The organism is Janthinobacterium sp. PSRC1-1, assembly GCF_049897525.1.
GTDB classification, from domain to species: Bacteria; Pseudomonadota; Gammaproteobacteria; order Burkholderiales; family Burkholderiaceae_D; genus Janthinobacterium; species Janthinobacterium tructae.
Genome location: NZ_JAFCWK010000004.1, coordinates 308,942 through 424,284, shown reverse-complemented (window position 1 = coordinate 424,284; position 115,343 = coordinate 308,942). Strand labels below are relative to the sequence as shown.

100 protein-coding genes, 1 tRNA gene, 2 pseudogenes and 1 riboswitch (1 of these 104 cut by a window edge) are annotated in these 115,343 nt (G+C 61.9%); of the genes and pseudogenes, 27 read left to right on the top strand and 76 right to left on the bottom strand.

What is annotated here, in order from left to right; translation table 11 throughout:
• Positions 1 to 57, top strand: partial view of a serine hydrolase domain-containing protein gene (locus tag ACP7DW_RS11225; protein ID WP_426054943.1) — the final stretch only. Its footprint begins 1,041 nt before the window's first position; only the last 57 of its 1,098 coding nucleotides appear in the window; its start codon lies beyond the left edge, outside the window; its stop codon occupies positions 55 to 57.
• Here ACP7DW_RS11225 and pth read toward each other — a convergent pair whose 3' ends face one another.
• From pth to ACP7DW_RS11190, 7 genes are all read right to left on the bottom strand, one after another.
• A complete protein-coding gene (gene pth, locus ACP7DW_RS11220) occupies positions 58 to 642 on the bottom strand; it encodes an aminoacyl-tRNA hydrolase (protein ID WP_071079737.1) in 585 nt (194 codons plus the stop codon). It abuts the gene before it with no gap.
• 115 nt (positions 643 to 757) lie between these two features.
• Positions 758 to 1,372 (bottom strand): 50S ribosomal protein L25/general stress protein Ctc, encoded by a 615-nt coding sequence (locus ACP7DW_RS11215; RefSeq protein WP_426054944.1) that lies wholly within the window; start codon positions 1,370 to 1,372, stop codon positions 758 to 760.
• A 168-nt stretch (positions 1,373 to 1,540) separates the two neighbouring features.
• A complete protein-coding gene (locus ACP7DW_RS11210) occupies positions 1,541 to 2,491 on the bottom strand; it encodes a ribose-phosphate pyrophosphokinase (RefSeq protein ID WP_034753270.1) in 951 nt (316 codons plus the stop codon).
• A 150-nt stretch (positions 2,492 to 2,641) separates the two neighbouring features.
• Positions 2,642 to 2,718: transfer RNA gene (locus ACP7DW_RS11205), tRNA-Gln, on the bottom strand.
• A 78-nt stretch (positions 2,719 to 2,796) separates the two neighbouring features.
• On the bottom strand, positions 2,797 to 3,681 hold the full coding sequence (gene ispE, locus ACP7DW_RS11200; protein WP_426054945.1) for a 4-(cytidine 5'-diphospho)-2-C-methyl-D-erythritol kinase: 885 nt from the start codon (positions 3,679 to 3,681) through the stop codon (positions 2,797 to 2,799).
• On the bottom strand, positions 3,678 to 4,328 hold the full coding sequence (locus tag ACP7DW_RS11195) for an outer membrane lipoprotein LolB (RefSeq protein ID WP_426054946.1): 651 nt from the start codon (positions 4,326 to 4,328) through the stop codon (positions 3,678 to 3,680). The genes ispE and ACP7DW_RS11195 overlap by 4 nt, the downstream gene beginning before the upstream one ends.
• A 61-nt stretch (positions 4,329 to 4,389) precedes the next feature.
• Complete coding sequence (locus ACP7DW_RS11190; protein WP_426054947.1) at positions 4,390 to 6,174, bottom strand: tetratricopeptide repeat protein; 1,785 nt, start codon at positions 6,172 to 6,174, stop codon at positions 4,390 to 4,392.
• 166 nt (positions 6,175 to 6,340) lie between these two features.
• Here ACP7DW_RS11190 and mutM point away from each other — a divergent pair, with 166 nt between their 5' ends.
• From mutM to ACP7DW_RS11165, 5 genes are read left to right on the top strand one after another with little or no spacing between them, the layout of a single operon-like run.
• The gene (gene mutM / locus ACP7DW_RS11185; RefSeq protein WP_426054948.1) at positions 6,341 to 7,177 is read left to right on the top strand and encodes a bifunctional DNA-formamidopyrimidine glycosylase/DNA-(apurinic or apyrimidinic site) lyase; all 837 of its coding nucleotides are present in this window, start codon (positions 6,341 to 6,343) and stop codon (positions 7,175 to 7,177) included.
• Positions 7,178 to 7,187: 10 nt separating this feature from the next.
• Entirely contained in the window at positions 7,188 to 9,089 is a 1,902-nt protein-coding gene (locus ACP7DW_RS11180; RefSeq protein WP_426054949.1) for a dynamin family protein, read from the top strand.
• A 33-nt stretch (positions 9,090 to 9,122) separates the two neighbouring features.
• The gene (gene mutY / locus ACP7DW_RS11175; RefSeq protein WP_426054950.1) at positions 9,123 to 10,286 is read left to right on the top strand and encodes an A/G-specific adenine glycosylase; all 1,164 of its coding nucleotides are present in this window, start codon (positions 9,123 to 9,125) and stop codon (positions 10,284 to 10,286) included.
• A complete protein-coding gene (locus tag ACP7DW_RS11170; protein WP_426054951.1) occupies positions 10,286 to 12,085 on the top strand; it encodes a sensor histidine kinase in 1,800 nt (599 codons plus the stop codon). The genes mutY and ACP7DW_RS11170 overlap by 1 nt, the downstream gene beginning before the upstream one ends.
• Positions 12,082 to 12,696 carry a response regulator transcription factor gene (locus ACP7DW_RS11165; protein WP_426054952.1) on the top strand — a complete coding sequence of 205 codons (615 nt, stop codon included), beginning with the start codon at positions 12,082 to 12,084 and terminating at the stop codon, positions 12,694 to 12,696. Before ACP7DW_RS11170 ends, ACP7DW_RS11165 begins: the two co-directional genes overlap by 4 nt.
• Here the strand turns inward: ACP7DW_RS11165 and ACP7DW_RS11160 are convergent.
• The 10 genes and pseudogenes from ACP7DW_RS11160 to pilM all read right to left on the bottom strand — a co-directional run bounded on the left by ACP7DW_RS11160 (position 12,693) and on the right by pilM (position 26,750).
• Complete coding sequence (locus tag ACP7DW_RS11160; RefSeq protein ID WP_426054953.1) at positions 12,693 to 15,914, bottom strand: molybdopterin dinucleotide binding domain-containing protein; 3,222 nt, start codon at positions 15,912 to 15,914, stop codon at positions 12,693 to 12,695. The genes ACP7DW_RS11165 and ACP7DW_RS11160 overlap by 4 nt on opposite strands.
• 10 nt (positions 15,915 to 15,924) lie before the next feature.
• On the bottom strand, positions 15,925 to 17,037 hold the full coding sequence (gene nrfD / locus ACP7DW_RS11155; protein WP_426054954.1) for an NrfD/PsrC family molybdoenzyme membrane anchor subunit: 1,113 nt from the start codon (positions 17,035 to 17,037) through the stop codon (positions 15,925 to 15,927).
• Between the two features lie 3 nt (positions 17,038 to 17,040).
• Positions 17,041 to 17,751, bottom strand: coding sequence for a sulfate reduction electron transfer complex DsrMKJOP subunit DsrO (gene dsrO / locus ACP7DW_RS11150; protein WP_426054955.1), 711 nt, complete (start codon positions 17,749 to 17,751; stop codon positions 17,041 to 17,043).
• Positions 17,752 to 17,996: 245 nt separating this feature from the next.
• Entirely contained in the window at positions 17,997 to 19,133 is a 1,137-nt protein-coding gene (locus ACP7DW_RS11145; RefSeq protein ID WP_426054956.1) for a deoxyguanosinetriphosphate triphosphohydrolase, read from the bottom strand.
• A 1-nt stretch (position 19,134) separates the two neighbouring features.
• A complete protein-coding gene (aroKB, locus tag ACP7DW_RS11140) occupies positions 19,135 to 20,754 on the bottom strand; it encodes a bifunctional shikimate kinase/3-dehydroquinate synthase AroKB (protein ID WP_426054957.1) in 1,620 nt (539 codons plus the stop codon).
• A gap of 39 nt (positions 20,755 to 20,793) precedes the next feature.
• Positions 20,794 to 22,989, bottom strand: a complete 2,196-nt coding sequence (locus ACP7DW_RS11135; protein WP_426054958.1) for a beta strand repeat-containing protein — start codon at positions 22,987 to 22,989, stop codon at positions 20,794 to 20,796.
• A gap of 97 nt (positions 22,990 to 23,086) precedes the next feature.
• A pseudogene (locus tag ACP7DW_RS11130) lies at positions 23,087 to 24,481 on the bottom strand (type IV pilus secretin PilQ); the annotation flags it as partial.
• A 23-nt stretch (positions 24,482 to 24,504) separates the two neighbouring features.
• Positions 24,505 to 25,536 (bottom strand): pilus assembly protein PilP, encoded by a 1,032-nt coding sequence (locus tag ACP7DW_RS11125; RefSeq protein ID WP_426054959.1) that lies wholly within the window; start codon positions 25,534 to 25,536, stop codon positions 24,505 to 24,507.
• A gap of 15 nt (positions 25,537 to 25,551) precedes the next feature.
• Positions 25,552 to 26,112 (bottom strand): PilN domain-containing protein, encoded by a 561-nt coding sequence (locus ACP7DW_RS11120; protein WP_426054960.1) that lies wholly within the window; start codon positions 26,110 to 26,112, stop codon positions 25,552 to 25,554.
• Positions 26,109 to 26,750 (bottom strand): pilus assembly protein PilM, encoded by a 642-nt coding sequence (pilM, locus tag ACP7DW_RS11115; protein ID WP_426054961.1) that lies wholly within the window; start codon positions 26,748 to 26,750, stop codon positions 26,109 to 26,111. Before pilM ends, ACP7DW_RS11120 begins: the two co-directional genes overlap by 4 nt.
• Before the next feature lie 291 nt (positions 26,751 to 27,041).
• On the opposite strand from pilM, the gene ACP7DW_RS11110 reads away from it, so the two are divergent.
• Positions 27,042 to 29,387 carry a penicillin-binding protein 1A gene (locus ACP7DW_RS11110; protein WP_426054962.1) on the top strand — a complete coding sequence of 782 codons (2,346 nt, stop codon included), beginning with the start codon at positions 27,042 to 27,044 and terminating at the stop codon, positions 29,385 to 29,387.
• A gap of 66 nt (positions 29,388 to 29,453) precedes the next feature.
• Here the strand turns inward: ACP7DW_RS11110 and cyaY are convergent, their stop codons facing one another.
• Entirely contained in the window at positions 29,454 to 29,783 is a 330-nt protein-coding gene (cyaY, locus tag ACP7DW_RS11105) for an iron donor protein CyaY (RefSeq protein WP_298410138.1), read from the bottom strand.
• Between the two features lie 40 nt (positions 29,784 to 29,823).
• Here cyaY and lptM point away from each other — a divergent pair, with 40 nt between their 5' ends.
• A complete protein-coding gene (lptM, locus tag ACP7DW_RS11100; protein ID WP_141171477.1) occupies positions 29,824 to 30,006 on the top strand; it encodes an LPS translocon maturation chaperone LptM in 183 nt (60 codons plus the stop codon).
• On the opposite strand, the gene ACP7DW_RS11095 is transcribed toward lptM, so the two are convergent.
• The 5 genes from ACP7DW_RS11095 to ACP7DW_RS11075 all read right to left on the bottom strand — a co-directional run bounded on the left by ACP7DW_RS11095 (position 30,003) and on the right by ACP7DW_RS11075 (position 35,885).
• Positions 30,003 to 30,656 (bottom strand): sulfite oxidase heme-binding subunit YedZ, encoded by a 654-nt coding sequence (locus tag ACP7DW_RS11095; protein WP_426054963.1) that lies wholly within the window; start codon positions 30,654 to 30,656, stop codon positions 30,003 to 30,005. The two genes, lptM and ACP7DW_RS11095, sit on opposite strands and share 4 nt — an antisense overlap.
• Positions 30,657 to 30,665: 9 nt before the next feature.
• Positions 30,666 to 31,643 (bottom strand): protein-methionine-sulfoxide reductase catalytic subunit MsrP, encoded by a 978-nt coding sequence (gene msrP, locus ACP7DW_RS11090; protein WP_426054964.1) that lies wholly within the window; start codon positions 31,641 to 31,643, stop codon positions 30,666 to 30,668.
• 72 nt (positions 31,644 to 31,715) lie between these two features.
• A complete protein-coding gene (ccsB, locus tag ACP7DW_RS11085) occupies positions 31,716 to 32,867 on the bottom strand; it encodes a c-type cytochrome biogenesis protein CcsB (RefSeq protein WP_034753239.1) in 1,152 nt (383 codons plus the stop codon).
• 64 nt (positions 32,868 to 32,931) lie between these two features.
• Positions 32,932 to 35,028 (bottom strand): cytochrome c biogenesis protein ResB, encoded by a 2,097-nt coding sequence (locus ACP7DW_RS11080; RefSeq protein WP_099760923.1) that lies wholly within the window; start codon positions 35,026 to 35,028, stop codon positions 32,932 to 32,934.
• Between the two features lie 185 nt (positions 35,029 to 35,213).
• Positions 35,214 to 35,885, bottom strand: coding sequence for a c-type cytochrome (locus tag ACP7DW_RS11075; RefSeq protein ID WP_426054965.1), 672 nt, complete (start codon positions 35,883 to 35,885; stop codon positions 35,214 to 35,216).
• 186 nt (positions 35,886 to 36,071) lie between these two features.
• Between ACP7DW_RS11075 and yihA the strand changes: the two genes are divergently transcribed.
• On the top strand, positions 36,072 to 36,821 hold the full coding sequence (gene yihA / locus ACP7DW_RS11070) for a ribosome biogenesis GTP-binding protein YihA/YsxC (RefSeq protein WP_426054966.1): 750 nt from the start codon (positions 36,072 to 36,074) through the stop codon (positions 36,819 to 36,821).
• A gap of 61 nt (positions 36,822 to 36,882) precedes the next feature.
• On the opposite strand, the gene ACP7DW_RS11065 is transcribed toward yihA, so the two are convergent.
• The 5 genes from ACP7DW_RS11065 to ACP7DW_RS11045 form a co-directional block, all read right to left on the bottom strand.
• Complete coding sequence (locus ACP7DW_RS11065; RefSeq protein ID WP_426054967.1) at positions 36,883 to 37,725, bottom strand: hypothetical protein; 843 nt, start codon at positions 37,723 to 37,725, stop codon at positions 36,883 to 36,885.
• Positions 37,726 to 38,052: 327 nt separating this feature from the next.
• The gene (locus ACP7DW_RS11060; protein WP_426054968.1) at positions 38,053 to 41,163 is read right to left on the bottom strand and encodes an efflux RND transporter permease subunit; all 3,111 of its coding nucleotides are present in this window, start codon (positions 41,161 to 41,163) and stop codon (positions 38,053 to 38,055) included.
• Positions 41,160 to 42,332 (bottom strand): efflux RND transporter periplasmic adaptor subunit, encoded by a 1,173-nt coding sequence (locus tag ACP7DW_RS11055; RefSeq protein WP_426054969.1) that lies wholly within the window; start codon positions 42,330 to 42,332, stop codon positions 41,160 to 41,162. Before ACP7DW_RS11055 ends, ACP7DW_RS11060 begins: the two co-directional genes overlap by 4 nt.
• Before the next feature lie 88 nt (positions 42,333 to 42,420).
• The gene (locus tag ACP7DW_RS11050; RefSeq protein ID WP_426054970.1) at positions 42,421 to 43,779 is read right to left on the bottom strand and encodes an ATP-binding protein; all 1,359 of its coding nucleotides are present in this window, start codon (positions 43,777 to 43,779) and stop codon (positions 42,421 to 42,423) included.
• Positions 43,776 to 44,504 carry a response regulator gene (locus ACP7DW_RS11045; protein WP_035824023.1) on the bottom strand — a complete coding sequence of 243 codons (729 nt, stop codon included), beginning with the start codon at positions 44,502 to 44,504 and terminating at the stop codon, positions 43,776 to 43,778. The genes ACP7DW_RS11050 and ACP7DW_RS11045 overlap by 4 nt, the downstream gene beginning before the upstream one ends.
• A gap of 198 nt (positions 44,505 to 44,702) precedes the next feature.
• On the opposite strand from ACP7DW_RS11045, the gene ACP7DW_RS11040 reads away from it, so the two are divergent.
• Positions 44,703 to 45,224 (top strand): Spy/CpxP family protein refolding chaperone, encoded by a 522-nt coding sequence (locus ACP7DW_RS11040; RefSeq protein WP_426085206.1) that lies wholly within the window; start codon positions 44,703 to 44,705, stop codon positions 45,222 to 45,224.
• 84 nt (positions 45,225 to 45,308) lie between these two features.
• Here ACP7DW_RS11040 and dsbD read toward each other — a convergent pair whose 3' ends face one another.
• The 38 genes from dsbD to rpsL form a co-directional block, all read right to left on the bottom strand.
• Positions 45,309 to 47,258, bottom strand: coding sequence for a protein-disulfide reductase DsbD (dsbD, locus tag ACP7DW_RS11035; RefSeq protein WP_426054972.1), 1,950 nt, complete (start codon positions 47,256 to 47,258; stop codon positions 45,309 to 45,311).
• Positions 47,259 to 47,416: 158 nt separating this feature from the next.
• Positions 47,417 to 47,809: a 50S ribosomal protein L17 gene (rplQ, locus tag ACP7DW_RS11030; protein WP_010394482.1), complete on the bottom strand. Its 393-nt coding sequence runs from the start codon at positions 47,807 to 47,809 to the stop codon at positions 47,417 to 47,419.
• Positions 47,810 to 47,942: 133 nt separating this feature from the next.
• Positions 47,943 to 48,920 carry a DNA-directed RNA polymerase subunit alpha gene (locus ACP7DW_RS11025; protein WP_008444343.1) on the bottom strand — a complete coding sequence of 326 codons (978 nt, stop codon included), beginning with the start codon at positions 48,918 to 48,920 and terminating at the stop codon, positions 47,943 to 47,945.
• A 102-nt stretch (positions 48,921 to 49,022) separates the two neighbouring features.
• The gene (gene rpsD, locus ACP7DW_RS11020; RefSeq protein WP_010394478.1) at positions 49,023 to 49,646 is read right to left on the bottom strand and encodes a 30S ribosomal protein S4; all 624 of its coding nucleotides are present in this window, start codon (positions 49,644 to 49,646) and stop codon (positions 49,023 to 49,025) included.
• Between the two features lie 255 nt (positions 49,647 to 49,901).
• Positions 49,902 to 50,306 carry a 30S ribosomal protein S11 gene (gene rpsK / locus ACP7DW_RS11015; RefSeq protein WP_010394475.1) on the bottom strand — a complete coding sequence of 135 codons (405 nt, stop codon included), beginning with the start codon at positions 50,304 to 50,306 and terminating at the stop codon, positions 49,902 to 49,904.
• 17 nt (positions 50,307 to 50,323) lie between these two features.
• Positions 50,324 to 50,689 carry a 30S ribosomal protein S13 gene (gene rpsM / locus ACP7DW_RS11010; protein WP_046681666.1) on the bottom strand — a complete coding sequence of 122 codons (366 nt, stop codon included), beginning with the start codon at positions 50,687 to 50,689 and terminating at the stop codon, positions 50,324 to 50,326.
• Between the two features lie 14 nt (positions 50,690 to 50,703).
• Entirely contained in the window at positions 50,704 to 50,817 is a 114-nt protein-coding gene (rpmJ, locus tag ACP7DW_RS11005) for a 50S ribosomal protein L36 (RefSeq protein WP_010394471.1), read from the bottom strand.
• A gap of 42 nt (positions 50,818 to 50,859) precedes the next feature.
• Entirely contained in the window at positions 50,860 to 51,078 is a 219-nt protein-coding gene (gene infA / locus ACP7DW_RS11000; protein ID WP_005663428.1) for a translation initiation factor IF-1, read from the bottom strand.
• Positions 51,079 to 51,096: 18 nt separating this feature from the next.
• Positions 51,097 to 52,431 carry a preprotein translocase subunit SecY gene (secY, locus tag ACP7DW_RS10995; protein WP_010394438.1) on the bottom strand — a complete coding sequence of 445 codons (1,335 nt, stop codon included), beginning with the start codon at positions 52,429 to 52,431 and terminating at the stop codon, positions 51,097 to 51,099.
• A gap of 32 nt (positions 52,432 to 52,463) precedes the next feature.
• The gene (gene rplO, locus ACP7DW_RS10990) at positions 52,464 to 52,895 is read right to left on the bottom strand and encodes a 50S ribosomal protein L15 (RefSeq protein WP_034753211.1); all 432 of its coding nucleotides are present in this window, start codon (positions 52,893 to 52,895) and stop codon (positions 52,464 to 52,466) included.
• 30 nt (positions 52,896 to 52,925) lie between these two features.
• Positions 52,926 to 53,105 (bottom strand): 50S ribosomal protein L30, encoded by a 180-nt coding sequence (rpmD, locus tag ACP7DW_RS10985; protein ID WP_010394435.1) that lies wholly within the window; start codon positions 53,103 to 53,105, stop codon positions 52,926 to 52,928.
• A gap of 10 nt (positions 53,106 to 53,115) precedes the next feature.
• Positions 53,116 to 53,634, bottom strand: a complete 519-nt coding sequence (rpsE, locus tag ACP7DW_RS10980) for a 30S ribosomal protein S5 (RefSeq protein ID WP_010394433.1) — start codon at positions 53,632 to 53,634, stop codon at positions 53,116 to 53,118.
• Between the two features lie 9 nt (positions 53,635 to 53,643).
• Positions 53,644 to 54,006, bottom strand: a complete 363-nt coding sequence (rplR, locus tag ACP7DW_RS10975) for a 50S ribosomal protein L18 (RefSeq protein ID WP_071079767.1) — start codon at positions 54,004 to 54,006, stop codon at positions 53,644 to 53,646.
• Between the two features lie 13 nt (positions 54,007 to 54,019).
• The gene (rplF, locus tag ACP7DW_RS10970; protein ID WP_010394427.1) at positions 54,020 to 54,553 is read right to left on the bottom strand and encodes a 50S ribosomal protein L6; all 534 of its coding nucleotides are present in this window, start codon (positions 54,551 to 54,553) and stop codon (positions 54,020 to 54,022) included.
• Positions 54,554 to 54,563: 10 nt separating this feature from the next.
• Entirely contained in the window at positions 54,564 to 54,959 is a 396-nt protein-coding gene (gene rpsH, locus ACP7DW_RS10965; protein WP_010394425.1) for a 30S ribosomal protein S8, read from the bottom strand.
• A 14-nt stretch (positions 54,960 to 54,973) separates the two neighbouring features.
• On the bottom strand, positions 54,974 to 55,279 hold the full coding sequence (gene rpsN, locus ACP7DW_RS10960; protein ID WP_010394423.1) for a 30S ribosomal protein S14: 306 nt from the start codon (positions 55,277 to 55,279) through the stop codon (positions 54,974 to 54,976).
• A 2-nt stretch (positions 55,280 to 55,281) separates the two neighbouring features.
• Complete coding sequence (gene rplE, locus ACP7DW_RS10955; RefSeq protein WP_010394421.1) at positions 55,282 to 55,821, bottom strand: 50S ribosomal protein L5; 540 nt, start codon at positions 55,819 to 55,821, stop codon at positions 55,282 to 55,284.
• A gap of 6 nt (positions 55,822 to 55,827) precedes the next feature.
• Entirely contained in the window at positions 55,828 to 56,142 is a 315-nt protein-coding gene (rplX, locus tag ACP7DW_RS10950) for a 50S ribosomal protein L24 (protein WP_034753204.1), read from the bottom strand.
• 9 nt (positions 56,143 to 56,151) lie between these two features.
• Positions 56,152 to 56,520 (bottom strand): 50S ribosomal protein L14, encoded by a 369-nt coding sequence (rplN, locus tag ACP7DW_RS10945; protein ID WP_008444317.1) that lies wholly within the window; start codon positions 56,518 to 56,520, stop codon positions 56,152 to 56,154.
• Positions 56,521 to 56,773: 253 nt separating this feature from the next.
• The gene (gene rpsQ / locus ACP7DW_RS10940) at positions 56,774 to 57,046 is read right to left on the bottom strand and encodes a 30S ribosomal protein S17 (RefSeq protein ID WP_010394415.1); all 273 of its coding nucleotides are present in this window, start codon (positions 57,044 to 57,046) and stop codon (positions 56,774 to 56,776) included.
• Positions 57,043 to 57,234 (bottom strand): 50S ribosomal protein L29, encoded by a 192-nt coding sequence (rpmC, locus tag ACP7DW_RS10935; RefSeq protein WP_010394412.1) that lies wholly within the window; start codon positions 57,232 to 57,234, stop codon positions 57,043 to 57,045. The genes rpsQ and rpmC overlap by 4 nt, the downstream gene beginning before the upstream one ends.
• Positions 57,235 to 57,246: 12 nt before the next feature.
• Positions 57,247 to 57,666 carry a 50S ribosomal protein L16 gene (gene rplP, locus ACP7DW_RS10930; RefSeq protein ID WP_010394411.1) on the bottom strand — a complete coding sequence of 140 codons (420 nt, stop codon included), beginning with the start codon at positions 57,664 to 57,666 and terminating at the stop codon, positions 57,247 to 57,249.
• 2 nt (positions 57,667 to 57,668) lie between these two features.
• Positions 57,669 to 58,493 carry a 30S ribosomal protein S3 gene (gene rpsC, locus ACP7DW_RS10925; protein ID WP_034753199.1) on the bottom strand — a complete coding sequence of 275 codons (825 nt, stop codon included), beginning with the start codon at positions 58,491 to 58,493 and terminating at the stop codon, positions 57,669 to 57,671.
• 9 nt (positions 58,494 to 58,502) lie between these two features.
• Positions 58,503 to 58,835 carry a 50S ribosomal protein L22 gene (gene rplV, locus ACP7DW_RS10920; protein WP_170840583.1) on the bottom strand — a complete coding sequence of 111 codons (333 nt, stop codon included), beginning with the start codon at positions 58,833 to 58,835 and terminating at the stop codon, positions 58,503 to 58,505.
• Positions 58,832 to 59,107, bottom strand: a complete 276-nt coding sequence (gene rpsS, locus ACP7DW_RS10915) for a 30S ribosomal protein S19 (RefSeq protein ID WP_008444295.1) — start codon at positions 59,105 to 59,107, stop codon at positions 58,832 to 58,834. The genes rplV and rpsS overlap by 4 nt, the downstream gene beginning before the upstream one ends.
• 10 nt (positions 59,108 to 59,117) lie before the next feature.
• Complete coding sequence (rplB, locus tag ACP7DW_RS10910; RefSeq protein ID WP_010394400.1) at positions 59,118 to 59,945, bottom strand: 50S ribosomal protein L2; 828 nt, start codon at positions 59,943 to 59,945, stop codon at positions 59,118 to 59,120.
• A complete protein-coding gene (gene rplW / locus ACP7DW_RS10905) occupies positions 59,945 to 60,262 on the bottom strand; it encodes a 50S ribosomal protein L23 (protein ID WP_010394398.1) in 318 nt (105 codons plus the stop codon). The genes rplB and rplW overlap by 1 nt, the downstream gene beginning before the upstream one ends.
• Complete coding sequence (rplD, locus tag ACP7DW_RS10900; RefSeq protein WP_034753197.1) at positions 60,259 to 60,879, bottom strand: 50S ribosomal protein L4; 621 nt, start codon at positions 60,877 to 60,879, stop codon at positions 60,259 to 60,261. The genes rplW and rplD overlap by 4 nt, the downstream gene beginning before the upstream one ends.
• Before the next feature lie 3 nt (positions 60,880 to 60,882).
• Complete coding sequence (gene rplC, locus ACP7DW_RS10895) at positions 60,883 to 61,539, bottom strand: 50S ribosomal protein L3 (RefSeq protein ID WP_071079769.1); 657 nt, start codon at positions 61,537 to 61,539, stop codon at positions 60,883 to 60,885.
• 215 nt (positions 61,540 to 61,754) lie between these two features.
• Positions 61,755 to 63,164: a cell envelope integrity protein CreD gene (gene creD / locus ACP7DW_RS10890; protein ID WP_426054973.1), complete on the bottom strand. Its 1,410-nt coding sequence runs from the start codon at positions 63,162 to 63,164 to the stop codon at positions 61,755 to 61,757.
• Between the two features lie 90 nt (positions 63,165 to 63,254).
• Complete coding sequence (gene creC, locus ACP7DW_RS10885) at positions 63,255 to 64,676, bottom strand: two-component system sensor histidine kinase CreC (RefSeq protein ID WP_426054974.1); 1,422 nt, start codon at positions 64,674 to 64,676, stop codon at positions 63,255 to 63,257.
• Complete coding sequence (gene creB / locus ACP7DW_RS10880) at positions 64,673 to 65,353, bottom strand: two-component system response regulator CreB (RefSeq protein WP_426054975.1); 681 nt, start codon at positions 65,351 to 65,353, stop codon at positions 64,673 to 64,675. Before creB ends, creC begins: the two co-directional genes overlap by 4 nt.
• A 100-nt stretch (positions 65,354 to 65,453) precedes the next feature.
• Positions 65,454 to 66,299, bottom strand: a complete 846-nt coding sequence (locus tag ACP7DW_RS10875; RefSeq protein WP_426054976.1) for a DUF817 domain-containing protein — start codon at positions 66,297 to 66,299, stop codon at positions 65,454 to 65,456.
• Positions 66,300 to 66,514: 215 nt separating this feature from the next.
• Entirely contained in the window at positions 66,515 to 66,832 is a 318-nt protein-coding gene (rpsJ, locus tag ACP7DW_RS10870; protein ID WP_010394389.1) for a 30S ribosomal protein S10, read from the bottom strand.
• Positions 66,833 to 67,010: 178 nt separating this feature from the next.
• Positions 67,011 to 68,201, bottom strand: coding sequence for an elongation factor Tu (gene tuf, locus ACP7DW_RS10865; RefSeq protein WP_070345915.1), 1,191 nt, complete (start codon positions 68,199 to 68,201; stop codon positions 67,011 to 67,013).
• Positions 68,202 to 68,273: 72 nt separating this feature from the next.
• Positions 68,274 to 70,379: an elongation factor G gene (gene fusA, locus ACP7DW_RS10860; RefSeq protein WP_071079773.1), complete on the bottom strand. Its 2,106-nt coding sequence runs from the start codon at positions 70,377 to 70,379 to the stop codon at positions 68,274 to 68,276.
• Positions 70,380 to 70,487: 108 nt separating this feature from the next.
• The gene (rpsG, locus tag ACP7DW_RS10855) at positions 70,488 to 70,958 is read right to left on the bottom strand and encodes a 30S ribosomal protein S7 (protein ID WP_010394377.1); all 471 of its coding nucleotides are present in this window, start codon (positions 70,956 to 70,958) and stop codon (positions 70,488 to 70,490) included.
• A gap of 152 nt (positions 70,959 to 71,110) precedes the next feature.
• Positions 71,111 to 71,494, bottom strand: a complete 384-nt coding sequence (gene rpsL / locus ACP7DW_RS10850; RefSeq protein WP_010394376.1) for a 30S ribosomal protein S12 — start codon at positions 71,492 to 71,494, stop codon at positions 71,111 to 71,113.
• Positions 71,495 to 71,927: 433 nt separating this feature from the next.
• On the opposite strand from rpsL, the gene ACP7DW_RS10845 reads away from it, so the two are divergent.
• The gene (locus ACP7DW_RS10845) at positions 71,928 to 73,847 is read left to right on the top strand and encodes a phosphoethanolamine transferase (protein ID WP_426054977.1); all 1,920 of its coding nucleotides are present in this window, start codon (positions 71,928 to 71,930) and stop codon (positions 73,845 to 73,847) included.
• A gap of 9 nt (positions 73,848 to 73,856) precedes the next feature.
• Here ACP7DW_RS10845 and ACP7DW_RS10840 read toward each other — a convergent pair whose 3' ends face one another.
• The gene (locus ACP7DW_RS10840) at positions 73,857 to 75,449 is read right to left on the bottom strand and encodes a MutS-related protein (RefSeq protein ID WP_426085149.1); all 1,593 of its coding nucleotides are present in this window, start codon (positions 75,447 to 75,449) and stop codon (positions 73,857 to 73,859) included.
• A gap of 246 nt (positions 75,450 to 75,695) precedes the next feature.
• Here ACP7DW_RS10840 and ACP7DW_RS10835 point away from each other — a divergent pair, with 246 nt between their 5' ends.
• The 8 genes and pseudogenes from ACP7DW_RS10835 to ACP7DW_RS10800 all read left to right on the top strand — a co-directional run bounded on the left by ACP7DW_RS10835 (position 75,696) and on the right by ACP7DW_RS10800 (position 83,946).
• On the top strand, positions 75,696 to 76,961 hold the full coding sequence (locus ACP7DW_RS10835; protein WP_426054979.1) for an efflux RND transporter periplasmic adaptor subunit: 1,266 nt from the start codon (positions 75,696 to 75,698) through the stop codon (positions 76,959 to 76,961).
• A gap of 37 nt (positions 76,962 to 76,998) precedes the next feature.
• Positions 76,999 to 77,727 carry an ABC transporter ATP-binding protein gene (locus ACP7DW_RS10830; protein ID WP_426054980.1) on the top strand — a complete coding sequence of 243 codons (729 nt, stop codon included), beginning with the start codon at positions 76,999 to 77,001 and terminating at the stop codon, positions 77,725 to 77,727.
• A gap of 9 nt (positions 77,728 to 77,736) precedes the next feature.
• Complete coding sequence (locus ACP7DW_RS10825; protein WP_426054981.1) at positions 77,737 to 79,047, top strand: ABC transporter permease; 1,311 nt, start codon at positions 77,737 to 77,739, stop codon at positions 79,045 to 79,047.
• Between the two features lie 30 nt (positions 79,048 to 79,077).
• Positions 79,078 to 80,313, top strand: coding sequence for an ABC transporter permease (locus ACP7DW_RS10820; protein WP_426054982.1), 1,236 nt, complete (start codon positions 79,078 to 79,080; stop codon positions 80,311 to 80,313).
• Between the two features lie 28 nt (positions 80,314 to 80,341).
• The gene (locus ACP7DW_RS10815) at positions 80,342 to 81,694 is read left to right on the top strand and encodes a sigma-54-dependent transcriptional regulator (RefSeq protein ID WP_426054983.1); all 1,353 of its coding nucleotides are present in this window, start codon (positions 80,342 to 80,344) and stop codon (positions 81,692 to 81,694) included.
• Between the two features lie 14 nt (positions 81,695 to 81,708).
• Positions 81,709 to 83,013 (top strand): sensor histidine kinase, encoded by a 1,305-nt coding sequence (locus ACP7DW_RS10810; RefSeq protein WP_426085205.1) that lies wholly within the window; start codon positions 81,709 to 81,711, stop codon positions 83,011 to 83,013.
• An 11-nt stretch (positions 83,014 to 83,024) separates the two neighbouring features.
• Positions 83,025 to 83,162 (top strand): annotated as a pseudogene (locus ACP7DW_RS10805) (PEP-CTERM sorting domain-containing protein); the annotation flags it as partial.
• Positions 83,163 to 83,166: 4 nt separating this feature from the next.
• Complete coding sequence (locus tag ACP7DW_RS10800; protein WP_426054985.1) at positions 83,167 to 83,946, top strand: spermidine synthase; 780 nt, start codon at positions 83,167 to 83,169, stop codon at positions 83,944 to 83,946.
• 15 nt (positions 83,947 to 83,961) lie between these two features.
• Here ACP7DW_RS10800 and ACP7DW_RS10795 read toward each other — a convergent pair whose 3' ends face one another.
• A complete protein-coding gene (locus ACP7DW_RS10795) occupies positions 83,962 to 85,434 on the bottom strand; it encodes a PLP-dependent aminotransferase family protein (protein WP_426054986.1) in 1,473 nt (490 codons plus the stop codon).
• A 106-nt stretch (positions 85,435 to 85,540) separates the two neighbouring features.
• Here ACP7DW_RS10795 and ACP7DW_RS10790 point away from each other — a divergent pair, with 106 nt between their 5' ends.
• Together ACP7DW_RS10790 and ACP7DW_RS10785 are read left to right on the top strand one after the other, a co-directional pair.
• Complete coding sequence (locus ACP7DW_RS10790) at positions 85,541 to 86,200, top strand: pyridoxamine 5'-phosphate oxidase family protein (RefSeq protein WP_426054987.1); 660 nt, start codon at positions 85,541 to 85,543, stop codon at positions 86,198 to 86,200.
• An 80-nt stretch (positions 86,201 to 86,280) separates the two neighbouring features.
• Positions 86,281 to 87,108: a class I SAM-dependent methyltransferase gene (locus ACP7DW_RS10785; protein ID WP_426054988.1), complete on the top strand. Its 828-nt coding sequence runs from the start codon at positions 86,281 to 86,283 to the stop codon at positions 87,106 to 87,108.
• A gap of 41 nt (positions 87,109 to 87,149) precedes the next feature.
• On the opposite strand, the gene ACP7DW_RS10780 is transcribed toward ACP7DW_RS10785, so the two are convergent.
• The 3 genes from ACP7DW_RS10780 to ACP7DW_RS10770 form a co-directional block, all read right to left on the bottom strand.
• Positions 87,150 to 88,787 carry a serine hydrolase gene (locus tag ACP7DW_RS10780; RefSeq protein ID WP_426054989.1) on the bottom strand — a complete coding sequence of 546 codons (1,638 nt, stop codon included), beginning with the start codon at positions 88,785 to 88,787 and terminating at the stop codon, positions 87,150 to 87,152.
• Positions 88,788 to 88,809: 22 nt separating this feature from the next.
• Positions 88,810 to 90,669, bottom strand: a complete 1,860-nt coding sequence (locus ACP7DW_RS10775) for a M1 family metallopeptidase (protein WP_426054990.1) — start codon at positions 90,667 to 90,669, stop codon at positions 88,810 to 88,812.
• 118 nt (positions 90,670 to 90,787) lie between these two features.
• Entirely contained in the window at positions 90,788 to 93,181 is a 2,394-nt protein-coding gene (locus tag ACP7DW_RS10770) for a M1 family aminopeptidase (RefSeq protein ID WP_426054991.1), read from the bottom strand.
• Positions 93,182 to 93,326: 145 nt separating this feature from the next.
• Positions 93,327 to 93,496: riboswitch (yybP-ykoY riboswitch) on the top strand.
• Positions 93,497 to 93,517: 21 nt separating this feature from the next.
• On the opposite strand from ACP7DW_RS10770, the gene ACP7DW_RS10765 reads away from it, so the two are divergent.
• Positions 93,518 to 94,093, top strand: coding sequence for a TMEM165/GDT1 family protein (locus tag ACP7DW_RS10765; protein WP_426054992.1), 576 nt, complete (start codon positions 93,518 to 93,520; stop codon positions 94,091 to 94,093).
• A gap of 73 nt (positions 94,094 to 94,166) precedes the next feature.
• Here ACP7DW_RS10765 and ACP7DW_RS10760 read toward each other — a convergent pair whose 3' ends face one another.
• The gene (locus ACP7DW_RS10760; RefSeq protein ID WP_426055191.1) at positions 94,167 to 102,794 is read right to left on the bottom strand and encodes a GH36-type glycosyl hydrolase domain-containing protein; all 8,628 of its coding nucleotides are present in this window, start codon (positions 102,792 to 102,794) and stop codon (positions 94,167 to 94,169) included.
• Between the two features lie 405 nt (positions 102,795 to 103,199).
• The gene (locus ACP7DW_RS10755) at positions 103,200 to 105,239 is read right to left on the bottom strand and encodes an aminotransferase class V-fold PLP-dependent enzyme (RefSeq protein ID WP_426054993.1); all 2,040 of its coding nucleotides are present in this window, start codon (positions 105,237 to 105,239) and stop codon (positions 103,200 to 103,202) included.
• A gap of 168 nt (positions 105,240 to 105,407) precedes the next feature.
• Here ACP7DW_RS10755 and ACP7DW_RS10750 point away from each other — a divergent pair, with 168 nt between their 5' ends.
• Entirely contained in the window at positions 105,408 to 105,905 is a 498-nt protein-coding gene (locus ACP7DW_RS10750) for an Lrp/AsnC family transcriptional regulator (RefSeq protein WP_426054994.1), read from the top strand.
• Between the two features lie 189 nt (positions 105,906 to 106,094).
• On the top strand, positions 106,095 to 108,098 hold the full coding sequence (locus ACP7DW_RS10745) for a methyl-accepting chemotaxis protein (protein ID WP_426054995.1): 2,004 nt from the start codon (positions 106,095 to 106,097) through the stop codon (positions 108,096 to 108,098).
• 6 nt (positions 108,099 to 108,104) lie between these two features.
• On the opposite strand, the gene ACP7DW_RS10740 is transcribed toward ACP7DW_RS10745, so the two are convergent.
• Positions 108,105 to 108,605: a thioredoxin family protein gene (locus tag ACP7DW_RS10740; RefSeq protein ID WP_426054996.1), complete on the bottom strand. Its 501-nt coding sequence runs from the start codon at positions 108,603 to 108,605 to the stop codon at positions 108,105 to 108,107.
• A 295-nt stretch (positions 108,606 to 108,900) separates the two neighbouring features.
• Here ACP7DW_RS10740 and ACP7DW_RS10735 point away from each other — a divergent pair, with 295 nt between their 5' ends.
• From ACP7DW_RS10735 to ACP7DW_RS10725, 3 genes are all read left to right on the top strand, one after another.
• A complete protein-coding gene (locus tag ACP7DW_RS10735) occupies positions 108,901 to 110,067 on the top strand; it encodes an HPP family protein (protein ID WP_426054997.1) in 1,167 nt (388 codons plus the stop codon).
• Positions 110,064 to 111,161 (top strand): M48 family metallopeptidase, encoded by a 1,098-nt coding sequence (locus ACP7DW_RS10730; RefSeq protein WP_426054998.1) that lies wholly within the window; start codon positions 110,064 to 110,066, stop codon positions 111,159 to 111,161. Before ACP7DW_RS10735 ends, ACP7DW_RS10730 begins: the two co-directional genes overlap by 4 nt.
• Before the next feature lie 136 nt (positions 111,162 to 111,297).
• The gene (locus tag ACP7DW_RS10725; RefSeq protein ID WP_426054999.1) at positions 111,298 to 113,109 is read left to right on the top strand and encodes a DUF885 domain-containing protein; all 1,812 of its coding nucleotides are present in this window, start codon (positions 111,298 to 111,300) and stop codon (positions 113,107 to 113,109) included.
• A gap of 73 nt (positions 113,110 to 113,182) precedes the next feature.
• On the opposite strand, the gene ACP7DW_RS10720 is transcribed toward ACP7DW_RS10725, so the two are convergent.
• Together ACP7DW_RS10720 and ACP7DW_RS10715 are read right to left on the bottom strand one after the other, a co-directional pair.
• Positions 113,183 to 114,022: an HDOD domain-containing protein gene (locus ACP7DW_RS10720; protein WP_426055192.1), complete on the bottom strand. Its 840-nt coding sequence runs from the start codon at positions 114,020 to 114,022 to the stop codon at positions 113,183 to 113,185.
• Between the two features lie 76 nt (positions 114,023 to 114,098).
• Complete coding sequence (locus ACP7DW_RS10715) at positions 114,099 to 114,878, bottom strand: ArsR family transcriptional regulator (protein WP_426055000.1); 780 nt, start codon at positions 114,876 to 114,878, stop codon at positions 114,099 to 114,101.
• Positions 114,879 to 115,343 lie beyond the last annotated feature (465 nt).

The window sequence follows — 115,343 nt, the reverse complement described above, 5'->3', positions numbered from 1 at the left end:
AGCCAGCAACAGATGGCGAAAACCATCATGGCCGGCTTCGGCAAGGCGGGGAAATAATTACGCTGTATGCAGCTTCATCGTAGCCGCCTCGAACTTGCCTTCGACGATCTGCGGCATCACCTGCAAGGATTTCTCGATGGCTTGCTCGATCAGTTCCTGGTCTTCGCGGCGCGGCCGGTGCAGCACGAAGTCGGCCACCTGCTGCTGCAGGCTCAGGGTGCGCGGGTGGCCGATGCCCAGGCGCAAGCGCCAGTAATCCTGCGTGCCCAGCGCGGCCGTGATGTCTTTCAAGCCATTGTGGCCGCCGGCCGAGCCACCTTTCTTCAGGCGCGCAATACCGGGCATCAGATCGAGCTCGTCGTGCACCACCAGCACTTCATCGGCGGCGATCTTGAAAAAGCGCGCCAGCGCGCCCACGGACTGGCCCGAGCGGTTCATGAAGGTCAGCGGTTCGAGCAGCCAGACTTCCTTGCCGGCGATCGATGTTTTTGCCAGCATGGCGTTATAGCGCGAATCGCGCTGCAAGCGCGTGCCGGGCAAGCTGTTGGCAAGATTGTCCACCAGCCAGAAACCGGCATTGTGGCGGGTTTGTTCGTATTCGGGTCCCGGGTTGCCGAGGCCGACGATCAGGCGTATGGGCATGGCTGTGTCTGCAATGAAAAAGAAAACATTATCGGTGAAAACAGGCAGAAAAAAACCCGCGCGGCGAACCTGGCGGGTTTTTCCTTGCGACTACCGCATTGCTGCGGCGGCAAAATTACTTCTTGTCGGCTTCGGCAGCAGCGGCTTCAGCTTCAGCTTCAGCAGAAACTTGGCCAGCCGGTACCGAAGCGGTAGCGATGGTCAGGTTGTCGCCGTGGGCCACAACGGTCACGCCAGCTGGCAGGACCAGGTCGCCGACGTGCAGCGAGTGACCGACGTCGATGTTCGACAGGTCAACGTTGATGAACTCAGGCAGTTGGCCTGGCAGGCACGAAACTTCGATTTCGTTGGCTACGTGGCTGATGGTCGCGCCGTGCAGTTTGACTGCTGGGGAAACGTCAGCGTTGATGAAGTGCAGAGCCACTTTCACGTGGATAGCTTGCTTCGAGTCAACGCGCTGGAAGTCAGCGTGCAGAACCAGTTGTTTGTATGCGTGGACTTGGAAGTCGCGCAACAGAACTTGCTGGGAAACGCCGTCGATTTCCAGATCCAGGATCGACGAGTGGAACACTTCTTTTTTCAACGCGTGGTACAGGGCGTTGTGATCCAGCGAGATCAGCACAGGGGCTTCAGCGCCACCGTAGACGATACCAGGGGTTTGGCCGGAAATGCGCAGGCGGCGGCTCGCTCCGGAACCTTGCAATTCGCGTTTAAATGCGATAACTTTCATGTGAAACTCCAAGAAGAACAAGGCTTGCGCCTTGTGTTATGAAGATTCCCGCGACCAGGAATCTTCGGAAATGGGTGCAGATGCACCCCGAAAACTAAAACACTGCGGCGCAACAGGCAAAAAGCCGGTCGCGCCGCAGGCATTACGTCTGTTGCTGCTCTTGTCGAATTAATCGATGAACAGCGAGATGACCGAGTCACCCTTGATGATGCGCTTGAACGTCTCGGCCAGCAACGGCGCGCACGTCAATTGACGGATCTTGCCGCAGGCCAGGGCCGCTTCGGACAGGGGGATCGTATCGGTCACGACCAGCTCATCGAGTGGCGACGCCGAAATACGGTCGATCGCCGGGCCCGACAGCACCGCGTGCGTGCAATACGCCACGACTTTTTTCGCGCCGCGCTCTTTGAGCACTTCGGCAGCCTTGGTCAGGGTGCCTGCCGTGTCGACCATGTCATCCATGATCACGCAGTTGCGGCCTTCGACTTCACCGATGATGTTCATCACTTCGGACACGTTCGCTTTTGGACGACGCTTGTCGATGATGGCCAGGTCGCAGCCCAGGCGTTTTGCCAGGGCGCGCGCACGTACCACACCGCCGACGTCCGGCGACACCACCAGCAAATCCTGGTAGTTTTTCTTTTGCAGGTCGCCCAGCAAAATTGGCGAAGCGTAGATATTGTCGACTGGGATATCGAAGAAACCTTGAATCTGGTCAGCGTGCAAGTCCATGATCAGGACGCGCTCGACACCGGCTTCTTCCAGCATGTTCGCCACCACCTTGGCCGAAATCGCCACACGCGCGGAGCGCGGACGACGGTCTTGGCGGGCGTAGCCGAAGTAAGGAATCGCGGCGGTGATGCGGCCAGCGGAAGCACGTTTCAAGGCATCAACCATCAGCATGATTTCCATCAGGCTGTCGTTGGTTGGAGCACAGGTGGATTGCAAAACAAAAACATCCTTGCCGCGCACGTTTTCGTTAATCTCGACCATTACTTCGCCGTCGGAGAATTTAGAAACGTTTGCTTTACCGAGAGGGATGCCGAGGTTTTTTGCGACCCCCTCTGCCAACGCTGGATTCGCGTTGCCGGTAAAAACCATCAGGTTTTCGTAAGCCATGGGAGTCCCAAGAGGTGATATAGAAGTCTTGAAAAGCACTAACCGGGCATAGGCCCGGTCAGTCATTGTTTAGAATATGCCGCGTGGCAACATATCTGCTTTTTCCCGCACTGGACGCCAACTTCGCATCGACAGACTACGGTGAAATGGTGGCAGGGGAAGAAGGATTCGAACCTTCGCATGCTGGAATCAAAATCCAGTGCCTTAACCAGCTTGGCGATTCCCCTACGTTACTGACTGCTTGCCGTCATGTTGGCCAGTATTATACCGGCTATTTGACGCTAAGCAAAATCTTTTTTTGCTCTCTACAACATGGTGAGCATCGGGTGGCGACTCAGCGCTTTTGCCTTCCAGGCGATCCAGACTGGTGGCACATTGCTGAGCACCGCATCCGCTTCTTCCTGACTGTCAAACGCACTAAACACACAAGCACCGGAACCAGTCATCCTGGCCTCACCGTAAGCACCCAGCCATTCTACCGCATCTGCTACCGGCTTGAAAAGACTGCATGCTACTTGCTGTAAATCATTCTTACCAAACCCGCCCGCATCGTTTCCTTCTGCGAGGTACCTGGAAAAGTCCGCTATTGTGACGGGTTCGGTATTTCTCGTCAAGCCTTCCGCGCAAAAAATTGCAGCGGTGGGTACTTGCACGCCCGGCTCGATCACCACATACCAGCATGCTGGCGTGGCGACAGGCTGCAAGGCCTCGCCCACGCCTTCGGCAAAGGCATTCTCGCCAAAGATGAAAAACGGGATATCGGCGCCCAGCGGCAAGCCCAGCGCCATCAGTTCCTCGCGCGTCAACCCCGCTTGCCACAAACGGTTCAGCGCCATCAACGCCGTGGCCGCGTCGGACGAGCCGCCCCCCAGGCCGCCGCCCATGGGCAGCACCTTGTCGATGGCGATATCGACGCCGCGCGGCAAGGCGCCCGTGCGGCGCAGCACTTCGGCCTGCAGCAATGTCGCGGCGCGGATGATCAGGTCCTGCTGCTCCGGCACACCGGCCAGCGCCGTCACGCGGACTATCGCCGTGTCGTCGCGCAGCGCGAAGTGCAAGGTGTCGCCATGGTCGAGCAATTGGAACACCGTCTGCAGCAGATGGTAGCCATCGGCGCGGCGGCCGTTGACGTGTAGAAATAAGTTCAGCTTGGCCGGGGCCGGGCAATTGTTCAGGGTCGTCAGTGTCATGGTGCAGGTGCGGAAGTGGCGGGATCGAGCACGATGCGCAGCGAGACGGCATCGGCCTGCGCGCTGGCATTGCGTTCGGCATCGATACGCCGCGGTTGCGGCAAGGCGCCCGGTGTATTGTCAGCCGCATTTTGCCCTACTTCTTGCCACGACACATAGCGCAAACGCCAGCCGTCTTTGGTCGTCACGCTGTCGTTGGCGGGCGACGCGACAAAGCGCTTGCCATCGGCGCCCATGGCATAGCCTTGCAGCCAGTCGCGCAAACCCGACACGGGCAAGGACCAGCCCAGCATCTGCGCGCTCAGGGTATCGACATCGGGCGCGCTGCGCGGCGCCTTGCCGCTTTGCGTCAACACGGCCTCGCGCGGCGTGACGGCAATCGTCGCCAGAGTGCTGCCGACGGGCGAATACAGGGTCACGTCCGTGCGCTGCGCCGTCTGCTGCCAGTTGAAATTGACGGTCGCCGATTCGGGCTTGTCATCCTTCTGGTACACCACGTTCAAGCGGCCCGTCAGTTCCACCTGTTCGCGGTAAGGGGCGACGGTTTGAACGGATGGCGCGGCGCCGGACGAGAATGGCGAAGTCAGGGTCGAGCAGGCCGAGAGGGACAGGCAGACGAGCGTGAGGGGAAGGAGTCTTATTAACATGGGCACAAGGAAAAACCAGCGCCATGGCGCTGGTTTTTTATAGTTGAGTTAATCGGTTCAATCACAAACTGACATTCAAGCGCGCCAGGGTACTTTTCAGCGCATCGTTTTTCGGGTCCTTGCTGCGCGCTTCGCGCCACAGTTTTTGCGCTTCATCCTTGTCGCCCTTCTGCCACAGCACTTCGCCCAGGTGGACGGCGATTTCCGGATCGCTGCGCACGGCATAGGCGCGGCGCAGCGCGGCTTCCGCTGCGGCCAGGTTACCCATGCGGAACTGCACCCAGCCCATGCTGTCCATGATGAACGGGTCGCCCGGCGCCATCTGCAAGGCTTTTTCGATCAGCGCATGGGCTTCCGGCAGGCGGATACCCCGCTCGGCCAGCGAGTAGCCCAGGGCGTTATACGCATGCTGATTGTCGGGCGCCAGCGCCATCACGCGGCGCAGGCTCGCTTCCATCAGCTCAAGTTTGTCCAGGCGCTCGGCCAGCAAGGCGTAGTCGTACAGCAGTTCGGGATTGTCGGGAAAGCGCAGCAAGGCGTTTTCCAGCACCGTGTAGGCGCTTTGCACATAGCCGGCGTCGCGCAGGAATTGCGCATCGACCAGCAGCACCTGCGCCTGGCTTGCCGGATCGTTCGTTTCGATTTCCGTCAGCGCCTTGCGCGCCGCATCGAGATTGCCGCCACGCGCGATCAGCTGGGCGCGGCGCAAGCGCGCCTCGACATAACCGCTTGATGCGCTGTTGTCGACCTTGTCCAGCCAGGCGATGGCGCCGGCCGTGTCGCCGCGCGTCTCGGCGATCTGCGACAAAATCATCAGTGCCTTGAACGGATCGCGCGCGTCGCCAGGCGATTTTTCCAGCACGGTCAGAAAGCGCTTGAAGTACTGCTCCGCGCCCTTGGTGTCTTCCAGCTGCAGCGCCACGATGCCCAGCGCATACAGCGCGCCCACGTTATCGGGCGCGCTTTTCAGCAGCAGCAGGAACTGGTCACGCGCTGGCTCCAGCTGTTTTTGTTCGACCAGCAGGCGCGCATACGCGCCGCGCACTTCGACGGCGTCCGGATTCTTTTGCAGGAAGGTGGCCAGCACCTTCCCCGCCGCCTCGGGCTCGCCCGTCACCTGCGCCAGGGTCAGCACGGCCAGCTCGGAGTTCGGCTTGATGGCCAGCGCCTTGTTCGCTTCGCCGATGGCGCGCTCACGCTCGCCGAGCGACAAGGCGCCCTGCGCCAGCACCAGGTGCGCTTCGAACATGTCCAGGTAGGGTTGCACCAGGCGCGTGAGCATGGCATACGCGAACAGCTTGTCATTCGAGCGCGACAAAATCTGCTGCATCTGGAACAGGGCCACGCCGCGCGCGCCCGCTGGCGCCTTGGCCAGGCGCTCGGCGAAAATCGGTTCCGCTTCTTCGATCTTGTCCGTCAACACGACAAAGCCGAGGAAGAACTGCGTCGCCTCGTCCGAATCGGGCGCCAGCTCGCGCCACAGGCGGATGGCCGCCAGCGCTTCGCCACCCTGCTTGGCGGCCAGCGCCATTTCGGAAGCGCGGCGCGCCAGGCGCGGGTCGCGCGTCTGCTGCGCCGCCACCATCATCGTCACGTACGGCCCTTGCCACTGGCCGCTCTTGAATTCCATTTCCGCTTTGGTCAGCTTGTACAGCAGGTCGCTGCTCAATTCGACCTTGGGCAGTTTCTCGTCCTTGGCGTCGTCGCCGGATTCGGTGTCGGACACTTGCAGCGCGGTGGCCGCAGCAGGGCTGGCCGCCCCATCGGCAGGGGCGACAGGCGTCTGCGCCATGGCATGCGTGGCCATCAGGGCGGACAAGGTTACAATGGCGAAAGCGTTTTTCAAAGGCTGATCCTGGCTAAACGGCAAAGTTTGATTCTACGCCCAACACGGCTATCGCGTACTTCACGTATGTAACGAAATATATACGGCGTGGCGGCGTAGCCGGCCCGAACCAGCCCTGCGCCGGCAACCCGCCTGTTTTTACCCGGTTTTCAACCATTCGAGCCCTATGCCAGAATTGCCAGAAGTCGAAGTCACACGGCGCGGTGTCGCGCCCCATATCGAGGGCCGCGCCGTGCGCGCCGTCGTGCTGCGCCGCGACGGCCTGCGCTGGCCCTTCCCTCCTGCCCTGGGCGAACAATTGTCAGGGGAAACCATCGGCCTGACGGGACGGCGCGGCAAATACCTGCTGATCCACTTCCGCCACGGTACCCTGATCATCCACCTGGGCATGTCGGGCCATTTGCGCGTGCTGCCGACGGGCACGGAGGCGCAAAAGCACGACCATTTCGACCTCGTCGTGGAAGACGCGGACGGCGGCAGCCAGGTGCTGCGCATGACGGACCCGCGCCGCTTCGGCGCCGTGCTGTGGCACGACGAGGCCGACGGCCCGCTCGATGGCCACGCGCTGCTGCGCGGCCTGGGCACCGAACCGCTGGAAGGCGGCTTCACGGGCCGGTTGCTGTTCGAGAAAACGCGCAACAAGGGCAGCAATATCAAGCAGGTGCTGATGGCGGGCGATATCGTCGTCGGCGTGGGCAATATCTATTGTTCCGAAAGCCTGTTTCGCGCAGGGATCAACCCGAAGACGCCGGCGCGGCGCATCGGCCTGGCGCGCTATGAGAAACTGGCGCAATCGATCCGCGACGTGCTGGCCGAAGCCATCGTGCAAGGCGGCAGCACCCTGCGCGACTTCATCGGCGTGAACGGCCAGTCCGGCTATTTCCAGCAGACGTATTTCACGTACAACCGCGCGGGCAAACCATGCCGCGTGTGCGGCGCGCCTATCCGCCAGATCGTGCAGGGCCAGCGTTCCACGTTTTACTGCGTGAACTGTCAAAAGTAAAGGGGGCCTGATGGTCAGAGATTTGGAACAATACAGCGCATGGCGGCAGGACGTGCAGGCCGCCTTGCAGGCATACCGGCAAGCCGCCAGCGCGGCAGGCCTGGTCGACGGCGCCTCCGCGCTGCGCCTGGCGCGCTGTGGTTCCCGCCTGCTCGACGACCGTTTATCTGTCGCCTTCGTGGCGGAATTTTCGCGCGGCAAATCCGAGCTGATCAACGCCATCTTCTTTGCCGGCTATGGCCAGCGCATCCTGCCCTCGGGCGCGGGCCGCACCACCATGTGCCCCACCGAGCTGCTGTACGACGCCGCCTGGCCGCCATCGATCCGCCTGCTGCCCATCGAGACGCGCGCGCAGAACCTGTCGACCAGCGACTACCGCGACCTGCCCGCCGCCTGGACCGTCCTGTCCCTGAACATCGATGCGGGCGGCGACATGCAGGAAGCCATCCGCCAGGTCAGCCTGACGAAAAAAGTCAGCGTGGAAGAAGCGGCGCGCTACGGCCTGTACGACGCCGACGACGCGGACGCTCCCGCCATGCTCGACGAAGACGGCCAGGTGGAAATCTCCATGTGGCGCCACGCCATCATCAACTTCCCCCATCCGCTGCTGAAACAGGGCCTGGTGATCCTCGATACGCCCGGCCTGAACGCCATCGGCACGGAACCGGAACTGACCCTGAACCTGATCCCGAATGCGCATGCGGTGCTGTTTATTCTGGCGGCCGACACGGGCGTCACGCGCAGCGACATCGAGGTCTGGCGCAACCATATCGGTGCCGGCGCGGGACGCCTGGTGGTGCTCAACAAAATCGACAGCATGTGGGATGAATTGCGCGGCGACGCCGAGGTGGCGCAAGCGATCGAGCGCCAGCAGGCCAGCGTCGCGCATCTGCTGACGCTGGACGCCGGCCAGGTGTTTCCCGTGTCGGCGCAAAAGGCCCTGGTGGGCAAGATCAACCACGATGCGGCGCTGCTGGAAAAGAGCCGCCTGCAGGCGCTCGAGACGGCCCTGTTCGAGGAGCTGATCCCCGCGCGCAAGGACATCATCCGGCGCCAGCTGGCGTTCGACCTGGACGCCATCGAAGCGGCGCAGCAGGTGCAGGCGGCGGCGCGCGCGCGCGGCATCGCCGAGCAGCTGCACGAGCTGCACAGCCTGCGCGGCAAGAACCAGAGCGTGATCGCCCACATGATGCGGCGCATCGATATCGAGAAGAAGGAATTCGACAGCAGCCTGTTCAAGCTGCAAGCGACGCGCGCCGTGTTTACCCGCCTGTCGACGGAGCTGTATACGAGCCTGGGCATGGACATCGTGCGCGACGATATCGATGGCGTGCGCGCGGCCATGCAGCGCAGCCGCTTTTTCACGGGCCTGCGCGAGGCCGTGCGCCAGTATTTCGAGCGCATCGCCAGTAACTTGGACCGCTCGGAAGGCAAGACGGCCGAGATCACGGAAATGATGCACGTGATGTACCGCAAATTCGCCTCCGAACACGGTCTGGCGCTGGCCTTGCCGATGCCGTTTTCGCTGGCCCGCTACCGCCAGGAGATCGCCGACATCGAAGCCGTCTACCATAAACAGTTCGGCACGGCGACCCTGCTGACCACCAGCCGCGTCGTGCTGATGGAAAAATTCTTCGACACCATCGCCTCGCGCGTGCGCCGCAGTTTCACCAACGCCAACGACGATGCCAGCGCCTGGCTGAAAGTCATCATGGCACCCCTCGAAGCGCAGATCGTCGAGTACAAGGAACAGCTGAAACTGCGCTTTGCCTCGATCCAGCGCATCCACGACGCCACCGGCACCCTGGAACAGAAAATCGCCGGTTTCGAGGCCAGCCTGGCGGCGCTCGAACGCGACAAGGCGCAGCTGGCGCAATTGCTGGCCGCCTTGCGCACCGCCAGCGCAAGCTGAGCAACATCACACCACAGAACACTGGAATCCTGCATGAAACGTCTGCTGCATCCGCTCTCGCCCGCCACGGGCGCGGCACCTTTGGAAGACTATATCGACCCGAGTTTTTCCGCCACCGTCATCGCCTGGCAAAAGCAGCATGGCCGCCACGCGCTGCCGTGGCAAAACACGCGCGACGCCTACCTGATCTGGCTGTCCGAAATCATGCTGCAGCAAACGCAGGTCACCGCAGTACTCGGCTACTATGCGCGCTTCCTCGAACGCTTCCCCACCCTGCGCGACCTCGCCAGCGCGCCGGTGGAAGACGTGATGGCGCAATGGAGCGGCCTCGGTTACTACACGCGGGCGCGCAACCTGCACAAGTGCGCGCAGCGCGTGGTGGCCGAATACGACGGCGTCTTTCCCAGCGACCCGGCCCTGCTGGCCGACCTGCCCGGCATCGGCCGCTCGACGGCCGCCGCCATTTCCGCATTTTCCAACGGCACGCGCGCGGCCATCATGGACGGCAACGTCAAGCGCGTGTTTGCGCGCACCTTCGGCATCGACGCCTATCCCGGTGAGAAACGGGTCGAGGAAGCCATGTGGCGCCGCGCCGAGGCGCTGCTGCCTGAAACCGGCATCGAAGCCTACACGCAGGGCTTGATGGACTTCGGCGCCACCCTGTGCACGCGCAGCAGCCCCGATTGCGGCCGCTGCCCGCTGCAGCCGCGCTGCGTGGCCTACGCCACCGGCCGCACCAAGGATCTGCCTGTACGCAAGCCAAAGAAAACCAGCCCGGAAAAGCACGCCGTCATGCTCGTCGTCATCGACGACGGCCAGGTGCTGCTGGAGCAGCGCCCCGGCTCGGGCATCTGGGGCGGCTTGCTGTCGCTGCCCGAACTCGATGGCCACGTGCTGGCCGGCGAAGACAGTCCACGCGACATCGACCAGGATGCGCTGGCGCGCACCGTGGCGCCCTTCGGCGCCATCGAGACGCAGGAACGGCTGCTGCCCATCGTGCACGTCTTCACCCACTACAAGCTGCACATCGTGCCCTGTCGCATCACCCTGGCGCGGCGCCAGGCGCTGGCCGGAGAGTCCACGCACGTCTGGTACGACGGCGCGAACATCGCCGACGCGCCGCTGCCCGCGCCCATCAAGAAACTGCTGCTGGAGCTGTTCGGCGATGCGCGCGCGGCGCAGCGCAGCATGTTCTAGTGCGCCGGCTCGTCGTACTGGCGCTGGCGGCGCTGTGCCTGCACGGCGCGCGAGCGGCTGACGTTCTGCCCGAGGTCCGCATTGGCGTGCTGGCCTACAAGGGCGCCGACGCCGTGCAGCAGGACTGGTCGTACGTGACGCGCCACCTGCAAGCGAGCATCCCCGGCATCCGTTTTACATTGGCCGACTACGACCAGGCGGGCCTGACGCGCGCCGTGCAGTCGCAATCGATCGCCTTCGCCATCACCAGCAGCGGCCATTACGTGGCGCTGGAACACAGCGATGGCGCCAGCCGCATCGCCACGCTCGAATCGCCATGGACGGACTCGCCGCGTCAGGCCATCGGTTCGGCCATCGTCGTGCGCAGCGCGTCGCCGCTGCATGACCTGGCCGACCTGGCGGGCAAGAACGTGATGGCCGTGGCGCCCGATGCGTTTGGCGGCTACCAGATCGCCGCACGCGAACTGCGCGAAGCGGGCATCGATCCCACGCATGATTTTGCCAGCCTGCGCTACAGCGGTTTCCCCTCGCAGCAAATCGTCGAAGCCGTGCGGGCGGGACGCATGGATGCCGGCATCGTGCGCACCTGCCTGCTGGAACAGATGGTGGCGCGCGGCGACGTGCGCACCGATGAACTGCGCGTGATCACCACGCGACCGATTCCCGGTTTTCGCTGCGCCAGCTCGTCGCGGCTGTATCCGGACTGGCCCTTCGTGGCCCTGCGCCAGACGCCGCCCGCGCTGGCGAAAAAAGTGGCGCAGGCCTTGCTGGCCATGCCACGCACCGAGGAAGGCTACAGCTGGACGGTGCCCAGCGATTACCAGATCGTCGATGAACTGTTCCGCGAGCTGCGCATCGGCCCCTACGCCTACCTGGACAAGCTGACGTTCGAGACGGCCCTGCGCCGCTACTGGGGCTGGATGCTGCTCGTGCTGGCCTTGCTGGTGGCCTGGGCCGTGCATACGGTGCGCGTGGAATACCTGGTCAGCCGACGCACGGAGCAATTGCGCGCCGCCCAGCACCAGCAGCGCGCGCTGGAAGAACAGGCGCGCCAGCGCCAGGCCACGCTCGACCACACGGCGCGCCTGGCCATCCTGGGCGAAATGGCCAGCGCCATCGCGCACGAATTGAACCAGCCGCTGGCGGCCATCGGCAATTTTGCGCGCGGCATGGCGCGCCGCATCACGGCGGGCCGGCTCGACGCGGCGCCACTGCTCGACGGCGCGCAGGAAATCGCCACGCAAAGCGAACGCGCGGGCGCCATCATCCGGCACATCCGCGCAATGGCGCAAAAACGTCCCGCGCACAGCACGCCCTTCGCCCTGGCCGACGCCGTGGAGCAGGCGGTATCGCTGTTCCGCGCGGCCCATCCGCAAGCCAATATCAGCTGGCGCCACGAGACGGTCAGCGCTGCACCGCGCGTGCTGGCCGACCCGCAGCAAGTGCAGCAGGTGCTGCTCAATTTGCTCAAGAACGCACTCGATGCGCAGGTGGAAAACGACAATCCGGGGCACCCCATCGGCGTGCTGCTGCACCGCGAAAACGGCGCCTGCACGGTGGCCGTGCGCGACGCCGGTTGCGGCCTGCAGGCGGCGCAGATGGCGCGCCTGTTCGAACCCTTTTTTACCACCAAGGCCGAAGGCCTGGGCCTGGGCATGTCGCTCAGCAAAAGCATCATCGAATCGTTCGGCGGCAGCCTGTCGGCGCACACCAACGCCGATGCGCCAGGCTTGACGGTCTGGTTCCGCCTGCCCGAAGATACCGGCATGGAAGCGCACAAGGAAAAGGAAACACCATGAATGAAAGCGATGCGATCATCTTTGTCGTCGACGACGACGCCGCCATGCGCCGCTCGCTGGCCTATCTGTTCGATTCGGCCGGCTGGCAAGTGGCGACGTTCGAATCGGCGCGCGACTTCCTGCAGCGCTATGATGGCCACGCGCCCGGTTGCCTGCTGCTCGACGTGCGCATGCCTTTGATGAGCGGCCTGGAACTGCAACAGGAGCTGGCGCGCCATGCGATAGCGCTACCCGTGATTTTCCTCAGTGGCCACGGCGACTTGGCCATGGCCGTGCAGACGATGAAGGCCGGCGCCTGTGATTTTCTGGAAAAGCCGTGCAAGGACCAGGTGTTGCTGGACGCCGTCTCGCGCGCCGTGGCCCGCAGCGTGGATGAGAGCCGCAACGCCGCCAGCGCGAATACGGCGCAGTCGGCGCTGGCCAGGCTGACCGCGCGCGAGCACGAAGTGGCGCTGCTGATGGCCGAAGGCAAAGCCTCGAAAGTCATCGCCCGCGAGCTGGGCATCAGCGACAAGACGGTGCAGGTGCACCGCCATAACACGATGGAAAAACTGGGCCTGCACTCAGCAGCCGAGGTGGCCCGGTTGCTGATGGCGGGTGGACAAATTTAAGCCCGCACGATGCGCGCCGGCAGTCCCTGCCGCACCGACGTGCCCGACACGGGATCGACAAACACGTTCTTGTCGCCGCGGCTCGGGTCCGTCAATCCCAGATCGTTCAGGTTGATGCCCGCGCCGATGGCTGGCTCGTCGGGCTGACGCGACTTGCCGATGCGGTGGGCGCGCGCGCCATGCTCCTTGTGGCCAAAGCCATGTTCAATGGCGATCACGCCGCGCTGCACCCCATGGCGCAGCATCACCGTGGCCCTGGCCCTGCCACCCGGTGTTTCCAGATATATTTCATCGCCATTTTCCAGTTTCAAACGCGCCGCATCGTCGGGATGCACGGCAACCGGGTTGTCGGGATGGATGCCGCGCAAGCGCCGCGCGCCGATGCTGTAGGAGTTCTGCAGCGCCGATTTAAAGCTGATCAACTCGAACGGCCATTCGCTGGCCGGGTAGGTTTTGCGCACCGGCGTGCCGTCGGCAAACGCCGCCACGCGCCAGGCGGGCGTGCCGGGGAAACGCTTGCCGCTCAAGCTGTTCTTGCTCACGCCCAGGCCCTCGTTGTACAGCATCATCGGTTTCAGATAACGGTGCGTGGACCAGTCCTGCGGATATGGCGTCTCATCAAGCACCGGCACGGGTGCCGCCGCTGCCTTGGGGTTCGCCGGCGGCGGCAGGCGCAGGCCGAACATCTCGCCATAGCTCTGGTAGCGCCCTCCCCGCGCCAGCATGAAGGCCACCTTGCGCCACTCTTCCGGCTTCAGGGTGCGCTCCAGTTCGGGGCGGATGCGCGCCACGCCAGAGAGCGCAATGTCGTCGTCGCTGGCCTCCGGCACGGCCGTCTTGCCCTGCCAGGCGATGTTGGCGCCGCCGCGCAGATACCAGTCTTCCGCGCGCAGCAAGGGGAAGCGCTGACCATCCATGTCCTGCAAGGCGTCCGGGCCGAAGCCCGGCAAGGCCATCGTTTTGGCCAGCGCGATGAAGAACGATTCCATGCAGATGGTCTGGCCATCCGGCGTTTTCTGCACGCGCGGTTCGACCACGGGCCAGCGCGCCGTGCTCATTTTGACGGGCATGCCGCCCCAGGCGCCGGCCCAGCCCCAGCTTTCATACAGCAGGGTGTCGGGCAGCAGGTAGTCGGCAAATGCCGAGCTTTCATTGATGAAGGGATCGATGGCGACGATCAGGGGAATCTTCTTCGGATCGGCCAGCTCCTTGCCGATCTGCGCGCGCAAGCCCGTGATGCCGTAGACGGGATTGCAGCTCCACAGGATCAGCGCCTTCAAGGTGTACGGATAGCCGTTCATGGCGCTGGTGAGCCATTCGGTCGCCAGCGCGGGCGCGTTCGGATACCACGGCGCCCTGGCCGGATACGCCTTGCCCGCTTCCTTCTTCAGCTTGAATTCCGAGGTTTTTTCATAGGGCACATTGCGCCCGATCGGCATGCCCGCCGCCTTGATCTCGCCGTCGAAACTCTCGAGGTTATAGCGCGGCCCAGGCCCCGCATCCTTGAAGCTGCCGCCATTGACGAGGGTGCCGCCCTTGCGGTTCAAGTTGCCGATCAGGGTATTGAGCATGACGAGCGCATACGCGTTATAAAAACCGGCGCCCGACATCATGCCGCCGTGCGCATTGACGGCGGCGCGCTTGCCATGGCTGGTGAGTTCCTGTGCCAGGCCTTCGATGATGTCGCGCCCGATGCCGCAGGCAGCCGCGTAGTCATCCATGCTGTGGCGCTGCGCTTCTTCGTTCAACATCGTCATGGCCGTCTTCAGGTGCAGCGGCACGCCCGCCACTTCCAGCGGACCGTCGAAGAACAAGCGCCCCTCGCCCTTGGCCGCGGTGTGCGGCACGATGGCTTGCGTGGCGGCGTCGATCACGCAGAAGGCATCGCCATCCTTGTAGCGCTCTTCTTCCGCCAGCTCCACCGCACCGATGTCCGACGCGCGCAGGTAGCGGCCGTCGCGCGGATGGCCTTTCTCGTTGATGATCAAATGCGTGGCATTGCACCAGGCGGCTTCGCCCGCCGCTTCCGCCACCTTCAGGTTCGGCTGCGCGAGGAAGTTGCGGTCATAGCGTTCGTGCTCGATGATCCAGCGTATCATCGCCATGGCCAGCGCGCCATCCGTGCCCGGCTTGATCGGCACCCAGCGGCTGCGGTCGCCCGCCGCCAGGCTGTCGGCATTCGTCAGCACCGGGTCGACGACGACGTAGCTGAAATCGCGCTTGCCCGAACGGGCCTTGGCGATGAGCGTGCCCTGGCGCTTGAACGGATTGCCCGCATTACCCGGCGCCGTGCCCACAAAAATGCAGAATTCCGTGTTTTCCAGGTCCACTTTCGCATGCGGCATTTTCTTCATGTCGCCGAACATGGCGCCCGAGCCGCTGCGATACGCGCCGCCGCAATACGAACCATGGTTGACCAGGTTCAGACTGCCGTACGACTGCTTGAAGAAGCGCGTGCCGAACGCCAGGCGACCGTCGTCCGTGCTGCACATCAGGCCCACCTGGTTCACTTGCGGGCCCAGTTCCGGCTGCGCCGGATCGATCGGTTTTTCCAGCTCGCGCAAGGCGCGCAAGCCTTGCACGTGGCCTTCGCCAAACAGGTCGCCGCCTTCCGTCACTTCCTTGACCAGCTGATCGAAGGCGATCGGCTCCCACTGGCCGACGCCGCGCGGTCCCACGCGCTTCATGGGCGCCAGCACGCGGAACGGCGACTCCATCTGTTCCAGCACGCCATTGCCGCGGCCGCAAGCGGTCGAGCGCCCTTTCAAGCCCTTTTCCTGGAAGCGCGAGAGCGACACAAAACTGTCGCGTATCGAGGTCTGGTACGGCAGCGCCGGATCGGCCGACATGGGGCTGTAGGGATTGCCCGCCACGCGCAGCACCTTGCCGCTTTTTTTATCCAGGCGCACGCGCACCCCGCAAAACGTGGTGCAGCCCATGCACATGGTGTAGCTGACCTGCTGGTCCGGGTTGACGGTCAGTTTTCCCGTGGCGGTATCGACGGAAAACTCGGGTTGCAGGGAATTTCCATGCAGTTTCTGCACAGGTTTATCTTTGCCCAGCGCGTGGTCGACCATGCGGCCGGCCGTGGTGGAAAAGCTGGCGGCAAAGGCGGCCAGGCCACCGCCGATGGCGCCGTAGCGCAGCAGCTTGCGGCGCTTTTCGTTTTCATCTTCAGGGCCGTCGTTGTTTGCGTTGTTGTGTACTTGATCGTTCATCATTAACTCCTCAGTGCGTGGCCATGGCAGGGCGGCTGCGTGTCGCAATCGCGCGTCCGGCCCATGGCAAAAATTCCAGCATCAGCAACAGCAGCGCGATCCACAGGCCGGCCGTGCCGATGATCCCCATCAAGCCATCGTTCCCCATCGGCAGGTGGTAGTCGTACAGGCCCGCGCCCGTTTTCGGGATGTTCTGGCCGCCGATGAAAATCGTCCAGCGCATCATCCAGGCGCTATGCAGCGCGATCAGGCCATTGACCAGGCCACTCGTGGCCGGGCGCCAGATGGCCAGCGCCATCGGCACGATGGACGACAGCACGGCCCAGACAGCCGTGAACTGCCATTGCGGCATGCCCGCCACCTGGGTAAACGCCATGCTGTGGCTGGCGCTCACGCCGGAGAGACTGACGAACAGCCAGCCGCCGCCCAGCGCCAGCACCAGCGCCAGCGACAGGGCCAGCGCGCGGTTCAGCGACACCTCCAGCGCCTGCTCGCGGCCCGGCAGGAAGCGGTTGAACAGCAGCGCCAGGCCCACGGCCCCGACAAAGGCCGTGGCGGCAAATTGCGCCGGCAGGAAAGGCGTGAACCACAGCGGACGGGCGCGCACCACCATCACTTCCATGCCCGTGTACAGACCGACGACAAACGCGGCGAGCAAGGTGAAGGCGGCGGCGATACGGATGGCCCGCAGGGAGGCGGCGCCACCGCGCCCGGCCAGGCGGTACAGGAAGGCCAGACGGTCCTGGCCCTGCCCCCGCGTGGCGAAGTCCACGCGCAGCGCCAGCCACGCGTACAGCATCAGACAGCCCAGATACAGGGGAATGAAGAACGAGCCCCACGACATCCACGACTGCGGCTGGAAGTAAATATAGAAGTGATAGAAGCGGCCCGGCCCGTGCAGGTCGGCCAGCAGCGCCACGGGCGCCGTCATGCCGCAGACGAGGGACGCCAGCAGCGCGATGCGCCCCAGGCGTTCATACGCCTTGCGGCCAAAGACGAAGTACGGCAAGGTCAGCATGAAGCTGCCATAACTGAGGCCGATGAGGAAAAAATACTGCACCGCCCACGGCAGCCATGCCGCCTCGCGCGTGACGTTGACAATTTCGGTGATGTGGCTGTCCATGGTTTATTTCCCGTGTTTGCTCGGTTGCCAAAGTGTCGCTTCGCCCTCGACGTGGCCGGCGAAGCGCGTGTCCAATCCCAGGTAGAACACGTGGGGCTGGGTACCCTGTTCGGGTTTCAGCACCTTCACCTTGTTCTCGGTGAGCAGCTGGTGCACCAGGCTTTCCGGGTCATTCAGGTCGCCGAAGATGCGCGCGCCGCCGACGCAGGTTTCCACGCAGGCCGGCAGCAAGCCTTCGTCGACGCGGTGCGCGCAGAACGTGCATTTGTCGGCCTTGCCCGTTTCGTGGTTGATGAAGCGCGCGTCGTACGGGCAGGCTTGCACGCAGTAGGCGCAGCCCACGCAGCGGTCGCCGTCGACGACGACGACGCCATCCTTGCGCTGGAAGGTGGCGCCCACGGGACAGACGGGAATGCAGGGGGGATTGGCGCAGTGGTTGCACAGGCGCGGCAGCATGTAGGTGCCGCAGCGGTTCTCTTCCTTGACTTCATAGGTCGAGACGACGGTGCGGAAGCTGTTTTCCGGTACGGCGTTTTCCATGATGCAGGAGACCGTGCACGCCTGGCAGCCGATGCACTTCTGCACATCGACCACCATTGCCCAGCGCTGGCCGCCTTCGCCCCTGGTGGCGGCCTTGCCGGGCAGCGGCGCGATGGCCGCGCCGATGGTAACGGCTGGCAAGGCGCGCAAAAAACTGCGGCGCGATTCAATCATGACACTCTCCTTGACTATGGGCGGCAAGCCCTTGTTGACTTGCTGCCATGATAGAAAAGAAGTTGCCGTACGGATATTGGGGTGATCGGGTGGGGACCTAGATGATCATGCCAATTGACAGGATCGACAATGCGGAGTAGGTCGGATTAGCGGGGCCGCCGAGAGGCGCCAGCGCGTAATCCGACAACCTTGTAGGCAGGGATGGTGGTGGTGGTGTCGGGTTACGCCGTTCCGGCTAACCCGACCTACAGCTCGTCGAGCGAATACAACCGGCGGTGCTCGCGGATCGCGTAGCGGTCCGTCATGCCGGCGATGTAGTCGGCGATCTTGCGCGCCTGCTTGGTCACATCATCGCCATTGACCTGATAGTCGGGCGGCAGCAGGGCCGGTTCGGCCATGAAGCTGTCGTACAGTTCGCGCACGATGCGGCTCGCCTTGACCCGCATGCGGTTGACCTGGTAGTGGCGGTACAGATTCGCGCGCAGGAACCGCTTGAGTTCTGTCGCGTCCTTGCGCATGGCATCCGAAAAACGGATCAGCGGGGCACTGGCGCGCACTTCGTTCACATCGCGCGGCGCGGCATCAAGAATCAAGGCATTCGAGGTGACGATCAGATCGTCGGCCAGGGCCGTGATCAATCGGCGCAAGGTCTCGTAGATGGCGCGCCGGCCCGACAGGCCGGGAAACGCCTGCTGCACGTCGCGCCACAGGCGGCCGAAGAACTCCACCTCTTCCAGCTGTTTGATGGTGATCAGGCCCGAACGCAGGCCGTCGTCGATATCGTGGCTGTTGTAGGCGATTTCATCGGCCAGATTGGTCAGCTGCGCTTCCAGGGTCGGTTGCGTGCGGTCGATGAAGCGCTGGGCCACGGGCCCCAGTTCGCGCGCATGCGCCAGCGAGCAGTGTTTCAATATGCCTTCGCGCGTCTCGAACATCAGGTTCAAGCCATCGAAGGCGCCGTAGTGCTCTTCCAGCGTATCGACCACGCGCAGGCTTTGCAGGTTGTGCTCGAAGCCGCCGTGCTCCCGCATGCATTCATTGAGCACGTCCTGGCCCACGTGGCCGAATGGCGTGTGGCCCAGGTCATGTGCGAGCGCGATGGCTTCGACCAGATCTTCATTCAGGCGCAGGTTGCGCGCGATGGAGCGGCCCACCTGCGCCACTTCCAGGCTGTGCGTCAGGCGCGTGCGGAACAGGTCTCCCTCGTGGTTGAGGAACACCTGCGTCTTGTATTCGAGGCGGCGGAAGGCCGAGGAATGGATGATGCGGTCGCGGTCGCGCTGGAACTGGCTGCGCGAGGCGTGCGCCGCCTCGGCAAAGCGACGTCCCTGCCCCTGTGCCGAATGGGCTGCATAGGGGGCCAGGAAGTCTTCTGGCAGCATCTTATTGCACTCCGGCGGCCAGCGTGGCCAGCACCAGTTCGTGCGGCGCCGACGTGATGCACGGACTGCCCAGCGGTTTCAAGAGGATGAACTTGATGGCGCCGCCCTCGTTCTTCTTGTCCACTTCCATCAGTTCCAGCCAGCGCGCGACACCGAGGTCCGGCGCCTTGACGGGCAAGCCGGCGGCGGCGACGAGTTGACGCAAGCGCTCCACGGCTGCCTGGTCGATATAGCCCATGCGGCAGGACAGGTCGGCCGCCATCACCATGCCGCAGCCGACGGCTTCGCCGTGCAGCCAGTGGCCGTAGCCGAGGCCCGCTTCAATCGCGTGGCCGAAGGTGTGGCCGAAATTCAGGATGGCGCGCAAGCCGCCTTCGCGCTCGTCCTGGCGCACCACGTCGGCCTTGATTTCGCACGAGCGGGCGATGGCGTAAGCCAGGGCGCCCTTGTCGCGCGCCATCAGCTTGGCCATGTTCGCCTCGATCCAGTCAAAGAAGGCGGCATCGATGATGGCGCCATGCTTGATCACTTCGGCCAGGCCGGCCGACAGCTCGCGCGCCGGCAGGGTTTCCAGGGTCGAGGTGTCGGCGATCACGGCGCGCGGCTGATAAAACGCGCCTATCATGTTCTTGCCCAGCGGGTGGTTGATGCCCGTCTTGCCGCCGACGGAGGAATCGACCTGCGCCAGCAAGGTGGTGGGCACCTGCACGAAGCCGATGCCGCGCATGTAGCTGGCCGCCGCATAGCCGGTCAGGTCGCCGATCACGCCGCCGCCCAGCGCCACCAGGGTGGTCTTGCGGTCGCATTTGTTGGCCAGCAGCGCGTCGAAGATCTGCATCAGGCTGGCCCAGTTTTTATATTCTTCGCCGTCCGGCAGGACGATGCAGATCACTTCGCGGCCATCGCTGGCCAGTGCTGCCTGCAGGCGGCCCAGGTACAGCGGCGCGACGGTGGTATTGGTGACGATGGCCACCTTGTGGCCGCTGATATGGCGCAGCAGCGCATCGGCGTCGGCCAGGAGGCCAGGCCCGATGGCGATCGGATAACTGCGTTCGTCGAGGTCTACGCTCAACAACATTTTGGATTGCTCGTTCATCGAAGGCTCTGCATGAATGACGCAGTTGGGCGAAGCCTCGCATTCGAGGCTGGCCAGCTGCATCAGGATGGTCTGAACCATCGATTGTACGTTAGGACGGCCCGTGTCGATGACAATGTCGGCCACTTCCATGTAATGGGGTTCGCGCTGCGCCGTCAATTCTTCCAGCTTCCTGCGCGGGTCGGCCGTCTGCAGCAGCGGACGATTCTTGTCATGGCTGGTGCGCGCGAGGATGTTGCTGACGCTGGCGCGCAGATACACAACCGTGCCCCGTTCCTTCAGGTAGGCGCGGCTGTCGGCATTGAGGATTGCCCCGCCGCCGGTGGCCATGACGATGCCTTCCTGGGCGCTCAGGTCGCGAATGACCTCGGCCTCGCGCCGGCGAAAGCTGGCCTCGCCCTCGATTTCAAAGATCCACGGGATGGTCGCTCCCGTGCGTGCCTCGATTTCGTGGTCGGAATCGACAAAGCGCAAGCCCAGCTTGCGGGCCAGGATGCGCCCGATGGTGGTTTTGCCTGCGCCCATGAGGCCTACTAAAAACAGATTTTGCATGTGCTGCGACAGTTAATTTGGATTACGACAATCAGTGGCTTGCCCATACGGACTCAGGACGCCTGGAGGTGAAACATCCACGCGGTTAAAGTCCGTAGCCAGCCCCGGAAGCAAAGTGTAACCGACATAAGTTGCCTCCGTCCCGGAACTATTGCCACGAATCGTCAATTCGACGTCCAGCCAGTTGGCCCTGTCGCGCGGATAAGTCAGGGTGACGATCGCCGTTCCCGAGCTGTCGGTCTTGCCGCCGGTCGACAAATTGAGCGGAATGCCCGGGTCGAGACGACCATTGAGGTTGAAGTCGTTATTCGGATTGAAGGTGCCGCTGCGGTCACGGTCCTCATTGTCACAGGCGTTCGCGGTCCTCACGACTATCCACGACTGGGCATTCTGGGAGTATTGCAAATAACCCTTGTAATAATAGCGGGGCCAGGCAGCGGCCGTGATGATCACGTCCGGCACGGGATTACCGGCGGCATCGGTCACAAACACACTATACGTCTTGCGGTAGGTGCTGCTGTCGGAGGCGTCGAGCGCATTGCCGCTGCCGGCGCTGATGAACAGCGACTTTTTCGTCACCGTCAGCTTGACCGTGGCGGCATTGCTCGACACGCCCTGCAGTTGCGCCTTGACAACGACGCCATCGACACCGGTAGTGCCCTGCCCCGCGATGTAGCTGACCGTGGCCACGCCGTCGCTGTCGGTGGCAACCAGCGAAGGCGAACTCAGGGAACCATTGCTGGCATCGGCCTGGATCGAAAAGCTCACCTGGGCATTCTTGACCAGATTGTTTTCCACCGTGCCATCGCGCACGATGGCGCGCAAGGCACTGCGCTGCGCCGTGCTGCCGGCTGTATTGGCGCCGATGACCGCCGGGTCGGCTTGCAGGCTGATCGTGGACTGGGCCGTCAATGGCGCAACGAACTCCACTTCCGACTGTACCGAGGCGCCGCTGCCTTCGTACTGCGCCGTCAGGGCGGTCAAGCCGGCGCCGCTGGCCTGTACGTAGGCGATGGCATTGCCACCCACCAGCGCCAGCGGCGCCTGCAATGGCGTGCCGCAAGCGGCATCCTGGTAGATGGCGCCGCGCGACGTACTGAAACGCACATTGCCCGTTTGTGGCACGCCAGCCACATCGCTATGCACCGTCACGGCATAACAGGTGTTCGTGTTCAGGGCGGTCAACGCCACATTGCTGCCCGACACGGCATTGATCGTGAAGTTCGATGCATTAATTGTAATTGGCAACACGACGCTGTCGCCCTGCGCCTTGACGCTGATGCTGTCGCTGCCGCCCGCCTGGGCGTTGTAGCTCAACACCAGCTGGCCGTTGTTGTCGGTCAACGCGGGACTGGCACCGCCGCCCTTGACCGTGATGGCATTGCTGCGCGCGCTGAAGGTGACCGGCTTGCCGACGAGGGGATTGCCGCTCGAGTCGACCAGCTTGACCACCATGTCGGTGCTCGTCTTCAGGTTCACCGTCGAAAAGGCATTGATGACCAGCCGGGTGCCGCTGACGCCGATGTCCGTGCTGGCCGTTTGCGCGCCTGCGCTGGCCGTGACCTTGATCGTGCGCAAACTGGCATCGCCACCCGTATTCAGGCTGACCTGTGCCTGTCCCAGCGCATTGGTATTGACCTTGGTCGCACCCAACGCCCCCGAATCGGCACTGAACGTCACGCTGGCATTCGGTACGATGGCATTGTTGGCATCCTTCACAAAAGCGATGAGGTTGACAGCGGTGCCACCGGACGAGGCCAGGGTGCCGCCGGAAGACGTCAGTAGCAAGCTGGCAATGCCGGAGGTCACGGGCACCACTTTCACGACCACGGGGGCCGATTCAACGCCGCCGCTGCTGGCCTTGATGGTGATGTCGCGCAAGCTCGCATCGCCTTTCACGCTGAGTTTTTCCGTCACCGTGCCATTGGCATCCGTCACGCGGTTGGTATTGCTGATGGTGCCGGAACTGGCCGTGAAGGTCACCGTCTGGCCTGTCATGGCATTATTGCCGGGATTTTTCACCACGGCCGTCAGCACGACTTCCGTGCCGTCCGCGCCCGATGCAACAATCGTTGTTGCGCCAGCCACCAGTACCACACTGCCGACACCGGCATTCGCGCCATCCTTGACGCCCAGGGTCGGATCACCGCCACCGCCACCACACGCGGCCAGTACCGTGCTCAAGACCAGCAAAGCCAGCCAATTCAATGCCCTACACCAAAAAGTATTGCCTAAAGAAAAATTCCGCATAGTCGCCATCAGTCCGCTCTCGTTTGCATTGTTACTTAAACGTAAAGATGTGACATTAACGTGTTGCTGGCCGATCTGCCACTATTTTCGGCGTAATAAACACCATCAGTTCGGTTTTTTCTTGACTGCGGCCCGTGCTGCGAAAAAAAACACCGAGCACGGGGATGTCGCCAAGAATCGGCACCTTGCTGTCCGTACCCCGTTCGGATTGCTGATAAATGCCGCCCAGCACCACCGTGCCGCCGTCTTCCACCATCACTTGCGTGCGCACGTGCTTGGTGTCGATGGCGAAGCCGGAACGCGTTTCCTGGCCCACGCTATCCTTGTTGACGTCCACTTCCAGCACCACGTTGCCGTCCGGCGTGATCTGCGGCGTGACCTCCAGGCGCAGGTTCGCCTTGCGGAACGTGATCGAGGTGGCGCCGCTGCTGGTGGCCACCTGGTAGGGCAATTCGATGCCCTGCTCGATCAGCGCCAGCACCTTGTCGGCCGTCACCACGCGCGGGCTGGAAATGATCTTGCCCCTGCCATCGGCTTCCAATGCGGACAATTCCAGGTTCAAGAAGCGGTTGGCGGCCGCCGAAAACAGGCTCAGGGCGAAGCTGGCCGGTTGCAAGCCATTGATGCTGGCGGCCGGCAAGTTGACGAATTGCGTGTTCGGCACGAAGGCGCCGCTGCCTGCCACCGTTTGCCCCGTCGCCTCGCCCACGCCCTGATACGTGCCGCCGATGGCTGCGCGGCGCCCGTTGCCGCCCAGCGAAAAACCGGGCAACTGGCCCGCTGCCAGGCGCTGGTCCGTAAAACCCAGGCGCGCGCCCAGGTTGCGGCTGAAACTGTCGTTCGCCTCGACGATGCGCGCCTCGATCATCACTTGTCGCGTAGCAATATCTGTCTTGGCGATCAGCTGCCGGATCTGCTCCAGGCGCGCCGGCACATCGGTGACGAACAGCTGATTCGTGCGCGGCTCGATCAGCACGCTGCCACGGCGCGACAGCAAGCGGCTGCGCCCTTCCCCCGCATCGAGGCCGAACACGCTGCGGAACGCTTCGGCCTTCTGGTAGTTGAGCTGGAAGATGGCTGATTGCAAGGGTTCGAGTTCGGCGATCTGCGCGCGCTGTTCCAGTTCCAGTTTTTCGCGCGCCAGCATTTCCTCGCGCGGCGCGATCCACAGCACGTTGCCATTGCGCCGCATGTCCAGCCCCTTCGCCTGCAGCAGCACGTCGAGCGCCTGGTCCCACGGCAAGTCGCGCAGGCGCAGCGTCAGGTTGCCCGTCACGCTGTCGCTGGCGATGATGTTTTGCCCCGACGCGTCGGCCAGGATGTGCAGGGCCGCGCGCACGCCCACGTTCTGGAAATCGACGGAGATTTTCTCGCCCGCATACAGGCGCGGGGCCGAAACGAGCACCACGGCCTCCTGGGCAAGGCTGCTGACATGCAGACACAGCATGGTCGCCAGGAGCATGCGACGCGGCCTCACGGTGCCGCCTCGGGCAGGTCGGCCTTCGCACCCGCTCCCGCCACCTGCAAGGCCAGGCTGCCGCGCCGCTCGCGCCAGGGACCATTCGCCTCGCGCAGTAATTCACGGTACTGCACAGCCTGTTCACTGATGTCCGTCACCACGCCGTGGTCTGGCCCCAGATACTGACCCACCGCCACCCGGTACACGCGCTGGCCCGCCAGCAGCAGCGCGCTCAGGCTCCCTTCCTGTTGCACGCTGCCCACCATGCTGATGGCCGGCAAGGGCACGCTTTCCAGCGGCTCGCGCACGCGGCGCGGGTCGGGCCCCGCCACGCCTCCCCGCTGACCCGGCGCGCTTGCCGCCGGCAAGGCGCCAAAAGGATCGGCCAGGGCGGCGGCGGCATACGGCTGCGGCGCGACCGCGGCAAGCGGGCGCCATGCCGCTGCGGGTGCCCCCGCCTTGGGCGGCAAGGTCGCCTGCGCCGCCAGCTCCCCCGCTGCGGGCAAGCGATACACCTGCAGCACGGCGTCGAGGGTCAGCAGACGATCCTTGCCCAGGGTCAAGGCCAGCTCATGCACCGTGACGATGCGCGGCAGGCGCGCCAGGTCCCCCAGCAGCGCGCACATGGCGTGATAGCCGCCGCGCAACTGGATGGCAATCGGCAAAGCGACATACGGCGTTTGCGGCCGGGCGGCGCCCGGCTTGAACAGCGCAAACTGCAGGCCGCGCGACTGGCCTGCGGCGTCAATGTCCGTCAACAGCACCGCCATCGCCTGCTGGTCGGGCAATTGCTGTTCCAGCTGGGCCAGCTCGGCGCCAGCCTGGCGCCGCTGCGCACGCCACTGCGGCAACTGGCTCGCCCTGGCCTGCGCCGCCAGATACCCGGCGCGCAAGCGGCCCTCCTCGCCTTGCGCCACCTGCACGGCGGCCATCAGTCCCTCCAGCCAGGTGGCGTGCAGCAGCGCGGCCACCAGCGTACCGGCCAGGGCAGCGCACGCGAGGCGCGCGGGTAGCGGCCACAGCGACGCGGTCTTCAAGCTCAGCATGATCAACCTCCACCACTAAGATTGCCCAGCGGGTGCCAACGCCAGCCGTATCGTCCATTCCACGGCGCCCTCTGACGCGCCGCGCACTTCAATCACTTCCGGCCGGGACCAGGGGGCGGCCTGCTCCAGCGCCAGCAGCAGTGCCGCGACCTTGTCCTGCGCGACGGCATGCCCTTGCAGGCGCACCATCGCCGTTTCCTGGCGCACACTGTGCAAGGCCACGCCGGCCGGCATCGCCTGGGCCAGCACGTCCAGCATGCGCACCCAGGCATGGCGTTGCGCTTGTAAATTGGCAATGGCCTGCTGGCGCAGCAACAGCGCCGCCGTCTCGCCCTGCACCCGCTTGCCGGAGACGAGGACGGCATTCACCTGCTGCATGGCATGGCGCCAGCCTTGCTGGCGACGCAGTTGCGCGTCGAGCTGGTGTTGCAGCCAGGCGCCTGCCGCCAGGGCCAACAGCAATCCCAGCACCGCCCCACCGGCCAGTTGCCACAGCAGCAGCTGACTGCGCCGGCGCCGTGCCGCCTGCCGATGCGGCAACAGGTTGATGCCTGGCACTTGCGCCACGCCCGTCATCGCGCGTACCGGTGCATGGCCAGGCCCCAGGCCAGCTGATAACTGAGGCCGCCGTCCGGCAAGGCTTGCCAGCCACCCTGCGCGAGTGCCGCCTGCAGGGCCAGCGCCTCGCTATCCATGACGATGGGCGTCAAGCCGGCCGCCATGGCCGCATCGAGGCGGCGCTGCACGCTGGCGCGCCGCGCCGCCACCAGCAGCACGTCGATCTCCGTACCCGTCTGGCCCGCAAGCGGCGGCGCGGGGCCGAGAATGAAAAAATCCAGGCTGGCGTCTTCCAGTGCAAACGGCATGTATTGGGCCGCCTCCAGCTCCACCAGGATTTCCAGCTGTTCCTCCGGCAAGCCGGCGGGCAGGCGTATCACATGCGTGATCAAGGCCGTGGCCGGCATGGCCAGCGCCACGCGGGTGCAGCCGCTGCCGCTGTTGCGGCATGCCAGGCGCACGGCGCTGGCCAGGCCCTGCGGATCTTCGACATGACCTTCCAGCATCACTCCTGCCGCCAGCGCGGCGCTGCCGCAATGCCGGCATGACAGTTTCCCTCGCCGGCGCCTCAACTCGACCACGCGCACGCCATCGTCCGCCATGTCGACGCCCAGCAAACCGATGCCAAGAAAACTGCGGATGGATATGTTTTTCATAGAGAAACGTCAGCGTGGGAGGGGTTGCTGCCATCGGCAAGCCTAGTCCTGGCAGCGCGCGCTTGTAAACGGATTTCACGCTGGTGTCTGCGGCGCGCGGCGCCTATCTGACCCGGCCGTGATCTGGCGCAGAATAATTGTTACCAAATCCTGGTTGCCAGCGGGCCAATACACGCTTATATAGAGTATCGGCAAGTTTCAACACTCCCCCGGCAAGCGCCACAGCGCGCTGCCACCCCGGCAAGCTCGCTTATAATTGGCCGGCATAATTAACCGAAAGACATACGACGCATGACATCTTCAAACTCCGCTGGCTCCGCTGGCTCGAAGCCGCCCACCAAGGGCAGCAAACCCAAACGTTTCCTGATGATGGCCCTGGTATCGCTGCTGGGCCTGGGCATCGTCGGCGTCTTGCTGGTGGTCTTTGGCCTGGCCATGGCCTATCCGAACCTGCCGGCACTCGATACCTTGACCGATTACAAGCCAAAGATGCCGCTGCGCGTGTTCACGTCCGACAGTGTGCTGATCGGCGAGTTCGGCGAAGAGCGACGCAACATGGTGCACATCAAGGATATTCCCGATGTCATGAAGAAAGCCGTGCTGGCCATCGAAGATGACCGCTTCTATGAACATGGCGGCGTCGACTATCTGGGCATCACGCGTGCGGCCCTGCACAACCTGACGGGCGGCGCCAAGCAAGGCGCCTCGACCATCACGCAGCAGGTGGCGCGCAATTTCTTCCTGTCCAGCGAACAGACCTTGAAGCGCAAGGCGTATGAAGTCTTGCTGGCGTGGAAAATCGAGAAAAACCTCAGCAAGGACCAGATCCTCGAAGTGTATATGAACCAGATTTATCTGGGACAGCGCGCCTACGGCTTCGCCTCGGCCGCGCAAATCTATTTCGGCAAGAATATCCGGGATCTCACCGTGGCCGAAGCGGCCATGCTGGCCGGCTTGCCGAAGGCGCCGTCGGCCTACAACCCCGTCGTCAATCCGAAACGCGCGCGCATGCGCCAGCAATACATTCTGCAGCGCATGGCGCAGCTGGGCTACATCACGCCGGCGCAGTTCGAAGAAGCGAAAAATGAAGAGCTGAAAGTGAAGACCGACAGCAGCGCCTTCGGCGTGCACGCGGAATACGTGTCGGAAATGGCGCGCCAGCTGGTCTACGAACAATTCAAGGAAGATACGTATACGCGCGGCCTGAACGTCTACACGACCATCACCAAGGCCGATCAGGACGCCGCCTACATCGCCTTGCGCAAGGGCGTGATGGATTACGAGAAACGCCACGGCTACCGCGGCCCGGAAGCCTACATCGAGATTCCGACAACCAAGGCTGAAGCGGACGACGCCATCGAGACGGAGCTGGCCGACCACCCGGACAGCGACGACATCATCGCCGCCATGGTGCTGCAGGCGTCGCCCAAATCGTTGCAGGCTGTCACCTCGGCGGGCGAAGAAATCACCATTACCGGCCCCGGCCTGACCTTCGGCGCGGCCTGGCTGTCGGACAAAGCGGCGCCGAACCGCCGCATCAAGCGCGGCGCAGTGATCCGCGTCATGCAAGAAAACAACGCCTGGGTCCTGACGCAGATGCCGGAAGTGCAGTCGGCGTTTGTCTCGGCCAGCACCACGGACGGCGCCATCCGCGCCATGGTGGGCGGCTTCGATTACAACCGCAACAAGTTCAACCACGTCACGCAGGCGTGGCGCCAGCCAGGTTCCGCCTTCAAGCCCTTCATCTATTCCGCTTCGCTGGAACGGGGCCTGTCGCCAGCGACCATCATCAACGATGCGCCGATCTCGTTCGACGCGGGCCAGACGGGCGGCCAGGCGTGGGAACCGAAAAACTACGACAGCAAATACGATGGCCCGATGACCATGCGCAAAGGCTTGATGAAATCGAAGAACATGATTTCCATCCGCATCCTGCACAAGATCGGCGCCAAGTATGGCCAGGAATACGCGACGCGTTTCGGCTTTGACGCGGACAAGAACCCGCCGTACCTGACCCTGGCCCTGGGCGCCGGCAACGTGACACCGCTGCAGATGGCGGGCGCGTACGCCGTGTTCGCCAACGGCGGCTACAAGATCAACCCCTACCTGATCGCCAAGGTGACCGACAGCGATGGCAATATCCTGTCGCAAGCCAAGCCGGACCTGGCGGGCGAGGAAGCCAACCGCGTCATCGACGAACGCAATGCCTTCATGATGAACAGCATGCTCAACGACGTCGTGCGCTTCGGCACGGCGAACAAGGCCATGGCCTTGAAGCGCCCTGACCTGGCCGGCAAGACGGGTACCACCAACGATTCCATCGACGCCTGGTTTGCCGGTTACCAGGCCAAGCTGGTGGGTATCGCCTGGATCGGTTACGACCAGCCGCGCAACCTGGGCAACCGGGAAACGGGCGGTGGCCTGGCCTTGCCGATCTGGATCAACTACATGGCGAAGGCATTGAAAAGCATTCCCGTCGAGGAACGCGCCGTACCGGAAGGCCTGATCCGCGTGGGCGACGAGTATTACTATGCGGAAAATCCACCGGGCACGGGCGTGGGCAGCCTGGAAGGCGCGGCGCGCGGCACGCCGGAGGAAGAAAAGGCCAAGGAAGCGGTCAAGAACGAATTGTTTTAAGATCGTTGGATGAAAAAAGGGCAGCCTGAAGAGGCTGCCCTTTTTTATTGCGCGCGGCTAAAACAATTACTTCAGGACCACGGGCGCGCCCGCCTGCTCGCTGGCCATGCCGGACAAGGCCGCAAACAGTTCCGAGCCGTCGCGCGTGTTGATCCATTCATCGCCCACGCGCTTGTAATGAAAACCGCCGGAACGGGCCGCCACCCACATTTCGCGCATGGGGGCCTGGCTGTTGACGATGATTTTTGTGCCGTTGTCGATGAATTCGATTTCCAGCACATTGCCGCTGCGGCTGCATTCGACGTCGAGCACGTCTTCATCGTTCAGCCGGTCCAGCGCCGTGGCGATCTGGGTCAGGGTGGCTTCGGCCAGGGCCAGGAATTCCGATTCGCTCATGCTACACTCCAAAGATCTTAATCAAACCGTGATTCTAATCGTGAAGTCATCCTCAGCGTTTTATATCGGCACCGCCATTGTGGTTTCCAGCGTCCTGGCCGGCTGTGGCCAGCCCGGCCCCCTGTACCTGCCCAAGCCGCCAGCGGCCAAAGGCGCGCCAGCCAAAGGCCCGGTCGAACCGGCCCCCGTGCCGCCGCCACCGGTCATCGTGCCAGTCACCTAAACGGAGCGCACCGGGGTGGCCGCCTGCGCCGCCCTGCTACTTTTGACGCGCTTGTTCCAGGCGAAAATAACGCGTATTAGCAGCAGTAGCGCGACGATGGAGCCGAACAGGATCGGTTGCGCGAAATTATGCTTGCCCGCCTTCATCCACCAGAAATGCAGGATGCCCAGCGGCGCGATGATGTAGATCAGCCGGTGCAGCCACTGCCAGCGCTTGCCACCGAGGCGCTTGACCATGCCATTCGTGCTCGTCACGGCCAGCGGAATGAGCAAGACGAAGGCGATGAAACCCACCGTGATGAACGGCCGCTTGAGCACATCCTTCCACATTTCCTGCACATCAAAAAAGTGATCGAACCATAAAAAAGTGGTGAAGTGCAGCGCCGCGTAGAAAAACGCGAACAGGCCCAGCATGCGGCGTAGCTTGATCAGCCAATTCCATTGCGTGAAGCGCCGCAAGGGCGTGATAGCCAGGCTGATGCACAGAAAATACAGGGTCCAGTCGCCCGTGCCGCGCGTGATGAATTCCAGCGGCTCCACCAGTTGCCCCGTGTATGTCAGCCAGACCATGCGGGCAAACGGCAGCAGCGCCAGCAAAAAAACCAGGCTTTTGAATAGCGACAATTGTCTCGGCGTGGGGTTGAGGGCCATGATCTTTCCTTAAAAGAACTTCTTCAGATCCATGCCCGCGTACAAGGAAGCGACATCGTTGTAGCCATTGAACATCAGGGTCTTGCGCTTGCGCGTGAGAAAACCGTCTTCGCCGATGCGCCGCTCGGACGCTTGCGACCAGCGCGGATGATCGACGTTCGGGTTCACGTTCGAGTAAAAACCGTATTCCGACGGCGCCGACAGGTTCCACGACGTGCGCGGCTGTTCCTTGACGAAACGGATCTTGACGATGGATTTGGCTGACTTGAAACCATATTTCCACGGCAAGACCATGCGCACGGGCGCGCCATTCTGGTTCGGCAAGGTTTCGCCATACATGCCCAGGGTCAGCAGTGCCAGCGGATGGTTCGCTTCATCGATGCGCAAGCCTTCCGTATACGGCCACTGCAGCACGCGGCTGCCCACGCCCGGCATCTGCTTCTTGTCAGCCAGGGTGATGAATTCCACGTACTTGGCATTGCCCGTCGGCTCGACCTTCTTGATGATTTCCGAGAAGGAATAACCGACCCACGGGATGACCATCGACCAGCCTTCCACGCAGCGCAGCCGGTAGACGCGCTCTTCCAGCGGCGCCAGTTTTAACAGCGCATCGAGATCGAGGGTCATCGGCTTTTTCACTTCGCCTTCGATGTTGACCGTCCACGGCCGCGTGCGCAAGGTGCCCGCGTTTTGCGCAGGGTCGCTCTTGTCCGTACCGAATTCGTAGAAATTGTTGTAGCTGGTGGCGTCTTTATAGGCCGTCTGCTTTTCCAGCGCCGAATAGGCGGGATTGAGCTTGCCAGCCAGCTTGGGATTGGTACCTTGCGCGAACGCTTCGCGGCTGGCCATTTCCAGCAGGGCCGCGCTGGACACGGAGCCCAGCGCCACTTGCTTGATGAAGCTGCGGCGCGATTCAAACACGGCGCGCGGCGTGATTTCGGAAGAAAACGGCAACTCAATGCCGTTGGGACTGCGCTTGATCAACATGGCGGCTCCGGAAAAAGGTGATTGGATATACCTTACACCAGTTTTTCCGGGCCGTTCATGACGCTTCTGTCATTAAAGCTTTCCGTAAGAGTGCAGGCCGGAAAGGAACATGTTGACGCCCAAAAACGCGAACGTCGTCACCAGCAAGCCCACCAGCGCCCACCACGACGCGACGCGGCCGCGCAAGCCCGTCATCAGGCGCATGTGCAGCCAGGCTGCATAGTTGAGCCAGACGATCAGCGCCCACGTTTCTTTCGGGTCCCACGACCAGTAGCCGCCCCACGCTTCGGCCGCCCACAGGGCGCCCAGGATGGTCGCTACCGTGAAGAAAGCAAAGCCCACGGAAATGGCCTTGTACATGACGTCGTCGAGCACTTCCAGCGACGGCAGGCGGTCGACCAGGTAGCCGCTCGACTTGAGCAGATACGCCGCGGCCACCATGGCCGACAGGGCAAAGGTGCCGTAGCCGATGAAGTTGGCCGGCACGTGGATCTTCATCCACCAGCTTTGCAGGGCCGGCACCAGCGGCTGGATTTCGGCCGCGTCGCGCGTGACCGTGTACCACATCAGGAACACCACGGCTGCCGAAATGACCAGCATGACGAAGGCGCCCAGCTGGCGCGTCGCATAATGCTGCTCGTAATACAGGTAGAACATGGCCGTGATCAAGGAAAACAGGATGAACACTTCATACAGGTTCGACACGGGAATATGGCCCACGTCGGCGCCGATCAGGTAAGACTCGTACCAGCGCACCAGCATGCCCGTCAGGCCCAGCACCACGCCGGCCCAGCACAGCAGGGAGCCGACGGACGAGCCGAATTCCGAGCGCGCCACCAGGCCAATCCAGTAGAACAGGGTCGACAGCACGAACAGGGTGCCCATCCACAGAATGGCGGACTGGCTCGACAAGATGTATTTGAGGAAGAATTTCTGATTCGCCATCTCCAGGTGGCCGGCGTACAGCTCGATGGCGAACAGCGACAGCACGGCCGCCACGGGGATCAGCCAGCGCACGGGCTTCCAGTACCAGCCCAGCCACGCGAACGTGGGCGCCGCGGCCAGCAGGATGGCCTTTTCATAGATATCCATGAAGGCGCCAAAGCGCATCAGGCCGAACAGGGAGGCGGCCAGCAAGCCGGCGCCATACAGCCAATCGATCAGGCTCAGGCGCTTGAAAAATCCTGGTTCCTGCGTATATATTTGCTTGTTTGCCAATTCCATCATTTTCTCCATTCCCGGCGACGCGCAAGCGTCCCGAAACTCAGCCAATCCGACTCAGCGCAGCTTACGCCGATTGCGGCAGCTTTGCCTTCAAAGTCTCAAATTCTTTTTCAAAATCCAGTGTCTTGCGTTGCGTGCTCATGGCCATCAGCGCTTCGCTGCCGCCTTCGCCATCCTTGATCCACACCCACAGGCGGCGCTCGCGGATATAAAACATGGAAAACACGCCGATCACGAGGAACAGGCAACCGAGGTAGACCACGCTCTTGCCCGGCGAACGCGTCACCTGCAGCACGGACGCCTTGATTTCCGTGAACTCGTCGAGCTGCAGATACACGGGCGCGCCATAGAAGAAGCTGTCGGACAGCGCATTCGTGGCCAGCTGCAGGAAGCGGCCGTGCTTGTCATCGGCCTCGATGGCTTTCAAGCCATCCTGGGCGCGCGCCGCCTGCCACAAGTCCCACAGGCTGCCATTCAAAATCTTCATGAAGATATCGGCCGCTTTTTCTTGCTCGGCGGCAGGCACTTTCTCCAGGAAACGTGAAATGGCGAGGAAACCACCCTCTTGCCCATTGCCGGCAAAGATGCCCAGGCTTTTCGCCGCCGATTCCTGCAACTGGCCGCGCAGGGCTTCCGCGTTCGCCTGCGGCATGGCGCGCGCCGCATAGCGCGCGGCAGCCTGCTGGCGCAGCGCCGGATCTTGCAGCGCGGCACGCAAACGCATCCATTCCGTCACGCTGTAATTGTCATCGACGGGAATGCGCAGATAGCTGAACGGGTCGCTGGGGTTGACGCGCATGCCGGCCAGAAACACCGTCGTGCCATCCACGGTGACAGGCTGCATGTAATTCTGGTACTCGCGCGCCTGGCCCGTCTTGTCGCGCAATTTGTATTGCACCGAGGGGCCCACATTCTTGAGGTCCTTGTTGTTCGCATTTTTCGCGGCCGAACCGAGGCGCTTGTCCAGGCCGACGGCAAATTTATCGTTGAAACTTTCCGCCTTGCTGACGGCGCGCACATCCTGGCCGGCGCTGAGGTTTTCCACGTTGAAGGGGCGGAAACCCGACCATTCCACCGTGTAGGAATTGCCATCGCTGCGCTCGAGCGGCGTGCTGCCGCCCACTTCGCCGCCGATATCGAAGCGTTTCGTCGTCTTGCCCGTCATGGGAAAACCCGTCAACTTGAGCTTGCTGCCGCCATCCTCAAAACTCGACTGGTACAGGGCCAGGCCCTTGTAGAGCAGCGGCTGGTTGACTTTGATGGTGGCAGGAAAACTTTCACCCGTGACATGGTCGGTGATGACGACATCGCTGGCAAACAGCTTCGGCATGCCGGTGCTGTAGAAATCGATGTGGAATTTTTTCAGCAAGATCGTGATCGGCAGATCCTGGATCAGTACGCCATCGGCCTGGGGAATGATGGCCGTGTTGCTCGACGAGCCTTCCGGGATCATGGTATTGCCGCGGAAAGTAGGATTCGACAGGCTCAAACGGTGCTGGGCGGGAATGTCGGCGATCACGCCGCTGCCGGAAAATGGCGTCTTGCCAAAAAACCATTGTTGTACGCGGATCGGCATTTCCGAGTCGAGCAAGCCGCCCACGCAGATGATGACGATGGCGCCGTGGGCAAAGATATAGCCCCATTTATTGGCCGCGCCGCGCTTGGCCGCCACCAGGGTGGCGTTGTCCTTCTCGACCACCTTGGCCGCATAGCCGCTGTCTTTCAGGCGCATCACCATCTGCTGTGCCAGCACGGCGCGCGGCAGCGGCGCCTGCCATTCCATCTTGTGATGGAAATTGCGCAACGATTGCTCGCGCACATTGTCGCGCCAGCTGCGCATATCCTTGAGCATCTTCGGCGCATTGCGCACGATGCACAGCGAGGTCGAGGCGACGAGGAAACCCATGATCACCAGGAACCACCAGGCCGAATACACGGAATACAGGCTCAGCTTGTCGAAGACGGCGAACCAGAACGGACCGAACTGGTTCACATAATTGGGCATGGGCTCGTTCTGCTTGAGCACGGTGCCGATGATGGAGGCGACGGCGATCAGGGTCAGCAGGCTGATGGCAAAGCGCATCGACGAGACCAGCTCGACGAATTCAGCCAGGCTGCGGCGTTGGGTCTTTAACTCGATTCCGGTCGTGCCTGTGCTCATACGTGGATACTCATACGGGATATGCAATCTTCAAGAAAATGGGGCATGGAGCAGATAGTTTCTGCACGCAAGGCGGCAGCATACTCCAGTTTTGGCCCCTGCCATAAAAAAGGGCAGCCTGTCGAGACGGCCGCCCTGGTTCATGCGCGATGGTGCGCCTGGCAATCTCTTGCCACTATGGAAACTTACTTCAGGCCGGCGATGTAATCGGCCACGGCGGCAATCTCGTCATCCGACATGCGGGCGGCGATGGTGTGCATTTGCGCGCTGTTCTTGCGGGCATCAGCCTTGGTGCTGCGGAACATCGTCAGCTGGGCCACCGTGTAGTCCTGGTGCTGGCCGGCGATGCGCGGATACTGGACGGGCATGCCATTGCCCGTCGCGCCATGACAGCTGGCGCAGGCAGCAACTTGCTTGGAAGCAATGCCACCACGGTAGATTTTCTTGCCCAGGTCGATCGTATCCTTGTTTTTCGCGGCGCCCGGCTTGGACAGCTGCGCGCCCAGGTAGGCGGCGATATTCTTCTTGTCGGCGTCGCTGAGCATCTTCGCGTACGTCGTCATGACGGGCTGGTTGCGCTCCGGCGTGGTGAAATCGACCAGTTGCTTGTAGAGATAGCTTTCGTGCTGGCCGGCCAGCTTCGGGTTGACCGTGATGGTCGAGTTGCCGGCCGCACCATGGCAGGACACGCAGGCAGGCAAGCCGCGCGCCGCATCGCCATCGGCGTACAGGGTAGCGCCCTTGGCGGCATCGGCCTTGACGGCCGGTTTCGGTGCTTCGACCGCGGAAGCAGTTGCCGATACAGCCAGCAAAGCGAGCAGCATGGATTTGAACAACGGTGAAAACGCACGATTCATTCAGGCACCCTGAGACAGTGAGAAATTAGTGGTGGACATTGCCGCGCTCCTGAGATTTTTGATTTATTTTCAGGGCCGCAAGCCGCATCGCTGCTACGCCGGCAACAATTAACAATCCCTTATTGTACAATAGCTTCTTGGCGTTATCGCTCCCTTATCGCTCCATTTTGTTGCTTTACTACTCCCATGTCAAAACTCTGGCAAGCCCGCTTCTTTACGACCGTCAACCAATTGCGTGACCTGCCCGATACCACGGTGCCGGAAATCGCTTTTGCCGGCCGCTCCAATGCCGGTAAATCGACCGCCATCAACATCTTGTGTAATCAGAAAGGCTTGGCGTTCGCCTCCAAGACACCTGGCCGTACCCAGCACATCAACTACTTCTCCATCGGCGGCGCCCATGTGGCGCAGCACCGCAAGGATGCCACCATCGTCGAAGAGATCGAATGCCTGCTGGTCGACTTGCCGGGCTATGGCTACGCGGAAGTGTCGGGCTCGGCCAAATTGCACTGGCAGCGCCTGCTGGGCGACTACGTGCAGCGCCGGGAGCAATTGGCGGGCCTGGTCCTGATCATGGATTCGCGCCGTCCGTTCACCGACCTGGACGTCCAGATGCTGGAATGGTTCGCCCCGACGGGTAAACCAATTCACTGCATCCTGACCAAAGTCGACAAGCTCAACCGCAATGAATCCGTGAATGCCTTGCGCCAGGCGAAAGCCAAGCTCGACAGCTATGTGGATGAAGACGGCGTCGGCTTCCCGTTCACCGTGCAACTGTTCTCGGCCCTGAAGCGCGTCGGCATCGACGAAGCCAATGACAAGATCATGGAACTGGCCGGCATCAGCGAAGATGGCGCGGCCCAGATGGTCGAACTGATCGAGATGGAAGACGACGTGGAAGCGGCGCCGGGCACCGAGTCGGATAAACCGGCCTGAGCATCATCAGCGCCGTATGACAAAAAGGCTGCCCGGTCACACCGCGCAGCCTTTTTAATTTTTAGCGCCGTCCCGGGCGCTTCTCCGAAAAGAATTCCTGGCGCAGGAAGGCCGTCAGCTCGGCCGTGTCTTCCACGCGGGCGCTGAGGTTGACGTTGCGCCCCAGGCGCCGCGATTCCCAGACGAAGTCGCCCGGTTTTTCGGCACGGATCAACTGGATCATCTTCTTGATGATGGCCGATTCGATATCGGGTTCATTGCCCAGTTCGACTTTTTCCTGCTTCAGCCAATTGCGCTTGAAGTTGCCATTCCAGCCCTTGAACTTGACTTCGGCACTGAACGACGTCTGGTTGACGATGGAAAACACGCCACCCGAATCCTCGCGGTCGCTGCCCGAATTGCGCCCCTGTGCGCCGGCGATATTCGCCTTGGCCACGCGCATGGCGCGGTCGTTCTCGCTTTCCTCGGCCGGCGGCGCGGGGTTCTGCGCCTCGCGCTGCTTGCGGCGCTGCTCGATCATCGAACTCATGTCTTCGGCCGGCGGCGGCGGCAACGGCACTTTCGATACCAGCGGCGGCGTGAAGGTTTCCAGTTTTGGCTTGTCGCGCGGCACGTCCTTGCTCACCACGCGCTTGCTCGGCGCCGGCGGCGGTTTCACCTTGGCCACTTTCGTGTCCTTCGGCTTGGGCGTGGGTTTCGGCTGCGGCTTCGGTTGCGGCTTGTCCTTCAGGGGCGCGATGTAGACCATCGCGCTTTCCTTCTTCGGCGGCGGGATCTTTTCGATCTTGTCGCTGCGCAACAGGACATACGCCGCCAGCAGCACGTGCAGCAAGACGGACACGCCGAGCGCAACCTTGCGCGTGGTGCTGGTCCTGGACCCGTAGGCCGGCAGTGGCTGGATCACTTGCCCACAGGTGGGGCAAACATCGGAATCGGCAGCCAACAAATGGGTCGTGTCATGCAAAATGAATCGTGCTTTCTGTGTAGCGAAGAAATAACATTGCAGGGCAGCCATAGTGCCAGAGTCCCTTGCTTTTGGGAACACTTCCTCGGCCTTTCCAACCCGAAGCGTACAGGATAGCGACATTCCTTGCAGCGCTGTCCAGAGTACCCGAGCCGTCCCTTGATGGTTGTTACCGTATGTATCACTGCCCATACAAAACCGGCGCCCCATTCACGCAGGAATGGAGCGCCGGTCACGGGTCAACGGATCAACGGGCAACGCAAGCGCTCAAGCCTTGTTGTCGAGTGCCACCAGTTGCTCGTCCGTCACCGGCCCCGTGCCGCTGTACTTATCCAGGAACAAATAGATGACGGGGGTGATGAACAGGGTAATGACTTGCGAAAAAAGCAATCCGCCGACCACGGCCAGGCCCAGCGGCTGGCGCAGCTCGGCGCCGGCGCCCAGGCCCAGGGCGATCGGCAAGGCACCCATCAGGGCCGCCGCCGATGTCATCATGATGGGGCGGAAACGCAGGATGCACGCCTGGCGGATGGCTTCAGGCGGGCTCATGCCCTCATTGCGCTGCGCATGCAGGGCAAAGTCGATCATCATGATGGCGTTTTTCTTGACGATACCGATCAGCATCAAGATACCGATGATGGCGATCATCGTCAGATCCATGCCGAACAGGCGCAAGGTCAACAGCGCCCCCACGGCCGCCGACGGCAAGCCGGCCAGGATGGTCAGCGGGTGGATATAGCTTTCATACAGCACGCCGAGCAGCACATAGATCACGGCCAGCGCGGCGATGATGAGGATGATCTGGCTGGACTGCGAATCCTGGAACACGGCCGCATCGCCGCCATAGCGCGTGATGATGGAGGCCGGCAAGCTCATGTCCTTGCCCATCACGTCGATCTTGCCCGTGGCAACACCGAGCGGCACGTCCGGCGCCAGGTTGAAGGCGATGGTGACGGCCTGCAACTGCCCCTGGTGATTCACGGAGGTGGGGCCGATCGTGCGTTCCACGTAGGCAATACTCGACAGTTTCACCAGCTCGCCCGACTTGCTGCGCACGGACACGCGCGTGAGCGCATCGTCATACTGGCGATCCGCCGTGGCCGCTTCCAGGATCACGTAATAGCTGGCCGCCGACGAATAGATGGTCGACACTTGCCGTTCGCCAAACGTGCTGTACAGGGCCGTGCGGATATCGGACATTTGCACGCCCAGCAGATTGGCCTTGTCGCGGTCGATCCGCAGGGACGCCTGCAAGCCCTTGATCTGCGAATCGCTGGTGACGTCGCGGAAGGCGGGATCGGCGCGCATGCCAGCAATAAACTTTTCCGCCCAGTCATTCAAGGCATCGGGGCTGACGCTTTGCAAGGTGTACTGGTAGCGGCTCTTGCTCTGGCGTCCGCCCAGTTGCAAGTTTTGCACGGGACGGAAATACACGGCCATGCCGGGCACGGCGCTCGTCGCGCGGCGCAGGTTTTCCAGCACCACGGGCATTTTCGGCCGTTCGCTGCGCGGTTTCAAGACCATGAACATGCGGCCCGTGTTGCCGCCACCGACGAACGAGGTCACATCCTGCACGCTGGGGTCCGCCTTGAGCACGGCCGCCACGCGCGATTGCAAGTCCTGCAATGCCGCAGAAGAAATATCCTCCGACGCTTCCGTATTGACCTGGATCTGGCCCAGGTCTTCCTCGGGAAAGAAACCCTTCGGAATGGTCGCGTACAGCAGCACCGTCAGCGCAAAGGTGCACACGGCAACAAACAGCACCACGTTGCGGTGCGCCAGGGCCTTGTCGAGCAAATGCACATAGCCGTTGCGCAACTTCGTGAATCCCGCCTCGAAGTGGCGGCCGATGAAGGACTTTTCGCCATGCGTGGGGTCGCTGTCATGGTGTTCGCGCGAGTCGGCCGGCAGGAAGCGGCTGGCCAGCATCGGCACCAGGGTCAGCGACACGATAGCCGACACCAGCACGGCCAGCGAGACGACCACGGCGAATTCATGGAACAGCAAGCCGATCACGCCCGGCATGAAGAAGATGGGGATGAACACGGCCACCAGCGAGACGGAAATCGAAATAATGGTGAAACCCATTTCCTTGGCGCCCACGAGGGCCGCCTGGATCGGTTTCTTGCCCATCTCGATATGGCGCACGATGTTTTCCAGCACCACGATGGCATCATCGACCACCAGGCCCACGGCCAGGGTGATACCCAGCAGGGAGATATTGTCGAGGCTGTAGCCGAGCCAGTACAGCAGGGCCAGCGCACCGAGCAGGGAAATGGGCATGGTGACGGCCGGAATGAAGGTGGCGGCCGCGCGGTGCAGGAACAAAAAGATCACCAGCACTACCAGGATCACCGTCAGGGCCAGGGTCAGATTGACGTCGTGGATCGCTTCGCGGATCGAGACGGAACGGTCATTGACCAGGCTGATCTGAATGGAGGCAGGCAATTGCGCCTTGAAACCCGGCAAGAGTTTGCGCACGGCATCGACCACTTGCACCGTGTTCGCATCCGGTTGGCGCTGCACGAGCAAGGTGATCGAGCGCTCGCCATTGAAACTGCCGGCCGTCTTGGTCGACTGGAAACTGTCTTCCACTTCGGCCACTTCCTTCAGGCGCACGGGCTGGCCATTGCGCGTGGCGACGATGAGTTCGGCAAAATCGGCCGCCTTCATCATCTGCGGGTTGCCCTGGATGGTCAGAGTCTGGCTGGGGCCGTCGAGGATGCCCAGCGGCGAATTCGTGTTCGAGGCGCGCAGGGCCACGGCCAGCTCGTCCATCGTCAGGTTGCGCGCGTTCATCAGGTCGGCACGGGCGCGCACGCGCACGGCGAAGCGTTTCTGGCCATTCACGCTGACCTGGGCCACGCCAGGCAAGGTCGACAGGCTGGGCGCAATCAGGTTTTCCGCATAATCATTCAGATCCGACAAGTTCAGCGATGGCGACGTCATCTGGATGAACAGCACCGGCGCATCGGCCGGATTGACTTTGCGGTAGGACGGCAAGTCCGTCATTTCCGTCGGCAACTGGCGCTGCGCGCGCAGCAGGGCCGCCTGCACGTCGACGGCGGCCTCGTTGACATTGATGCTGGCGTCAAACTCCAGGGTCAGCGACGTATTGCCCAGGGTACTCGTCGAGGTGATCAGGCTCAGGCCGGCAATCGTGGAAAACTGCTTTTCCAGCGGCAAGGCCACGGAAGACGCCATGGTCTCGGGGCTGGCGCCGGCCAGGTCGGCGCTGACGTTGATGACGGGCGTGTTATAGCTCGGCAAGGCCGCCACGGGAATGTGGCCATACGCCAGCACGCCGGCCAGGATGATGGAGAGGGACAACAGCACCACCATGACGGGGCGGCGGATGCTCAGTTCGGACAGGTTCATGCTGGCTTGCCCTGCGGTGCGGCGGCGCCATCGGCGGCCTTGTGTTTTTCCGCCAGGCGCACCTTGCCGCCAGGACGCAGGTTCTGCTTGCCGTCGACGATGACTTTTTCGTCGCCGGTCAATCCGGTGACGACGGCATTCGGGCCGAACGCATACACGCGGGCAATCTTGCGCACCTTGGCCGTGTTATCGGCTTCCATCGAATACACGAAGATGCCCGTGGTATTGGTGATGATGGCGTTTTGCGGGATGACCAGCGCATCTTTCAAGGTGCGCACCGTCAGCTGCGTATTCACATACTGGCCAGGCCACAGGTCGGTAGCGCCATTGTTGAAACGGGCCTTGACCTTGATCACACCCGTGGCGGGATCGACGGCATTGTCGATGAAACTCAGTTTGCCGTCGAGCTGCTTGCCGCCCGCATCGGCCAGCAGCGCCTTGACCGCCACCTCGCCCGCCTTCTGCGCCGCCAGCAAGCCCGACAGACTGCTTTCCGGCAAGGTGAAGACCACGTCGATCGGGTCGAGCTGGGTGATGCTGGTGAGCGAAGTGGTCGGCTGCACCAGGCTGCCCGCGTACACATTGATCGCGCCCACGCGGCCCCCCTGCGGCGCGCGCAGGACGGTGTAGCTGGAATCGACCTGGGCGGCGCGCAAGGCGGCCTGGTCGGCGGCCAGCAAGGCGCGTGCCGCGTCGAGCTGGCTTTGCAGGGTATCCACGGCGCCCTGGGCGATGAAGTTCTTGCTCAGCAAATCCTGGCTGCGTTTGAGCTGGCGTTCGAGGTCCAGCACCGAGGCGCGGTCACGCAATACTTGCGCCTGCGCCTTGTCGACATTCGCATGCTCGCTGCGCGCGTCCAGCGTAAACATCAGTTCGCCCTGTTTGACGAACTGGCCTTCGCGGATGTGCACCTTGGTGATCGTACTGGTCGTCTGCGGATGCAGGTCGACGCTGCTGATGGGCGTCACGCTGCCATTGGCTTGCAGCAGCATCGGCACATCCTGTCGCAGCGGCGCGACCACGCTCACGGTGGTCGGTCCCTGTCCGCCCTTGCCCCCTTTGCCATCCTGCCCACCGGCCGCTTTGCCCGACTGATGATTGAAATACCAGATGCCGCCACCGATACACAGGGCCGCACCCACAAGGATTGCCAGGCTAGTCTTTTTCATTGTTCTGTCACGCTGTTGCAGCGCAGGGCTGCAGGTTGAAGGTAGTTGCCAGGGGGGCATAAAGCACAATATTGTCGCACGGAAATGCTCACTTTCCAGCGTAATACTCTGGCACGATCAGGGTGACTTCCAGTCCACCGTCGACATGATTGAGCAGTGAAACCGTGGCGCCATGCTGCTCGGCGATGTTGCGCGCGATGGTCAGGCCCAGGCCCGTGCCGCCCGATTCGCGCGAACGCGAGGTCTCGATACGATAAAACGGTTCGAACACTTTGGCCAGCTGATCTGGCGCAATACCCGGCCCGCCGTCGCGGATGCGGATGCGCGCCGCGCCGGCGATGCGCTCAACGGTGACCTGCGCGTACTGGCCATATTTGACGGCATTGTCGATCAAGTTCACCAGGCAACGCCGCATGGCGATGGGCCGGGCCATCAAGGCCATGCTGGCCTGCCCGGCCAGGGTCACGTTCTGGCCGGCATCGGCCGCATCCGAGCAGACGCTATCTAACAGGGAATCGAGATCGAGCGCCTGCATCGCTTCCGTGCTGTCCATCGAGCGGGCCAGGTCCAGTCCTTCCTTGACCATGCTCTGCATGGCCGACAGGTCGCCCACCAGGCGCTCATACAATTCCGTATCGGCCACCTTTTCCAGACGCAGGCGCAGGCGCGTCAGCGGCGTCTGCAAGTCATGCGTGATGGCGGCCAGCATTTGTGTACGCTGGGAAATATGCTGGCGGATGCGCGCCTGCATGGCATTGAAGGCGGCGCTGGCCTGGCGGATCTCGCTGGCCCCGGACAGGGTCAGCGGCGGATGGTTGATGTCGTTGCCCAGGTCTTTCGCCGCCTGCGCCAGCTGTTTCAGCGGGCGCATGGTCATGCGCGTGACCAGGTAGGCGAGGATGGCGATGCTGATCAGGAAAGGCAGCAGGGTCATCCAGTCGTTATGTTCGTTGAACGGCGGTTGCTGGCGTGGCGGCAAGACCATCAGGCGCAGCACGTGGCCATCCTGCATGCGCACGTCGAGGTTTTCGCAGGTGCCGCCCCAAGGCTTGGCGCCGAACATGCCCGGCGACTGGCGCGGCTTGACACAGGCGGCCGGGCGTTCGGCCAGCGCGCTGACCTTGAAGCCTTCACCCAGCTTGGCTTGCAGGGCGCTGGAAAATTCCGTCGGCGCGCCGGGAGTATGCTCCGTGTCGGGGCGCAATTCCAGGCGCACGCTGCCCTTGTTGGCCACCTTCAGGTAGGCGGCGCGCGAGGCCAGCGGCACCACGTCGGCCGCCATCACCAGCTGCTCGGCCCGCTCGACGGCGTGGTAATCGCGGTATTGCTCGATGGCGCGCTGGCGTTCGCCCACGGCCAGCCACTGCGTCAGCGCGGCCGAAGCGACGATGCCGATCAGCAAAAACATGAAGACTCTGCCCGTCATCGACCCCAGGAAGGCCTTCACGCGTGCGGCTCCACGTTGACTTGCCCGGCCAGCACGTAGCCGCCGTTGCGCACGGTCTTGATGATTTGCGGCAAACGGGCATCTTCACCGAGTTTTTGCCGCAGGCGGCTGATCTGGATATCGATCGAGCGGTCGAACGGGTCGGCGTCGCGCCCCTGCGTCAGGTTCAGCAGCTGGTCACGGTTGAGCACGCGGTTCGGGTGTTCCAGGAACACGCGCAGCAAGCGGAACTCGGCACCCGACAGCATGATCACCAAGCCCGTGGGATTGAGCAGGTGGCGCGCCGTCAAGTCCAGCGTCCAGCCGGAAAAGCGGATTTGCTGCGCCTTGTCCGAGGGCACGTTCGACGGCATGGCATGGCTGCGGCGCAGCACGCTGCGTATGCGCGCCAGCAATTCACGCGGCTCGAACGGTTTCGGCAAATAATCGTCGGCGCCCATTTCCAGGCCCAGGATGCGGTCCAGCGGCTCATTGCGCGCCGTCAACATGATCACCGGCACCGTCGATTGGGCACGCAGCTTGCGGCACAAGGTCAGGCCATCGTCGCCAGGCAGGTTCAAATCGAGCACGATCAGGTCGGGCCGCGTTTCATCGAGGATTTTCCACATGGCCGTGCCATCCGCCGCGCCCAGGGTGCGGTAGGCGTTCGTTTCCAGGTAATCCGCCAGCAAGCTGCGGATGTCGCGGTCATCGTCGACGATGAGAATTGTAGAAGTGGGTTCCATGGTACGAATTATCCCCACTTCCCCCACCCTTGCACAGCGCATTTGTATCGTCTTGTATATAGGAGACCCGAAGAAACATATAGATACAAACTGTCTGGCAGCGGACACTTCGGGGAAACATGGCGCGTCCACCATGGATTCATGTGCAGCAGCATGCACACCTCTCATTTTTACAAAGGAATCCAGATGAACGCCTCAATGAAGACTTTACGCAAAAACTTGATCATCGCCATGAGCGTACTCGGCATGGGTGCGGCATCGCTGACCGTCCACGCCCAGGAAGCGGCCGCCAGCGCGCCTGCGGCCAGCAGCAAGATGCAACATGACGGCCATCGCGGCCAGCACCGCGGTGGCAACCCGGCCGAGCGCATGGCCAAGTACCAGGCCCGTCTGCACGACCAGCTGAAGCTGACAGCCGCGCAGGAACCGGCCTGGGCCACGTTCACGGCCGCCAATGCGCCGCAAAAACCGATGGGCGACTGGAAGGCCAGGCACGCAGCGATGGCCAAGCTGTCGGCGCCGGAGCGCATGGAACAATGGATCGCCATGTCGAAGGAACGCATCGCGGACCAGGAAAGCCATCTGGCGGCGTTGAAAACCTTTTACGCCGTGCTGACGCCGGAGCAAAAGAAAGTGTTTGACGACAGCGTGCCTGGCGGCAAGCACGGTGGCCATCGTGGTGGTCACCATGGCATGCAGCAGCACCCCAAAGCTGGGTAGGTCGGATTAGGTCCGCAGGACCGTAATCCGACAACGTTGACGTGTGCGGTGGTGTCGGGTTACGCCCTGACGGGCTAACCCGACCTACTCCTCGAGCTTGCGCAGGGAGGTCAGGAAGGTGGCTGCATTCTGGAAACCGATCACGCGCGACTGGGCGATTTCCTGCCCCTGCGGGTTGAACATGATGATGCCAGGCGGCCCGAACAGCTGGAAACGTTTCAGCATGGCCTTGTCGTCCGCGTCATTGGCCGTCACGTCCACCTGCAGCAGCACGGCTTGCCCCATCTTCTCGCGCACGGCGGGATCGACGAAGGTCAGCTTTTCCATCTCGATGCACGACACGCACCAGTCCGCATAAAAGTCAAGCAAGGCCGGCTTACCATTCAGCTGAGCCAGCGCCGCATCGAGCTGCGCCACGGTCTTTACGCGCGTAAACGGCTGCGCATGGACCTGGCCACCGCCCAGGTGCGCCAGCGGCGCCAGCGGGTCGCGGCCACCGCTGGCCACGCCCACCAGTTGCATGGCGCCCAGCACGGCAAACACCAGGCCGAAGGCCTTGGCCACCCAGGCATTCTGCGCGCCGCTCTTGCCCACCAGCAAATACATGCCATAGCCGACGAACAGCACCGTCCAGCCCAGCATCTGCACGGCGCCCGGCAGCACGGGCGAGACCAGCCACCAGGCCACGCCCAGTTGCAGTACGCCAAAGAAGCGCTTGACGGCATCCATCCAGGCGCCGGCGCGCGGCAGCAAGGTGCCGGCCGAGACGCCCACCAGCAGCAAAGGCACGCTCATGCCCACCGCCATGGCGAACAGGGCGCTGCCGCCGATGACGACGTCGCGCGTCTGGCTGATATACAGCAAGGCGCCGGCCAGCGGCGCGGCCACGCATGGCCCCACGATCAGAGCGGAAATGGCGCCCATGGTGAATACGCCCGCCAGGCGGCCCGACGATTGCTGGTTCGACACGGACGTCAGCTTGCCTTGCAGGAAAGCCGGCACTTGCAATTCATAGAAACCGAACATCGACAGCGCCAGGCCCGCCATCAGCAAGGCAAAGAAGCCCAGCACCCACGGATTTTGCAGCTTGGCCGCCAGGCCTTCGCCCGCCAAGCCCGCCGCCACGCCCAGCGCCGTGTAGACGATGGCCATGCCCAGCGCGTACGTCAGCGACAGCAGCAAGCCGCGCGAACGGCTGACCTTGGCGCCATCGCCGATGATGATCGACGACAAAATCGGCACCATCGGCAGCACGCACGGGGTGAACGCCAGGCCCAGGCCCAGCAGCATGAACAGGGGCACGATGACGAGCAGCTTGCCGCCCTTCAGCGCCGCTTCGATCTTGCCCAGCTCGTTTTGCGCGGGCGCCGGGCTTGCCGCCACGGGAACCACCGCCACAGGGTCGGGCGTGGCCGTGATATCGGGATTGGCGATGCTCAGCACGGACACGCCAGGCGACGCCTGCGCCTGCGGGCCGTTGACGGCCGCCGTGTCGATTGCCGGCGCGGCCGGCAGGGCGAATTTCGACGGCAGGCCCGTGCCGGGCGCCGTGCTCTGGCCACCGCCACCGCCCACCAGCTGGGCCGTCGCATCCTGCGGCGCATAGCACAAGCCCTTGTCGGAACAGCCCTGCCCCGTCGCCTTCAGGGTGAAGGCGCCAGCGGCCTGCACGGGAATGGTGATGGTGAGCGTCTTGCGGAACGTTTCCACGTTCTTCTGGAAAGTATCGTCAAACTTGACCTTGCCAGCCGGATACACGGGCGTGCCCAGCTTGGCGCCCACGGCGTCGAACTTGAAACGCTCATGGTACATATAGTAACCATCGGCAATCACATAGGTGACGGCGATGGTGGACGGGTCCTGCATGCGTGCGGAAAATTTGAAGGCCAGCTCGGGATCGAGGAACTCATCGTCGGCACGGGCATGGCCGGCGCCAAAAACGGCGATCAACAGGAAGCAACAGGCAGCAAACCAGGTGAGCAAAGGATGGCGTGGCGCGGCGCGCGCGGCGGCGCTGGAGAGGAAACGGGACATGAACTACCTTTTCGACCATTCGACAGAGGACGCGCGGAGCAGGCAGCGCATGTGCCGGGCCGGCGCGAAAGGAGAATAGTACACTGCGGTAAGAATGACTGCAGCAGAAAACAAAAAAGCCAGGCTAGGCCTGGCTTTCTCAGATACAACTGGCGGGATTACTCGCCAGCGATTTCAACTGCTTCGGTCGTGTCTGGACGATCCATCAGTTCGACGAACGCCATAGGAGCGTTATCGCCTACGCGGAAACCCATTTTCAGGATGCGCACATAGCCGCCGTTACGGTTGGCGTAACGTGGGCCCAATTCAGCGAACAGCTTCAGGACCATTTCACGATCGCGCAGGCGGTTGAAGGCCAGACGCTTGTTTGCCAGGCAGTCAGTTTTGCCCAAGGTCAGAATTGGCTCGACAACGCGGCGCAGTTCTTTTGCTTTTGGCAGGGTGGTTTTGATCGCTTCGTGACGCAGCAGCGATACTGTCATGTTGCGCAGCATTGCCAGACGGTGGGACGAGGTACGATTCAGTTTACGGAGGCCGTGACCGTGACGCATGATAAATCCTTTCGGTGAGTGTTTAAATTCCAGCTCTTCGATCGATGAAGCTAATGCAACATCGCGGGCCGGTTTGGTGCTTCAAAATAAAAGCCTGGGACACCTGTCCCAGGCAGTTTGCTACAACTACGAATTACTTTTCCAGGCCTGCAGGCGGCCAGTTTTCCAGCTTCATGCCCAAGGTCAAGCCGCGCGATGCCAGCACTTCCTTGATTTCGTTCAGGGACTTGCGGCCCAGATTTGGCGTTTTCAGCAGTTCGTTTTCCGAACGTTGGATCAGGTCGCCGATGTAGTAGATGTTTTCCGCTTTCAGGCAGTTCGCCGAACGCACGGTCAACTCCAGGTCGTCGACTGGACGCAACAGGATAGGATCGACCAGCGGAGCGCGCGATGGCGCTTCGGCGGCGGCTTCCGTGCCTTCCAGGGCAGCGAACACATTCAACTGATCCACCAGGACGCGGGCCGACTGGCGGATCGCTTCTTCCGGCGAGATCACGCCGTTGGTTTCGATGTTGATGATCAGCTTGTCCAGGTCGGTACGCTGTTCGACGCGCGCCGATTCAACGAAGTACGATACGCGGCGCACTGGCGAGAACGAGGCGTCCAGGATGATGCGGCCGATGGTCTTGTTCGTGTCTTCCGACAGGCGACGCACGTTACCAGGAACGTAGCCGCGGCCTTTTTCAACCTTGATCTGCATGTCCAGCTTGCCACCAGCGGTCAGGTGGGCGATCACGTGGTCAGGGTTGATCAGTTCGACGTCATGCGGCAGGTCGATGTCGGAGGCCAGGATCGCGCCTTCGCCTTCTTTTTTCAGGGTCAGGGTTACCGAATCGCGGTTGTGGACTTTGAAAACCACACCCTTCAAGTTCAGCAACAGATCGACGACGTCTTCTTGCACGCCATCGAGGGAGGAATATTCGTGGACGACGCCAGCGATCGTCACTTCGGTCGGCGCGTAGCCTACCATCGACGACAGCAGAACGCGGCGCAACGCGTTACCCAATGTGTGGCCATAGCCGCGCTCGAACGGTTCCATCACGACTTTGGCGTGACCTGCACCGAGAGCTTCAACATCGATAATACGTGGCTTCAACAAACTGTTTTGCATGAAATGTCCTTTTCAATACCCTCGGCTCATTACACCGATAAGGCTGATGGCATTAGTAAAACGCCCACTCGATCGAGTGGGCGGTGATAGTGCTAACTACTATTAACGCGAGTACAGCTCGACGATCAGCGATTCGTTGACGTCGTTAGCGATTTCGTTACGCTCTGGCAGGGACTTGAAGGTACCTTCCATTTTCTTGGCATCAACCGAAACCCAGCTAGGCATACCAACTTGTTCAGCCAGCGACAGTGCTTCAACGATACGCACTTGCTTTTTCGATTTTTCACGAACAGCAACGATGTCGCCAACTTTGACTGCGTACGAAGCGATGTTCACAACGATACCGTTCACGGTGAACGCTTTGTGGCTGACCAATTGACGCGCTTCAGCGCGGGTCGAACCAAAGCCCATGCGGTAGCAAACGTTGTCCAGACGCGTTTCCAGCAACTTCAACAGCGTTTCGCCGGTGTTGCCTTTACGACGGTCTGCTTCAGCGAAGTAGCGGCGGAATTGACGTTCCAGCACGCCGTACATGCGTTTTACTTTTTGCTTTTCGCGCAGTTGGTTACCGTAGTCCGAGGTGCGGGCGCCGGATTTGACACCGTGCTGGCCTGGTTTGACGTCCAGTTTGCACTTGCTGTCGAGCGAGCGACGGGCGCTCTTCAGGAACAGGTCAGTACCTTCACGGCGGGAGAGTTTTGCTTTAGGTCCGATATAACGTGCCACGATGCTTCCTTTTATTTATGATAACGCCCCAGCCACATGCATGATCAAACACGCTGCTGCGGTTAGGCGCTAGTCTGACTCAGCTTCAATCAGACGGTGGCTGAAAACGAAAAACCCGCCAAATGGAATTTGACAGGCAAGAACAGCCGGGCAGTATAACCGTTTCCGGCTCCCTGCTCCAGCAATTTCACACAACTGTACTAATACAACAGACAGAAAAGCAGCTGGCGCCGAAGCGCCCTCTGCAACACTATCTTAGATACGACGGCGTTTCGGTGGACGGCAACCGTTGTGCGGTACCGGCGTCACGTCCTGGATCTCGGTGATCTTGATGCCCAGGTTGTTCAGCGCGCGAACAGCGGATTCACGACCAGGACCTGGGCCCTTGATACGTACTTCCAGGTTCTTGACGCCACACTCAACAGCCACTTTACCAGCGGCTTCCGCGGCGACCTGCGCTGCGAACGGGGTCGATTTACGCGAACCCTTGAAGCCTGCACCGCCGGAGGTAGCCCACGACAAGGCATTGCCTTGACGATCGGTGATGGTAATGATGGTGTTATTGAACGAAGCGTGGACATGTGCAATGCCTTCAGCGACGTTCTTTTTAACCTTTTTACGCACGCGTGCTGATGCGGCGTTATTTTGCGACTTAGCCATAATTATTCCCTAGCGGATTATTTTTTCAGCGATTGAGCGGCTTTACGCGGTCCCTTGCGGGTACGTGCGTTCGTACGCGTACGCTGGCCACGGCAAGGCAGACCCTTACGATGACGCATGCCGCGGTAGCAACCCAGATCCATCAAACGCTTGATGTTCATGGACAGTTCACGACGCAGATCGCCTTCGACGATGAATTTACCTACTTCATCGCGCAGTTTTTCCAGTTCGCTGTCATCCAGATCTTTGATCTTTTTGTTGGTTGCTACACCGGTCGATGCACAGATTTTCTCTGCGCGTGGACGGCCCACACCGTAGATGGCTGTCAGGCCGATAACGGTATGCTGATGATTTGGGATATTAACCCCTGCAATACGTGCCATTTGTTATTCCTCGATTAACCTTGACGCTGCTTGTGACGTGGTTCCACGCAGATTACGCGGACTACGCCTTTGCGCTTGATGATCTTGCAGTTGCGGCAGATCCGCTTGACTGATGCGAGAACTTTCATTTTTGGGCTCTTTCTTTCGCTTCTTTGGTTTGATTCAGTGTGTTACTTGGTACGGAACACAATGCGGGCTCGGCTCAAGTCGTACGGCGTTAACTCCACCGTCACCTTGTCTCCAGGGAGAATGCGAATATAGTTCATCCGCATTTTACCTGAAATATGCCCGAGCACCACGTGTCCGTTCTCCAGCTTCACTCGAAATGTTGCATTTGGGAGATTCTCAAGAATCTCGCCCTGCATCTGTATGACGTCGTCTTTTGCCATTCGGTATGTTTACCGCGCTTAACGCGTCGGAATTCCGCCCTTGAAATTTGCTTTGCGCAGCAGCGAATCATATTGCTGCGACATCACGTAGTTCTGTACTTGCGCCATAAAATCCATGGTGACAACTACAATAATCAATAAAGAAGTACCGCCGAAATAGAATGGTACTTTCCACTGGGCTTGCATAAATTCCGGCAATAAACACACCAGGGTGATGTAGACTGCGCCGGCAAGTGTCAAGCGTGTCAGGATCTTGTCGATGTAACGGGCTGTCTGCTCGCCTGGACGAATCCCGGGAATGAACGCACCGCTTTTCTTCAAGTTATCTGCTGTTTCCTTGCTGTTAAACACCAGCGCTGTATAGAAGAAACAGAAAAACACGATCGCCACTGCGTACAACAGCGCATGGATAGGCTCACCAGGCCCCATCGATGCTGCCAAATCTTTCAAGAACCGCACCGCAGGGTTAGCGTTGTCGGCGCCCTTTGAAAACCAGTCCACGATAGTGGCCGGAAACAAGATGATCGAAGAAGCAAAGATCGGCGGGATCACGCCGGCCATGTTCAGCTTCAACGGCAAATGGCTGGTTTGACCGCCATAAATCTTGTTGCCTACCTGGCGCTTCGCGTAATTGACCAATATTTTGCGCTGACCACGTTCGACGAATACAACGAAGTACGTTACCAGTGCTACCAGGATCACGATGAAAATCGCGCTGAAGCTGCCGATCGAACCATTCGACACCTGAGTGAACAAGCCACCCAACGCCGACGGCAGACCTGCTGCAATCCCGGCAAAAATGATGATCGAGATGCCATTCCCCAAGCCGCGCTCGGTAATTTGCTCACCCAACCACATCAAAAACATTGTTCCGGTCAACAAAGTGACGACCGTCACGAAGCGGAATGCAAGACCAGGTTCCAACACCAGACCAGCTTGCGACTCCAGTGCGACTGCAATGCCTAACGCTTGGAACAGTGCCAGGGCAACCGTGAAATACCGGGTGTACTGGGTGATCTTGCGACGACCTGCTTCGCCTTCTTTTTTCAACGCTTCCATCTGCGGTGACACGATCGACAGCAATTGCATGATGATCGAGGCCGAGATATAAGGCATGATACCCAGCGCAAACACTGTAAAACGAGACAAGGCACCGCCCGAGAACATGTTGAACATGCCCAGGACGCCGCCTTCGTGCTCCTTGAACAGCGAGGCTAATTGTGTCGGGTCAATCCCGGGAACCGGGACGTGAGCACCGATACGATAAACCACCAATGCGCCAAGCAAAAACCAGAGCCGTCCCCAAGGGAAACCAGCCGCTGCACTTTTAGCAAGTTGTGGATTAGTCGCCAATTTTCGCTCCGATCAAGCTGTTAGCGGTCAACTCAGGCTACCGAGCCGCCGGCTGCTTCGATGGCGGCTTTCGCGCCAGCGGACACTTTCAAGCCCTTCAAATTCACCGCTTTGGTGATTTCGCCGGACAAGATCACGCGCACGTCACGGGCCAACACGCCCAGAACGCCAGCTTGCTTCAAGACCAGAATGTCGACATCGCCAACAGCCAGGTTGTTCAGATCGGACAGGCGCACTTCAGCTTTGAAGGTTGCGTGCATCGATTTGAAACCGCGCTTAGGCAGACGGCGTTGCAGAGGCATCTGACCGCCTTCGAAACCGACTTTATGAAAGCCGCCCGAACGCGATTTCTGACCCTTGTGACCACGACCCGAGGTTTTACCCAGGCCGGAGCCGATACCGCGACCGACGCGACGCTTGTAGTGCTTAGCGCCTTCGGCTGGTGCAATAGTATTCAATTCCATGATTTGCTCCGTTCGTGTAAGCCCGAAGGCTTACCCGACAACTTTAACGAGATACGATACTTTATTGATCATGCCGCGTACGGATGGGGTGTCTTGCAATTCGGAAACCGAATTTACACGACGCAGACCCAGACCGCGCACGGTAGCGCGATGCGATTCGCGCGTACCGATCAAGCCCTTGACCAATTGCACTTTGACTGTGTTTGTCATTTTGTCCACCTTAAGCCAGAATGTCTTCAACCGACTTGCCGCGTTTGGCAGCGATATCGGAAGCAGTGCTCATTTTCGACAGGCCGTCCAGCGTAGCGCGTACCAGGTTGTATGGGTTGTTCGAACCGGTGGATTTCGCCACCACGTCCGTCACGCCCATCACTTCGAAGATAGCGCGCATGGCGCCACCAGCGATCACGCCAGTACCAGGCTTAGCTGGGTTCATCAGGACCTTGGAGGCGCCGTGACGACCAACAACCGTGTGATGCAAGGTACCGTTTTTGAGCGGTACTTTGATCAGGTTGCGACGGGCTTCTTCCATTGCCTTCTGCACGCCAACTGGCACTTCTTTCGATTTGCCCTTGCCCATGCCGACGCGGCCATCGCCATCACCAACTACGGTCAGCGCGGCGAAACCCATGATACGACCACCCTTGACCACTTTGGTCACGCGGTTGATCGCGATCATTTTTTCGCGCATGCCATCATCCGGCTTGTCGCTTTGCATTTTTGCTTGCATTTTTGCCATGATTGATCCTTAGAACTTCAGACCGGCTTCGCGTGCGGCTTCTGCCAACGCTTTCACACGGCCGTGGTAACGGAAACCGGAGCGGTCGAACGCAACTTCGGTAATTCCTGCTTTCAACGCTTTTTCAGCGACGCGCTTGCCGATCAAGGCTGCAGCAGCGGCATTGCCGCCTTTGCCGGATTGGCCTGCCAGTTCAGCGCGAACTTCCGCTTCAGCCGTCGAGGCCGAAACCAGGATTTTTGCATCCGGGCTGATCAGGTTGGCGTAAATGTGCAGGTTGGTGCGATGCACCGACAAGCGATTTACTTTCAATTCCGCAATCTTGATGCGGGTTTGGCGTCCGCGGCGAAGCCGTGATTCTTTCTTATCCATCGTCAGCCCCTAATTACTTCTTCTTGGTTTCTTTAAGCTTAACCACTTCGTCCGCATAGCGAACGCCCTTGCCTTTATAAGGCTCAGGAGCGCGGTAAGCACGAACTTCAGCGGCTACCTGGCCAACCTGTTGACGGTCGATACCTTTAATCAGGATCTCGGTCGGGGTTGGTGTTGCGCAGGTAACGCCAGCTGGCATGTCATGCACTACAGGGTGCGAGAAACCCAGGGACAGATTCAACTTGTCGCCTTGAGCTTGCGCCTTGTAACCCACGCCTACCAGGTTCAGCTTTTTCTCGAAACCCTTGGTGACGCCAACAACCATGTTGTTGACCAGTGCGCGCAGCGTGCCGGACATGGCATTGGCTTCGCGGCTGTCGTCCGCCACGTCGAAACTCAGGGTTCCTGCATTGTTTTCCACTTTGACCTGGCCGGTGAGGGCCTGGGAAAGTACGCCCAGCGGGCCTTTTACGGTGATCGCTTGTGCGGAGATGGCGACTTCGGCGCCAGCTGGCACTACGATAGGCATTTTAGCTACTCGAGACATGTGTAACTCCTTAAGCCACGTAGCAAATAACTTCGCCGCCGACACCGGTAGCGCGTGCTTTGCGGTCAGTCATGACGCCTTGCGGAGTCGACACGATCGCCACACCCAAGCCATTCATCACAACAGGGATCTCGTCTTTACCCTTGTAGACGCGCAGACCCGGACGGGACACGCGCTCCAAGCGCTCAATGACGGGACGGCCAACATAATACTTCAAACCGATTTTCAGTTCCGCTTTGCCACCAGCTTCGGTAACAGCGAAATCTTCAATGTAACCCTCGTCCTTCAGGACGCTGGCAATCGCAATTTTGACTTTCGACGATGGCATGGCCACGGTCGTCTTTTGCACGCCTTGTGCATTGCGAATGCGGGTCAGCATATCGGCGATAGGATCGCTCATACTCATTGCATATTCTCCTATTACCAGCTTGCTTTTGTCATACCCGGAATTTCACCACGCATGGCGAATTCACGGAGCTTGATACGACCCAGACCGAATTTACGGAATGTGCCGCGCGGACGACCAGTGATGGCGCAACGGTTACGTTGACGCGTCGGGTTCGAGTTACGTGGCAGCGCCTGCAATTTCAGGCGAGCTTCGTAGCGCTCTTCTTCCGATTTCGATTGGTCATCGACGATGGCCTTGAGAGCTTCGCGCTTAGGGGCGAATTTCGCCACCAGGTCAGCACGCTTGATCTCACGATTAATCAGTGACAGTTTGGCCATGATCAGTTCCTGAAAGGGAATTTAAAGGCGGCGAGCAAAGCTTTGGCTTCGTCATCGGTCTTAGCGGTTGTCGTGATGCTGATATTCATACCGCGCAACGCGTCAATCTTGTCGTATTCGATTTCAGGGAAAATGATCTGTTCCTTGACACCGATGTTGTAGTTACCACGACCATCAAATGCACGGCCGTTCACACCACGGAAATCGCGTACGCGCGGCAGAGCCACGGTAATGAAGCGATCCAGGAACTCGTACATGCGAGCGCCGCGCAGGGTGACCATCGTACCGATCGGGTAACCTTCACGGATTTTGAAGCCTGCGATCGCTTTGCGGGACTTGGTGGTCACTGGCTTCTGGCCGGCGATCTTGGTCAAGTCAGCAACTGCGTGCTCGAGAACTTTTTTATCCGCGATAGCCTCACCAACACCCATGTTCAGGGTGATCTTGGTCAGGCGTGGAACTTCCATTACCGACTTGTAACCAAACTTGCTGGTCAGGTCGGCAACGACTTTTTCTTTATAGAATTCTTGGAGACGTGCCATGATTTCTTAAGCCTTCACTACTTCGCCGGAGGATTTAAAGATGCGAACTTTCTTGCCGTCCACTTCTTTGAAACCCACGCGATCTGCCTTGCCAGTCGCTGCATTAAACAATGCAACGTTGGACACGTGAATTGGCATGGTCTTATCGACGATACCACCAGTTACGCCAGTCATCGGGTTTGGCTTAGTCGCTTTTTTAGCGATGTTAATGCCGTCAACCACGATATGTTCAGCATCGATACGCTGCTGTACCACACCACGTTTGCCCTTGTCTTTCCCGGTCAGAACGATGACTTCGTCGTTTTTACGAATCTTATCCATTACGACTCCTTACAGGACTTCCGGTGCCAGGGACACGATTTTCATGAACTTCTCAGTACGCAGTTCGCGTGTGACAGGTCCAAAAATACGGGTACCGATCGGTTCCAGCTTGGCGTTCAACAGAACGGCGGCATTGCCGTCGAACTTCACCAGGGAACCGTCTTGGCGGCGAACACCTTTAGCGGTGCGCACAACCACGGCGTTATAAATTTCACCTTTTTTGACACGGCCACGTGGCGCAGCAACCTTGACGGTTACCTTGATCACATCGCCAATGCCAGCATAACGGCGCTTGGAGCCGCCCAATACCTTGATGCACATTACTTCTTTGGCACCGGTATTGTCAGCCACTTCGAGCCGGCTTTCAGTTTGAATCATAGTATTCTCTTTCCCAACTTAAGCCGAAGAATCCACACAATGTAGACCCACGGTCAGTCTTGGTCCCGCCAGAGCCGCCCTGCTGGGCTTCACTGTTTGGGTGCATGACCTTCATACATTAACTGACCGCGAATGCTACTGTCTGTGACCAGACACTTTGCGGCGTTACATGAACGAAGCCCGCAAGTATTACATACAATTTGCGGGCCTGCAAGTACTAATTAAAAGCCACCGCCGAAACGGTGGTTTTTATTTAAACGGTTGGTGCGGCTTGAACCACACGTGTCACCGTCCATGCCTTCGTTTTGGAGATCGGGCGACCTTCCTGGATCTCGACCGTATCACCGGCCTTGACTTGGTTGGTCTCGTCATGCGCGTGATACTTGTTCGAGCGCATGATGATCTTGCCATACAAAGGATGTTTTACGTGGCGCTCGATCAGAACGGTAACGGTCTTGTCCATCTTGTCCGAAACCACTTTACCGATCAGCGTGCGCTTGAGCGACTGTTTCACTGGTTCGTTCATTTGGCTTCCTTCAGATTCATTACCGTCTTCACACGCGCGATATCGCGGCGTACCTTCTTGAGCTGCGAAGTGTTGCTCAGCTGCTGCGTAGCGATTTGCATACGCAGGCCGAACTGTGCCTTCAACAAGTCATTCAGCTCTTTTTGCAGAGCTGGCTGGTCTTTGCCGCGGAGTTCAGATGCTTTCATATACAACTCCAATTATTGGCCGACTTGGCGGATGACAAACGTCGTCGCCAGTGGCAGTTTAGAGGCGGCAAGACGGAAAGCTTCCCGTGCCAGCGCTTCATCAACGCCATCCATTTCGTACAGTACTTTACCTGGCTGAATTTCAGCGACGTAGTACTCAGGATTACCTTTACCGTTACCCATACGGACTTCAGCCGGTTTGTTCGAAATCGGTTTGTCCGGGAAAATACGGATCCAGATACGGCCACCGCGCTTGATGTGACGCGTCATTGCACGACGCGCCGCTTCAATTTGACGCGCAGTGATACGACCGCGCGCAACTGCCTTCAGACCGAATTCGCCAAACGACACGGCGGTGCCGCGGCTGTGCGAAATACCGGTATTACGGCCTTTCTGCTCTTTACGATACTTTCTGCGTGCTGGTTGCAGCATGATTATTCTCCTGCTTTCTCAGCTGGTGCTGCTGCGGCGGCCGGTTTAGCGGCGGTACGCACACGTGCACCTGGTGCTGTGGATGGTTTCGCACCGGCACCGGCTGGACGTGGACGGCCAGCTGGCTTGCCATCGTCACGGCGTGGGCCGCGGCTTTTCTTCTCGTCAGCTGGGGTATCGATGACTGGTGCATCGCCGTTAGGCGCGCGGTCACCTTTGTATACCCACACCTTGACACCGATGATGCCGTAGGTGGTCGACGCTTCGCTGGTACCGTAGTCGATATCGGCGCGCAGGGTATGCAGAGGCACGCGGCCTTCGCGGTACCACTCTTTACGCGCGATTTCGATACCGTTCAGACGGCCGGACGACATGATCTTGATACCGAGAGCACCCAGGCGCATTGCATTTTGCATTGCACGCTTCATGGCGCGGCGGAACATGATCCGTTTTTCCAGCTGCTGAGCGATCGAATCGGCGATCAGTTGCGAGTCGATTTCTGGCTTGCGAATTTCTTCGATGTTCACGTGAACAGGTACGCCCATGATCTTGGTCAGCGCGGACTTCAGTACTTCGATGTCTTCGCCTTTTTTACCAATGACCACGCCTGGACGCGAGCTGTAGATCGTGAAGCGCGCGTTCTTGGCTGGGCGCTCGATAACGATGCGACCAACGGAGGCGTTCTTCAGTTTCTTTTTCAGGTAAGCACGTGCTTTCAAGTCTTCGTTCAGCATGGCAGCGAAATTACCGTTGCCTGCATACCAGCGCGAAGCCCAGTTACGGGTGACCGCCAGACGGAAACCGGTTGGATGAATTTTCTGACCCATCGTGGCTCCTTAGTTACCGACAGTCACGTAAACGTGACAGGATTGTTTCGAAATACGGTCGCCACGGCCTTTTGCACGCGCGGTGAAGCGCTTCAGGACGGGGCCCTTTTCGACGTAGATCGTTTTCACGAACAATTCGTCGATGTCCGCACCATCATTGTGCTCGGCATTCGCAATAGCGGATTCCAGAACACGTTTGATGATCGCAGCACCTTTTTTCGGGCTGAATTGCAAGATGTTGAGTGCAGCGTCAACTTTCTTGCCACGGATCAGGTCAGCAACCAGGCGGCCCTTTTGGTCCGACAGGCGCACACCTTTGAGGATAGCTTTAGTTTCCATTATTTCTTAGCCTTTTTGTCAGCTGCATGGCCCTTGAACGTACGGGTCAGTGCGAATTCGCCGAGCTTGTGACCAACCATGTTTTCGGAAACATAAACCGGCACGTGCAGCTTGCCGTTATGAACCGCGATCGTCAGGCCGATAAAATCCGGCATGATTGTCGAACGACGCGACCAGGTTTTGATTGGCTTTTTGTCTTTGGCTGCTTGCGCGGCTTCAACTTTTTTCACCAGGTGGGCGTCACAGAACGGCCCTTTTTTCAATGAACGTGTCATGTGCTACCCCTTATTTCTTGCCGCGGCGCGAGACGATCATGGAAGTCGTACGCTTGTTGCTGCGTGTTTTCTTACCCTTGGTCTGTTGGCCCCATGGCGAAACTGGATGACGACCAGCTGCTGTTTTACCTTCACCACCACCGTGCGGGTGATCGACCGGGTTCATGACCACACCGCGAACGGTAGGACGAACACCGCGCCAGCGCATCGCGCCAGCTTTACCGATTTTACGCAGGCTGTGCTCGGCATTGCCGACTTCACCAACCGTTGCACGGCACTCGATGTGCACGCGACGTACTTCACCCGAGCGCAGACGCACTTGAGCGTAGGTACCTTCACGTGCCATCAGCACAACGCCAGCGCCAGCGGTACGTGCCATTTGGGCACCTTTACCTGGCAGCATTTCGACGCAATGCATCACGGTACCGACTGGGATGTTACGGATTGGCAAGCAGTTACCCGATTTGATCGGTGCTTCCGAACCGTTCATCACGCTGTCGCCAACGGCCATGCCTTTGGTTGCGATGATGTAGTGACGTTCGCCGTCGGCGTAGCACAACAGAGCGATATTCGCGGTGCGGTTTGGATCGTATTCGATACGTTCCACTTTCGCTGGAATACCATCTTTGGTGCGCTTGAAGTCGATCAAGCGATAGTGTTGCTTATGACCACCACCGATATGACGGGTGGTGATGTGACCGTTGTTGTTACGACCAGCGGTCTTGGATTTCTTTTCAACCAGGGCAGCGAACGGACGACCTTTGTACAGGTCTGGGTTCACCACCTTTACCATGCCGCGACGGCCTGGCGAGGTTGGTTTCATCTTAACGAGTGCCATTATGCAGCCTCCTCGGAGAAGTTGATTTCCTGGCCAGGCTTCAGGCACACGAAAGCACGCTTGGTATGGTTACGACGACCGTTGAACTTGCCGGTGCGTTTCTGCTTACCTTCGCGGTTTGCAGTTTGCACGGACAGAACTTCGACCTTGAACAGCAGTTCGACCGCTGCCTTGATTTCAGGCTTGGTTGCATCCGGCAATACGCGGAATACAATTTGCTCGTTCTTTTCCGCGACCATGGTGGCCTTCTCGGAAATCACGGGCGCCAACAGCACCTTCATCAAGCGTTCTTCGCTATGTTTCAAAATCGCGCTCATGCCAGCATCTCCTCAATCTTGGCCAATGCAGCTTTGGTGACCAGGATCTTCTTGTAGAACACCAGGGACATCGGGTCTGCGTGACGTGGCTCAACGACGAGTACGTTAGGCAGGTTGCGCGATGCCAGTTCCAGGTTTTCGTTCAGAACGTCGGTGATGATCAGAACCGAATCAAAGCCCAGGCCGTTCAATTTTTGCGACAACAGCTTGGTCTTCGGCGCGTCGATCGTCAGATCGTCGATGACGATCAGGCGCTCTTCGCGAGCCAGCTGCGACAAGATCGAGCAGATACCTGCGCGATACATCTTTTTGTTCACTTTGTGGGTGAAGTTTTCGTCAGGCGAGTTCGGGAAAATCCGACCACCGCCGCGCCACAGTGGCGACGACGACATACCAGCACGAGCGCGGCCGGTACCTTTTTGGCGCCATGGCTTTTTCGTCGTGTGGTGAACTTCTTCACGGTCTTTTTGCTTGCGGTTACCACTACGTGCATTCGCTTGATACGCGATGACGACTTGGTGGATCAGCGCTTCATTGTAGTCACGGCCGAAAATCGTATCGGCTGCAGCAACGTTCGAGGCGGCTTGACCTTGCGCATTCAGAAGCTTGAGTTCCATCGTTTAAGCTCCCTTCTTGGCTTTGGTTTTGATGGCTGGCGAGACAACTACCTGGCCATTTTTCGCACCTGGAATCGCGCCTTTGACCAGCAACAGCTGACGGTCGGCATCGATACGGGCGATCACGAGGTTCTGGATCGTACGGTTAACGTCACCCAGATGACCGGTCATGCGCTTACCAGGGAAAACGCGACCTGGATCTTGTGCCATACCGATGGAACCTGGAACGTTGTGCGAACGCGAGTTACCGTGCGTTGCACGGCCAGAAGAGAAGTGATAACGTTTGATAACGCCTGCATAGCCTTTACCAATGGTAACGCCTTGCACGTCGATCTTTTGACCGACTTCGAACAGGGAAGCAGCGACAACATCGCCAGCTTTCAGTTCAGCGGCTTTAGCAGCATCGACACGGAACTCTTTCAACAGAGTACCGGCTTCAACGCCAGCTTTAGCGTGATGACCAGCAACAGCTTTGGTCACGCGGGAAGCGCGACGTTGACCGAATGCGACCTGAACAGCGGAGTAGCCATCTGTTTCAGGGGTTTTGATTTGCGCAACACGGTTGTTCGATACGTCCAACACGGTGACCGGGATCGAATCCCCTTCATCCGTGAAAATGCGCATCATACCAACCTTGCGACCGAGAAGGCCTAGGCTCATTTTTTCTCCATTCCCACCTGCGATTGGGCGGGGCTTGTTTAACTACAAAGTAACGTAGGATCCAAAAAAGACGAATCCATACCGAAGCCGGCTAGTATATAGCACAAAAACCCTTGACGCAACAAGTTAACACGAGGTATGTCAAAGTGTTGCGCGACGCCCCTGCGACAGTTGCCAGGGGCACTGCAAAGATCGATTAATGTAGCATACATCGCCTATTCATGCGGCTCTGCAGCGGGTGCCACTGCGCCCTTGCCCACTTGATACCAGTCAACTTTGCGCGTCGCCACCATGATGGCGGCCAGCACGGCGAACAACAGGATGCTGCCCATCACCAGCGCATTGTTTTCCGAGCTCAGCAAGCCATACAGGGCGCCATACAGCAGCGTCAACGCCATGCCGAAGCCGATGCCGCGCCAGGCATTGTGCAGCACGTGCGCCAGATAAAAGCTGGTCAGCGCAATACAGGCGGCGCTGGCGATCAGGTAGGCGGCGAGGAAGGCGATGTGCTCGGCCAGGCCTACCAGCAGCAGGAAGAAGATCACCAGCGACAGGCCCACCAGCAAGTACTGCACCGGGTGGATCGGCAGGCTCTTCAGAATTTCAAAGATGAAGAAGGCGGCAAAGGTCAGCGCCACGAACAGCAAACCATACTTGGTGGCGCGGTCCGATTGCGAATACACGTTCACCGGCTCGATGAAGCCCACGCTGAAGCGGTCCACCTGGCCCAGCGGCGCACTGTCGGGCACCTTGAATTCCCCCTCAATGGTGCTCAGCTGCGTTTGCGCATTCGTCGCCAGCGACGAGATATTCCACGCCACATTAAAGCCCTGGGCATCGATCTGGCGATGTTTCGGCGACGGCAGGAAGCGCCCGCCAAACTGCGGATGGGGCCAGTTCGACTTGATGCGGATCTGGCTGTTCTTCGCCACCGGCACGAAATGCTGGCGTTCGATGCCGTCCAGGCCCAGGTCAAAGCTGAATTTCACCTGTTGCGCCTGCGCCAGCGGCATGGCGCCCAGCGGCGCGTGCAGGCCGCTGCGGAAGGCAAACAAGTCGCTGCCCTGCTCGAACTCGATCTGCTGCCCGCCCCAGTCGATTGTCGGGATATTGCGGATGCCGCGCACGTCCTCGATGGAGAGCGCGACGAAAGGCGTGCCCAGGGTCATGCGCGAGTCCGGCGACTTGCGTGGCAACTGCGTGCTGGCCGGCACCGTGAAGTCGCCCTTGAAGGCATGCTGGCCGCTGTAGACCAGCACCTGGTGGATGCCGCGGTAGCGGCGGTCCGTGTCGATATTGCCATTGATCTGCAACTCGTTCGGATACACGAGCAAGCGGCGCTGCACCGTGCGATGCAGCAACTCCGTGCGCACAGGCGCTTTCGCTTCCCTGTCATCGCCTTTGGCCACCTCCACGCGCTCTTCATATTGCTCCGTGTAGGGGATCACCAGGATGGGACCGATGATGGTTTGTTCGCGCACCGAATCGGCGGCGATGCTGTTGACGGCTTCCTGGCGGAATTCCATCCGCTCCTTGATCGTTTCCTGAATCATCAGCAGAGGCAGGCCGATCAGCAACATCAGGCCGAACACGATCAACGCTTTGACGAAGAGAGTTTTTTGCATGGCGCATCCTTGAAGTAAGGAGGCCAGTGTAGAAAAATCATGTGCGCTGATGATGCGCTGCGTGTGAAGTCCGGAAATAATTGCAAGGCGCTACACCAGCGGCAGGCGCAGGCACGCGCAGGCGCCGCCATCGCGATGATTGAGCACTTCGGCCGTGCCGCCATGCAGGGAAGCGACCTCGCGCACGAAGGGCAGGCCCAGGCCCGTGCTCTTGCCAGTACTCGGGCGCGGCAGGGAATAAAAGCGCTCGAAGATACGTTCCAGCGCATACGCGGGGATGCCCTCGCCGCGGTCGCGCACGGCGATTTCCACCTGGCTGCCGTGGCGCTGCGCCGTCAGCTCGATGCAGCTGCCCGGTGGCGCGAAGCCGGCCGCGTTGTCGAGCAGGTTGCCCAGCGCCTGGCGCAGCAGCAGGGCGTCGCCCGCCACACTCCCCTCTTCCGCCTGCACCTGCAGGCGCACGCCGCGCGCCGCCAGGGTGGCGGCCGCGTCCTGCGCCACGTGCGCCAGCAGCGGCCCCAGCGCGATGCGCTCGGGGTTATCCAGCCGTTGCTGCTTTTCCACGCGCACCAGGGCCAGCAGCTTGTCGATCAGCTGCCGCTGGCGCGCATTCTGTTCCAGGATACTGGCGAGGAACTGGCGCCGCTCGGCCGGCGGCATGTCTTCCTGCAGCAGCTCGGCCGATGCCTGGATGGCGGCGATCGGGCTTTTCAATTCATGCGCCAGGGTGTGCATCAGCTGCTCCACGTATTCCTTGCCTTCCAGGCGCGTGCGCATCGCCTCCAGCGCCCGCCCCAGGGTGCCGATCTCGTTGCTGCCCAGCGCCGGCAGCGCCACCTTGCGCCCTGCTTCCACGTCGCCGATGTAATGCATCAGCTTGCCCAGCGCATGGTGCAGCCACCAGGCGAACGCCAGACCGATCAGCAACGACAGCAGCAACAGGATGGCGCCGCGCTGCAATATCTTGCGCTGGCTGCGTTCGACAAAGGCTTGCACGCTGGCATTCGGCTTGGCCACCGTCAACACGCCGATCACGTCATTGCCGTCGCGGATCGGCGCGGCCACGTGCATCACGGTCGACATCTCGTCGTCGGGCCGGCTGCGCGTGCTGCGCGCGCCATACTTGCCCTGCAAGGTCAGATACACGTCATTCCAGCGCGAATAGTCGCGCCCCACGTCGCGGCCGCTGGAATCGAACAGCACGATGCCGTGCCGGTCCGTGATGGTGATGCGGTAGTCGAGCGTGCGCTTGCGCACGCCATTGATATTGACGTCCACGCCATGGCGCGCATAGTCCTGCATGCGCTCGGCCACGGGCGATTGCGCCAGCGTGCCCGCCCTCACGTCGGGCGCCACCAGGCTGGCCAGCAGTTGCGAGGTATCGACCAGCGTATCCTCCAGCGTCGAGCGCACACCCGGCTTGACCTGCTCCATGAAGACGTTCAGCAAGAACCACGCGGCCAGGCCGACGATCAGGAAGTAGCCGAGCAGGATGCGCAGGCCGATCTTCATGCGCCGGCCAGGCTGTAGCCGAGGCCACGGTGGGTGTGGATGGGGTCGGCCTGCGCGTCGATGGCGCGCAGCTTGGCACGCAGCGATTTGACGTGCGCGTCGACGGTGCGCTCGAGCGTGTCGGGCGCCGCGCTCCACACGCGCGCCATCAGCTGCGCGCGCGACAGCACGTGGCCCGGGTGTTCCAGCAAGGTTTTCAGCAGCAGGTATTCATAGCGGGTCAGGTCCAGCGGCTGGCCGTGAAACAGCACTTTCGCCTCCGGCGCGCGCAACTCGAAGCGCGCCGGCGCTGGCGCGGCGCCGGCGCCTGCACCTGCGCGGCGCAGGATGACGCGGATGCGCGCCACCAGTTCGCGCGGCGAGAACGGCTTGGTGACGTAATCATCGGCGCCGATTTCCAGGCCGACGATACGGTCGATCTCATCGCTGCGGGCCGTCAGGAAGATCACCGGCACCTCGGAAAACTGGCGCAGCCGGCGACACACTTCCAGCCCGCTCATGTCGGGCAAGCCGATATCGAGCACCACCAGTTGCGGTACGGTCTCACTGCGCAGCACGGCAAGCGCCTGCTCACCCAAGGTCACATGGCGCGGCGTAAAGCCGTCCGTGCGCAAGGCATAGGCGATGCTGTCGGCGATCGCCTGTTCATCTTCCACGATCAGGACAGTCTTGGACATGGCGGCGGCACACATTAATGGACAAGTCCGGAGTATCCCTGAAGCGGGCAAGCGGCGTCAATCGCGCGCCTTGCCGTGCGCGGGCAAAAAGCCGCCCGGCCTAAGGCTGGGCGACGTGGATGCTGGCCTTGATGTGCTTGAGGTGGGCCACGATGGTAAACGTCATCACCACCAGCAGCGACCATGAACTCCATTTGCTGACATGCACCACCGACCAGGCGCCAAGCTGGTTCGGATAACGCCACACGCCCCAGAAGGTGCTGATGTTTTCGGCCAGCCAAATAAAGAAGCCGACCAGCACGAAACCGAGCAGCAAGGGCATGCTGCGGTCGCGGTCGAGCGGACGGAACACCACGCTGGTGCGCGCGTACAAGCCCAGCGCGCAGGCGGCCAGATACCAGCGGTAGTCGCCGATGTAGTGATGGGTGAAGAAGTTGGCGTAGATGAGCAGCGCGATCAGCACCGCCATCCAGTACGGCGGATGGTGGCGGATCCGCATGTCGAGCAGGCGCCAGGTCTGGATGATGTAGCTGCCGACGGCCGCATACATGAAGCCGGAAAACAGGGGCACGCCGAACACCTTGCTGTAGGCGAAGTCGGGATAGCTCCATGACTGGATCGCCCCCGATACCTTGAACACTTCCAGCGCGAAGCCGACCGCATGAAACAGGCAGATGGCTTTCAACTCATCCCACGTTTCCAGGCCGCTCCATACCATTGCACCCTGGATCGCCAGCGCTACCAGCAGCAGCACGTCATAGCGCGGCAGGCCGAACAGGCCGGCGCGCGGCACCAGGAACACGGCAGCAAAAAACAGTCCCACGAACAGGCACGACCTCGCCTCCTTGATGCCGAAATACAGGAATTCGGTCAGGAAGCGCGGCCAGCCGCGCAAGCGCAGACGGGGAGTCGCATTTAACAGGTGGGTATCGAGGGCATTGAGCATGCGGCAACTTTATCGACCCGCTGCAGCACTGTAAAGCGGTTTTGCACGCGTACGCGGGTGTCGCCCGTGCCGGGCAGGCACCAATGGCAATGGGGCCGGGCGCACTCACGATTGTGAGCAGGCCCGGCCCCATCATCAGGCAGCGGGACACCCCGCCGGCCTGGAACAGCTGTCAATACCTGGTGCTACGGTATTGTCAGCCGCCCTTGAAACTCTTATTGCAGTTTGATTTCAACATCAACACCAGCTGGCAGGTCCAGCTTCATCAGCGCGTCAACGGTTTTGTCCGTTGGGTCAACGATGTCCATCAGGCGTTGGTGCGTACGGATCTCGAACTGATCGCGCGAAGTCTTGTTGACGTGCGGGGAACGCAGCACATCGAAACGCTGAATACGGGTAGGCAGTGGTACTGGGCCTTTGACGACAGCGCCGGTGCGCTTCGCGGTTTCAACGATTTCCAGAGCGGACTGGTCGATCAGTTTGTAATCGAAAGCCTTCAGGCGGATACGGATTTTTTGGTTTGGTGCCGACATGATATTTCCTTAAAAGAACGAACCGCGCGGTCTGCACGGCAATGAGGTCATACGGGAATTTCTGACGCAACAACCGTCAGGGTCGACATGATAGCACCAAAATGCTTGCCAACCCCGGCAGTTGAATAAAAAGAAGGGCGCCGGGCGACGACGCGTCTTCTTTATGCAGGCTTAAGAATTAAGCCAGGATTTTTGCAACAACACCAGCGCCGACGGTACGACCGCCTTCACGGATAGCGAAGCGCAGGCCTTCTTCCATCGCGATCGGGTTGATCAGCTTGACGGTGATCGACACGTTATCGCCTGGCATGACCATTTCTTTGTCTGCTGGCAACTCGATCGAACCAGTCACGTCCGTCGTGCGGAAGTAGAACTGTGGACGATAGTTGTTGAAGAATGGCGTATGACGGCCGCCTTCGTCTTTCGACAGAACATAGATCTCGCCGGTGAAGTGCGCATGCGGCTTGATCGAACCTGGCTTGGCCAGAACTTGACCACGTTGCACGTCTTCACGCTTGGTGCCGCGCAGCAGCAGACCAACGTTGTCGCCTGCTTGACCTTGGTCCAGCAGCTTGCGGAACATTTCCACGCCGGTGCAAGTCGTTTTGACGGTATCGATAATACCGACGATTTCGATCTCTTCGCCGACTTTGACAATGCCGCGCTCGATACGACCGGTCACCACGGTACCGCGACCCGAGATCGAGAACACGTCTTCCACTGGCATCAGGAAAGCACCGTCAACAGCGCGCTCTGGCGTTGGGATGTAGGAGTCGAGGGCATCGGCCAGACGCAACACTGCATCCACGCCCATTTCGCCTTCTTTGCCTTCCAGCGCCATACGTGCCGAACCTTTGATGATAGGCACGTCGTCGCCAGGGAACTCATACTTCGACAACAGCTCGCGCACTTCCATTTCAACCAGTTCCAGCAGCTCTGCGTCGTCGACCAGGTCGCACTTGTTCAGGAACACGATGATGTATGGAACGCCAACTTGGCGGGCCAGCAGGATGTGTTCGCGGGTCTGTGGCATTGGGCCGTCAGCTGCGGAGCATACCAGGATCGCGCCGTCCATCTGCGCGGCACCGGTAATCATGTTTTTGATGTAATCGGCGTGGCCTGGGCAGTCAACGTGCGCGTAGTGACGCGATGCCGTTTCGTACTCGACGTGGGCGGTGTTAATCGTGATACCGCGCGCTTTTTCTTCTGGTGCTGCATCGATCTGGTCGTATGCTTTAGCTTCGCCGCCGAATTTCTTCGACAGAACCGTTGCGATTGCAGCGGTCAGCGTGGTTTTACCGTGGTCGACGTGGCCGATGGTGCCGACGTTGACGTGCGGCTTGGTCCGTTCGAATTTACCTTTTGCCATTTTATTCTTCCTTAGAACAATGATTTAAATGTAGGGACCGGCATTCTCGTGAAAGCCGGCCCGGAACTTCTATTACTTAGCTTTCGAGCTTACGATCGCTTCAGTCACATGCTTAGGTGCTTCAGCATAGTGCTTGAATTCCATCGTGTAAGTCGCACGACCTTGGGTCGACGAACGCAACGATGTGGCGTAACCGAACATTTCCGACAGAGGCACTTCGGCCTTGATGATCTTGCCGCCACCACCAGCAATTTCATCCATGCCTTGCACCATACCGCGACGCGACGACAGATCGCCCATCACGGTACCGGCGTAGTCTTCCGGCGTTTCCACTTCCACGGCCATCATCGGCTCCAGGATGACTGGCGATGCTTTGCGGCAGCCATCTTTGAATGCCATCGAAGCGGCCATGCGGAATGCATTTTCGTTCGAGTCAACATCATGGTACGAACCGAAGAACAGCGTGACTTTCACGTCAACAACTGGATAACCAGCCATCACACCCGAAGTCAGCGTGTCGCGCACACCTTTTTCAACTGCAGGGATGTATTCGCGAGGAACGGTACCGCCCTTGATCGCGTCAACGAATTCGAAGCCCTTGCCCGGTTCTTGCGGTTCGATCTTCAGAACCACGTGACCGTATTGACCACGACCACCCGATTGCTTGACGAATTTGCCTTCCGACTCTTCGCACACTTTACGGATCGTTTCGCGGTAAGCCACTTGTGGCTTGCCGACGGTCGCTTCAACGTTGAATTCGCGCTTCATGCGGTCAACGATGATGTCCAGATGCAACTCGCCCATACCGGCGATGATGGTCTGGCCCGATTCTTCATCGGTACGCACGCGGAACGATGGATCTTCTGCGGCCAGACGGTTCAGCGCCAGGCCCATTTTTTCCTGGTCGGCCTTGGTTTTTGGCTCGACTGCCTGCGAAATCACCGGCTCAGGGAAGACCATGCGCTCCAGAACGACGCTTGCCTTTTCGTCGCAAAGCGTATCGCCAGTGGTGGTGTCTTTCAGACCCACGACGGCAGCGATGTCGCCAGCGCGCATTTCCTTGATTTCTTCGCGCTCATTGGCTTGCATCTGCACGATACGGCCAATACGCTCACGCTTCTGCTTCACGGAGTTCAGGACCGAATCGCCCGAATTCAACGTGCCCGAATAGCAGCGGATGAAGCACAGCTGACCGACGAACGGATCGGTTGCGATCTTGAACGCCAATGCCGAGAATTTCTCATTGTCGTCGGCTGCGCGCTCAACTGGCTGCTCGTCCTCGTCCAGACCTGGGACAGGTGGAATGTCGATTGGCGATGGCAGATACTCGATGACCGCGTCCAACATGGCTTGTACGCCCTTGTTTTTAAAGGCGGTACCGCACAGCATTGGAACGATTTCGCTGGCGATGGTACGCTGACGCAGAGCAGCCTTGATCTCGGCTTCCGTCAGGTCGCCTTCTTCCAGGTACTTGTTCATCAGTTCTTCGGACGCTTCAGCAGCGGCCTCAACCATGTTTTCGCGCCACTTGGCCGCTTCAGCAGCCAGATTCGCAGGAATGTCGCCGTATTCAAACTTCATGCCTTGCGAAGCGTCATCCCAGATAACCGCTTTCATCTTGACCAGATCGATAACACCGGTAAAGAGGTCTTCAGCGCCGATAGGCATCTGGATAGGCACTGGGTTGGCCTTCAGGCGCGAACGCATCTGATCGTAGACCTTGAAGAAGTTGGCGCCGGTACGGTCCATCTTGTTCACGAAGGCCAGACGTGGCACTTTGTACTTGTTAGCCTGGCGCCACACCGTTTCCGATTGTGGCTGCACGCCGCCGACTGCACAGTAAACCATGCAGGCGCCATCCAACACGCGCATCGAACGTTCCACTTCAATGGTGAAGTCAACGTGACCTGGGGTGTCGATGATGTTGATGTGATGCGGAGGGAAGTTGTTTGCCATGCCCTTCCAGAAGCACGTAACAGCAGCCGAGGTAATCGTGATGCCGCGCTCTTGCTCTTGCGCCATCCAGTCGGTGGTAGCGGCGCCATCATGGACTTCGCCCAGCTTGTGGTTCACGCCCGTGTAGAACAGAACGCGCTCGGTGGTGGTCGTCTTACCTGCATCGATGTGAGCGGAGATACCGATATTGCGGTAGCGCTCAATGGGGGTCTTGCGGGCCATAATTAATCCTAAATGAATGGACAAAACCGAGCAGCATTTTTTTGCAAAAATGAGCCCGGCCTCGAACAACAGATGCTTGACAGCCGCCTTGCGGTAGCTGGCTTTATATTAGAAGCGGAAATGCGAGAACGCTTTGTTCGCTTCAGCCATACGATGGACTTCGTCGCGTTTTTTCATCGCGCCGCCGCGGCTTTCAGCCGCTTCCATCAGCTCACCGCCGAGGCGTTGTGGCATCGATTTTTCGCTGCGCTTGTTAGCAGCTTCACGCAACCAACGCATGGACAGAGCCATACGACGGACTGGGCGAACTTCGACCGGCACCTGGTAGTTTGCACCACCGACGCGACGGGATTTCACCTCAACCAGCGGCTTGGCGTTGTTGATTGCGGTAGCAAAAACTTCGAGCGGATCTTTGCCCGATTTTGCTGCGATGTGCTCGAAAGCACCGTAGATGATGTTTTCTGCAACCGATTTCTTACCGGACAGCATCAGCACGTTTACAAATTTAGCGACATCAGTGTTGCCGAATTTTGGATCTGGCAAAATTTCGCGCTTGGGTACTTCACGACGACGTGGCATATCAATTCCTTTCAATCTTCAGTTGAGCGCGCGTTCTTCGCACACTCGCGGACGACCATCATAGTCTTCCACTTACTCGACCAGATGCGGTCGACTACATTCACTTAGCTAGTTGCCACTGAGCGAAACTTGGGTTTGCTGCGTACAACTTATTACTTCTTGCCTGCTTTAGCGCGCTTGGTACCGTACTTCGAACGCGATTGCTTACGGTCTTTAACGCCTTGGGTATCCAGAGCACCGCGAACCATGTGGTAACGCACACCCGGCAAATCCTTGACGCGGCCGCCGCGCAACAGCACAACACTATGCTCTTGCAGGTTATGGCCTTCACCGCCAATGTACGAAATGACTTCGAAACCATTGGTCAGGCGAACTTTAGCGACTTTACGCAGAGCCGAGTTAGGCTTCTTTGGAGTCGTGGTGTAAACACGTGTGCAAACGCCACGTTTTTGCGGGCTGTTTTCCAGCGCCGGCGATTTGCTCTTCACGGTCAAAGCGACGCGTGGATTGCGAATCAATTGATTGATGGTTGGCATCGTTATAAATCCAACAAAAAACTACGATTAATAACCCGGGCAAGATGCCCGGCGACTAAAACCTCGTCCCGCTTCCATCTACTGCGCACCGGAGGCGCCCGCAGCCACTCGATAAGGAGCGGCCATGAAATGCCAAGTAATGCGTAAACGATGAGCAGAATAAAATCGAGAACTCGCTAGTTTAGACCTTGTGTTACAGGGGGTCAATCAGTTTACCGCTTTTTGCTATAAAAAAAGGCAAAAAAGAGGCGGTTTTGTGGCATTTTGACTAATCTTTGGCTGCGGCGCGCAGACGCCGGCACCTCGCGGTGCTTGATGATTTGGCACTCTTTCTCTGCAACCAAGCATCTGGCACGCGCATTCTTGTACGACCGCAAGACAACAAAAGGATTGATAATAGCGGACATTTTTCGCTGCCCTCCCGCCCACCCTTATGCGCTTCTTGCTTCGCCCTGCCACTCTGTTCCTGCTCCTGACGTATGCTTTGCTGACGGCCGTGCCCTTCGTCCCCGCGCTGCTGGGGCGTGCGCCCGAGCATCCCTGGCAGATGCTCAGCTTCGAGCTGCTGGCCTGGCTGGCCGTCTGGAGCGTGTTCAAGCGCCCAGCGTACTTCCACTGGCTGCTGGTGCCCGCCTTCCTGGCCCTGCCGACGGAAATCTACCTGTTCATCTTCTATGGCCAGGGTATTTCCACGCACCACCTGGGCATCATCTTCGAAACCAGCCCCAAGGAAGCGATGGAATTCCTCGGGCAAAAAGTGTGGCTGATGGGCGCCGTCATGCTGGGCGTGATCGCCTGGTGCGCGCTGGGCTGGTTTGCCGCCACGCGCACGCGCGAGCTGGACTGGCGCGGCAAGACGCGCCCGGCCGCCTTCGTGCTGCTGCTCCTGCTGGGCGGCTTCTGGTGGTATGGCCACGAATTCGGTTACGAGGCCAAGGTGCTGCATGGCACGTCGGCCAAGGCCAGCCATCCGGCGGCCAGCGGCAAGGCGGGCGCCTCCGGCTTCGGCGACGCCAGCTCGGCCGACGACGAGACGGCCGAGGAAGACGAGGAAAGCAGCAAGCCGGAGAACGCCAGCATCGCCGGCGCCGACGAGACGGGCCTGGGCTGGCCCAGCCTGCCCCACTGGGCGCGCCTGCCGTACGCGTTCGACACCGTCAGCAATTCCTGGCCCTTCGGCCTGGCCGCGCGCGGCTTCGATTTCTACAAGGAGCGCAAGTACCTGGCCGAATTGGGACAGAAAAGCAGCAGCTTCCGTTTCGGCGCGCACCAGCAACAGCCCGATGCCCATCCGGAAGTGGTGGTGATGGTGATCGGCGAATCGTCGCGCTACGACCGCTGGAGCCTGAACGGCTACGAACGCGACACCAATCCCCTGCTGAAACAGGAAAGCAACCTGGTGCCGCTGGCCGACGTCATCACGGCCGTTTCCGCCACGCGCCTGTCCGTGCCCGTCATCATCTCGCGCAAGCCGGCCACGCAAAGCCTCAAGGATGGCTTCTCGGAAAAATCCTTCCTCACCGCCTACAAGGAAGCAGGCTTCAAGACGTACTGGCTGTCGAACCAGATTTCCTTCGGCCAGTTCGACACGCCCGTGTCCGTGTTTGCCAAGGAAGCGGACGTGGTGCAATTTTTGAACCTGGGTGGCTTTACCAACAATTCGAACTTCGACCAGATCCTGTTCGACCCGTTCAGGAATGCGCTGGCCGACCCGGCGCCGAAAAAACTCATCGTGCTGCACACGCTGGGCAGCCACTGGAACTACAGCCAGCGCTACCCCAAGCAATTCGACAAGTGGCAACCGTCGCTGTTCGGCGTCGACAAGCCCGTCTACACGGACACGGCCATCAAGCCGCAGCTCAATAACAGCTACGACAGCTCCATCCTGTACACGGACTGGTTCCTGTCGAACGTGATCGGCATGCTGAAGGACGATGGCCAGCGCACCGCCCTGCGCAGCTCGCTCGTCTACGTGGCCGATCATGGCCAGACCCTGTACGACGGCACCTGCCGCCTGGCCTTCCATGGCCACAACACGCAATTCGAATTCCACGTGCCCGCCTTCGTCTGGTATTCGCCGCAATTCCAGCAGCACTATCCGGACAAGGTGACGCAGCTGCAGCGCCATCAGAAGGCGCGCCTGTCGACGGAAAACATGTTCCACACGCTGCTCGACCTGGGCGACATCCGCTTCGCCGGCGAACAGCCCGAGTGGAGCATCGCCAGCCCCCGCTTCAAGCAGCACAAGCGCTACGTCGACAGCTATGGCTGGACCAACTACGACAACGCCATCATCCGTGGCGATTGCCGCGAAGTGATCGACAAGAGCACGCCGGAAAAGCAGGACAAGTAAGGGCGGCCATCAGGCCCGTTCGAGGACGCCGCCGCAATCGGCCGGTTGCGCCATGTGCGTGCTGAGCCAGTCAAAGACGCGCCCCGCCTTGTCCGCGATGCCGGCGTCAAAACCGCGCTGCGCCAGCAGGGCGATGCCATTGGTGGCTTGCAGCACGCCGGGCGCCAGCTGCAGCGCGCCGGCGTCATCGCGGCGCACGCACCACGGCGCCAGGCAGTCTTCCAGCAGCGGCCCCAGCACCAGGTTGTGCGACGAGACGATCACCAGGTGGCGCGCGGCCAGGGAATGCAGCACGGCGGCCGCGGCCGCCACCGATTCGAGGTGGTTGGTGCCGCGGAAAATTTCGTCGATCAGGAACAAGGCCGGCGCGCCCGCTTCGGCCAGCGCCAGCAATTCGCGCGCGCGCCGCAGCTCGGCGATATAGAGACTTTCGCCGCCATCGAGCGAGTCTTCATTCTGCATGCTCGAATACAGCGGCAGCATGGGCACCTGGGCCGCCTGCGCATAGCAAAAGCCGAAGGCGCGCGCACTGATCAGATTGAGACCCACGCCACGCAGCAGGGTACTCTTGCCGATGGCATTCTGGCCCGAGATGAAGGCGCCGCGGCCAGCGAGCTGCAGCGACAGCGGCACGGCGCCGTCCAGCAGCGGATGCACCATGGCATCGAGCGACAACTGCCGCGCATCGGCTTCCTGCGCCCAGCAAAACTGCGCGCGAGCGCGCAGGTGGCGCGCCAGGGCCAGGTCCGCCTCCAGGTCGGCCAGCAGCAGGAAACTCTGGCGCAAGAAGGCGCGTTCGCGCCGCACCACGCGCAGGCTGTGAAAGTAGCGCCGGATATTGCCCAGCATGAGCCAGTCGTCATATTCGCTCAGCAGGGGAATCATCTTGATCCAGCGTACTGGCGTGATCTGGCGGTTGATCACGCCGGCAGCCCGCCCACCTTCTCGCAGGTCCGCCGTGAACGCCGTATCGAGCGCGCCCAGGCGGCCATGCACCAGCAGTATCTGCTGCAAGGTAAAGACGCTGCGCTCCCACGGTTTGCAGCGGTCGTAAAAACGCATCTGCAAGGCCATCAGCAAGAGCCAGACGGGCACCGCGAAGGCCCATGCCAGCGGCGCAAACAGCCACGCGGCCAGCAGCGACGCCAGCAGCGCCAGGGTCGGCAGCAGCAGCCAGCGGCTCCACCACGGTGGTGCTGGCGGCGCTGCGCCGCACAGCAGCGCCGCCACTTCCATGTCTGCCGTGCGCAGCGGCTGCATGGCTTGCTCGAGCACCGCCTGCTGTGCCGGCGAAGCCAGCAAGGCCGCGATGCGCGCCCGCGAGGCGGCGCCCGCCATGCCGCTGGCCAGGCGCTGGTGCAATCGCTGCTGGCCAAGAATGCTGGTCTGCGTGGCCAGTTGCGCATGGTAGGCGTCGAGCAGCATTTCATCCCACGTCTGGCTATCGAGCTGGGGCAAGCCACCCTCGATCCGCTGCAGCATGGCGATGTCGCTGGCGGAAAATGGATAATCGAGTTCCGCCGGCTCGGGCAGGCTGGCAAACTGGCGCAGCCAGTGTTTCAAACTGGCAAACGGGGAAGGCTTGGGCGACGAGACAGGCATCATGCTCCAGGAAGGGGGCCAGCATGGCGCCGCGCGCCATCACTGCATGGGCCGCAGATCAGGTCGATTGCCAGAATATCAAGATCCATGCGCACACGCCGCGACACTGCCGCGCACGCGGACACCGCCGGGACAGCGCGGACACGGCGGACAGCCGGACACCAAGAAAAATGTCCATTCAAATCAACGACTTGATCACTGGCACGAATCCTGCATTGGAAAAGGCATCCTTCACGAGACCTGACCATGATCCGCGATACCTCCTCCCAAGATGCCGTGCTGTCCGCCCCACCCGGCCAGCGCCACAAGCGACGCGCCCTGCTGCTGGCCGGCACCGTCATCGTCATCGGCGCGGCCATCGCTGCCGTTGCCGGCTGGCGCAACAGCGAGCACTCCGTCAACAGCAGCCGCCTGCGCATCGCCGACGTCACGCGCGGCACCCTGATTCGCGACGCCGCCGTGAACGGCCGCGTGGTGGCCGCCATCAGTCCCACCCTGTACTCGACCACGGTAGCGACCGTGACATTGAAGGCCAAGGCCGGCGACACGGTGAACAAGGGCGACATCCTGGCCGTGCTGGAATCGCCTGACCTGTCCGACGCATTGAAGCGCGAACAATCGAGCGTGCAGCAACTGGAAGCCGAGGTGGCGCGCCAGCAGATCCTGGCAAAGAAACAGAAGCTGCTGGCGCGCCGCGAAGCCGATACGGCGGAAATCGAACGCCTGTCCGCGCAGCGTACGCTGGAACGCTATGAAAGCGTGGCGCAGGTGGGCATCATCGCCAAGATCGATTACCAGAAGGCCAAGGATGCCTTGAATTCTGCCGACATCCGCAGCAAGCACGCTTCGCAGGCGGCGGGCCTGGAAAGCGAAGACGTGACCCTGGCCTTGAAAACCAAGGCGAATGAGCTGGAACGCCAGCGCCTGAGCCGCGACAATGCCCAGCGCCGGGTCGACGAGCTGACCGTGCGGGCCCCCGTGAATGGCTTCATCGGCACCCTGTCGGTGGCCAACCGCAGCGTGGTGCAAGCCAATACCGCCCTGATGACCCTGGTCGACCTGTCGCAGCTGGAAGTGGAGCTGGAAGTGCCGGAAACGTATGTCGCCGATATCGGCCTGGGCATGCGCGCCGAGATCGAAACGGGTGCCATCAAGGCGACCGGCAAACTCTCGGCGCTGTCGCCCGAAGTGGTCAAAAACCAGGTGCTGGCGCGCGTGCGTTTCGACGGCGCGCAACCGGCCGGCCTGCGCCAGAACCAGCGCGTCACGGCGCGCCTGCTGATCGATGAAAAACCAAATGTGCTGATGCTGGCGCGCGGCTCCTTCGTCGAAGCCGAAGGCGGCCGTTTCGCCTACGTCGTGCGCGACGGCGTGGCGATCCGCACGCCGATCAAGCTGGGTGCCACCAGCGTGTCGGCCGTGGAAATCCTCGACGGCCTGAAGCTGGGCGACAAGGTGGTCGTCGCCGGCACGGAAGCGTTCGAGAACGCGGCCCGCGTTTCCCTCAATTAGTCAGCTGCACCCACTCCATTCCATCAAGAGGTCCACCATGCTGCGCATGCAAAATCTGAACAAAGTCTATCGCACCCACATGATCGAAACCCACGCGCTGCGCGGCTTCGACATCCATGTGCAACAAGGTGAATTCGTCACCGTCACGGGACCGTCCGGCTCGGGCAAGACGAGCTTTCTGAACATCGCTGGCCTGCTGGAAGAATTCACCGACGGCGAATACATCCTCGACGGCGTCAATGTCCGGGGCATGGACGACAATGCCCGCTCGCGCCTGCGCAATGAAAAACTCGGCTTCATCTTCCAGGGTTTTAATCTGATCCCCGACCTGTCGCTGTTCGACAATGTCGACGTGCCGCTGCGCTACCGGGGCTTCAACCGCGCCGAGCGCAAGGAGCGCATCGAGGACGCGCTGGCCAAGGTGGGACTGGCCTCGCGCATGAAACACTATCCGGCCGAACTGTCGGGCGGCCAGCAGCAGCGCGTGGCGATCGCGCGCGCGCTGGCCGGCTCGCCCAAGCTGCTGCTGGCCGATGAGCCGACAGGGAACCTGGACACGCAAATGGCGCGCGGTGTGATGGAACTGCTGGAAGACATCAACGCGCAAGGCACCACCATCCTGATGGTCACGCACGATCCGGAACTGGCGCTGCGCAGCCAGCGCAATGTGCACATCATCGACGGCCAGGTGTCGGACCTGGTGCACAAGGGGCCATCGCTGGCCAGCAGCCAGGCCAAGGCCGGCAGCAACGCCGCCACTGTCTGAGGATCGCCCATGTTCCAGTACTACTTTCTGCTCGGCCTGCGCAGCCTGCGCCGCAACCCTGCCCTGACGGCACTGATGGTGATGACACTGGCCATCGGCGTGGCCGCCAGCATCTCTACCCTGACCATCCTGCATGTCATGTCGGGCAATCCCCTGCCGCACAAGAATGGCCGCATGTTCGTGCCGCTGGTCGACAATGGCTCTCTCTCCGGCTATACGCCGGGAAATACATCGGGCGACAAACAGCTCAGCTACCGCGACGCGGTCAATTTCCAGAACAGCAAACTGGGCGAGCGGCGCAGCGTCATGTTCGGCGTGGGCGGTGCCATCGAGCCGCAGCGCAAGGACATCGGCGCCTTCACGTCGCAAGGCCTGGCCGCCTACCGCGATTTCTTTCCCATGTTCGAAACGCCCTTCCTGCATGGCCAGCCATGGAGCGAGGCCGACGATGCCGCCGGTGCCGACGTCATCGTCCTGTCGCGCAAGCTGGCAGAAAAGCTGTACGGCGACAGCAATCCTGTGGGCCAGCGCATGACGCTCATGGGCTTCCAATACCAGATCACGGGCGTGCTCGATACATGGGAACCCGTGCCGCGCATCCATCGCATCATCGGCAGCGGCGCCTTTGGCAGCGAGGACAGCTACTTCATCCCGTTTACCAGCGCAATCCGCCACCAGACCAGCCATAACGGCAGCATGAACTGCAGCGGCAACCGGGAGCCGGGCTACCAGGGCACGCTCGATTCGGAATGCACGTGGATGCAGTTCTGGTTCGAGATGGCCAACGACGGCCAGCGCGGCGAACTGCAAAACTACCTCGACAGCTATGCGCAGGAGCAGCGCAAGCTGGGCCGTCTGAAACGCGCTGCGCCCAACCGCTTGTTCAGCATCGATGAATGGCTGGTGCACCTGCGCGTGGTGGGCAATGACAACAAGCTGTCGGCCTGGCTGGCCTTCGGTTTTCTGGCCCTGTGCCTGGTCAACACCATCGGCCTGCTACTGGCCAAGTTCTCGGTACGCGCCGCCGAGGTGGGCATCCGCCGCGCACTGGGTGCCTCGCGCAGCGATATCTTCCGCCAGTTCCTCGTCGAGACCACCGTCATCGGTCTGGCCGGCGGCATTTTGGGACTGTTGCTGTCCTTCGGTGCGCTGGCACTGATCGGCATGCAGTCGAAGCAGCTGACCGTCGCCGCGCACATGGACTGGGTGATGCTGGCCATGACCTTCGTCATCTCGGTGGCCGCAGCGATCCTGGCGGGCCTGCTGCCGACCTGGCGCGCCTGCCAGGTGACGCCGGCCATCCAGCTCAAATCCCAATGACAGAATCGACCGCACACGAATAGGATCACCATGGAAATCCGACCCATCCTGTCTGCGCTGATGCGCAGCAAAACCGGCGCCATCCTGGTCGCCGTGCAAGTAGCCCTGAGCCTGGCCATCCTGGCCAATGCCCTGCATATCGTCAACGTGCGCCAGGAAGTGGCGGCGCGACCCAGCGGCGTGGCGGCGGAAGGCGACGTCTTCCACCTGCTGGCGCGCAACCTGCGCCCGCTGGGTCACAACGAAGAACTCGCGCTGCAAAAGCGCCTGGCCGCGGCCGCGCGCGCCGTGCCGGGCGTCGTCTCGGTAGCGCAGGTGAGCCAGGTGCCGTTGTCGCGCAATGGCAGCAACAGCGGCTTCGCCGCCAGCCGCAAACAGGAAAATAGTTCCGCCGTTGCCGCCGTGTATATCACGCCCGATTCCCTGATCAAGACCTGGGGGCTGAAGCTGCTGGAAGGACGCGACTTCACGCCAGCCGAGATCGTCGAAATCGACCAGAACGTGACGGAAGAATTCCCCCCGCAAGTCATCGTCACGCGGGCGATGGCCGAGAAAATCCACCCTGGTGGCGGCAGTGCGCTGGGCATGCCGCTCTTCCTGGGTACCGGCGAAGGAGCGCAGCAATTACAAGTCGTCGGCGTCGTCGAGCGGCTGCAGAGCCAGGGTGCGGAAGTGGGTGACAAGGGAGAGTATTCGGTGCTGTTTCCCGTACGCCTGACGGGCGACGGCGATACCCTGCTGACCATCCGTGCCGAAGCGGGTCAGCGCGACCGCGTGATGAAAGAAGCCGAGCAGGCCATCCGCGCAGCCACGCCGGACAAGCTGATCCTGCGCCTGCGCACGCTCGATGAAGACCGCGACACGCGCTACCGTGCCGACCGCGCGATGTCGTGGATGCTGATCACCGTCTCGGCCCTGCTGCTGCTGGTGACCGCCAGCGGCATCGTCGGCATTGCCAGCCTGTGGGTGACGCAGCGCAGGAAGCAGATCGGCGTGCGGCGTGCGCTCGGTGCCCGCCGCGTCGACATCCTGCGCTATTTTTTGACGGAGAATTTCATGATTACCAGCGTCGGCGTGGCGGCCGGCGTGGTGCTGGCCCTGGGCTTGAACCAGCTGCTGGTAAGCCAGCTGGAAATGGCGCGCCTGCCCCTGCCCTACCTGCTTGGTGGCGCGGCCGTCTTCTGGCTACTGGGCCTGGGCGCCGTGTACGGCCCGGCCTGGCGCGCGGCCAGCATTTCGCCGGCCACTGCCACCCGCAGTACCTGAGTCGGCACCTGAGTGATATGCTGCGCGCATGCCTACCGTACTGATTATTGACGACAATGCCGCCGTGGCGATCGCGCTCGACGTGCTGTTCTCCCTGCACGAGATCGACGCCGTGCGCGCCGCCTCGCCCGAGGAAGGCCTGCAACTGCTGGAACGGCACGCCATCGACCTGGTGGTGCAGGACATGAACTTCACGGCCGACACCACCTCGGGCGAGGAAGGCAGCGCGCTGTTCCACGCCATCCGCGCGCGCTACCCGGACCTGCCCGTGATCCTGCTGACGGCATGGACCCAGCTCGACGCGGCCGTCGACCTGATCAAGTCCGGCGCGGCCGACTACCTGGCCAAGCCATGGGATGACCGGCGCCTGATCGCTTCCGTGCAGAACCTGCTGGAACTGGGGCAGGCCAACCGCGCGCTGCGCCAGCGCGTGGTGGCCGAGCGGCGCCAGCGCCACGCCCTGGAACACGACTTCGACTTGCGCGGCATGGTGTGGCAAGACCCGGCCACCGAAAGAGTCGTGCACCTGGCGTGCCAGGTGGCGCGTGCCGACGTGCCCGTGCTCATTTCGGGGCCGAACGGCAGCGGCAAGGAACGCATCGCCGCCATCGTGCAAGCCAATTCGCAGGTCGCCAGCGGTCCCTTCGTGGTGCTCAATTGCGGCGCCGTGCCGGTCGAGCTGATCGAGGCGGAACTGTTCGGCGCCGAGGCGGGCGCCTATACCGGCATCACGCGCGCGCGCGACGGCAAGTTCGACGCGGCCGACGGCGGCACGCTGTTCCTCGACGAAATCGGCAACCTGCCGCTGGCCGGACAAATGAAACTGCTGCGCGTACTGGAAACGGGACGCTTCGAGCGCCTCGGCTCAAACCGCGAGCGGCAAGTGAAGGTGCGCGTCATCAGCGCCAGCAACGCCGACCTGCCGGCGATGATCAAGGCCGGCACGTTTCGCGAAGACCTGTTCTACCGCTTGAACGTGATCGAACTGCGCCTGCCGCCGCTGGCGCAGCGCCCGCTGGACATCCTGGTACTGGCGCGGCATTTCCTGGGCAGCGAAAAAACCCTGGACGCGCAGGCGCAGGCGACCCTGCTGGCGCACGGCTGGCCGGGCAATGTGCGCGAACTGAAAAACGTGATGCAGCGCGCCAGCCTGCTGACGCCCGGCCCGGTGATCGGTGCGCAGGAAACGGGCTTGCCGCTGGCGGATGTCGCGTCACCGCGCGCGCCGCAGGATGGCGCCGCGACGGAGCCGGACCGCGACAGCGTCGCCGCGGCGCTCACGCGCGCACACGGCGTGGTGGCGCAGGCGGCGCAGGAACTGGGGCTGTCGCGCCAGGCACTGTACCGGCGCATGGAACGCCTGGGCATCGCGCGCGGCTGATGGCATTGCGTCCCATGCGCCTCTCCCTGCTCACGCGCTGGACGGCGCTGATCGTCACCTTGCTGGTGCTGGGCATCGTCATCGCCCTGCTGCTCGCGCATTTCTTGCCAGGCCAGCCGCTGCTGGTGCTGGCCGCTACCCTGCTATGCGTGCTGCCGGTGGCCGTCATTACCATCCGCGCGCAGCTGCAATCGATGCTGTCGCTGTTTCGCGCCTTGAGCGGCACGGTCGCCAGCTACCAGGATGGCGACTTCGGCTTCAGCTTGCGCTGGCAGCAGAACGATGAACTGGCCGACCTGGTGGCGGCCCACAATGCGCTCGGCGACGTGCTGCGCAAGCAGCGCCTGGACCTGGTGCAGCGCGAACTGCTGCTCGACACCATGGTGCAAAACACGCCGGTGGCCATGCTGCTGGTGGCCGAGGGCAGCGCCATCGTCTACGCCAACCTGGCCGCGCGCCAGCTGCTGCACCACGGCCGCCGGCTCGAAGGGCATCACCTGGCCGACATCGTGCGCGAGGCGGCGCCAGCCCTGGCCGAGGCGCTCGCGCGCCGCAACGACGGCTTGTTTACCAGCGGCGAAGGGGAACAGGAAGAGGTGTATCACCTGGCGCGGCGCAGCTTCAGCCTGAACGGGCGCAAGCATGAACTGCTGCTGCTGCGCCAGCTGACCCTGGAACTGCGGCGCCAGGAAGTGCAGACCTGGAAAAAAGTGATCCGCGTCATCAGCCATGAGCTCAACAACTCACTGGCGCCACTGGCCTCGCTGGCTCATTCCGGCGCCGAGCTGGTACGCCGCGGCCAGACCGAACGCCTGCCGCAGATCCTCGCCACCATCGAAGAGCGCACGCGCCACCTGGAAACCTTCATCCTCGGCTATGCGCGCTTTGCCAAGCTGCCCGCGCCGCGCCTGGCGCCATGCGAGTGGCAACCCTTCCTCGACAGCCTGGCTTCGCAAGCGGCCTTCACGCTCGACGGCCCGCCGCCGGCGCAGGCAGCCGTGTTCGATGCGGCGCAAATGCAGCAGGCGCTGCTGAACCTGCTCAAGAATGCGCTGGAGTCCGGCTCCAAGCTCCAGCATATCGGCCTGCACGTCAGCCAGGCGCATGGGCAGCTGCGCATCGAAGTGCGCGACCGGGGGCCGGGCATGAATGGCGCCGTGCTGGAAAACGCGCTGGTGCCGTTTTACTCCACCAAACGCAGCGGTACGGGACTGGGCCTGGCCCTGGCGCGCGAGATCGCCGAAGCGCATGGCGGACGCATCACCCTGGCCAACCGCGAAGGCGGCGGACTGGCGGTGACATTGATTCTTCCCTTCTGAACCTGGTTCCGGTTGCCGAGCCGGAAACGTATGCCATGCTGCTGGCCGGCCGAGGGCTATTGGGCTTCCTGGCACGGCGCCGCAAGCGATCTTGCGCTCCCCACCCACAAGGCGCTGCGGCGGTTTTTTTCACGTGGCTGCTACACTGACGCCATGACGACCAACTTTACCTCCACCAGCCATACCGCCTTCAGCCACCCGGGCCACCCGCCGGCCACCACCACCGAACACCGCGGCATCCGCTACCTGCACCTGGGGACCAAGTGGGTGCAGGGCGCCATGCGCCTGGACAAACCCGATGCCATCGAGCTCGAATACGTGCAGATGATGATGATGTGGATGCTGTTCAAGACGCAGCCCAAACGCATCGTGCAGCTGGGACTGGGCAGCGCCGCGCTGACCAAATTCAGCTACCGCCGCTTCCCCGACGCCACGGTCACGGCCATCGAACTCAATCCGAACGTGATCGCCATCTGCGGCGCCCAGTTTTCGCTGCCGCCGAACGATGCGCGCCTCGACGTGCGTGAAATGAATGCGCTCGACTTCGTGCTCGACCCCGTCAACCATGGCACGGTCGATGCGCTGCAAGTGGACCTGTACGACGAAGACGCGCGCGGCCCCGTGCTCGACACGCCCGAGTTCTACCAGGCCTGCTTCGACTGCCTGGCAGACGACGGCATCATGTGCACGAATGTCTTCGGCGACTTTCCCAACTACGACAAGAACTTGCAGGCGATGGAACTGGTCTTCGATGCCGTCGTCTGGGTGCCGGAAACGGAAGATGAAAACATCGTCGTGCTGGCCTTCAAAAAATCGCCATCGCTCGACTTCAGCGATTTATACGAACGCGCCGCCACCATCAAGAAGCAATTCAACCTGCCCGCCAAGAACTGGGTCAACGGCTTGAAGCAGTGGATGCAGGACCAGCAGTAAGGCCGTAGCGCCGCATCACGCCGGCAGCAGCGCGCCCAGGCGGCGCGCCAGGCCGTCCATGTTTTCGGCCGGCACCTGCGCATAACCGAGCAGGAAACCGTTCCAGGCGGCGCCCTCGCCCGTGCCGTGCGCAGACAACGCCAGCGCCACGATGCCGTCCTGCGCGGCGCGGCGGCTCAACGCCAGGTCATCCCACCGGACGTCTTGAAAACGCAGCGCCAGATGCATGCCGGCCGTGCCGCCATGGATGACCGCGCCCGCACACGCATGGCGCTGCAATGCCTCGCTCAAGGCGTCGCGGCGCTGGCAATACAGACGGCGCATGCGACGCACGTGGCGCGCAAACAGGCCGCTGCGCAGGAACTCGGCCAGCGCCAGCTGTTCGGCCACGCGCCCCCGTGTGGCGCCCTGCGCCTGCATCTGCGCGAAGGCCCCTGCCAGCCCTGCCGGCACGACAATAAAGGCCAGCCGCAAGGCCGGAAACATGGTCTTGCTGAAGGTACCCAGATACACGACGGGCGCGTCGGCCACCAGTCCCTGCATGGCCGCCAGGGGCGGGCCGCCATGGCGAAATTCGCTGTCGTAATCATCTTCGATGATCAGGGCGCCGGCGGCGCGGGCACGTTCGAGCAGCGCCATGCGGCGCGCGGGACTGAGCACGCTGCCGGTCGGATACTGGTGCGACGGCGTGGTGTAGATCAGGCGCGGCGGCGCCGCGTTCCAGTCGTCGTCCGTCGGCGCGATGCCATCCATATCGACGGCAATGCCCGTCACCTGCAGCCCGGCGCCACGCCCCGCCGCCAGCGCGCCGCCATAGCCGGGGTGCTCGATCCACAAGGTGTCGCCCTGGTCGGCAAAGGCGCGCAGGCACACATCGAGGCTGCTCTGCGTGCCGTCCGTGATGAACACCTGGCCGGCATCGCAGACGACGCCGCGCGCGGCGCGCAAATGGTCGGCGATGGCCATGCGCAGCTGCGGCTCGCCGGCAGGGTCGCCGTAATTGAGCTGGCGCGGCGTCAGCGCGCGCCACGCGCGGTCCAGCATGCGCCGCCACTGCGCCAGCGGGAATTCGTCCAGCGCCGGTACGCCAGGTGCGAACGCCCCCATCGCGTCGGCGGGAAACACCACCGTCGCATTCCTGTCCTGTCCCGCCACGCCGCGCAAATGTTGTGCGCGGCGCGACAAGCCATCCTTGCCGCCGGCCGGCGGCGCCACCACCGGCTGGCCGACGTTGCCGGCGACCACGGTGCCGCGCCGGTCCGGCAAGACAAACCCTTCGCTGGCCAGCTGCTCGTAGGCGTACAGCACGGTATTGCGCGCCAGCCCCAGTTCGGCCGCCAGCACGCGCGTGGCGGCCAGCCGCGTGCCCGGCGCCAGCTGGCCGCCGCGGATCGCCGCGCGCAGGCATTCATGCAGCAGGCGCTGGCGCGGCCAGCCCCGCTCGCGGTGCGTGCGTTCGAAAGCGTTCAGCAGCAATGCATAATCCATGCGACTCCCCTTATGGCTCCAAATTATTTCTCACTTCTGGATCTTTTTTCAGGGCCAGATGCCGATTATAGTGCGGCCTGCTTCTTCAACCAACCGGATTTTCGCCATGACCGCTGTCGCCCTGCCTCCCACTCCCCGTACCCGCGTGCGCCGCGTCGCCGAACTGGCCAGCTACGAGCAAGCCACCCTGTACGCCATCGTCGACGCCGCCTACCTGTGCCATATCGCCTTCCGCGACGAGCACGGAAGCCATTGCATCCCGACCGCCTGCTGGCGCATCGACGGCCACCTGTACATCCATGGCTCGAACGGCAGCCGCATGCTCAAGCAGCTCGTCAACGACACCGACGTGTGCGTGACCATCACCCATCTCGACGGCCTGGTGCTGGCACGCTCGGCCTTCAATCACACCATGAACTACCGCTCGGCGATGGTGTACGGACGGTTTGAAAAAGTGAGCGACATCGGCCAGCAGCATGCGGCCATGGATGCGCTGATGGAAAAGCTGGCGCCGGGACGCCTGGCGCACGTGCGCGGCGGCAGCGCCAAGGAATACGCGGCCACCACCGTGCTGCGCATCGCGCTCGACGAATGCGCCGTCAAGCAGCGCAAGGGTGGCCCGCTCGACGACGCGGGCGACATGGCACACGTCGTCTGGACGGGCGAACTGCCTTTTACGCACGGTCGTGGCGCGGCCATCGCCGATGCCCTCAACACCAGTGCGCTGCCCGCGTATGCCGCCGCATGGAGTACGGAATCCGCTTGACCGGCCAGCGTGCTTGCCCGATGATCGGCGTTGATGGCGATCGCCACCAATCGACCCACTCATGAATGGAGCAGATGATGATGAAGCGAGTATCCCTGGCCGCGGCCCTGACGGTCATGCTGGCCTGCGGCGGCAGCGGCGCAGCGCTGGCTGCCGACAGCAGCGACGCGGCCCTGAAGGCGGCCATTGCCGGCAGTGCGCGCACGCCGGCCAACGCGCTGCGCGACAGCGCCCGCCACCCGTATGAAACGCTGACGTTCTTCGGCATCAAGCCGGGCATGACGGTGGTGGAACTGGCGCCCGGCGGCGGCTGGTACACGGAAATCCTGGCGCCCTACCTGCGCGACAACGGCAAACTGATCGCCGCCGGCAACGATCCGCAGTCAAGCAGCGAAGGCGCACGCCGTGGCGCGGCGCGCTTCCAGCAAAAACTCGACGCCAATCCTGCCGCTTTCGGCAAGGTGGAACTGGGCGCCTTCGCACCGCCCACCACCTATCGCATCGCGCCCAAGGGCACGGCCGACATGGTGCTCACCTTCCGCAATATCCACAACTGGATACCCATCGGCGAAGCAGGCATGCAGACCTTGTTCAAGGAAGTGTATGACAGCCTGAAACCGGGCGGCGTGTTCGGCGTCGTCGAGCACCGCCTGCCGGCCAGCAAGGCGCAAGATGCCACGGCCAGCAGCGGCTACATGCACGAAGCGTATGTGATCAAGCTGGCCGAAGGCGCAGGTTTCAGGCTGGCGGCCAAGTCGGAGATCAACGCCAATCCGAAAGACCATGCCGACCACCAGGGCGGCGTCTGGGCGTTGCCGCCGACCTACGCCAACAAGGATGTCGAGCGGGCCAAATACACGGCCATCGGCGAGAGCGACCGCATGACCTTGAAGTTCGTCAAACCATAATGTGCAGAAGGCCACCTCACGGTGGCCTTCTGATTCCTGCTTTACTTCTTGCCTTCCTTCGGCTTTACCGGCACCAGGCTCAGGTCCTGGAAGTCGTAACTGAAATCCGTCTCGGCCGACACGGGCGCCATTTTGACCCTGTCGATGCTGCCATCGGGATTGAGCGAGAACGTCACGTAGGCGTCGGCGTTGAAATTGCGCTCCTTCCAGCGCACGATGAAGGTATCGTGCTGCCAGTGTTCCAGCTCACCCGTCAGGTCCGGCGTGCGCGTGAAGCTGAGGATGTGTTTTTTGCCTTCCGGCTTGATGACGACCTTGCCATACCAGGCGTCCTCATACTCGCCGTCATACGCGGCCAGCGGCAGCGATGGCTGCGATTTGGCCGCGCGCGCGCTCGACGCCTTGCCCTGCTTTTTCACTTCCTCGGCATGCTGGTCCTGCTCCACCTTGGCCACCAGCGCCAGCCAGTCCGACGGCGCGGCCTGCAGGTAATGGTCGAGGATGCGCCATTGCAGCGCCGTCATGGAGCCGCCATTTTCCGCATTGGTGAGTATGGCCACACCCAGTTTCGCTTCCGGCACCATCACCACGCGCGAATAAAAGCCCTGCAGCGCGCCGCCGTGCATGGCCACTTTCATGCCCTTGTAGTCGCGCAGCTGAAAGCCCAGGCCATACGCGCTGAAGTTCGGTTTGGTGGCGGCCAGCGGCGGTTTAGGCTCGGCAATCTTGATCGGCGTTTGCGCCGTCCACATTTCACGGCCCTGCTTTTCGCTGAACAGGCGCGCGTCCTTGCCATCCTTGTCTTTCACGCCGGCGATCTTGCCTTCGTCGAGCAGCACCATCATCCACTTGGCGATATCTTCCGCATTCGTGTTGATGCCGACGGCGCCCACGGCGTTCGGCACGGGCATGGATTTGACGGCGGCGATCTTGCCGTCGATCTTGCTGTGCGCATTGGCGACGTCGGGATTACCCACGTTTTCCGCCAGACTGGTGGTCGTACCCGTCATGCCCAGCGGCGCCAGGATGCGTTCATGCATGGCCTCGCCCCAGCTCTTGCCCGCCTTGTCGGCGATGATCTTGCCGGCCACGATGTACAGCAGGTTATCGTAGGCATAGCTGTTGCGAAAACTCGTGGCCGGACGGATGTAGCGCAGCTTCTCGATGATCTCGTCGGTGGAAAACGTGGTGGTGGGCCACCACAGCAAGTCGCCGGCACCCAGGCCCAGGCCACTGCGGTGCGTCAGCAGGTCGCGGATGGTCATGGCGCCCGTCACGTAGGAATCGTGCATCTGGAAGCCGGGCAAATGCTTGGTGACGGGATCGTCCCAGGCCAGCTTGCCATCGTCGACCAGCATGGCCAGCGCGGCAGCCGTGAAACCCTTCGAGTTCGATGCCACTTCAAACAAGGTCTGCGCATCGACGGCAGCCGGTTCGCCCAGCTTGCGTACGCCAAAGCCCCTGGCGGTGACGACCTTGCCATCCTTGACGATGGCGATCGCCATGCCGGGCACGTCGAACACTTTCAGGGCGGTGGCGACGTCGCGCTCAAGATCGAAGGCCGGCGCGGGCGCCGGTGCAGCGGCAACGACGGGGGCGGCATCAAAGGCCAGCGCCGGCACGGCGATGCTGGAAAACGCCAGCACGATGGCGGCGGCGAGGCGGTTCATGGTATGCATGGTCAGGATGTCCAAATAAGGTTCAATGCGCTTGCGCGGCCATCAATTTATCGACGCTTTCCTGCGTCACCGGGTGATAGCGTTCGCGCGCCTGCGCATACACGTCCTTGGCCCAGGCGTGGCCCTGCGGCGTCTTCATCAAGGCGCTGTACAGGGGCACGACGAACTTCTGGCGGCCCACGCTCAGCAGGAATGCCTGCAAGGGCTGGCGCACGTCGTAGCCGGCATTCACGGAGGCCAGGTAGAAGCGGTAAGCGACTTCATTATTGCCGCTCTTGCCCACGCCGTAGACCTGGTCCAGCTCACGCAATTGCGCCGCGCTGGCCTTGTTGTTGATGTCGTTCAGGAAGTGCATCGATTCGATGGCGATCCACTTGTCCATGCCCAGGTCTTTGGTGGACAGCTCGCCCTTGAGCCAGGCGTCGCGGTGCTGGTCGAGCAGCGCCAGGCGCGGCGAGACGACGCGCTGCGCGCTGGCCGGCACGCCGGTGCCATACAGCCATTCATCGAGTTCCGCTTCCGGCATCACGTCCGGATGCTGCGCCAGCAGGTTCTTGCGCAGGTAGGCGATGAACTGCTCCGTCGTCACGCTCTGGAACGCGTGCTGGTCGAACCAGCCGCGCAGGAAAGGATCGAACACGGCACGGCCGGCACGGCGTTCCATGGTGGCCAGGAACCAGGCGCCTTTCGGGTAGATGATGCCATCGTCCGTATACGTTTCCGCAGGATTGGCATCGGCATCGCGCGTGATCAGCGCCGTTTTCGCCGCTGGCAATGTCTTGATCGAGGCGGCCAGTTCTTCCTGGTCGACCTGCACGCCCATCTGCGCCACGTCGCTGCCGTACAGCTGCTCGACGATGCGCGTGGTGACGTAGGTGGTAAAGCCTTCGTTGAGCCACATGTGCTTCCACGAGGCGTTGGTGACCAGGTTGCCCGACCACGAGTGGGCCAGTTCATGCGCGATCAGGTCGACCAGGCTGCGGTCGCCCGCGATCATGGTCGGCGTGAGGAAGGTCAGGCGCGGGTTTTCCATGCCGCCGTAGGGGAACGATGGCGGCAGCACGATCATGTCGTAGCGCCCCCAGCCATACGGCCCGTACAGCGCTTCGGCCGCCTGGATCATCTTTTCCGTGTCGGCCAGCTCGTATTCGGCCGCCTTGATGCGCGGCGGTTCGGCATACACGGCGGAGCGGGGGCCGAGCTTGCGCACTTCCAGTTCGCCGATGGCGATGGCCAGCAGGTACGAGGGAATCGGCTGCGGCATCCTGAATTTCCAGCCGCCCTTGCCCGTCGCCTTGTCATCATTCTCGGCGCTCATCACAACGCGCATGCCCGCTGGCGCATCGATGCGCGCGCTGTAGGTAAAGCGCACGGCTGGCGTATCCTGCGACGGCACCCACGAGCGGGCATTGATGCTTTGCGACTGGCTGAACATGAAAGGCAGCTTGCCCGACATGGTCTGCTGCGGCGTGAGCCACTGCAGCGCGATGGCGTTCGGCGCCGTGTGGTAGTAGACGCGCACCTTGCCCGGCTGGCCCGTGGTGGTGATGCGCAGCGCCTGGCCTTTTTCCGGGTCGGCCTTGTCCAGCTGGTACGGCGCCATCTGCCATGCGCCGCGCTTGTCCTGTACCTGCACTTTCGCGATCGACAGATCGCGCGTATCGAGCACCAGGGTGCGTGCCGCCGGGTCGATCCAGTTCAAGGACAGCTCGGCATAGCCGGACAGCGTCTTTTGCTTGAAATCGGCTTTCAGGTCCAGCTGCAGGTCGCGCGTGCGCACCTGGTCGTAGCGCGCGTAGCTGAGGGGATCGGCGTGCGCTGCCAGGGTCACCTGGCAAAGTAGCGCACAGCCCAGCGCGCGCAGGAAGGTCAAAGTTTGCATGGTCGTCTTTTGAATGATTTGCGAAAGCCCCGGTCCGTGTGCGCCGGGGCGTCGCGCAGAATAGCACTTCCGGCGCAGGCCGGCAGAAAAAAGCGCCGGACTGGCCGGCGCTGTTTTCCTATTTCGTGTCTGGCCGGACTTCGGGCTTGGCCTCGGGCGTTTTCGGCGGCGTATTGAAATCCTTCATCAGGTTGTTCTTGTCGCGATCCTGCTTGAACAGCTCCAGGCGCGACGGCGTGATTTTTCTCGGCCAGGCGTTGTTGCTGGTGTCGATGTCGGCCGTCTCCCAGTACGGGTCCTGCACCAGCCCCACCATCGGCTCGTCCGTGACGATGACCTTGCTGATCTTGTGCGGCGCATAGCGCCACACTTCGGCCGGCACGCGCTCGATAATCTTCTTGCCGCTTTTAAGTTCGATTTCCAGGATCAGCGGCATCACCAGGCCACCCAGATTCGAAAAATCGACCAGGTACAGATGCTTGCCCATGTTGCGCTGTTCCAGCAGCTTTCTCTCCCACGGCTCCAGCGTTTCCTGCTCTTCCGCATAGCTGTTGCGGTCCTTGTTGGTGACCGTGAAGTCATCGTGGCGGTTATAGAAGTCCTGCAGCGCGGGGTCCAGCTCCACCTTCTTCGGCAGCGCCTTGTTGCGCTGCTCCGAGATCGAAATCGGCTGCGCCGCCTTCTGCGCCCGCTTCCACGCTTTCTCGACTTCCGGATTTTTCGTGCTCACGCCATATTCGCTGATGCCGTCGATGCTGATGTCGACCGCGTCGGTGGTATAGAACCAGCCGCGCCAGAACCAGTCCAGGTCCGTGCCGGAAGCGTCTTCCATGCTGCGGAAAAAGTCGGCCGGCGTCGGGCGCTTGAACTTCCAGCGCACGGCGTACTGTTTGAAGGCGAAGTCGAACAGTTCGCGCCCGAGGATGGTCTCACGCAGGATGTTGAGCGCCGTGGCCGGCTTGTCGTAGGCGTTCGCCGAAAACTGCAGCAAGGACTCGGAATTGGTCATGATGGGCACCTGGTTCTGGCTGCGCATGTAGTCGACGATCTTGCGCGGCTCGCCATTCCAGGACGGGAAATGCTCTTCCCACGCCTGCTCGGCCAGGTACTGCAGGAAGGAATTGAGGCCCTCGTCCATCCACGTCCACTGGCGCTCGTCCGAGTTGACGATCATGGGAAAATAATTGTGTCCCACTTCGTGGATGATCACGCCGATCAGGTCATATTTTGCCGTCTTCGAATACGTGAGTTCACCCGTCTTCTTGTCCTTCACGGGGCGCCCGCCATTGAAGGCAATCATCGGATACTCCATGCCGCCCACGGCGCCATTGACGGAAATCGCATTCGGATATGGGTAGTCGAAACTGTACTTGTTGTACTGCTCGATCGCGTGCACGACGGCGCGCGTGCTGTACTGCTGCCACAGCGGGTTGCCCTCATTCGGATAGTAAGACATGGCCATCACGCGCTTGCCGCCGCTGTCCAGCCCCTGCGCATCCCAGATGAACTTGCGGCTCGACGCCCACGCCACGTCGCGCACATTGGCCGCCTTGAAGTGCCAGGTTTTCATCCCCGCCGCGCGGCCCTTTTCCGCCGCCAGCGCTTCGGCGGGCGTGATCACCAGCAGCGGCGTATTGCTGTTTTTCGCCCGCGCCAGGCGCTCGCGCTGCGCCGCGCTCAACACGGCCGCAGGATTTTGCAGCTCGCCCGTGGCGGCCACCACATGGTCGCCCGGCACCGTCAGATACAGTTCGTAGTCGCCGAATTCCAGCGTGAATTCGCCGGAGCCGAGGAATTGCTTGTGTTGCCAGCCAACGGCGTCGTAATACGCGGCCATGCGCGGAAACCACTGCGCGATCTGGAAAATCGTGTTCTTGTCATCTTCAAAATATTCATAGCCGGAGCGCTCGACCAGCACCTTCTGGTCATTAATCTGATACGACCAGTCGATGCCAAAGCTGATGCTCTGGCCGGGCGCCAGCGCCACCGGCAAATCGATGCGCAGCATGGTCTGGTTGACCACATGCGGCAGCGGCTTGCCGCTGGCCGCTTTCACGGCGGTGAGCTTGAAGCCGCCGTCGAATTCGCGGCCCGCATGGAGGGCGCGCAAGTCTTCGAATTTCAGCGCTTCCTCTTCGATGCCGCTGAGCCAGGCCTGGCGCGACGGCGCGCTCAGGACGCGGCGCTGGTCGGCATCCTGGCGCAAGCCATTCTGGTCCAGCTGCAGCCACAGATACGCGAGGCTGTCCGGCGAGCGGTTGTGATAGGTGATCTGCTCGCTGGCCGTGATTTCGCGGCGCGCTTCGTCCAAGGTGGCGCGGATCACGTAATCGGCGCGCTGCTGCCAGTAGGCGTGGCCCGGCGCGCCGGACGCCGTGCGGTAGGCATTCGGCGTGGGCAGCAATTCTTCCAGCTGGCGGAACTTGTCGTCGAAGGGCGCGGCGGCGCACAGGCCGGGCAAGGGAGCAAACAAGGTCAGGCACAAGGCAAGCAAGCGGACGAGGACCGGCATGGCGCATTCCATCGGGGAGTCGTGAACAGACTGCATTCTAAGTCGAGTCTGTTTGCAAATCGCTCATTGTTGTGCAAGTCCCACACACCAGCCGATGCCATGCCCCGGCAGCACTGGCGCCGGCACGGGCATTGGCGTATGATGCGCCTCGAACATTGGGGAGTAGTCGTCCCGCGGTCCTGCCGCGGGAACCTGTATCAACATAATTGGCCCGCAGGCCATGGTGCAGGTGGTTGCAGAACTTGACGAGACCATTGATCCAGGGCGGCCGCATGGGCCGGAGTCGCCCATGGATCATTGGTTAATTCGTCCGGCCCGCGTACCTCTTGCAATCTCATGGAAGCATTCCTCATCTCCACCGGCATCGTCGGTCTCGCTGAAATCGGCGACAAAACCCAACTCCTGGCCTTTTTGCTGGCCGCCAAATTCCGCAAGCCTTTGCCCATCGTGCTGGCGATTCTCGTCGCCACCATCGCCAACCACGCGTTTGCCGCCGCCATCGGCGCCTGGATCACCAGCATGCTGGGGCCCGACGTACTGCGCTGGGTACTCGGCGTCTCCTTTTTGGCCATGGCGGCCTGGACCCTGATCCCCGACAAGCTCGATGAAGACGAGACGAAGCTGGCCAAATACGGCGTCTTCCTGACCACCCTGATCGCTTTCTTCATGGCGGAAATGGGAGATAAAACGCAGGTGGCGACAGTGGCGCTGGCGGCGCGCTATCACGACATTGTCTCTGTTGTGCTGGGCACCACCTTCGGCATGATGCTGGCCAACGTGCCGGCCGTCTACCTGGGCGACAAGATCGCCAACCGCGTGTCGCTGCGCCTCGTACACGGCATCGCGGCGCTGGTCTTTGCCGTGCTGGGCGTGGCGACCCTGCTGGGTGCGGGCGCGGCTCTGGGCTTCTGACCAATGTCGGCAACATGCATGCCGGCGCGCCGATCCTGAACGGTCAGCGCGCTTTCTTGAGACGTGGGCAAGACTACACCAGCAATAGCACCGCATACTCGCGGCCCTCGTCGCGCAGGGCGATGCTGTCGCCCTCCTGCGCCACGCCATCGAGCGACAGTCCTGCGGGCCGCCCCTGTGCCTTTTCCACCGTGATGGCATAGCTGCTGGCACCGAAGCGGTAATGCAGCTTGAAGCTGTCCCATTCGGCCGGCATGGTCGGCAGCAGTCGCAGCACGTTCGCTTCGCGCGTCAAGCCGAGCAGGGATTCGACGATCAGCCGGTACAGCCAGCCCGACGATCCCGTGTACCAGCTCCAGCCGCCGCGCCCCACGTGCGGCGCCACGGCATACACGTCGGCCGTCACCACATACGGCTCGACCTTGTAGCGTTGCACCGCCTGCGCATCCACGCCATGGCATACGGGATTGATCATGCGCAGCAGTTCCCACGCCTTTTCGCCATCGCCCATGCGGGCAAACGCCATCGCCGTCCAGATGGCCGCATGCGTGTACTGACCGCCGTTCTCGCGCACACCCGGCACATAGCCGCGGATATAGCCGGGATTGAGATCGGATTTGTCGAACGGCGGATCGAGCAGCTGAATCACGCCGGAATCCCGGCGCACCAGGCGCGCATCGACCTGGCGCATGGCGCCGGCCACGCGCTCCTTGCTGGCCGCGCCCGACAGCACGCCCCAGCTTTGCGAAATCGAATCGATCTGGCATTCCTCGTTCGTGTGCGAACCCAAGGGCGTGCCGTCGTCGAAATACGCGCGCCGGTACCACTCGCCATCCCATGCATGTTCCTCGACATTGGCCGCCAGTTTCACGGCTTCGTCGCGGCAGAACCGGGCGAACGCCGCATCGCCGCGCAGCACGGCCACCTCGGCGAAGCGCTGCAGCACTTCATACAGGAAGAAGGCCAGCCACACGCTCTCGCCCTTGCCGTGTTCGCCCACCTTGTCCATGCCGTCATTCCAGTCGCAGGAACCCATCAGGGGCAAGCCGTGCACGCCCAGGCGCAAGCCGTGGCGGATGGCGCGCACGCAGTGCTCGTACAGGTCGGCCGACTCGCCCGAACGCACGGGCAAGTCGTAATAGGAATCCTCTTCCGGCTTGACGGCGCGTCCCTCGATGAAGGGTGCCACTTCGGACAGCACGTTGACGTCACCCGTGGCAATCACATAGCGGCAGGCGGCCAGCGGCAGCCACAGGTAATCGTCGGAGCAATGCGTGCGCACGCCCCGGTCCGACGGCGGATGCCACCAATGCTGTACGTCGCCTTCGACAAACTGGTGCGCCGCGCACAGCAGCAAATGGCCGCGCAGCAATTGCGGCGCCGTGTGGATCATGGCCATCGCATCTTGCAACTGGTCGCGGAAGCCATACGCGCCGCCCGACTGGTAATAGCCGCTGCGCGCCCACAAACGGCAGGCGATGGTCTGGTACATCAGCCAGCCATTGGCGATCACATCCAGCGATGGATCGGGCGTTTCGATGCGCACGGCGCCCAGCGTGCTCTCCCAGTGCGCGCGCACCGCGTCGAGCGCCATGCGGGCCGCGTCCTTGCCCGCATGGCGCTGCACCATGGTGCTGGCGTCGGCATTGCGGCGCCCGCCCACGCCGAGGATGAAGACGATTTCGCGCTCCTGCCCCGGCTGCAGTTCAAACGGCACCTGGATCGCTGCGCACGGGTCCAGCCCCGTGCCCGCCTTGCCGGACAGGCGCACGCGCCGCAGCGCCGCCGGCTGCGCCAGACTGCCGTTACGGCCGATGAATTCATTGCGGTCGCAGGTAATCGAGCGGATGCTGGCGTCGGTATTGAAAAAGCCGACACGGCCTGAAAACTCCGTGTTGTAGTTATTGCGCGCAAACAGCGCGCCGCTGATGGTGTCGACCTCGGTCGCCACGTGCATGCAGGACTTGGCGCGCAGGTCGCCCAGCACCCATTCCACGTAGCCTGTGACGGACAGGCGGCGCGGCACGCCGCTGTCGTTGCGCACCTTGATGACGGCGTATTTGACGGCCGCGTCGAGCGCCACATAGGTGCACATTTCGGTGGCGATACCGCCCTCGCTGTGTTCAAAAATACTGTAGCCAAAGCCATGGCGCGTCACGTAGTCGCCGCTGCCGCGCGCCGGCAGGGCCGACGGCGACCAGAACTGGCCGGTTTGCTCGTCGCGCACGTAAAACGCTTCGCCGGACAGGTCGGACACGGGGTCGTTCTGCCATGGCGTAAGGCGGAATTCATGCGCATTCTCGCTCCAGGTATACGCCTGGCCGGCTTCCGATACCACCGTGCCGAATTGCGCGTTGGCCAGCACGTTCGACCAGGGCGCCGGCGTCTGTGTGCCTTCGCCCGTGGTGATCACGTATTCGCGCCCGTCGGGCGTGAAACCACCGAGGCCGTTTTCCAGGATCAGCGCGCGCGCCTGCGCCCGGTGCGGCACGCCGCCCTGTTCACGGGCAGAATCTTGCAGCAGTGGCGGCATGCGCAGCACGGGGCTGGGCGGGCGCTTGACCTGCTCGGCCAGGGTGCCGCGCAGGTCGCTGATGATGGCGCGCGCCACCGACTGCAGCAAGATGCGGTCTTCGTTGGCAATCTGCTCTGCCAAGCGCACGAAAATGCCGCCCGGGCGGTCGATCGCCTGCGCATCGATGCCCGAGGCGATCAGGCCCATGATCTGGTCGTGCAGCAGCTGGCGGTAACCGGACTGGTCCTCGTACCAGATCACCAGGTCGACGATCAATCCTTTCAGGCGCCAGTAGGCATGCGCCTGCACCATCTGGCGCGCCAGCTCGATATTGGCAGCATCGCGTATCTGCAGCAGCACGATGGGCAAGTCGCCGGAAATGGCATACGCCCACAGTCCGGACTGGCCGCGCTGGTTCTTGATCAGGATGCCAGCCTCGGCGCGCAGGGCCGCATTCGGGTAGATCACGGCATTGGCCAGGCGCGCATACAACTGCGCGTCCGTTTCGCTGGCATTCAACTGACGCAGCACCACCTGGCTGTGCGTCCATGCCAGTTCGAACACGCGGTCGGCCAGATGGCGGTCCTGGTATTTGTCGATCAGGTGCAGCGCCGCCTCGCGCTGCTCCACCATGCCGGTGACGCTGTCGACCGTCACCGCCTGGTCCGGTTCGAGCGTGATGACGTAGCGGATGGCCACGATGGGGTCGAGCACGGAACCGTGGCCGCCACCGAGCGGCCCGCTGTCCTGCAGCGCCTGCGGCAGCTGCGCCGTGTTGCCGCGGCCGATGAAGCGCGCGCGGTCCGTCTCGAACGATACTTCGTAGCGCTCGATATCGTGCACGGTCATCACATGCAGCAGCCACGGCATCTGCTCGTCTTTCGAGCGGGGCCGGCGCGTACACAGGATCGCATTTTCATGCGCCAGGATTTCCGTCTGCACGAACAGCTTGCTGAACGCGGGATGGGCCGCATCGGCCGCCGCCGGCGCCATCACCACTTCGGCAAAACTGGTGATCTCGATGCGCCGCTGGCGGTTCGAATTATTGCTGATGCGCGTGCGGCGGATTTCGATGTCGTCCTCGGGCGAGACGACGATTTCCGTGTACAGGTCCAGGCCATGGTCGGCACGGCGAAATTCCGCACGTCCCTCGGAGAAAATCACTTCGTACTTCTTCGGTTCGACCAGGGTTGGCTGATACATGGTGGACCAGACGGCGCCGTCGTCGAGGTCGCGCAGGTAGCAGAAATTGCCCCAGTTGTCGCGCGTGCTGTCCTCGCGCCAGCGCGTCACGGACAGGTCTTTCCAGCGGCTGTAGCTGCCGCCCGCATTGCTCACCATGACGTGGTAGCGGCCATTCGACAGCAGCTGCGTTTCCGGCACGGCGCTGTTGGCTTGCGTGAGGATGCGCATCGGCATGGCCTGCTCGGTCGCGCCGCTGCGCAGCACCGCCAGCTCGGCCGTGTTCGAGTAAAACGCGCCGGCCTGCGGCGTGCGTTCCTGCAGCACCAGCAAGGCCGATTGCAGCAGCGGATCGGACTCGAAACGGCGCTGCATCGGACGGTCGTGCAGCAGGTAGCTGAGAGCCAAAAAGCCCATGCCCTGGTGGTGCACCATGAACGAGCGGATGATGGCGCTGCCCTGCCCGCGCGGCAGGCGCGCGGTGGTGAAATCGATCGCTTCAAAGAAGCCGTAGCGGCCCATGTAGCCGGCCGCCTGCATGCGCTGCAGGTTCTGGCACGACGCTTCCGGCTGCACCATCAAACCCATCATGCTGGCGTATGGCGCCACCACCAGGTCATCGGCCAGGCCCCGCTTCAGGCCCAGTCCCGGCACGCCAAAGGCGCGGTACTGGTAATTCAGGCTGGCGTCGACCGTGTTGTAGCCGGATTCGGAAATCCCCCACGGCACGTCGCGCTGGCGGCCATAGTCGATCTGCGCCTCGATGACGGAGTGGTAGGTCTGGTCAAGCAAGGTGTTCGGATAATTCGGCATCACCAGCAGTGGCATCAGATACTCGAACATCGAGCCGCTCCACGACAGCAGCACGGGCTGGCCCGCCACCATGCACAGCTGGCGGCCCAGCGCGAACCAGTGCTCCTGCGGCAGCTGGCCCTGCGCGATGGCGATGAAGCTGGCCAGACGCACTTCGGAAGCCAATAAATCGTAGTAGCTTGGGTCGAGGCGCCGCTCGCTGACGTTGTAGCCGATGGCCAGCAGTTTGGTCGACGGGTTATACAGAAACGCGTATTCGATCTGCGCAAAATCGCGCGCCTGGCCCGCCGCGTGGGCGATGTCGCGCATGTGACGGCCCGCCTGTTCGCGGCCTTGCGCCAGCCATGCGGCCAGCTCGGAAGGCAAGCCTTCCGGCGTCTCCAGATTGGCCAGTTCGCGCAGGGTCGGCACGCGCAGCCACGCCGCATCGAGGCCTGCCTGTGCCGCCCATGGCGCCAGTTGCAGCAACTCGGCCAGCGCCGCGCGGCACTGGCGCGCCAGCGCGCCGCTCCACATGGCCAGCTCGCCATCGTCGCTTTGCAAGGTCAGCGACAGCAGCGCGTCGGCCGCGCCATTCGCGGCACTCAGGTAGGCATGCCATTCGGGCAGGCTGGCTGGCGCGGCCGGCATCTGCAGCAGCGCCAGCGATGCGCGCACCGCCTTGCCTTCGCCTTCCTCGCCAATGAATTCCTGCAGTACCTGCGCCGTCGTGCGGATGCCGTCCACGATCTGTGGCCCCATGATCGGGGCGTCGTACAGTTCCACCAGGCCAGGCTGCAAGGTCAGCAGATGGCCGGCCAGGTTGCCGCTGTCGACCGTCGAGATATACATCGGCTGCAGCGCCTTGAGCGTTTGCGTGTCGTACCAGTTATAGAAATGCCCCTGGAAGCGCTCCAGTTCCCCCATGCTGTGCAGGGTGGCGCGGCTGCGCTCGATCAGCTGGCCCATGGTGACATAGCCGAAATCGTAGGCCGTCAGGTTGGCCAGCAGGGCCAGGCCGATATTCGTCGGCGAGGTGCGGTGCGCCACCACCAGGTTCGGATGCTCCTGCATGTTATCGGGCGGCAGCCAGTGATCGTCCGGCCCGACGAAGGTATCGAAATAGGCCCAGGTCTTGCGCGCCACGCCATGCAGGAAACGCCCCTGCTCGGCCGACAGGCGCGCCACGGCCCGTTCAATAGGGCGGCTGATCCACCAGGCGATGGCGGGCGCGGCCAGCCATAGCAGCAGCACCACGGCGGCAGCCGGCAACGCTGCCGGGCGCCAGTGCAGCAAGGCGGCAAAAGTGACCAGCGCGAGCGCGGGCGAGCACCACATGGCGCGCCAGCTGTCTGCCTGCGAGCCGGAAGACGTATGCAGGTTCGAGGCACGCCAGTCGAGCAAATGCTTGTGCGACACGCCCAGACGCCACAGGGTACGGGCGATGGCGTCGAGGCTGATCCACGCTTCGTACGGCAGGAAGACGAGGGTCAGCATGGCATGCGAAAACTGCACGCCGCAGCGCCGCTCGAACGCGGCCAGATGCTGGCGCCACAGGGTGTCGCGCGGTTTGCGCAGCAGATCGTACAGGGCGGAAAAGACGGGCGGCAGGAAGATGATGGCCAGCACCGCCACGCTCCAGAAAACCACGTGCGGCAAGAAACCCCACACCAGCAGCAGCGACAGGGTGGTGGCCGGCGCCACGATGCTGCGGCGCAGGTTGTCGAACAGCTTCCAGCGCGACAGCATCGACAGGGGATTGCGTTCGCGCTTGCCGGCGCGGCCGGGCACGCGGCCCAGCAACCAGCCGATCAGCTGCCAGTCGCCGCGTATCCAGCGCTGGCGGCGGCTGACATCGGCGTCGTAGCGGGCCGGGTATTCCTCATACAGCTGCGAGTCGCTGAGCAAGCCGGCGCGCAGGTAGCAGCCTTCGAGCAGGTCGTGGCTGAGGATTTTATTGTCGGGCAGGCGCTGGCCCAGCACGCGCTCGAACATGTCGAGGTCGTAGATGCCCTTGCCGATGAAGGAGCCTTCATAAAACACGTCCTGGTACAGGTCGGAGACGGTGCGCGTGTAGGGGTCGATGCCCGGCTCGCCACCGCACAGCAGTTCGTAGCGCGAGGCATTCGCGCTGGGCAGCGCCACGGCCACGCGCGGCTGCAGGATGCCATAGCCGGCCACCACGCGCGTGCCGGCCGCGTCCAGCACGGGACGGTTCAGCGGGTGCATCATGGTGGCGATGAATTCGCGCGCCGCGTCGCGCGGCAGCTGCGTATCGGTGTCGAGCGTGATCACGTATCTGATCGTGCGCAGGCCGCGCAGCTCGCCTTCCACCAGCGAGAATTTGTCGCGTGCCCCGCCGCGCAAGAACGCGTGCAGATCGGACAATTTGCCGCGCTTGCGCTCCTGTCCCATCCACGCATTCTGCTGCGAATTCCACAGGCGCGGACGGTGCAGCAGCAGGAACGGCGCCACCTGGCCCAGTTCGTCGGGGTCGGCCGGCTCGCCGTTCTCCTGGAGCGCCACGCCCTCCACGCGGTATTTGTCGTTCAAGCCACGGATGGTCTCCTGCGCCTGGCGCAGCAAGGCTTCGTCGCCCGGCATCGTTTGCGCGGACGCATCGACAAAATCCGTCAGCAGGCAGAAACGCAGGTTCGGATCGCGGTTGGCCAGGTAGCGCACCTCCAGCGCCTCGCACAGGGCGGCCACGTTGTCCGCGCTGTAGATCAGGGTCGGCACCACCACGATGCCGCGCCCGTCCGAGGGAATGCCGGCCTGGTAATCCATGCGCGGCAGCGGATGGGGCGACGTCATCAGGGTCGCCAGCCAGTTCACCACGGCCACGGCCAGCTGGCTGCTGCCCAGCAGCGCCAGCACGCCCAGCGCCGCCAGGGGCCAGCCCTGCACGCCATGGCGCACGGCGCGTTCGAGCAGCAATGCGCTCGTCGCCAGGGTCAGGAACGCAATGGCGCCCAGATAGCTGGCCAGCGGCGCGGCGCGCGCCGTCTGCTGCAGCGCCTCGATGAAGGGCAGCTTCGCGCCAGCCTGCTTTTCCAGCACCAGCACGCCGCGTCCCACCAGGTAAAAGCCGATGTGGCCGCGGCGCGCGTCATGGCCGTTGCCGTGCGTATGCGCCAGCTGCACCGCCATCTCGGCCACTGCCACTTCGCTGCGCGCGCTGCGCCTGGCGATGCGTTCGATGGCATGGCGGTAGCTGTCGCGCGTGGCGAAATCCATCAAGCCATACGTGCCGGCCGGGTCCAGGCGCAAGGTTTGCTCGACGACGCTCATGGTCTCGACGAATTCCTGCCAATCCATGGTGCCGAGAAAACGCAGGCTGCCGATGCTGTTGGCGATCGACACCTGGTCGGCCGCCTGCTGCCCGATCTCGGACTGGATCTGCTGTTCGATGGTGAGGCCGGACTCGGCCAGCTTGTGCGTCAGCCACGACAGCGCCAGGGTCAGCGACGAACTCTGTCCCTGCAGTCGACGCGACAGTTCGGCCACGAAGGCGCTGGTCATCGGCGGATTCGAACGGGCCATGTCGGCTACCAGCAGGATCAAGCCGCTGGGATTGCGCTCGGCGATGTCCATCATCTGGTCGGCCCAGGTATTGGCCAGGTCGCGCTGCATGCGGTCGTCGGCCACGCGCGCAGCGACGCGGCGCAGGTTTTCGATCAGGGCCAGACGCAGCATGATGGGCACGGCCCACAATTCACCCAGCGTGAGCGTGGCGACATCCTGGTAAGCCTCGACGAAGTGGCACAGGTTTTCCAGGTCGACCCGGCCGTCGCCGTGCGAGATGATTTCCAGCGCAATTTTATACACGCGCGGGCAGCCAGCGTCCACGCCCGACGTCAGCCGTGGCAATTCCTTGCTGTAGTTCTTCGGCAGGTGGCGCCGCGTGGTGCGGATCTGCTCTTCGATCAGGTAAAAATTATCCAGCAGCCATTCCGAGGCGGGCGTGACCTGGCGTCCGCTTTTCACCGTGGCCGTCAGCTCGTTGACGGTGGCCGTGATCAGGGCCGCATTGTCGGCCAGGCGCGCCAGCAGGCGGTCGCGGCCATGGTGCTTGCCCACCGCGTGGCCGGCGGCCACGTGCTTGCCGTGGGCGGCCATCTGCATGGCGCTGAATAACTCGGAACGCAGGGGCAAGGCATCGTCGCGCGCGGCGTCGAAACTGTCCGGTGCAAGGGGATGGTCGCGGAAGATTTCCTTGAATTTGGAAATCTGTTCCTTGAGCTGCTGCGTGACGACTGCGGTGTACTCTTTCAACTTGGCCTCGCTAGGTGCGCGCAGGCAGCCGGCGGCCACCGTCACGCTGGCCAAGTCTGGAAGAACACGATCGGACACTGGCGAAAACGGAAAGCGAAGCGCCGGAGCGTTGCGATGAATCTCAGGGTGCAGGGAGATTTTCTGAACTTCATCGTAGGTGCGCGCCGCGCGCACGACCGTGCGCTAGCGTACATACCCGAGGTTTTAGGGACGTGCAGGCAAAGAAATCAGCGCCTTGAATGGCGGAAAAATGCCGGCAGGAAATGAATGGAGGCACTACGCGACGGGCACCGTGCCGATGATGGCACGGTGCAATATTTCAAAGAAGAAAGTTCAAGCCGCTCAGGCCGCGATGGCCATCGCGTGGCGCGTCGCTTCCGCCATCGCCATGCCGCCGTTGAGCTGCCATGCCGCAGCATGGCCCAGGCGGCGCAGACAGGCGCTAGCGCGCGCGCTGCGGTTGCCGCTGCGGCAGAAAAAGACCAGCGGGCATTGAGGCTGCTGCAGCCATGCGGCCACCTGCCCCGCCAGGCGACTCAGCGGTACGCTGTGCACGGCGCAGCCCTCGAACACGGTGCCGGCGCAGGCCGCGTGTTCATACGCTTCGCGCACGTCGACGAGGATGGCGTCGGGATGCTGGCGCAGGAAGGCGGGCAAGCTGGCCGCATCGAGCTGCAGGTCGGCCGCCGGTACGATGCCTTCCTGCGCCGTGCGCACGGTGCGGCAGATGCTGCCATCGTCGCGTGCGCCGCACAGCACGGTGCCCGGCGTCAGCAGCGCCGCATCGAGCAAGGGCGTCAGCGCCTCGGGCGCCAGGGTGCCGATGAAGGCGAAGCGCTGCCCCAGCAGATACACATGGTTTTCGCCACACTCGACGCGGCGCAAACGCTGCTGGCCCAGTGCCAGCTCACCGTCGATATCGACGTGAGCGACCTGTTCGATAGCGAGTTCCTGCAGCAAGGCCAGGCGCGCCACGCCATGGTCGGCTGGCGCCGTCGTGTGCACGATGGCGCGCAAGACCAGGTGCTGGCAACGGATGAAGGCAGCCAGGCGCGGCACGAGCGCGGCGACGGGATCGATGACGACGCAACTGGCGCTGGCAGCGTCGCTGAGCAGCCAGGTGCACTGGCCATCGACGCTGAGCTGGATTACGCCGTCCTGCGCGCCGTCCTGCGGCGATGGCGCCAGTGCCGACGGCAGCAAACAGCTGCTGCGCAGCGCTTCGCCGCAGCGCTCGATGCGCGCGCAGGCGGCCGCTATCGTCGCCGCATCGATCAGAGGGCCGAACGACAAACGGATGGCCGAGCTGGCACGCCACTGCGGCACGTGCATCGCTTCGAGCACATAACTGGGCAGCGCTTTGGCGGCGGAACAGGCGCTGCCCGAGCTGACGCGCACGCGCGCCGCGTCGAACAGGTCCAGCAGCTCTTTCGAGGACAAGCCCGGCACGGAAAAATTGAGCGTGGTCGGCAGCGACAAGTCAAACGGCATATTGAAGACGATGCCGGGGAAAGCGCGCTCCAGGCTTGCCACCAGCTGCGCGCGGAAAGCGACCAGCTCCGCGTGGCTGCGGAAGGTCTTGCCATCGTCGAGCGCAGCCAGCACGGCGCCCAGTGCGGCGATGCCGGCCATGTTTTCCGTGCCCGAGCGCAGGCCCGCTTCCTGGCCGCCGCCCATCATCAACGGTGTAAATGGCGCGCCGGCGCGCACATACAGCATGCCGATGCCCTTCGGCGCATACAGCTTGTGGCCGGAGAACGGCGCGTAATCGATGCGCGTGGCGGCCAGGTTCAGTTTCAGCTTGCCCAGCGCCTGCACGCAATCGACCATCCAGTAGGCATCGGCACCGCGCTCCTGCAGCAGCTGCGCGATGGCGGACAGGTCGCTGATGACGCCCGTTTCATTATTCGCCGCCATCGTGCACAGCATGGCCGTGTCGCCGATCAGCGCATCGAGCGCCTGCAGATCGTGGCGCCCGTGTGCATCGACGGGCAGCTTGCGCACTTCCAGGTTCAGGCCCAGTAGCCGGTTCCAGTGCGCCAGGCTTTCCGGCACGGCCTTGTGCTCGGTCGCGCCATACAGCAGCAGGCTGCCGATGCGCTTGCCCGCAGCGCGCCGTTCGCGCAGCGCGCACAGGGCCGACAGCACGGCCGTCTGGATGCCTTCAGTGGCGCCGCTATTGAACATCAGTCGGCCGTCACCCACACCCAGCAAGCCGCTGGCGCGCCGGCGCACGCCATCCATCATGGCCTTGGCCTGCAATCCCGTGGCATGGGTGCTGCTGGGATTGCCATAGCCCTGCTCCATCGCTTGCCGGGCGGCGGCAACGGCGGCGGGCAGCACGCACGTGGTGGCATTGCTGTCGAGGTAGATTTCTTTCATGATGACCGTCTGAGTATTCTCTAAAAAGGGTGCAGCTAAACAGGGCACAGCGCAGGCGGCTGGAACGTATGGATAGTTTACCGGCACGCTGCCGTGAAGATATGCCAAAAGACACTGCAACTACGCTACTATGCAGCATGTTCATGCTATAAAAACTGGAATAGTAAAATGCATTCACCCAACACCTCGCTCGACAAATTCGACTGCGCCATCCTGGCCGCCCTGCAGCAGGACGGCACCCTGTCGATCGCCGCTCTGAGCGAGAAGATCGGTCTGTCCAGCACGCCCTGCTGGAAGAGGGTCAAGCGCCTGGAGGAAGAGGGCTATATCGAGAGCCGCGTGGCCATCGTCAACCGGCAAAAAGTAGGCTTGCCCGTGACCGTCTTCGTCAGCGTGCGCACGGGGCAGCACGATGAAAAATGGCTGCGCCGCTTTGCCGCCGCCGTCATCGTCTTGCCCGAGGTACAGGAATTTCACCGCATGAGCGGCGACATCGACTACTTGCTGAAAGTCGTCACCACCGACATCAAGGGCTACGACACCTTCTATAAAAAGCTCATCAAGGCCGTGCAACTGACGGGTGTGTCGTCCGCCTTTTCCATGGAGCAAATCAAGTGCAGCACGGAATTGCCGCTGGAATTGATCGCCCACGGCTTGCCTGCCTGAGGCGTTTTCCGGCACGCATCTCGAAGCATGAAAAATCGGCATGATTGCCTGTTTTTCACGTTGCTGCATTGCAACATAAGTAGCATGAAAGCAGCAATGGTGCGGCGGAACGCGCAGTGCCGCCGGTATACTGACCGCTTGCCTGCCCGTTTTTCTGCCCCTTGTGCAGGCCATCCTCCAAGGTCTTCCATGTCTCTGCTCCGCCGCCTCTCCATCCAGAAAAAACTCCTGTTCAGCATGGGCTTGTGCCTGTTGCTCTTTATGGCGATCTCGTCTTTCCTCAGCGTGCGCATGAGCAGCGATTACGTGCGCGAGCGCGTCGTCGGCCAGGAGTTGCCGGCGCAAGTGGGCGAGATCCGCAACGACGTGCTGCGCCAGATCAGCCAGCCCTTGTCCGTGGTACAGACCATGGCCAACGATGTCTACCTGCAAGACTGGGAAGACGCTGGCTTGCCCGACAGCGGTATCGCCACCTTCCAGCGCTATGCCACCGTCGTCAAGGAAAAGAACAAGGCCGCCTCGATCAACTGGGCTTCCGCCAGCACGGGAAAATACTTCACCACGGAAGGCTTGCTGCGCACACTGGACAAGAACCAGGCGGCCGACCAGTGGTTTTATGGCTTGCTGGCCGGCGACAAGGCCTATACGCTCGACATCGACAAGGCGGACAAATCCAACGACCTGATGCTGTACCTGAATGCGCGCGGCCAGACGGCGGGCGGCAAGCAGATCGCGGCCGGCCTGGGCCTGTCGATCAATGCGCTGGCCGACACCATCCGCAGCTACAAGATCGGCCAGACAGGCCATGTCTACCTGGTGCGCGCTGACGGCAACCTCTTGATTCACCGCGACACGGCCCTGGCCGACGGCAAGCATCAATTGAAGGACTTGCCCGGCTTTAGCGAGGCATTGAGCAAGACTCTGCTCACCGGCAACAAATACACGTATGCCAGTTACGCGGCGCCGGCCGGCAAGCAGCTCGTCGCCGCCTCCTTCGTGCCAGAATTGAATCTGTATGTGATGGCCGAAGTGCCGGAAGCGGAAGTACTGGGCAATGTCACGCGGTCGGCCCTGATCGCCGCCCTGATCGCCGGCCTCGTCGGTGGCGGCATCGCCCTGTGCATCATTTATGTCATCAGCCGCGCCATCGCCGCCCCCGTCGCGCGCGCGGCCGACATGCTCAGCGAGATCGCCAGCGGGAACGGCGACCTGAGTCGCCGCATGCCCGTCGAATCGGAAGACGAGGTTGGCGCGCTGGCCGCCGCCTTCAACCGTTTCGTCGCCTCGCTGAACGTGACGATACGCGAAGTTCGCGACAGTACCGGGGCCATTGCCAGCGCATCGAGCCAGATCGCGTCGGGCAACCTGGACCTGTCGGCGCGCACGGAAGCCCAAGCCTCAAGCCTGGAAGAGACGGCGGCAGCCATGGAAGAACTGACGTCGACCGTGAAACAGAACGCGGATAATGCGCGCCAGGCGAACCAGCTGGTGGTATCGGCCTCGAGCCACGCCGTCAAGGGCGGCGAAGTGGTCGGACAAGTGGTGCAGACGATGGGGGCGATTACGGAAAGTTCGCGCAAGATCGCGGACATTATCGGTGTGATCGATGGTATTGCCTTTCAAACCAATATCCTCGCGCTGAACGCGGCGGTCGAGGCGGCGCGCGCGGGCGAACAGGGCCGCGGCTTTGCCGTGGTGGCGACAGAAGTGCGCAACCTGGCGCAACGCTCGGCGGCGGCAGCGAAGGAAATCAAGGACTTGATCGTCGACTCGGGCAGCAAGGTGGAAGCGGGCAGCAAGCTGGTCGACTCGGCCGGCGCCACCATGCAGGACATCGTCGTGTCCGTCCAGAGGGTCGCCGACCTGATGGGGGAAATCGCCTCGGCCAGCCAGGAGCAAAGCCAGGGCATCGCGCAAGTCAATGCCACCGTCACGCAGATGGATGACGCGACCCAGCAAAATGCGGCCCTGGTGGAAGAAGCGGCCGCGGCAGCCCAATCCTTGCAAGACCAGGCAGGCCGGTTGGCGCAGGTGGTCAGCGTCTTCAAGCTGGAAGAAACGGGACATGCAGTGCCGCAGCAAGCGCCCCACAAGCCCGTACTGCCCAAGCCGGCGCGCACGGTAACGGCAAAAGCGGCGATACCCGCCGCGCGCCCGACAGCACCGGCCAGCGATGCGTGGGAAGAGTTTTAAAGGCGATTACATCGCCGGCGCTTTCACGCTCGCCGCTTGCTTGAAGAAATCATAAATGCCGCTTTCACTCATGCGGCGGGCATTCGCCAATTCGCCGCCCTTGGTGGCGTACAGCACCTGGTTGTTGTCGCTCGATACGAGCACGGCGGCCGGGATGCCTTTCTTGAGCGGATTGCCATAGGCGTGCGCCACGTCCAGGTTATGGTCGAAGTTGCCCACGTCGACCTTGACGACCTTGAACTGCTGTTGCATCAATTCGGCGTTCTTGCCTTCCTTCAATGCCTTGTCGAGCGCGCGGCAATCCTCGCACCAGTTGGCGCCAAAGATCAGCAAGACCGGCACGTGGGCAGCCTTGGCCTCGGCCAGCGCGCGGGCCACGTCGGCCTTGGCGTCGGCCGCCGCGTTGTACGGCAAGTGCGGCGTGGCGACCGGGTTGCTTGGCGTCGGGGCGGCGGCAACGGCGGTACCGGCAAGCAGCAGGCTGGCAAGAAGAATGGAAAGGCGCATGCGGGACTCCTGAAAGAAATCGTGAGGCCAGCTGAACAGTTGCCAGCGGGCGTGACTGTCTAGAATATGCCTGCTTGTGGGAAATATCCACCATTTAATTGCACTGTGCTTATGCGGAAAACGTCTAAGCGGCACCAAAAGAGCCTTCCATCATCGCGGCCTCCAGGAACTTGCTGGAGCAACACGGCTTGCAGGCGGTCTGTGACGAAGATTGCTGCCCGTCGGCAGCGAAATGCAACGCATGGGATAATCTCGGGCTCACACTGAGCAACGCGGCCCGAACGCGCCCTCCCCCATGACGACTTCTTTCCTGGCACGCTGGCTGCCGCAACCGAACAACGGCAGCCGCCGCGAACAAGCGCGCGCCTGCGCGGGCGCCATCTGCGGCCTGTTGCTCACTGGTCTCATCTGCCATTTCCTGCTGGCCCCCGACAGCGCCAGCGTCTACCTGATCGCGCCCATGGGCGCCTCGGCCGTGCTGCTGTTCTGCCTGCCAGCGAGCCCGCTGGCGCAACCGTGGTCGGTGGTCGGCGGCAATGTCGTCTCCGGCCTGGTCGGCATGGCTTGCGTGAAATGGCTGGGGTCCAGCGTGGGCGTGGCGGCGCTGGCAGCCTGCCTGGCCATCGGCGCCATGTTTGCCCTGCGCTGTTTGCATCCGCCGGGCGGCGCCGTGGCGCTCACCACCGTGGTCGGTGGCGCCAGCGTGCATGCGGCCGGCTTTGAATTCGTCTTCATCACCGTGCTGTTCAATTCCGCCGTGCTGGTCGCCTGCGCCGTGCTGTACAACAACCTGACGGGACGCCGCTACCCGCACATCCAGCAACTGGTCGCGCCGCATCCGCACGCCACCAGGGACGCCGTGCCCAGCAACCGCCTGGGCTTTTCGCCGGATGATCTCGATGCGGTCTTGCGCCAGCACAGCGAAGTGCTCGACATCAGCCGCGACGATTTGCAAGCGATCTTCCTGCAAACGGAAATGCGCGCCTACCAGCGCCGCTTCGGCGTCGTCACCTGCGCCGACATCATGTCGAGGGACGTGCTCAGCGTGGAATTCGGCACGCCGCTCGATGTGGCCTGGCGCACCATGCGCGAGCACGACGTGGGCGCCCTGCCCGTGCTGAACCGGGCACGCCGCGTCATCGGCATCATCACGCAGACGGATTTCCTGCGCCATGGCGGCCTCGACGATTATCAGGGCATGCGCCAGCGCCTGCGCGGCCTGCTGCAGCGCAGCGGCCTGTCCCACAGCGACAAGCCCGAGGTGGTGGGCCAGCTGATGACGCCGTCGCCGCGCACGGCCCGCCTGGGCACGCCCATCATCGATCTGGTGCCCCTGATGGCCGACGCCGGCTATCACCATATTCCCATCCTCGACGATGACGAACGCCTGGCCGGCATCATCAGCCAGTCCGACCTGATGGCGGCCCTGTACGAAAGCCGCTTTGCCGAGGCGGCCGCATGACGCCCTTCCAGGCACTGCTGACCGGCCCCGAGGGCGGCGCCGCCGGCACGGCCGTCAGCGCGCATTTTTTCGGCGCGCAGCTGGCCATCGACCCGCCCGGCCATAACGTGGATGTGGCGCAGCTGGTCGTCAGCGTGGGCGGCGTCGATGGGCCGGAACTGTTCCTGAACTGGCTCGACGCACAAGGCCGGCAAGCGTCGCTGAAACCGCTGACAGCGAGCGACATCGCCATCGTCTTGAAGGAGGCGCCAGCCGCGCTGCAGCCGCAACTGCAGCGCCTGTGGGGCGAGCGCCAGCGCAACCGGCGGCAAGTATCGGGCTGGCTGGCCGGTTTGACGGGCGCGGCCGTCGTCGCCTCTGCCCTGCTGTGGTGGCAGGGCGGCCATGCCATCGGCGCGCTGGCGGGTTGGATACCCTTGTCGACGGAAAAGCAGCTGGGTGAGCTGGCCCTGTCGCAAGTGCGCGCGCAGGGCGGCATCAGCGAGCACGGCGTGGCGCAGCAGACGCTGCAGGAGATCGGCCGCAAGCTGACGGCCGGGTCGCGCTACCAGTACCGCTGGCTGGTCAAGCAGGATGACACGGTCAACGCGTTTGCCATGCCGGGCGGCATCATCGTCGTGCACACGGGCTTGCTGCGCCAGGCGGGCGATCCGGGCGAGCTGGCCGGCGTGCTCGCGCATGAAGTACAGCATGTGGAACAGCGCCATTCGCTGCGGCAAATGATCACCAGCCTGGGCTGGGGAGCCCTGGTGGGCCTGACCATCGGCGACATCAGCGCCGTGGCCGCCATGCTGGCGCACCAGGCCGGCACCCTGTATTTCAGCCGCGACATGGAAGAGGAAGCGGACCGCCTCGGTCTGCTTGCCTTGCAGCGCGCGCAGATCCGTCCCGACGGCATGCTGCGCTTTTTTCAGAAGCTCGATGACAAGGACAAGGCCAGCGTACCGGGATGGATTTCCTCGCACCCGCAGACGGCGGCGCGCGCGCAGCAGATCGAGAGCCTGATCGCCGCCACGCCCTGCCCCGCCTGCACACCATTGACCAGCCAGCACTGGCAGGCGATGAAAGCCTTGCTCGCGCCAGCGGATAAATAGCAACATTCCTGCTGCACAATTTGTCCAAACGCACTGGGCAATGGCGTATGCTTACGCCCCGGCTGTTCCATCGCGACCGGCCACCCCGACCTCACTAAGACACCGTTCATTCCCCTCCTTACAAAGGACATCGCGCATGAAGCATCGTTTTGCCGCCGGCACCCTCGGCACCCTGGCCATCTCCCTGTTGCTCGCCTACGCGCCCATGGTGCAAGCAGTCCAGCCCATTGCCAAAAGCGTGGCCGTCAGTGCGCCGAAAGCGAAGCAGCAGTTGCAAGTGCTGGCCGACCAGTATTACGATGCGCAGGCCCGTTTCGAGCCGATCAATGCCACCGAGAGCGGCGACAACCGTTTTGACGACCAGCTCGGTTCCGCCATCGTGCCTGCCGCGCGCGCAAAACAGTTCGCGCTGTACCGCCAGTACCAGAAGACCCTGCGCAGCATCGCCCGCGCGCAGCTGCCGCACCAGGACCAGATCAACTACGATATCCTCGACTATGAACTGGCGACGGCGCTGAGCTTCGAGCGCTTCCCCGAATATCTGCTGCCACTGAACCAGATGGACAGCATGCCCGTCACCCTGGCCAATTATGCGGGTGGCGAAGCATCGCAGCCGTTGACCACGGTCAAGCAGTATGACGCTTACCTGAGCCGTATCGGCCAGTTGCCGGGCTGGATAGACCAGGCCATCGCCAATATGCGCGTCGGCATGCAAAAGGGCATCGTGCTGCCGAAGGCGCTGACGGAGTCGGCCCTGCCGCAATTCAAAAAGCTCGTCAGCGCCACGCCACAGGACAGCGTCTATTACACGCCCATCAAGAATTTGCCGGCCAGCTTTTCCGCAGCGGACAAGGCGCGCCTGACGCAAACCTACACCGTCATCATCGAAGCCAAGCTGATGCCTGCGCTGCAGCGCCTGTCTACCTTCATGGAACGCGATTACCTGCCGGCCGGACGCACGAGCAGCGGCTGGAGCGCCCTGCCCGACGGCGCTGCCTGGTACCAGGCGCGCGTGGCCAGCGGCACCACCACGGACTTGAAGCCGGAACAGATCCACGCCATCGGCTTGCAGGAAGTGGCGCGCATCCAGGAACAGTATGCGATCGTGGGCCCGAAGATGGGCTACACCGGCCCGGCCGCCGGCTTGCCCGTGTGGGTCTCGCAGCAGGCGAAATACCGTCCGTTCAAGACGGAGCAGGAAGTGCTCGACGTCTACCGCAAGCTGAATGTGCTGCTCGACAGCAAATTGCCCGCGCTGTTCACCCTGGTGCCGAAAGCGCCGCTCGACTTGCGCCTGGAACCGGAACTGAGCCGCGACACGGCCGCCGACCACTACACGGCGCCTGCCGCCGACGGTTCGCGCCCCGGCGTGTTCTGGTCCGTCGTCACCGATCCGAAACAGTATGGCGATACGGGCATGACCACCTTGTTCCTGCACGAAGGAAAGCCTGGCCACCATTTCCACCTGGCGCTGGTGCAAGAGATGGACTTGCCGAACTTCCGCCGTTTCGGCGGCAACAATGCCTTCTCGGAAGGCTGGGCCCTGTATGCGGAAACGCTGGGCAAGGAAATGGGCCTGTTCGACGACCCGGCCCAGTATTTTGGCCACCTGAACGACGAGATGCTGCGCGCCGTGCGCCTGGTGGTCGACACGGGCTTGCATACCAAGGGCTGGACACGCGAGCAGACCATCAAGTACATGCGCGACACCCTCGGCTATGACGCCGTGGCGAAAAGCGAAACGGAACGCTACATGGCCTGGCCGGGCCAGGCGCTGGGCTACAAGATTGGCTCGCTGAAGATCGTCGAACTGCGCCGGCGCGCGCAAGCTGCCTTGGGCGACAAGTTCAGCCTGCCAAAATTCCATGAAGTCGTGCTCAGCGACGGCACCCTGCCGTTGAAACTGCTGGAAGCCAAGGTCGACCTGTGGATCGCGCAGCAGAAGTAACACGCCAGGCCTGAAGACAAAACGGCAGCGCCTCGATGGCGCTGCCGTTTTTTTTTGCCGCTGGCGTTTTCAGTTACACCAGCAACGCCGCGCTCATCGAGCGTACTTCCTCGTTTGACTCGGCCAGGATGCTTTGCAGGGTTTCGTTATCGATGATGAAATCGATGACAGAATCGGAAGGCGTGAGCATTTCCACGTACGTCACCTGCAACGGCGACGGCACGGGCGACAGTTGCTTGGCCAACAATAAGGTGTCGAGCAGGGAATCGGGCGGAATGGACAGCAAGCCGTCGCGCAAGCCTTCGATGGCGTCGCTCACGGCCAGCGGTATCAGCAGCTTCTTCATGACTTCGCGGGAGATGATCTCTTCGGCGGACTCCATCCAGTGATCGGAATCGTCGTCGAGCAGGCCAGGAAATTCATCGGCACGCGACAGCAGGTAAAAACCGCCCACCTCATGCACGATGCCGGCGAATAGCGCCGTGTCCGCATCGACGTGCGTCACGCGGCGGGCCAGCACGTGCGCCAGCGCCGCCACGTGGGCAGTGTGCTCCCACAGCTGCGTCGCCTTCTGGCGCAGCACGGGGTCGATGATCTTGCTGCCGAACTGGCGCACCACCATGGCTGCCACCAGCGCATACAGATTGCGGTAGCCCATGCGCATGACGGCGGCGCGCACGCTGGTCACCGGCGCCGCATCGCCACGGCTGTACACGGCCGAGTTGGCCAGGGCCACCGTGCGCGCCGCCAGCAAGGGCTCGGCCAGCACCAGCTTGATGGCATGATCGATATGGCAGTCCGGTTCGGCCAGGGCCAATTGCAATTGCAGCGCTGAATTAACACTCGTGGGAAACGTTAATTCACCGCGCACTGCCTGGGAAACAATTAAACCGAAAGCCTGTAGTTTATTCATCATACGATCAATCCGCCTCAGAGTTTTTGCTAGCTAACAATTTCATGCAGCAGAAATTAAATGCCAGACCCGGCCTTTAGAATACAGATGGCAAGTCATTCACTTGCAAGGAAGCGTCTGGCAATGCCAGCGCCTGCAATAGCGATTCATCGCCGATGACAAACAACTTCGGCTGCTGTAATACCTGCAGCAGAAATGGCTGACCTTCACGCAGACGCCGGCGATAATCGGCCAGCGTATATAAGTTGGGATTGATTTTACGCCTTAAGGTTCGCTCGGCCGGGGCCAATCCTGTCAACAGATCGCCATAATTGGCGTCCTCGCCCACCAGCAACAAGTCGATGGCGCTACCGGGCATGTCCTGTCCCTTCGCAGTGGCACCAGACACGAAGGCCAGGTGCAACTGGGCACGCAAGGGCGCCAGAGTCGCGCTGAGCACGCCGACGATGCCGAAGGTTTTCTGCACCAGTCCGCTCAACTCGGGATACACGAGGCTTTCCTTGTTGGGCCAGAAGCGCCGCACATTGCCAATCCGCTCCGAAGTGATCAGGCCGGAATCATGCAGGCGGCGCAGTTCGCGCTGCGCCGATGCGCTGCCCAGACCCGTCAAGCGCATGATCTCGTTCAAGTGAAAGCCTTCATTCACGCGGACAAAGAGCAAGCCCAGCAGTTTCTGCTGGGCGGGAGTAAACAGGGCTTGGGCAATCATGCGCCAAATCTTAGCATGAATAAACTGAAAACTGGCGTGGCAAGGGCAATACTGCGTGATGGCGCCACAACGCGGTGATACGCCAGCAGCAGTTGGACGAATACCTGCGGGCGACGTCGCGCTTGCCCAACTGCGGGTAGCCAGCAATCAGCCATCCTTGTAAGCGCTCACTTCGTATCCGTTGACACCAACCGCATCACCTGGATTTAGCCGTCAATTCAACCATTTTCATGCAACAGTAACTCGGCCATATTGATGCACAAACCAAACGGCATAAATACCGGCATATAGCGTTGATGCCAATCCCCGTTATGAACAACAGCGTGACTGTCATTACATCATGCATTTTTCACTTATCCATACAGACCATATTTCAATTCACCATATAAATAACATTTTTCAGTAGTGATAATTCGGGATATAAATGGCTCACCATGATTTTTTGAATTCCCCGCTATACGTGCGCATGCTTCGGATAATCACGCAGACATAAAAAAACGGCACCCGAAGGTGCCGTTCTTGTCAGCTGACAGCGTAGATTACGCTTCGTCGCCGTGGTGTTGCTGGCTTTCGATAAGCCAGCAAATCTTCGGTGGCTTCACTGGCCAGGGT

Coding starts and splice junctions, on each gene's coding strand:
- mutY (WP_426054950.1), top strand. CDS start 9,123: ATGAAACGTCTGCTGCATCCGCTCTCGCCCGCCACGGGCGCGGCACCT.
- ACP7DW_RS10780 (WP_426054989.1), bottom strand. CDS start 88,787: ATGCATACCATGAACCGCCTCGCCGCCGCCATCGTGCTGGCGTTTTCC.
- dsbD (WP_426054972.1), bottom strand. CDS start 47,258: ATGTCCCGTTTCCTCTCCAGCGCCGCCGCGCGCGCCGCGCCACGCCAT.
- ACP7DW_RS10725 (WP_426054999.1), top strand. CDS start 111,298: ATGAAGCATCGTTTTGCCGCCGGCACCCTCGGCACCCTGGCCATCTCC.
- ACP7DW_RS10730 (WP_426054998.1), top strand. CDS start 110,064: ATGACGCCCTTCCAGGCACTGCTGACCGGCCCCGAGGGCGGCGCCGCC.
- ACP7DW_RS11110 (WP_426054962.1), top strand. CDS start 27,042: ATGACATCTTCAAACTCCGCTGGCTCCGCTGGCTCGAAGCCGCCCACC.
- creB (WP_426054975.1), bottom strand. CDS start 65,353: ATGTCCAAGACTGTCCTGATCGTGGAAGATGAACAGGCGATCGCCGAC.
- ACP7DW_RS10775 (WP_426054990.1), bottom strand. CDS start 90,669: ATGCAAACTTTGACCTTCCTGCGCGCGCTGGGCTGTGCGCTACTTTGC.
- ACP7DW_RS10745 (WP_426054995.1), top strand. CDS start 106,095: ATGTCTCTGCTCCGCCGCCTCTCCATCCAGAAAAAACTCCTGTTCAGC.
- ACP7DW_RS11095 (WP_426054963.1), bottom strand. CDS start 30,656: ATGGCCCTCAACCCCACGCCGAGACAATTGTCGCTATTCAAAAGCCTG.
- ACP7DW_RS11045 (WP_035824023.1), bottom strand. CDS start 44,504: ATGGAACCCACTTCTACAATTCTCATCGTCGACGATGACCGCGACATC.
- ACP7DW_RS11195 (WP_426054946.1), bottom strand. CDS start 4,328: ATGTTAATAAGACTCCTTCCCCTCACGCTCGTCTGCCTGTCCCTCTCG.
- rpsH (WP_010394425.1), bottom strand. CDS start 54,959: ATGAGTATGAGCGATCCTATCGCCGATATGCTGACCCGCATTCGCAAT.
- ACP7DW_RS11210 (WP_034753270.1), bottom strand. CDS start 2,491: ATGGCTTACGAAAACCTGATGGTTTTTACCGGCAACGCGAATCCAGCG.
- fusA (WP_071079773.1), bottom strand. CDS start 70,379: ATGGCCCGCAAGACCCCCATTGAGCGCTACCGCAATATCGGTATCTCC.
- tuf (WP_070345915.1), bottom strand. CDS start 68,201: ATGGCAAAAGGTAAATTCGAACGGACCAAGCCGCACGTCAACGTCGGC.
- ACP7DW_RS11120 (WP_426054960.1), bottom strand. CDS start 26,112: ATGACGGGCGTGGCGCAAGTGCCAGGCATCAACCTGTTGCCGCATCGG.
- ccsB (WP_034753239.1), bottom strand. CDS start 32,867: ATGGAATTGGCAAACAAGCAAATATATACGCAGGAACCAGGATTTTTC.
- cyaY (WP_298410138.1), bottom strand. CDS start 29,783: ATGAGCGAATCGGAATTCCTGGCCCTGGCCGAAGCCACCCTGACCCAG.
- ispE (WP_426054945.1), bottom strand. CDS start 3,681: ATGACACTGACGACCCTGAACAATTGCCCGGCCCCGGCCAAGCTGAAC.
- dsrO (WP_426054955.1), bottom strand. CDS start 17,751: ATGATTGAATCGCGCCGCAGTTTTTTGCGCGCCTTGCCAGCCGTTACC.
- infA (WP_005663428.1), bottom strand. CDS start 51,078: ATGGCAAAAGACGACGTCATACAGATGCAGGGCGAGATTCTTGAGAAT.
- rpsE (WP_010394433.1), bottom strand. CDS start 53,634: ATGGCAAAAATGCAAGCAAAAATGCAAAGCGACAAGCCGGATGATGGC.
- ACP7DW_RS10835 (WP_426054979.1), top strand. CDS start 75,696: ATGATCCGCGATACCTCCTCCCAAGATGCCGTGCTGTCCGCCCCACCC.
- ACP7DW_RS10810 (WP_426085205.1), top strand. CDS start 81,709: ATGCGCCTCTCCCTGCTCACGCGCTGGACGGCGCTGATCGTCACCTTG.
- ACP7DW_RS11055 (WP_426054969.1), bottom strand. CDS start 42,332: ATGAAAAAGACTAGCCTGGCAATCCTTGTGGGTGCGGCCCTGTGTATC.
- creD (WP_426054973.1), bottom strand. CDS start 63,164: ATGCAAAAAACTCTCTTCGTCAAAGCGTTGATCGTGTTCGGCCTGATG.
- rpsQ (WP_010394415.1), bottom strand. CDS start 57,046: ATGAACGAACCAGTGAAACAGTCGCTCAAGCGCACGCTGATCGGTAAA.
- ACP7DW_RS11145 (WP_426054956.1), bottom strand. CDS start 19,133: ATGCTGCCAGAAGACTTCCTGGCCCCCTATGCAGCCCATTCGGCACAG.
- mutM (WP_426054948.1), top strand. CDS start 6,341: ATGCCAGAATTGCCAGAAGTCGAAGTCACACGGCGCGGTGTCGCGCCC.
- aroKB (WP_426054957.1), bottom strand. CDS start 20,754: ATGGGCGCAGGCAAAACCACCATCGGGCGCATCCTGGCCCGCAAGCTG.
- rplF (WP_010394427.1), bottom strand. CDS start 54,553: ATGTCTCGAGTAGCTAAAATGCCTATCGTAGTGCCAGCTGGCGCCGAA.
- ACP7DW_RS10785 (WP_426054988.1), top strand. CDS start 86,281: ATGAAGCGAGTATCCCTGGCCGCGGCCCTGACGGTCATGCTGGCCTGC.
- yihA (WP_426054966.1), top strand. CDS start 36,072: ATGTCAAAACTCTGGCAAGCCCGCTTCTTTACGACCGTCAACCAATTG.
- ACP7DW_RS11075 (WP_426054965.1), bottom strand. CDS start 35,885: ATGAATCGTGCGTTTTCACCGTTGTTCAAATCCATGCTGCTCGCTTTG.
- rplQ (WP_010394482.1), bottom strand. CDS start 47,809: ATGCGTCACGGTCACGGCCTCCGTAAACTGAATCGTACCTCGTCCCAC.
- rplW (WP_010394398.1), bottom strand. CDS start 60,262: ATGAGCGCGATTTTGAAACATAGCGAAGAACGCTTGATGAAGGTGCTG.
- ACP7DW_RS11040 (WP_426085206.1), top strand. CDS start 44,703: ATGAAGACTTTACGCAAAAACTTGATCATCGCCATGAGCGTACTCGGC.
- rpsM (WP_046681666.1), bottom strand. CDS start 50,689: ATGGCACGTATTGCAGGGGTTAATATCCCAAATCATCAGCATACCGTT.
- rplE (WP_010394421.1), bottom strand. CDS start 55,821: ATGGCACGTCTCCAAGAATTCTATAAAGAAAAAGTCGTTGCCGACCTG.
- ACP7DW_RS10720 (WP_426055192.1), bottom strand. CDS start 114,022: ATGAATAAACTACAGGCTTTCGGTTTAATTGTTTCCCAGGCAGTGCGC.
- pth (WP_071079737.1), bottom strand. CDS start 642: ATGCCCATACGCCTGATCGTCGGCCTCGGCAACCCGGGACCCGAATAC.
- ACP7DW_RS10875 (WP_426054976.1), bottom strand. CDS start 66,299: ATGCTCAATGCCCTCGATACCCACCTGTTAAATGCGACTCCCCGTCTG.
- ACP7DW_RS10740 (WP_426054996.1), bottom strand. CDS start 108,605: ATGCGCCTTTCCATTCTTCTTGCCAGCCTGCTGCTTGCCGGTACCGCC.
- ACP7DW_RS11160 (WP_426054953.1), bottom strand. CDS start 15,914: ATGAACGATCAAGTACACAACAACGCAAACAACGACGGCCCTGAAGAT.
- ACP7DW_RS10750 (WP_426054994.1), top strand. CDS start 105,408: ATGCATTCACCCAACACCTCGCTCGACAAATTCGACTGCGCCATCCTG.
- ACP7DW_RS10735 (WP_426054997.1), top strand. CDS start 108,901: ATGACGACTTCTTTCCTGGCACGCTGGCTGCCGCAACCGAACAACGGC.
- creC (WP_426054974.1), bottom strand. CDS start 64,676: ATGAAGATCGGCCTGCGCATCCTGCTCGGCTACTTCCTGATCGTCGGC.
- ACP7DW_RS10800 (WP_426054985.1), top strand. CDS start 83,167: ATGACGACCAACTTTACCTCCACCAGCCATACCGCCTTCAGCCACCCG.
- ACP7DW_RS10820 (WP_426054982.1), top strand. CDS start 79,078: ATGGAAATCCGACCCATCCTGTCTGCGCTGATGCGCAGCAAAACCGGC.
- rplR (WP_071079767.1), bottom strand. CDS start 54,006: ATGGATAAGAAAGAATCACGGCTTCGCCGCGGACGCCAAACCCGCATC.
- rplP (WP_010394411.1), bottom strand. CDS start 57,666: ATGCTGCAACCAGCACGCAGAAAGTATCGTAAAGAGCAGAAAGGCCGT.
- ACP7DW_RS11165 (WP_426054952.1), top strand. CDS start 12,082: ATGAATGAAAGCGATGCGATCATCTTTGTCGTCGACGACGACGCCGCC.
- ACP7DW_RS10755 (WP_426054993.1), bottom strand. CDS start 105,239: ATGAAAGAAATCTACCTCGACAGCAATGCCACCACGTGCGTGCTGCCC.
- msrP (WP_426054964.1), bottom strand. CDS start 31,643: ATGTTGATCAAGCGCAGTCCCAACGGCATTGAGTTGCCGTTTTCTTCC.
- rpsG (WP_010394377.1), bottom strand. CDS start 70,958: ATGCCACGTCGTCGTGAAGTACCCAAGCGCGAAATTTTGCCAGATCCA.
- ACP7DW_RS11215 (WP_426054944.1), bottom strand. CDS start 1,372: ATGAAAGTTATCGCATTTAAACGCGAATTGCAAGGTTCCGGAGCGAGC.
- rpsC (WP_034753199.1), bottom strand. CDS start 58,493: ATGGGTCAGAAAATTCATCCAACCGGTTTCCGTCTGGCGGTCACCCGT.
- rpsN (WP_010394423.1), bottom strand. CDS start 55,279: ATGGCCAAACTGTCACTGATTAATCGTGAGATCAAGCGTGCTGACCTG.
- rpsS (WP_008444295.1), bottom strand. CDS start 59,107: ATGACACGTTCATTGAAAAAAGGGCCGTTCTGTGACGCCCACCTGGTG.
- ACP7DW_RS11025 (WP_008444343.1), bottom strand. CDS start 48,920: ATGCAAAACAGTTTGTTGAAGCCACGTATTATCGATGTTGAAGCTCTC.
- ACP7DW_RS10825 (WP_426054981.1), top strand. CDS start 77,737: ATGTTCCAGTACTACTTTCTGCTCGGCCTGCGCAGCCTGCGCCGCAAC.
- ACP7DW_RS10845 (WP_426054977.1), top strand. CDS start 71,928: ATGCGCTTCTTGCTTCGCCCTGCCACTCTGTTCCTGCTCCTGACGTAT.
- ACP7DW_RS10830 (WP_426054980.1), top strand. CDS start 76,999: ATGCTGCGCATGCAAAATCTGAACAAAGTCTATCGCACCCACATGATC.
- ACP7DW_RS10815 (WP_426054983.1), top strand. CDS start 80,342: ATGCCTACCGTACTGATTATTGACGACAATGCCGCCGTGGCGATCGCG.
- ACP7DW_RS11080 (WP_099760923.1), bottom strand. CDS start 35,028: ATGAGCACAGGCACGACCGGAATCGAGTTAAAGACCCAACGCCGCAGC.
- rpmC (WP_010394412.1), bottom strand. CDS start 57,234: ATGAAAGCATCTGAACTCCGCGGCAAAGACCAGCCAGCTCTGCAAAAA.
- rpsK (WP_010394475.1), bottom strand. CDS start 50,306: ATGGCTAAGTCGCAAAATAACGCCGCATCAGCACGCGTGCGTAAAAAG.
- ACP7DW_RS10765 (WP_426054992.1), top strand. CDS start 93,518: ATGGAAGCATTCCTCATCTCCACCGGCATCGTCGGTCTCGCTGAAATC.
- rpsJ (WP_010394389.1), bottom strand. CDS start 66,832: ATGTCGGCACCAAACCAAAAAATCCGTATCCGCCTGAAGGCTTTCGAT.
- rplO (WP_034753211.1), bottom strand. CDS start 52,895: ATGGAATTGAATACTATTGCACCAGCCGAAGGCGCTAAGCACTACAAG.
- rplX (WP_034753204.1), bottom strand. CDS start 56,142: ATGGATAAGATTCGTAAAAACGACGAAGTCATCGTTCTGACCGGGAAA.
- ACP7DW_RS10840 (WP_426085149.1), bottom strand. CDS start 75,449: ATGCCTGTCTCGTCGCCCAAGCCTTCCCCGTTTGCCAGTTTGAAACAC.
- ACP7DW_RS10795 (WP_426054986.1), bottom strand. CDS start 85,434: ATGGATTATGCATTGCTGCTGAACGCTTTCGAACGCACGCACCGCGAG.
- rpmD (WP_010394435.1), bottom strand. CDS start 53,105: ATGACAAACACAGTCAAAGTGCAATTGGTCAAGGGCTTGATCGGTACG.
- rpmJ (WP_010394471.1), bottom strand. CDS start 50,817: ATGAAAGTTCTCGCATCAGTCAAGCGGATCTGCCGCAACTGCAAGATC.
- ACP7DW_RS11180 (WP_426054949.1), top strand. CDS start 7,188: ATGGTCAGAGATTTGGAACAATACAGCGCATGGCGGCAGGACGTGCAG.
- rplB (WP_010394400.1), bottom strand. CDS start 59,945: ATGGCACTCGTTAAGATGAAACCAACCTCGCCAGGCCGTCGCGGCATG.
- nrfD (WP_426054954.1), bottom strand. CDS start 17,037: ATGGACAGCCACATCACCGAAATTGTCAACGTCACGCGCGAGGCGGCA.
- rplN (WP_008444317.1), bottom strand. CDS start 56,520: ATGATTCAAACTGAAAGCCGGCTCGAAGTGGCTGACAATACCGGTGCC.
- ACP7DW_RS11125 (WP_426054959.1), bottom strand. CDS start 25,536: ATGCTGAGCTTGAAGACCGCGTCGCTGTGGCCGCTACCCGCGCGCCTC.
- pilM (WP_426054961.1), bottom strand. CDS start 26,750: ATGAAAAACATATCCATCCGCAGTTTTCTTGGCATCGGTTTGCTGGGC.
- rplC (WP_071079769.1), bottom strand. CDS start 61,539: ATGAGCCTAGGCCTTCTCGGTCGCAAGGTTGGTATGATGCGCATTTTC.
- ACP7DW_RS11060 (WP_426054968.1), bottom strand. CDS start 41,163: ATGAACCTGTCCGAACTGAGCATCCGCCGCCCCGTCATGGTGGTGCTG.
- rpsL (WP_010394376.1), bottom strand. CDS start 71,494: ATGCCAACCATCAATCAATTGATTCGCAATCCACGCGTCGCTTTGACC.
- rplD (WP_034753197.1), bottom strand. CDS start 60,879: ATGGAACTCAAGCTTCTGAATGCGCAAGGTCAAGCCGCCTCGAACGTT.
- ACP7DW_RS10770 (WP_426054991.1), bottom strand. CDS start 93,181: ATGCCGGTCCTCGTCCGCTTGCTTGCCTTGTGCCTGACCTTGTTTGCT.
- ACP7DW_RS10790 (WP_426054987.1), top strand. CDS start 85,541: ATGACCGCTGTCGCCCTGCCTCCCACTCCCCGTACCCGCGTGCGCCGC.